The organism is Stenotrophomonas sp. 21LCFQ19 (assembly GCF_056861425.1).
In genome coordinates this window covers 1-115,343 of the sequence record NZ_JBSPUF010000002.1, presented here as the reverse complement: position 1 = coordinate 115,343, position 115,343 = coordinate 1, and the positions used below count along the sequence as shown (strand labels likewise).

102 protein-coding genes and 1 tRNA gene (1 of these 103 running past the window's edge) are annotated in these 115,343 nt (G+C 64.1%); 54 read left to right on the top strand and 49 right to left on the bottom strand.

The features are described 5' to 3' along the window. From AC13FW_RS02690 to AC13FW_RS02665, 6 genes are all read right to left on the bottom strand, one after another. Positions 1–602, bottom strand: the 5' portion of a protein-coding gene (locus tag AC13FW_RS02690) for a hypothetical protein (protein WP_482988118.1). The gene continues 166 nt to the left of window position 1, outside the view; 602 of the gene's 768 nt are visible here — the first part of the coding sequence; the start codon lies at positions 600–602; its stop codon lies off the left edge, out of view. A gap of 12 nt (positions 603–614) precedes the next feature. Next, entirely contained in the window at positions 615–1,316 is a 702-nt protein-coding gene (locus AC13FW_RS02685; protein WP_282271242.1) for a C39 family peptidase, read from the bottom strand. Between the two features lie 141 nt (positions 1,317–1,457). After that, positions 1,458–2,867 carry an adhesin gene (locus tag AC13FW_RS02680; RefSeq protein WP_482988117.1) on the bottom strand — a complete coding sequence of 470 codons (1,410 nt, stop codon included), beginning with the start codon at positions 2,865–2,867 and terminating at the stop codon, positions 1,458–1,460. A 47-nt stretch (positions 2,868–2,914) separates the two neighbouring features. Beyond that, positions 2,915–3,556 carry a hypothetical protein gene (locus AC13FW_RS02675; RefSeq protein ID WP_482988116.1) on the bottom strand — a complete coding sequence of 214 codons (642 nt, stop codon included), beginning with the start codon at positions 3,554–3,556 and terminating at the stop codon, positions 2,915–2,917. Next, a complete protein-coding gene (locus tag AC13FW_RS02670; protein ID WP_482988115.1) occupies positions 3,553–4,086 on the bottom strand; it encodes a hypothetical protein in 534 nt (177 codons plus the stop codon). The genes AC13FW_RS02675 and AC13FW_RS02670 overlap by 4 nt, the downstream gene beginning before the upstream one ends. 494 nt (positions 4,087–4,580) lie before the next feature. Next, positions 4,581–5,912: a dicarboxylate/amino acid:cation symporter gene (locus tag AC13FW_RS02665; RefSeq protein ID WP_282271236.1), complete on the bottom strand. Its 1,332-nt coding sequence runs from the start codon at positions 5,910–5,912 to the stop codon at positions 4,581–4,583. A gap of 151 nt (positions 5,913–6,063) precedes the next feature. Between AC13FW_RS02665 and AC13FW_RS02660 the strand changes: the two genes are divergently transcribed. The 5 genes from AC13FW_RS02660 to AC13FW_RS02640 all read left to right on the top strand — a co-directional run bounded on the left by AC13FW_RS02660 (position 6,064) and on the right by AC13FW_RS02640 (position 10,921). Then, a complete protein-coding gene (locus tag AC13FW_RS02660; RefSeq protein WP_482988114.1) occupies positions 6,064–7,764 on the top strand; it encodes an alkaline phosphatase in 1,701 nt (566 codons plus the stop codon). A gap of 38 nt (positions 7,765–7,802) precedes the next feature. Continuing rightward, on the top strand, positions 7,803–8,288 hold the full coding sequence (locus tag AC13FW_RS02655) for a WG repeat-containing protein (RefSeq protein ID WP_482988269.1): 486 nt from the start codon (positions 7,803–7,805) through the stop codon (positions 8,286–8,288). Positions 8,289–8,462: 174 nt separating this feature from the next. Beyond that, positions 8,463–9,761 carry a tRNA lysidine(34) synthetase TilS gene (tilS, locus tag AC13FW_RS02650; protein WP_482988113.1) on the top strand — a complete coding sequence of 433 codons (1,299 nt, stop codon included), beginning with the start codon at positions 8,463–8,465 and terminating at the stop codon, positions 9,759–9,761. A 31-nt stretch (positions 9,762–9,792) separates the two neighbouring features. Continuing rightward, positions 9,793–10,053, top strand: a complete 261-nt coding sequence (locus tag AC13FW_RS02645) for an exodeoxyribonuclease VII small subunit (protein ID WP_282269773.1) — start codon at positions 9,793–9,795, stop codon at positions 10,051–10,053. Beyond that, positions 10,043–10,921, top strand: coding sequence for a polyprenyl synthetase family protein (locus AC13FW_RS02640; protein WP_482988112.1), 879 nt, complete (start codon positions 10,043–10,045; stop codon positions 10,919–10,921). The genes AC13FW_RS02645 and AC13FW_RS02640 overlap by 11 nt, the downstream gene beginning before the upstream one ends. A 173-nt stretch (positions 10,922–11,094) precedes the next feature. Here AC13FW_RS02640 and AC13FW_RS02635 read toward each other — a convergent pair whose 3' ends face one another. Further along, positions 11,095–11,466, bottom strand: a complete 372-nt coding sequence (locus AC13FW_RS02635; protein WP_296246007.1) for a DUF4870 domain-containing protein — start codon at positions 11,464–11,466, stop codon at positions 11,095–11,097. Positions 11,467–11,570: 104 nt separating this feature from the next. Continuing rightward, complete coding sequence (gene pmbA, locus AC13FW_RS02630; RefSeq protein ID WP_482988111.1) at positions 11,571–12,938, bottom strand: metalloprotease PmbA; 1,368 nt, start codon at positions 12,936–12,938, stop codon at positions 11,571–11,573. Between the two features lie 135 nt (positions 12,939–13,073). Between pmbA and yjgA the strand changes: the two genes are divergently transcribed. Continuing rightward, complete coding sequence (gene yjgA, locus AC13FW_RS02625) at positions 13,074–13,673, top strand: ribosome biogenesis factor YjgA (RefSeq protein WP_482988110.1); 600 nt, start codon at positions 13,074–13,076, stop codon at positions 13,671–13,673. A gap of 267 nt (positions 13,674–13,940) precedes the next feature. On the opposite strand, the gene tldD is transcribed toward yjgA, so the two are convergent. The 4 genes from tldD to AC13FW_RS02605 are packed head-to-tail and all read right to left on the bottom strand — an operon-like array spanning position 13,941 to position 21,384. Continuing rightward, complete coding sequence (gene tldD / locus AC13FW_RS02620; RefSeq protein ID WP_482988109.1) at positions 13,941–15,386, bottom strand: metalloprotease TldD; 1,446 nt, start codon at positions 15,384–15,386, stop codon at positions 13,941–13,943. A gap of 47 nt (positions 15,387–15,433) precedes the next feature. Then, the gene (locus AC13FW_RS02615; protein ID WP_482988108.1) at positions 15,434–19,252 is read right to left on the bottom strand and encodes a YhdP family protein; all 3,819 of its coding nucleotides are present in this window, start codon (positions 19,250–19,252) and stop codon (positions 15,434–15,436) included. 39 nt (positions 19,253–19,291) lie between these two features. Beyond that, entirely contained in the window at positions 19,292–20,782 is a 1,491-nt protein-coding gene (gene rng / locus AC13FW_RS02610) for a ribonuclease G (RefSeq protein ID WP_057627141.1), read from the bottom strand. Between the two features lie 5 nt (positions 20,783–20,787). Next, the gene (locus AC13FW_RS02605; RefSeq protein WP_482988107.1) at positions 20,788–21,384 is read right to left on the bottom strand and encodes a Maf family nucleotide pyrophosphatase; all 597 of its coding nucleotides are present in this window, start codon (positions 21,382–21,384) and stop codon (positions 20,788–20,790) included. Between the two features lie 131 nt (positions 21,385–21,515). On the opposite strand from AC13FW_RS02605, the gene AC13FW_RS02600 reads away from it, so the two are divergent. The 4 genes from AC13FW_RS02600 to AC13FW_RS02585 all read left to right on the top strand — a co-directional run bounded on the left by AC13FW_RS02600 (position 21,516) and on the right by AC13FW_RS02585 (position 27,505). Continuing rightward, on the top strand, positions 21,516–22,253 hold the full coding sequence (locus tag AC13FW_RS02600) for an SIMPL domain-containing protein (protein WP_282269787.1): 738 nt from the start codon (positions 21,516–21,518) through the stop codon (positions 22,251–22,253). Between the two features lie 359 nt (positions 22,254–22,612). Continuing rightward, positions 22,613–23,275: an energy transducer TonB gene (locus AC13FW_RS02595; protein WP_482988106.1), complete on the top strand. Its 663-nt coding sequence runs from the start codon at positions 22,613–22,615 to the stop codon at positions 23,273–23,275. Positions 23,276–23,459: 184 nt separating this feature from the next. Further along, a complete protein-coding gene (locus tag AC13FW_RS02590) occupies positions 23,460–26,270 on the top strand; it encodes a TonB-dependent receptor (RefSeq protein ID WP_482988105.1) in 2,811 nt (936 codons plus the stop codon). A 221-nt stretch (positions 26,271–26,491) separates the two neighbouring features. Continuing rightward, complete coding sequence (locus AC13FW_RS02585) at positions 26,492–27,505, top strand: hypothetical protein (protein WP_296245999.1); 1,014 nt, start codon at positions 26,492–26,494, stop codon at positions 27,503–27,505. Positions 27,506–27,614: 109 nt separating this feature from the next. Here AC13FW_RS02585 and AC13FW_RS02580 read toward each other — a convergent pair. From AC13FW_RS02580 to AC13FW_RS02530, 11 genes are all read right to left on the bottom strand, one after another. After that, a tRNA-Asn gene (locus AC13FW_RS02580) sits at positions 27,615–27,691 on the bottom strand. Positions 27,692–27,715: 24 nt separating this feature from the next. After that, positions 27,716–28,186 carry a 23S rRNA (pseudouridine(1915)-N(3))-methyltransferase RlmH gene (gene rlmH, locus AC13FW_RS02575; RefSeq protein ID WP_296245998.1) on the bottom strand — a complete coding sequence of 157 codons (471 nt, stop codon included), beginning with the start codon at positions 28,184–28,186 and terminating at the stop codon, positions 27,716–27,718. Positions 28,187–28,267: 81 nt separating this feature from the next. Next, complete coding sequence (gene rsfS, locus AC13FW_RS02570) at positions 28,268–28,687, bottom strand: ribosome silencing factor (protein ID WP_282269796.1); 420 nt, start codon at positions 28,685–28,687, stop codon at positions 28,268–28,270. A gap of 60 nt (positions 28,688–28,747) precedes the next feature. Then, complete coding sequence (gene nadD, locus AC13FW_RS02565; RefSeq protein WP_482988104.1) at positions 28,748–29,458, bottom strand: nicotinate-nucleotide adenylyltransferase; 711 nt, start codon at positions 29,456–29,458, stop codon at positions 28,748–28,750. After that, the gene (gene holA, locus AC13FW_RS02560) at positions 29,459–30,502 is read right to left on the bottom strand and encodes a DNA polymerase III subunit delta (RefSeq protein ID WP_482988103.1); all 1,044 of its coding nucleotides are present in this window, start codon (positions 30,500–30,502) and stop codon (positions 29,459–29,461) included. A 43-nt stretch (positions 30,503–30,545) separates the two neighbouring features. Next, a complete protein-coding gene (locus AC13FW_RS02555; protein WP_296245995.1) occupies positions 30,546–31,121 on the bottom strand; it encodes an LPS-assembly lipoprotein LptE in 576 nt (191 codons plus the stop codon). A 91-nt stretch (positions 31,122–31,212) separates the two neighbouring features. Continuing rightward, entirely contained in the window at positions 31,213–33,855 is a 2,643-nt protein-coding gene (leuS, locus tag AC13FW_RS02550) for a leucine--tRNA ligase (RefSeq protein ID WP_482988102.1), read from the bottom strand. A 202-nt stretch (positions 33,856–34,057) separates the two neighbouring features. Further along, positions 34,058–34,663, bottom strand: a complete 606-nt coding sequence (locus AC13FW_RS02545) for a DUF998 domain-containing protein (protein WP_482988101.1) — start codon at positions 34,661–34,663, stop codon at positions 34,058–34,060. Positions 34,664–34,772: 109 nt separating this feature from the next. Next, on the bottom strand, positions 34,773–35,549 hold the full coding sequence (locus AC13FW_RS02540) for an OmpA family protein (RefSeq protein WP_296245992.1): 777 nt from the start codon (positions 35,547–35,549) through the stop codon (positions 34,773–34,775). Between the two features lie 54 nt (positions 35,550–35,603). Continuing rightward, positions 35,604–39,722, bottom strand: a complete 4,119-nt coding sequence (locus AC13FW_RS02535) for an ESPR-type extended signal peptide-containing protein (protein ID WP_482988100.1) — start codon at positions 39,720–39,722, stop codon at positions 35,604–35,606. 206 nt (positions 39,723–39,928) lie between these two features. Continuing rightward, entirely contained in the window at positions 39,929–40,882 is a 954-nt protein-coding gene (locus AC13FW_RS02530; RefSeq protein WP_296245990.1) for a helix-turn-helix domain-containing protein, read from the bottom strand. Between the two features lie 489 nt (positions 40,883–41,371). Here AC13FW_RS02530 and AC13FW_RS02525 point away from each other — a divergent pair, with 489 nt between their 5' ends. The 27 genes from AC13FW_RS02525 (at position 41,372) to rnfB (ending at position 72,619) form a co-directional block, all read left to right on the top strand. Further along, positions 41,372–41,566, top strand: a complete 195-nt coding sequence (locus AC13FW_RS02525; protein ID WP_481533272.1) for a Flp family type IVb pilin — start codon at positions 41,372–41,374, stop codon at positions 41,564–41,566. A gap of 15 nt (positions 41,567–41,581) precedes the next feature. Continuing rightward, positions 41,582–42,115 carry an A24 family peptidase gene (locus AC13FW_RS02520; RefSeq protein WP_482988099.1) on the top strand — a complete coding sequence of 178 codons (534 nt, stop codon included), beginning with the start codon at positions 41,582–41,584 and terminating at the stop codon, positions 42,113–42,115. After that, positions 42,108–42,590 (top strand): pilus assembly protein, encoded by a 483-nt coding sequence (locus AC13FW_RS02515; protein ID WP_482988098.1) that lies wholly within the window; start codon positions 42,108–42,110, stop codon positions 42,588–42,590. The genes AC13FW_RS02520 and AC13FW_RS02515 overlap by 8 nt, the downstream gene beginning before the upstream one ends. Before the next feature lie 30 nt (positions 42,591–42,620). After that, entirely contained in the window at positions 42,621–43,679 is a 1,059-nt protein-coding gene (gene cpaB, locus AC13FW_RS02510; protein WP_482988097.1) for a Flp pilus assembly protein CpaB, read from the top strand. 83 nt (positions 43,680–43,762) lie between these two features. Then, positions 43,763–45,010 (top strand): type II and III secretion system protein family protein, encoded by a 1,248-nt coding sequence (locus tag AC13FW_RS02505; RefSeq protein WP_296246095.1) that lies wholly within the window; start codon positions 43,763–43,765, stop codon positions 45,008–45,010. 27 nt (positions 45,011–45,037) lie between these two features. After that, positions 45,038–46,288, top strand: a complete 1,251-nt coding sequence (locus AC13FW_RS02500) for a CpaE/TadZ family protein (RefSeq protein WP_282265471.1) — start codon at positions 45,038–45,040, stop codon at positions 46,286–46,288. A gap of 2 nt (positions 46,289–46,290) precedes the next feature. Beyond that, the gene (locus AC13FW_RS02495; RefSeq protein WP_296245986.1) at positions 46,291–47,646 is read left to right on the top strand and encodes a TadA family conjugal transfer-associated ATPase; all 1,356 of its coding nucleotides are present in this window, start codon (positions 46,291–46,293) and stop codon (positions 47,644–47,646) included. After that, positions 47,643–48,557, top strand: coding sequence for a type II secretion system F family protein (locus tag AC13FW_RS02490; RefSeq protein WP_482988096.1), 915 nt, complete (start codon positions 47,643–47,645; stop codon positions 48,555–48,557). The genes AC13FW_RS02495 and AC13FW_RS02490 overlap by 4 nt, the downstream gene beginning before the upstream one ends. A 37-nt stretch (positions 48,558–48,594) precedes the next feature. Beyond that, positions 48,595–49,527: a type II secretion system F family protein gene (locus AC13FW_RS02485; RefSeq protein WP_482988095.1), complete on the top strand. Its 933-nt coding sequence runs from the start codon at positions 48,595–48,597 to the stop codon at positions 49,525–49,527. Between the two features lie 14 nt (positions 49,528–49,541). Further along, entirely contained in the window at positions 49,542–50,372 is an 831-nt protein-coding gene (locus AC13FW_RS02480) for a tetratricopeptide repeat protein (RefSeq protein WP_482988094.1), read from the top strand. Then, on the top strand, positions 50,369–50,773 hold the full coding sequence (locus tag AC13FW_RS02475; RefSeq protein ID WP_482988093.1) for a DUF3613 domain-containing protein: 405 nt from the start codon (positions 50,369–50,371) through the stop codon (positions 50,771–50,773). The genes AC13FW_RS02480 and AC13FW_RS02475 overlap by 4 nt, the downstream gene beginning before the upstream one ends. Before the next feature lie 8 nt (positions 50,774–50,781). Next, positions 50,782–52,929, top strand: a complete 2,148-nt coding sequence (locus AC13FW_RS02470) for a TadG family pilus assembly protein (RefSeq protein WP_482988092.1) — start codon at positions 50,782–50,784, stop codon at positions 52,927–52,929. Between the two features lie 134 nt (positions 52,930–53,063). Beyond that, complete coding sequence (locus tag AC13FW_RS02465; protein ID WP_482988091.1) at positions 53,064–53,798, top strand: DUF2968 domain-containing protein; 735 nt, start codon at positions 53,064–53,066, stop codon at positions 53,796–53,798. A 503-nt stretch (positions 53,799–54,301) separates the two neighbouring features. After that, positions 54,302–55,165, top strand: a complete 864-nt coding sequence (gene trxA / locus AC13FW_RS02460; RefSeq protein ID WP_482988090.1) for a thioredoxin — start codon at positions 54,302–54,304, stop codon at positions 55,163–55,165. 168 nt (positions 55,166–55,333) lie between these two features. Next, complete coding sequence (locus AC13FW_RS02455) at positions 55,334–56,980, top strand: FecR family protein (protein WP_282265459.1); 1,647 nt, start codon at positions 55,334–55,336, stop codon at positions 56,978–56,980. Then, positions 56,977–58,620 (top strand): CHASE2 domain-containing protein, encoded by a 1,644-nt coding sequence (locus tag AC13FW_RS02450; protein ID WP_482988089.1) that lies wholly within the window; start codon positions 56,977–56,979, stop codon positions 58,618–58,620. Before AC13FW_RS02455 ends, AC13FW_RS02450 begins: the two co-directional genes overlap by 4 nt. 58 nt (positions 58,621–58,678) lie before the next feature. Next, a complete protein-coding gene (locus AC13FW_RS02445; protein WP_482988088.1) occupies positions 58,679–59,140 on the top strand; it encodes a DUF4442 domain-containing protein in 462 nt (153 codons plus the stop codon). 91 nt (positions 59,141–59,231) lie between these two features. Next, positions 59,232–59,909, top strand: a complete 678-nt coding sequence (locus tag AC13FW_RS02440) for a DUF502 domain-containing protein (protein WP_482988087.1) — start codon at positions 59,232–59,234, stop codon at positions 59,907–59,909. A 146-nt stretch (positions 59,910–60,055) separates the two neighbouring features. After that, complete coding sequence (locus tag AC13FW_RS02435; protein ID WP_482988086.1) at positions 60,056–61,951, top strand: DUF885 domain-containing protein; 1,896 nt, start codon at positions 60,056–60,058, stop codon at positions 61,949–61,951. Between the two features lie 20 nt (positions 61,952–61,971). Continuing rightward, positions 61,972–63,042 carry a serine hydrolase domain-containing protein gene (locus tag AC13FW_RS02430; protein ID WP_482988085.1) on the top strand — a complete coding sequence of 357 codons (1,071 nt, stop codon included), beginning with the start codon at positions 61,972–61,974 and terminating at the stop codon, positions 63,040–63,042. Beyond that, a complete protein-coding gene (gene gloA2 / locus AC13FW_RS02425; RefSeq protein ID WP_482988084.1) occupies positions 63,039–63,434 on the top strand; it encodes an SMU1112c/YaeR family gloxylase I-like metalloprotein in 396 nt (131 codons plus the stop codon). Before AC13FW_RS02430 ends, gloA2 begins: the two co-directional genes overlap by 4 nt. Before the next feature lie 429 nt (positions 63,435–63,863). Next, positions 63,864–64,757 (top strand): ABC transporter ATP-binding protein, encoded by an 894-nt coding sequence (locus tag AC13FW_RS02420; protein WP_482988083.1) that lies wholly within the window; start codon positions 63,864–63,866, stop codon positions 64,755–64,757. 11 nt (positions 64,758–64,768) lie between these two features. After that, positions 64,769–68,347 carry an ABC transporter permease/M1 family aminopeptidase gene (locus AC13FW_RS02415; protein WP_482988082.1) on the top strand — a complete coding sequence of 1,193 codons (3,579 nt, stop codon included), beginning with the start codon at positions 64,769–64,771 and terminating at the stop codon, positions 68,345–68,347. A 328-nt stretch (positions 68,348–68,675) separates the two neighbouring features. Then, positions 68,676–69,122 carry a DUF2147 domain-containing protein gene (locus AC13FW_RS02410; protein WP_482988081.1) on the top strand — a complete coding sequence of 149 codons (447 nt, stop codon included), beginning with the start codon at positions 68,676–68,678 and terminating at the stop codon, positions 69,120–69,122. A gap of 234 nt (positions 69,123–69,356) precedes the next feature. Then, on the top strand, positions 69,357–71,435 hold the full coding sequence (metG, locus tag AC13FW_RS02405; protein ID WP_482988080.1) for a methionine--tRNA ligase: 2,079 nt from the start codon (positions 69,357–69,359) through the stop codon (positions 71,433–71,435). A gap of 49 nt (positions 71,436–71,484) precedes the next feature. Further along, the gene (locus tag AC13FW_RS02400) at positions 71,485–72,075 is read left to right on the top strand and encodes an HAD family hydrolase (protein ID WP_482988079.1); all 591 of its coding nucleotides are present in this window, start codon (positions 71,485–71,487) and stop codon (positions 72,073–72,075) included. 55 nt (positions 72,076–72,130) lie between these two features. Continuing rightward, positions 72,131–72,619: an Rnf electron transport complex subunit RnfB gene (gene rnfB, locus AC13FW_RS02395; RefSeq protein WP_482988078.1), complete on the top strand. Its 489-nt coding sequence runs from the start codon at positions 72,131–72,133 to the stop codon at positions 72,617–72,619. Between the two features lie 154 nt (positions 72,620–72,773). Here rnfB and AC13FW_RS02390 read toward each other — a convergent pair whose 3' ends face one another. From AC13FW_RS02390 to AC13FW_RS02380, 3 genes are all read right to left on the bottom strand, one after another. Then, positions 72,774–73,298, bottom strand: coding sequence for a hypothetical protein (locus AC13FW_RS02390; RefSeq protein WP_482988077.1), 525 nt, complete (start codon positions 73,296–73,298; stop codon positions 72,774–72,776). A gap of 100 nt (positions 73,299–73,398) precedes the next feature. After that, entirely contained in the window at positions 73,399–73,746 is a 348-nt protein-coding gene (locus AC13FW_RS02385; protein ID WP_313170746.1) for a RidA family protein, read from the bottom strand. Continuing rightward, the gene (locus AC13FW_RS02380) at positions 73,746–74,435 is read right to left on the bottom strand and encodes a DUF998 domain-containing protein (RefSeq protein WP_482988076.1); all 690 of its coding nucleotides are present in this window, start codon (positions 74,433–74,435) and stop codon (positions 73,746–73,748) included. The genes AC13FW_RS02385 and AC13FW_RS02380 overlap by 1 nt, the downstream gene beginning before the upstream one ends. Before the next feature lie 163 nt (positions 74,436–74,598). Here AC13FW_RS02380 and mprF point away from each other — a divergent pair, with 163 nt between their 5' ends. Further along, a complete protein-coding gene (gene mprF, locus AC13FW_RS02375) occupies positions 74,599–77,151 on the top strand; it encodes a bifunctional lysylphosphatidylglycerol flippase/synthetase MprF (protein WP_482988075.1) in 2,553 nt (850 codons plus the stop codon). A 91-nt stretch (positions 77,152–77,242) separates the two neighbouring features. Here the strand turns inward: mprF and AC13FW_RS02370 are convergent, their stop codons facing one another. From AC13FW_RS02370 to thpR, 4 genes are all read right to left on the bottom strand, one after another. Beyond that, positions 77,243–78,592, bottom strand: a complete 1,350-nt coding sequence (locus AC13FW_RS02370) for a virulence factor family protein (RefSeq protein WP_482988074.1) — start codon at positions 78,590–78,592, stop codon at positions 77,243–77,245. A 70-nt stretch (positions 78,593–78,662) separates the two neighbouring features. Beyond that, a complete protein-coding gene (locus tag AC13FW_RS02365) occupies positions 78,663–78,860 on the bottom strand; it encodes an oxidoreductase-like domain-containing protein (RefSeq protein WP_296245961.1) in 198 nt (65 codons plus the stop codon). Between the two features lie 62 nt (positions 78,861–78,922). Then, positions 78,923–79,522 (bottom strand): HD domain-containing protein, encoded by a 600-nt coding sequence (locus AC13FW_RS02360; protein ID WP_296245960.1) that lies wholly within the window; start codon positions 79,520–79,522, stop codon positions 78,923–78,925. Positions 79,523–79,618: 96 nt separating this feature from the next. Further along, on the bottom strand, positions 79,619–80,206 hold the full coding sequence (gene thpR / locus AC13FW_RS02355) for an RNA 2',3'-cyclic phosphodiesterase (protein WP_282265419.1): 588 nt from the start codon (positions 80,204–80,206) through the stop codon (positions 79,619–79,621). Between the two features lie 276 nt (positions 80,207–80,482). Here thpR and AC13FW_RS02350 point away from each other — a divergent pair, with 276 nt between their 5' ends. After that, entirely contained in the window at positions 80,483–81,574 is a 1,092-nt protein-coding gene (locus tag AC13FW_RS02350; RefSeq protein WP_482988073.1) for a tetratricopeptide repeat protein, read from the top strand. A 34-nt stretch (positions 81,575–81,608) separates the two neighbouring features. On the opposite strand, the gene AC13FW_RS02345 is transcribed toward AC13FW_RS02350, so the two are convergent. After that, positions 81,609–81,941 carry a zinc ribbon domain-containing protein YjdM gene (locus AC13FW_RS02345; RefSeq protein ID WP_282265415.1) on the bottom strand — a complete coding sequence of 111 codons (333 nt, stop codon included), beginning with the start codon at positions 81,939–81,941 and terminating at the stop codon, positions 81,609–81,611. Between the two features lie 337 nt (positions 81,942–82,278). Here AC13FW_RS02345 and AC13FW_RS02340 point away from each other — a divergent pair, with 337 nt between their 5' ends. Continuing rightward, positions 82,279–83,655 carry an Hsp70 family protein gene (locus AC13FW_RS02340; protein WP_482988072.1) on the top strand — a complete coding sequence of 459 codons (1,377 nt, stop codon included), beginning with the start codon at positions 82,279–82,281 and terminating at the stop codon, positions 83,653–83,655. A gap of 147 nt (positions 83,656–83,802) precedes the next feature. On the opposite strand, the gene AC13FW_RS02335 is transcribed toward AC13FW_RS02340, so the two are convergent. Genes AC13FW_RS02335 through AC13FW_RS02320 form a run of 4 tightly spaced genes read right to left on the bottom strand, consistent with a single transcriptional unit; the run spans position 83,803 to position 86,105 of the window. Continuing rightward, complete coding sequence (locus tag AC13FW_RS02335; protein WP_282265411.1) at positions 83,803–84,693, bottom strand: DUF4097 family beta strand repeat-containing protein; 891 nt, start codon at positions 84,691–84,693, stop codon at positions 83,803–83,805. Positions 84,694–84,704: 11 nt separating this feature from the next. Further along, a complete protein-coding gene (locus tag AC13FW_RS02330) occupies positions 84,705–85,256 on the bottom strand; it encodes a hypothetical protein (protein WP_482988071.1) in 552 nt (183 codons plus the stop codon). Continuing rightward, positions 85,256–85,828: an RNA polymerase sigma factor gene (locus tag AC13FW_RS02325; protein ID WP_482988268.1), complete on the bottom strand. Its 573-nt coding sequence runs from the start codon at positions 85,826–85,828 to the stop codon at positions 85,256–85,258. Before AC13FW_RS02325 ends, AC13FW_RS02330 begins: the two co-directional genes overlap by 1 nt. Positions 85,829–85,859: 31 nt before the next feature. Then, on the bottom strand, positions 85,860–86,105 hold the full coding sequence (locus AC13FW_RS02320; protein ID WP_482988070.1) for a hypothetical protein: 246 nt from the start codon (positions 86,103–86,105) through the stop codon (positions 85,860–85,862). Between AC13FW_RS02320 and AC13FW_RS02315 the strand changes: the two genes are divergently transcribed. The 4 genes from AC13FW_RS02315 (at position 86,089) to AC13FW_RS02300 (ending at position 89,865) form a co-directional block, all read left to right on the top strand. After that, entirely contained in the window at positions 86,089–87,231 is a 1,143-nt protein-coding gene (locus tag AC13FW_RS02315) for an alkaline phosphatase family protein (protein WP_482988069.1), read from the top strand. The two genes, AC13FW_RS02320 and AC13FW_RS02315, sit on opposite strands and share 17 nt — an antisense overlap. Positions 87,232–87,250: 19 nt before the next feature. Then, a complete protein-coding gene (locus tag AC13FW_RS02310) occupies positions 87,251–87,832 on the top strand; it encodes a mechanosensitive ion channel domain-containing protein (RefSeq protein WP_482988068.1) in 582 nt (193 codons plus the stop codon). A gap of 163 nt (positions 87,833–87,995) precedes the next feature. Further along, positions 87,996–89,255, top strand: a complete 1,260-nt coding sequence (locus AC13FW_RS02305; protein ID WP_482988067.1) for a sugar transporter — start codon at positions 87,996–87,998, stop codon at positions 89,253–89,255. 91 nt (positions 89,256–89,346) lie between these two features. Next, a complete protein-coding gene (locus tag AC13FW_RS02300; protein ID WP_482988066.1) occupies positions 89,347–89,865 on the top strand; it encodes a GNAT family N-acetyltransferase in 519 nt (172 codons plus the stop codon). Positions 89,866–90,128: 263 nt separating this feature from the next. Here AC13FW_RS02300 and AC13FW_RS02295 read toward each other — a convergent pair whose 3' ends face one another. Both AC13FW_RS02295 and AC13FW_RS02290 read right to left on the bottom strand, forming a co-directional pair. After that, complete coding sequence (locus AC13FW_RS02295; RefSeq protein ID WP_282265397.1) at positions 90,129–90,392, bottom strand: DksA/TraR family C4-type zinc finger protein; 264 nt, start codon at positions 90,390–90,392, stop codon at positions 90,129–90,131. A gap of 161 nt (positions 90,393–90,553) precedes the next feature. Further along, positions 90,554–91,108 (bottom strand): DUF2058 domain-containing protein, encoded by a 555-nt coding sequence (locus AC13FW_RS02290; protein WP_482988065.1) that lies wholly within the window; start codon positions 91,106–91,108, stop codon positions 90,554–90,556. Positions 91,109–91,177: 69 nt separating this feature from the next. On the opposite strand from AC13FW_RS02290, the gene AC13FW_RS02285 reads away from it, so the two are divergent. Continuing rightward, positions 91,178–91,675: a M48 metallopeptidase family protein gene (locus AC13FW_RS02285; RefSeq protein ID WP_482988267.1), complete on the top strand. Its 498-nt coding sequence runs from the start codon at positions 91,178–91,180 to the stop codon at positions 91,673–91,675. A 66-nt stretch (positions 91,676–91,741) separates the two neighbouring features. Then, a complete protein-coding gene (locus AC13FW_RS02280) occupies positions 91,742–92,452 on the top strand; it encodes an rRNA pseudouridine synthase (RefSeq protein WP_482986533.1) in 711 nt (236 codons plus the stop codon). 198 nt (positions 92,453–92,650) lie between these two features. Here the strand turns inward: AC13FW_RS02280 and AC13FW_RS02275 are convergent, their stop codons facing one another. The 3 genes from AC13FW_RS02275 to sstT are packed head-to-tail and all read right to left on the bottom strand — an operon-like array spanning position 92,651 to position 94,901. Beyond that, complete coding sequence (locus AC13FW_RS02275; RefSeq protein ID WP_482986534.1) at positions 92,651–92,953, bottom strand: AzlD domain-containing protein; 303 nt, start codon at positions 92,951–92,953, stop codon at positions 92,651–92,653. Further along, positions 92,950–93,696 carry an AzlC family ABC transporter permease gene (locus AC13FW_RS02270; RefSeq protein ID WP_482988064.1) on the bottom strand — a complete coding sequence of 249 codons (747 nt, stop codon included), beginning with the start codon at positions 93,694–93,696 and terminating at the stop codon, positions 92,950–92,952. The genes AC13FW_RS02275 and AC13FW_RS02270 overlap by 4 nt, the downstream gene beginning before the upstream one ends. Continuing rightward, positions 93,696–94,901 (bottom strand): serine/threonine transporter SstT, encoded by a 1,206-nt coding sequence (gene sstT, locus AC13FW_RS02265; RefSeq protein WP_482988063.1) that lies wholly within the window; start codon positions 94,899–94,901, stop codon positions 93,696–93,698. Before sstT ends, AC13FW_RS02270 begins: the two co-directional genes overlap by 1 nt. 123 nt (positions 94,902–95,024) lie before the next feature. On the opposite strand from sstT, the gene AC13FW_RS02260 reads away from it, so the two are divergent. Then, complete coding sequence (locus AC13FW_RS02260; RefSeq protein WP_482988062.1) at positions 95,025–96,596, top strand: phospholipase D family protein; 1,572 nt, start codon at positions 95,025–95,027, stop codon at positions 96,594–96,596. 85 nt (positions 96,597–96,681) lie between these two features. On the opposite strand, the gene AC13FW_RS02255 is transcribed toward AC13FW_RS02260, so the two are convergent. Continuing rightward, a complete protein-coding gene (locus AC13FW_RS02255) occupies positions 96,682–97,761 on the bottom strand; it encodes an HDOD domain-containing protein (RefSeq protein ID WP_482988061.1) in 1,080 nt (359 codons plus the stop codon). A gap of 561 nt (positions 97,762–98,322) precedes the next feature. Here AC13FW_RS02255 and AC13FW_RS02250 point away from each other — a divergent pair. Continuing rightward, positions 98,323–99,423: an IclR family transcriptional regulator gene (locus AC13FW_RS02250; protein ID WP_482988060.1), complete on the top strand. Its 1,101-nt coding sequence runs from the start codon at positions 98,323–98,325 to the stop codon at positions 99,421–99,423. 143 nt (positions 99,424–99,566) lie between these two features. On the opposite strand, the gene AC13FW_RS02245 is transcribed toward AC13FW_RS02250, so the two are convergent. Further along, on the bottom strand, positions 99,567–99,857 hold the full coding sequence (locus tag AC13FW_RS02245) for a hypothetical protein (protein WP_482988059.1): 291 nt from the start codon (positions 99,855–99,857) through the stop codon (positions 99,567–99,569). Between the two features lie 93 nt (positions 99,858–99,950). Between AC13FW_RS02245 and AC13FW_RS02240 the strand changes: the two genes are divergently transcribed. Both AC13FW_RS02240 and AC13FW_RS02235 read left to right on the top strand, forming a co-directional pair. Beyond that, positions 99,951–100,769 (top strand): carboxylesterase family protein, encoded by an 819-nt coding sequence (locus AC13FW_RS02240; RefSeq protein ID WP_482988058.1) that lies wholly within the window; start codon positions 99,951–99,953, stop codon positions 100,767–100,769. A gap of 326 nt (positions 100,770–101,095) precedes the next feature. Then, positions 101,096–103,831 (top strand): bifunctional diguanylate cyclase/phosphodiesterase, encoded by a 2,736-nt coding sequence (locus AC13FW_RS02235; RefSeq protein WP_482988057.1) that lies wholly within the window; start codon positions 101,096–101,098, stop codon positions 103,829–103,831. Between the two features lie 201 nt (positions 103,832–104,032). On the opposite strand, the gene AC13FW_RS02230 is transcribed toward AC13FW_RS02235, so the two are convergent. Further along, positions 104,033–104,668: a LysE/ArgO family amino acid transporter gene (locus AC13FW_RS02230; protein WP_282265376.1), complete on the bottom strand. Its 636-nt coding sequence runs from the start codon at positions 104,666–104,668 to the stop codon at positions 104,033–104,035. A 133-nt stretch (positions 104,669–104,801) separates the two neighbouring features. Between AC13FW_RS02230 and AC13FW_RS02225 the strand changes: the two genes are divergently transcribed. Together AC13FW_RS02225 and phaZ7 are read left to right on the top strand one after the other, a co-directional pair. Then, positions 104,802–105,707, top strand: coding sequence for a LysR family transcriptional regulator ArgP (locus AC13FW_RS02225; protein WP_282265371.1), 906 nt, complete (start codon positions 104,802–104,804; stop codon positions 105,705–105,707). 106 nt (positions 105,708–105,813) lie between these two features. Beyond that, on the top strand, positions 105,814–106,953 hold the full coding sequence (phaZ7, locus tag AC13FW_RS02220) for an extracellular native short-chain-length polyhydroxyalkanoate depolymerase PhaZ7 (protein WP_482988056.1): 1,140 nt from the start codon (positions 105,814–105,816) through the stop codon (positions 106,951–106,953). Between the two features lie 9 nt (positions 106,954–106,962). On the opposite strand, the gene AC13FW_RS02215 is transcribed toward phaZ7, so the two are convergent. The 3 genes from AC13FW_RS02215 to AC13FW_RS02205 all read right to left on the bottom strand — a co-directional run bounded on the left by AC13FW_RS02215 (position 106,963) and on the right by AC13FW_RS02205 (position 109,953). Further along, positions 106,963–107,715 carry a transporter gene (locus AC13FW_RS02215; RefSeq protein ID WP_482988055.1) on the bottom strand — a complete coding sequence of 251 codons (753 nt, stop codon included), beginning with the start codon at positions 107,713–107,715 and terminating at the stop codon, positions 106,963–106,965. A gap of 248 nt (positions 107,716–107,963) precedes the next feature. Further along, positions 107,964–108,887: a M14 family metallopeptidase gene (locus AC13FW_RS02210; protein ID WP_482988054.1), complete on the bottom strand. Its 924-nt coding sequence runs from the start codon at positions 108,885–108,887 to the stop codon at positions 107,964–107,966. 181 nt (positions 108,888–109,068) lie between these two features. Further along, the gene (locus tag AC13FW_RS02205; RefSeq protein ID WP_296245938.1) at positions 109,069–109,953 is read right to left on the bottom strand and encodes an acyltransferase; all 885 of its coding nucleotides are present in this window, start codon (positions 109,951–109,953) and stop codon (positions 109,069–109,071) included. A gap of 594 nt (positions 109,954–110,547) precedes the next feature. Here AC13FW_RS02205 and AC13FW_RS02200 point away from each other — a divergent pair. Then, positions 110,548–111,438: a PAS domain-containing protein gene (locus tag AC13FW_RS02200; RefSeq protein ID WP_482988053.1), complete on the top strand. Its 891-nt coding sequence runs from the start codon at positions 110,548–110,550 to the stop codon at positions 111,436–111,438. A 169-nt stretch (positions 111,439–111,607) separates the two neighbouring features. Here AC13FW_RS02200 and AC13FW_RS02195 read toward each other — a convergent pair whose 3' ends face one another. Both AC13FW_RS02195 and AC13FW_RS02190 read right to left on the bottom strand, forming a co-directional pair. Beyond that, the gene (locus tag AC13FW_RS02195; protein WP_482988052.1) at positions 111,608–111,991 is read right to left on the bottom strand and encodes a hypothetical protein; all 384 of its coding nucleotides are present in this window, start codon (positions 111,989–111,991) and stop codon (positions 111,608–111,610) included. Positions 111,992–112,005: 14 nt separating this feature from the next. Beyond that, positions 112,006–112,965 carry an MBL fold metallo-hydrolase gene (locus AC13FW_RS02190; RefSeq protein ID WP_482988051.1) on the bottom strand — a complete coding sequence of 320 codons (960 nt, stop codon included), beginning with the start codon at positions 112,963–112,965 and terminating at the stop codon, positions 112,006–112,008. A gap of 205 nt (positions 112,966–113,170) precedes the next feature. Here AC13FW_RS02190 and AC13FW_RS02185 point away from each other — a divergent pair, with 205 nt between their 5' ends. After that, on the top strand, positions 113,171–114,151 hold the full coding sequence (locus AC13FW_RS02185; protein ID WP_482988050.1) for a tetratricopeptide repeat protein: 981 nt from the start codon (positions 113,171–113,173) through the stop codon (positions 114,149–114,151). Between the two features lie 49 nt (positions 114,152–114,200). On the opposite strand, the gene AC13FW_RS02180 is transcribed toward AC13FW_RS02185, so the two are convergent. Beyond that, entirely contained in the window at positions 114,201–115,241 is a 1,041-nt protein-coding gene (locus tag AC13FW_RS02180; RefSeq protein WP_482988049.1) for a S66 peptidase family protein, read from the bottom strand. Positions 115,242–115,343: the final 102 nt, after the last annotated feature.

Sequence of the window (115,343 nt, the reverse complement as noted above, 5' to 3'; positions counted from 1 at the left end):
CCACTGCGCAGCCACTGTTGCACAGCGCCCTGCCCCTGGATGGTCAGCTGCAGGCGCGCGGCGTTGCCGTCAAAGATGGCTACCGCGCTTGCGTCACCCGACTGCGCCGTTGCATTGCCAGCGACCGATCCACCGACGCCGGGCACGACGCCATCGTTGCGTACATTCAGATGCATGACATTGCTCGCACGGTTACCATCGCCGGCGATCTGCACGCTCTGGCTGACACCGGCCACGTTGTTCAAACCGCTGCCATCGATGCTGCGTCCACTGGAATCAGGCAACGGCGCATTGACATCGGTGATGCTGACGATCGGCGTGAACGTCACCTTCGGTACGTTGCCACCTTTGCTGAAGTCCATGCCAAGCGTCATCGCGCCCTGCAGGCTCTGGCCCGTCGCGGTTTGCCAGGTCGAGGTCATGGTCACGCCGAACCACGCCACCGCGTTTCCACCCACGGTATAGCGCCCACGCATCAGGTTGAGTTCGGGATCGGGTATTTCATGCAGGCCCTTGCCTGGCTTCTGTGGTGTCTCAGCGCCAAACGCCGGCAGCGCGACACTCAGCGCCAAAGCCAGCAGGGCGAACTTGGTTGCATTCATCACAACACTCCTTCAGAACAGGTCGGCATGGCTGAAGCCAAAGTCGACCAGTTCCGCATCGGTAATGGGGCTGGCCCCCTGGCGTGCATACAGCGCGCGCGCACTGGGCCTCTCACTGGGTTGCAGCAGCACCGTATTGCGATCGAAGTCGCTACCTATGACCACGAACACCGCGCGCGAAGGCCAGGCTTCGAGAAACTCCGGCAACGGCACCACGCGATTGCCAAGGATCGGGTCAGCGACCTCGGCCATGCCATCACGTATCTGCTTGAGTACGACGAAGTGGCGAAAGCCACGTACATCCATCAGCACCAGGCTGGGGACGCGCAGGTTCATCAGCCGCTCTTCATCAATCCGATAACCGCGACCACGCATACCCAGGGATTCCACATAACGCTTGATATCCAGCAACGAAAATCCGCGTTGCTTCACCAGCTCCGGGTCGGCCACACCCATCATGCCCTCGATCACCGTCGCCTCGTCGGTGTTGAGGTGGTACGCATGCTTGAGGATTGTCGCCAACGCCGCGGCGCCGCAGCTGTAGTCGGTCTGCTGCCGCACCAGGTTACGGAAACGCCGCTCCTTCATGCTCTCGATCTTGCCGCTGTACAGCGCACCATTTGGCAACACACTGCTGAACGCCACCTCCCCTGCGTACAGCAGGCCAGGCGACAAGCTCAACGCACAAGCCAACAGCAGCGAGCGAGCAAACATAAGCGTGTTACCTCCAGGTCGCCGGAAGGTGGGAGCCCCCTCCCGGGGGAGGGGAAAGGGGCTCCCGGAACCCGGTCATTGGCGGATGGCCGGGCTTGTTACGCGAAGCCAGTGCGTCATCCACGGGGATGACGCATCCGGTTACGGCTCGTTACCGGTACCGCCGCCACCGGTTGACGGCTGTGCCACCGCCAGCGCGAGGCTGTTGGCCTGCAGGTTGCCGGTACCCGAGGACACGTTCACACCGATGTTGCCGGACGCATTGGAGAACGCCGAGCCCGACAGACTGGCGGTATTGGTCGCATTGACCGCCACCCAGTCAACGGTGGTTACCTGGCCGCTGAGGCTGGCCGTGAGATCAGCAGTTCCCATCTCGCTGAACTTGAGGTTGCCCTTCTCATCGGTATCCCATGCCATGCCACCCACGCCCGGACGGTTCGGATTGGCCACGGCACCCTGGGTCTGGTTGTCCCAATCAGAGTGACCGGTCTGGCCGCCAGCCGGATGCGAGTCACCATTCCAGTTGTCCGGATAGAAGTTGGTCTTCTGGTAGGAGTTGCCGGTGCCAGCGTACTCACCGGTGCCGCTGCCCTTGGTTGTACCAGTGACCTTGCCGCCCAGGCTTACGTTGATGGTGCTGACCATACGATCGTAGTAGCCACTGTTCTCGACCTTGTTGCCGCTCGAACTCTGGTTCGAACTGATGGTCGAAGTGGCATAGGCGGCAGTAGCGACCGAGGCAGCCAGAGCGTTCTTCTGCTCATTGTTGTTACCCGAGGTGACGTTGACGCCAATGTTGCCCGATGCGCCGGAGAAGGCGTTGTCGCCGATACCAGCTGCATTGGTCACGCCGTGGTTCCAGGTCATGTTGTTCATGCCAGCCTGGTTCACGAATACTTCGGCGTCAGCCATGCCAAAGCTGAAGGACGCATCGGCAGCGGACAGCGCCGCAGCATTGTCCTGCGTGTTGTTGTCGCCGGCAGCCACGTTGAAGCCGAGGTTGCCCGACGCCTCGGAACCCACGTCGTCGGCGATCGATGCGGTGTTGTCCAGCAAGCCGTTGCGGGCCAGGTTGTTGGAGACCGACTGACGGTTATCGATGAGTGCAATCGCAGCCGAATCCAGATCGATATTGCCGGTAATGGTCGGATCACCGGAGAAGTTCACGTCCGAGCTCAGACGGATATCCTTCTCAAGGTTCACATCAACACCGTGGTTGTTCTTTTCCTTGCGCTCGTCGGCCGAGATGTTCGAGGTCTTCTGAACGTTCTCGGTGACGGTGCTGGTGGTTTCGGTGTTGCTGCGCGTGTCAGTGATGTTGTGCGTTTCGTTGTAGCGCAGGCGGGCTGCCGCATCCAACTTCAGATCAATGTCGGTATCGACATTGGTATTGATGTTGGTGTTGGTGTTGGTATTCGTCCGCGTCTCAGTCACAGCGTGCTGGTGATTGATGTTCGCAGTCGCGTTCTGGTCATCCGCCGCATTGGCTGCCGCGCTGAGGGTCAGCGCGGAAACCGCCATGGCGAGTACATTCCATTTGATCGCTTTCATGGTGCCCTCTTCAGATTTTCTGATGCATCGGGTGGATGGAACTGTGCTCACGGGGTGCCCTGCACGGAGATGCTGAATCTGTTCTCCGTTGCATTGCCTGATCCCGCGATCTGATTGAGTTGCAGTACGCCGTCAAACCCGCGCAATGCGGATGCCTCCACGCCAACCCTGCGGGTTGCGCGGGGGTCGGTGACGGTGGACTGCCCCCCTGCCGACGCGAGCACCTCGGATGAAGCCATGGCCTCATCACTTGCCTCGCGTATGCCCTGTGCGGCCAGTGTCGCGGTGACGGAGTTCAACTCCGCGTTGCCACCACCACTGGCCTGATTGATTGAAGCAATGCCGCCGGCACCGGCCAGGGCATTGCCGCCGATGGTGGCCGTGGCCTGCATCGGTGAATTGAAGAGATTGGACTCACGCTGCTGCAGGCTGCGAACACTGGCCGACGCGTGTCCGCCATTGGCCATGCTGTGCAGGTTGGCCTGCAGGTTGAGATCACCCGCCGCCTGGTTGACCTTGATCGAGCCATTGGCACCGGCCAAGGCCCCACCGTCAATCCGCGTGTCGGTGGAAAGATAGGACAGCATGCCGCTGTAGCTGTCAGTGCCCGATTGCGCGTGTGCACTACCCGCAAGGGCAAGCGCAACGACAAGCAGGGCAGCGGGAATGGGGGCGAAGGAGGCGTTCACTTGCCACCCGGCCCGGCCGGCTGGCCCAGCGGGAACTGTGCCAAGGCGCCACGCACCTGGTCGCCAATGCCGCGTGTCGCACCACCCACGGCGCCCATCGGGCCACCGATGGCGCGTGACAGCTGGCCTCCGGACAACATGCCGTCATCGCCGACAACGCGCCCCAAGGTCCCGCCCACCATGCCGGTGGTTACTCGTTCGACCGTGGTCTGGCCGTGCCCGGCCAGCTGGCTACCAGCCATGCCCGACCCCATTGCCGCATAGTCATCATCGCTGAGCTCGCTCATGCCACCAGTCCCGAGCGCGGAGCCCAGCTCCTTGCGTGGTGAGGGATCAGCAATCAGGGCCATGCCCGGCGGTGCCATGCGGTAGGCCGGCCGCGTTGATACATCACGCAGCAACACGATCTCGCCCGGCTGTGCCTTCACGCCCTGACGTGCACCGGAAGCCATGGCGGCCTCACCAGCGGCTGTACCGACCAGCAGCAAACCGATCAGGGCGGCATAACGATGTAGGGTCCAGCTGTCCATTGCGTCGTCCACTCGTACCAACGCGAGTGATAGAGCAGCATCCGTGCCAAGCAATAATTTCAATTAAAAACAACAGGTTGCCGTTTTACCCTGGCACCCATGGGTGTATCCATGTCACAGCCATGCTGATATCAAAGCCGGCGCATGGAAGCCCCGATGGAACCGCGAAAGGCACGCGCTGCCTGGCTTTCACCCAGCTGTATCAGTGCTGTTACAGACAGTTGTTACACCTGCTACAAGCAACAACCGTCGGATATGAGATAGGCCGGCAACGGCCCTGCGCTGCATGTAGGAGCGGTGTAAGCCGCGAAGCCGGCGGCGCCGGGCTACCCGCATCTCTGGCACCCGGTTAAGTTCGGGTTTCGCGGCTTTCGCCGCTCCCACAAAAAATCCGATGCCAAGGGACTGGCATCGGATTCTGGGTGACTCAAGTACTCAGGTGAACGGTATCGCGGCGATGCCGATCCATTCCTGACGCTGCGATTGCAAACCCGCTAGTCCGGATGGCGCCCACTCGCACCAGCGCCCATCGCAGGCGTTCCCGCAGCGTCGTACACCTGCTGATCGAGCAGCCCGGTCTCCTTGGCCACGATCACCGGCACCACCATCTGCCCGGTGACATTGGTCATGGTGCGCATCATGTCGAGGATGCGGTCGATGGCGTACAGGTAACCGATCGCTTCCAGCGGCAGGTTGGCCGCGCTCAGCACCACCGTCGCCATCACCACCGCCGTGCCCGGTACGCCGGCCGTGCCGAAACTGCCCAGCACCGATGCGATCAGCACGATCACGTATTGCTCAGGGGTCAGTGGCACGCCGGTGTATTGGGCAATGAACACCGCACACAGCGCCGGGTAGATCGCCCCGCAGCCGTCCATCTTGATGCTGGCACCCAGCGGCACCGCGAACGATGCGTAGTCCTTGTTGACGCCGAGGTTGTCGCTGATCGAACGCATCGCCACCGGCATCGCCGCAAAGCTCGACGAGGCCACGAACGCCACCTGCATGCCTGGCGCCGCACCACGGAAGAACTTCCACGGATTCAAGCCATGCGCAAGCAACAAGCCGCTGTAGACGATGACGATGTGCAACGCACAGGCCACGTACAGGGCCAGCACGAAGTTGCCCAACGGCAGCAGCTTCTCGAAGCCATAGCTGCCGACCAGCCCGGCGATCAGGCCGAAGGTACCCAGCGGCGTCATCTCAAGCACGAAGCGGGTCACCTGGATCATGATCTCGCTCATCTGCCCAACCAGCTTGCGTGCTTCGTTGACCTTCTCGCCCAGCTTGACCATCGCAAAGCCGAGCAGGCCGGCGAAAAAGATCACCGGCAGGATCGAGCCACGCCCGGCGGCCAGCACCTGTTCGCCAGCCTCGTTGACCTTGGTGCCGATACCCGCCAGCGCGTAGAACACATTGGATGGCACCACATCCATCAGCACCTTGGCGATCGAAGGCACGTCACGTTTGGTGTATGCCGCATCCACGGCCAGCTCCAGGCCACCGGCACCAGGCTGCATCACCGTGCCAACCAGCAGGCCGATGCCCACCGCGAATGCGGCGGTGATCACGAACCACAGGAAGGTGCGGCCACTCAGCGCGGCAACCGACTTCTGCCCGTGCAGCGAGCCGATGGCGTTGATCACCGCGAAGAACACCAACGGCACCGCGATCATCTTGATCAGGGTGACGTAGAGCTCACCCAGCGGGCCGAAGAAGGTCTCAGCCGCCGGTCCCAGCGCCCAGCCAGCCAGCGCGCCCAGCACGAAGCCGCCGACCACCCGCTGCCAGAAGGGGATCCGCAGCCAGGCAGAAACCACATTCATATCGTCAATCCGGGATAAAAATCGAAGGTTGCCACGATAGCGCAAGGCCTGCGCCAGAACGATGCCCACACAGAAAAGCTGCGTGTCATATGCATGCCTTCCACGCTTGACCATAATGGCGGTCTGTCTTCATCCAGCGGTAACAACCACGATGCACAAAGCCAGTTTCCTGTCCGCCGCCCTGTCCACCCTGCTGCTCGGCGCCTGCGCCAGCACCGGCCCGCAGTCCGGCCCGGCCAACGCAGTCAGCGTTGACGTCCCCCAGATCACCCGCCCGGACGGGGAAACCCCGCAGTGGTGGTACCGCGACGGCGCCGCCCGCGCCGCCGGTAATGGCGCCATGGCCGGCAAGGCCAAGAACGTGATCCTGTTCCTGGGCGACGGCATGAGCCTGACCACCGTGGCCGCCGCACGCATCCTCGAAGGCCAGCGCAAGGGCCAGCCAGGTGAAGAGAACCTGCTGTCCTGGGAACGCTTCCCGGCCACTGCGTTCAGCAAGACCTATAACACCGACTCGCAGACCCCCGATTCGGCCGGCACCATGACCGCCATCACCACCGGCGTGAAGAGCCATATGGGCGCCATCGGCGTCAGCGCCGGCAGCCGCAACAACTGCGCCGACAGCCTGCCCAAGGGCCTGCTGACCTGGCTGCAGCTGGCCGACAGCGCTGGCATGGCCACCGGCATCGTCTCGACCGCACGCCTGACCCACGCCACCCCGGCGGCAACCTACGCGCACTCGCCCGAGCGCAACTGGGAGAACGACACCGACCTGCCAGAAGCCGCCAAGGCTGCCGGATGCGTGGACATCGCCCAGCAGCTGATCTCCACCTCGCGTTTCGGCCAGGGCCCGCTGGTTGCACTGGGCGGCGGTCGTGGCCAGTTCACCACCATCAACGAGCAGGACCCGGAATACGCCGACAAGGTCGGCCTGCGCCTGGACGGCCGCAACCTGGTCGCCGAATGGCAGGCCAAGCACCCGCAGGGCGCCTATGTGTGGAACGCCGACCAGCTCAAGGCGGCCGCCAACGCGCCGGCCCTGCTCGGCCTGTTCGAGCCGGACCACATGCAGTACGAGCAGGACCGCCCCAAGGACCGCGCCGGTGAACCGTCGCTGGCCGAACTGACCCGCGCCGCCATCGCCAACCTGTCCAAGCACCAGGAAGGTTTCGTGCTGATGGTCGAAGGCGCCCGCATCGACCACGCCAACCACAGCGGCAACGCAGCGCGAGCACTGGGTGACACCATCGCCATGTCCGATGCGGTCAAGGCTGCGGTGGATGCCACCTCGGCCGAAGACACGTTGATCATCGTCACCGCAGACCACTCGCATACGCTGAACTTCGTCGGTTACCCGGCACGCGGCAACGCCATCCTCGGCAAGGTCAAGGACAAGGGCGGCGAAGACGGCATGGGCGCACTGGACCTGGCCCGCGACGGCATGGGCATGCCCTACACCACCCTGAGCTATGCCAATGGCCCGGGCTACACCGGTGCCAGCAACCAACAGCCGGCCGGCCCGAAGCGCTTCCCGCATTCGCCGAGCAGCTTCGAGACCGCCAACGGCCGCCCCGACCTGACCCATGTCGACACCGAGCATCCGGACTACATGCAGGAAGCGCTGGTGCCGTCCAAGAGCGAATCGCACGGCGGTGAAGATGTCGGCATCTGGGCGCGTGGCCCGGGCAGCAAGGCAGTGCGTGGCACGATGGAACAGAACACCATCTACCACCTGATCGTGCAGTCCACCCCGCGGCTGCGTGAGCGCCTGTGTGCCCTGGGTACCTGCGACGCGCACGGCGTGCCGGTCGAACTGCCACAACCGGCCAAGTTCGAGCGCAAGGCGCAGTGAACCTGCTCCGGCAACGTGCCGGATGGCCAGTGGCAGCAATGCTGTCACTGGCCTGGCTGCCAGCGATCGCGCTGGCCGACGAGGCCTGCTACCGGATGGACACCGATGCGTTCAAGATTCTGGAAGGCTGCAAGCGGACCGGCGATGGCAGGCTGATCGTCGCCGAAACGGCGCTGGCGCAGCTTGAGTACGATGCTGATGGACTGACCACGGTCATTGCCGGCAAACAGCATTACTACCTGCGTCGCGACGGACGCCACCTGCCGGTGATCACCTACGACAACGGCCCGGATTACTTCGAGGAAGGCCTGACCCGTTCCATGGTCGATGGCCAGATCGGCTACTACGACCGCCAACTGCAACCAGCCTTTGCCGCCCGCTTCGACTGGGGCTGGCCGTTCAAGGACGGCATCGCCGAGGTCTGCCAGGGCTGCGCACCTGGCAAACCCGACCCCGGCGGCCACACCGCCATCGAGGGCGGCAAGCACTACCGCATTGATCGCCAAGGCAAGATCCTGCCCTGAGCCTTGTCTTGCGTGGTTTTGTGGGAGCGGCATCAGCCGCGAAACTGGCAACAATGGAATCGCCGGCCCACCCGCGACCTGAGGATCCATCTGCTTCGCGGCTCACACCGCTCCCACAACACGGCGCACCAACAATTGCAGCCATCGCCGCCGCCGCCGATACTCGGCGCGGCCATGAACCCGCTTTCTCCTTCCCTCTTGCAGTCCGCAACCGACATCCCGGTGATGGTCGGCTTCAGCGGCGGCCTGGACTCCACCGTGCTGTTGCATCTGCTGGCCAACGCCCCGGGACGCCAGCCCGGCAGCCTGCGCGCACTGCATGTGCACCACGGGCTGCAAAAGGCTGCCGATGACTGGCAACAGCATTGCACCAACCTCTGTGCAGCGTGGGATATCCCACTGCAGGTAGTGCATGCCGATGTTCCGCGTGACGCTGGCCAAGGTCTGGAGGCAGCCGCCCGTGATGCCCGCCATGCGGCCTTCAAGGCCCATCTACGCGAAGGCGAATGGCTGGCGCTGGCCCACCATCAGGACGATCAGGCGGAAACCTTCCTGCTGCGCGCACTGCGCGGCGCCGGTGTCGATGGTCTGGCCGCGATGCAGGCAGAACGCAGTTTCGGAACCAACACCTTGTGGCGGCCACTGCTGCAGGTGGCGCGCGACGCACTGGAAGCCTATGCCAGCCAGCATCAGCTGCAGTGGATCGAGGACCCCAGCAACGGCAGTGCGGACTTCGATCGCAATTTCCTGCGCTTGAAGGTGCTACCGCTGCTGTGCCAGCGCTGGCCACATGCAGCCGCAGCGATGGCACGCAGCGCCGAACTTGCGGCACAGGCAGCGGCGCTGTTGCATGAGGATGATGCAGGCCTGCTGCAGCGCTGCCTGGGCACGGAGAACGCACTGCTGCTGAGCGAACTCGAGCAACTTGCTACATCACAGCAATCCCGCGTACTGCGTTTGTGGGCGAAGCAACAGCGCCTGCCAGCACTGCCGGCCAAGGGCGTACAGGCAATCCAGCAACAGCTGCTGGCCGCTGGCCATGACCAGCAGGCCGAGTTCCGCTGGCAGCAGGCCCGCATCGTGCGCTGGCGTGACCAGCTGCATGCAATCACCGTGATCCAGCCCTGGCCCGAGGGCTGGACGCGTCACTGGGACGGCGCCCAACCCGTGGATCTCCCCGACGGCGGCAAACTGCTGTTGCACGGCGCCAAGGCCTTCGATGAACCGCTGCAGTTGCGTCAACGCCACGGCGGCGAGCGTATCCAGCTGCCGGGCCGCAGCCACAGCCATCAACTCAAGCATTGCCTGCAACAGGTGGGCGTGCCCCCTTGGTTGCGCGCGCAGATGCCACTGCTCTGCGCCGACGGCAAGGTTCTGGCGGCGGCGGATCGGGTCATCTCAGCCCCGCTGCAGGCGTGGTTGCAGGCGCGTGGCGCCTCACTGCAATGGCTGCCGCCAGATCCGGTGAATTGACCCTTTCCCGCTGGCCGCTCACACTTGCGTCATGGCAAAGAAGTCCCCCAATGAAACCTCGCCGGTCGCCCACTTCGAGCAATCGCTCGAAGAACTGGAGCAGCTGGTAGAGAAGATGGAAGCTGGCGACCTGAGTCTGGACCAGTCGCTGACCGCATACGAACGTGGCGTAGGTCTCTATCGCCAGTGCCAACAGGCGCTGGAACAGGCCGAACTGCGCGTGCGCCTGGTTACCGATCCGGCCCAGCCGGAGAAATCCGAACCCTTTGAAAGCAGTGGCAATGAAGACTGACGCCCTGCTCACCCGCTGGCTGGAACGCACCGAAGAACAGCTGCAGGACGCCCTGCCCGACCCGGAGCTTGCACCACAACGCCTGCACCAGGCCATGCGCTATGCGGCGCTGGGCGGTGGCAAGCGCATGCGGCCGATGCTGGTCTACGCCACCGGCTATCTGTTCGGCGCCGACGAAGCGCGCCTGGACGCTGCGGCGATCGCGGTCGAGTTCATCCACGCCTATTCGCTGGTGCATGACGACCTGCCCGCAATGGACGATGACGCCCTGCGCCGCGGCCGCCCGACCACCCATATCGCCTTTGACGAGGCCACCGCGATCCTTGCCGGTGATGCCTTGCAGACCCGCGCCTTTGAGATCCTCGCCGATGCCTGGATGCCACCGGCCTTGGCGCTGAACTGCATGAAGACATTGGCCGGTGCCTCCGGCGCTGCCGGCATGTGTGGCGGCCAGGCGCTGGACATCGACGCCACCGGTCAGCAGCAGGCACTGGATGACCTCAAGCGCATGCATGCGATGAAGACCGGTGCACTGATCCGCGCCGCGGTGCGCATGGGCGCACTGTGTGGTGAAGCCAGCGATGCCCAGCTTGCACAGCTGGACAGCTTCGCCGACACGCTGGGCCTGGCTTTCCAGATCCGCGACGACATCCTCGATGTCGAGGCCAGCTCCGAGCAGCTGGGCAAGACCGCCGGCAAGGACCAGGCGCAGGACAAGTCGACCTTCCCCTCATTGCTGGGCATGGAGGGTGCCAAGGCCACCCTGGCCGAGCTGGCAACGGCAATGCAGGCAGCATTGATACCGTTCGGTCAGCGTGCAGCGGCATTGTCGGCATTGGCCGAGCTGACGGTGCGTCGCTCGCATTGATTCACCGAAGCGTTTGTAGGAGCGGCGTAAGCCGCGAAGCTCAAGAGCCAACAGCACAAGCCAACCCCTCCCCAACCCTCCCCTTCGCTGCGCGCAAGGGAGGGAGCGAAAACACGGCAGACAGCAAAAAGCCCGGGAATCCCGGGCTTTTTGTTTGACAACCATCGCGCCGATTACTTGATCAGGCGAATGGTCAGCGGGTAGCGATAGGTCTCGCCCTTGTTGGCAGCCAGGCCAGCAAGAATCGCGAACACCAGGCCACCGATCCATGCCACGGCATAGGTCAGGAAGCCGATCAACACGACCATCAGGATGCCGCTGATGAAGTAAGCGCCCAGCAGCGTCAGCTGGAAATTCAGCGCTTCCTTCGAGTTGGCGTTCAAGAAGGCCTTTTCCGGCTTGTCCTTGTTCACCAGCCAAACGATCAACGGCACGATGAAGCTGAAAAAGATGCCCGACAGGTGCACCAGCATTGCAATGCTGTTGTCATCGGAAGCGCCGGCGCTGGTCGGTGCCGGCGGCGGAGTGGTCTGGTAATCGCTCATTGTTTCCCCAAGATCCTTGTAAAGGGCTTATCCATGAAGGTAGGTAGCTATAGGAAGTACATCTGCTTCCACATGAGAATAGTCCGCTGTTTGGCAAGACTGCGTCAATCATTACCTGCCACGGTCATCTTGCCGACCAGTATTGAGCCGGTGGAAACATGCGAGCGCGGGTCCACATCGGTGCCCACCGCCTCGATGCCGGCAAACATCTGCTTGAGGTTGCCGGCGATGGTGATGCCGTCCACCGGGTAAGCGATCTGTCCGTTCTCCACCCAGAAGCCACCGGCACCGCGTGAGTAATCACCGGTGATGCCATTCACGCCCTGCCCCATCAATTCGGTCACCAGCAGACCCGTGCCCATACCCGACAGCATGGATGCACGGTCGCCTGCATTGGCCTTCACTTTCAGGTTATGCACGCCACCGGCATTGGCCGTGGTCTGCAGGCCCAGCTTGCGCGCCGAGTAACTGCCCAGGATGTAACGCTGCAGAACGCCGTCGGTGATCAAGGCCGAGTTGCGGGTGGCTACGCCTTCGCCGTCGTAGGAACTGGAGCGCAGGCCGCGACGCAGCAGTGGCAACTCATCGATGGCGAACCAGTCCGGGAACAGTTGGGTGTCCACACTGTCGAGCAGGAAGCTGGCACGGCGATACAGGGCGCCACCCGATACGGCACTGAGCAGATGGCCAATCAGGGAGCGCGCCATTTCCGCTGCGAACAGCACCTGCACCTCGCCGGTCGGCAGTGAGCGTGGCTGCAGCCGCGCGATGGTTCGCTCGGCTGCGCGCAGACCCACCGCCGCCGGATCCTGCAGGTCTTCGCGGGCGATGGCGCTGGTGTACCAGCCATCACGCTGCATGCCGTCGCCCTGCCCTGCGATCAGCGCACAACCGATGGAATGGTGGCTGCTGCGGTCACGGCCGATGAAACCATGCGAGTTGGCATACACCGACACGCTCTGCGCGGTGGAGGCCGATGCGCCATCGGAGTTGCTGATGCGGCTGTCGCTGTCTCGGCCAGCCGACTCACAGGCCAGCGCCAGGTCCAGCGCCTGCTCGGCGCTCAGCTCCCAGGGGTGCCAGCTGTCCAGGTCCGGGAATTCGGTGGCCATCAGCGCCGGATCGGCCAGGCCGGAGGCCGGATCGTCCTCGGTATGGCGGGCGATGGCGCAGGCCTGGGCCACGGTGGCCTCCAGGCTGGCTTCCTGCAGGTCGGCGGTGCTGGCGCTGCCCTTGCGCTGGCCGAAGTACACGGTCACCGCAATGCCACGGTCGTGGGTGGCTTCCACCGTCTCCACCTCGCCCAGGCGCACATTCACGTCCAACCCACGGTCCTCGCTGCAGCTGACCTCGGCCTGGCTGGCGCCCATGGCGCGGGCCCGTTCCAGCAGGCGCTGGGAGATGCCGGCCAGGCGTTCCAGGCGCTGCAGGCTGTCGTCGGCGGCAGGCTTATCGGTGCTAATGGCGTTCAATGCTTTATCCTTGGTGGCCAAATCCCTTCACATCTGCCCGGTCTTGCATGACTGGCGGCGGCGTGACGTGGATTTTTCGTGGAGCCCGGCGAGCGCCAGGCTTTCCTGTCATGAAGTTTAGTAGGTAGCAGTGCGATGCGCGGACGCGATCAAGAAACCGGTGAATTTTTGGGCGAAAGCCGTAGCCAGAACCGGCGCGAAGCGCTGGAAGTGCTGGCGCTGGGCGAAACCCTGGTGGAGCTGACCCCGGCGCAGCTGGCGCGCCTGCCGATCCCGGAAGGCCTGCTGGAACACATCGAGTACTCCAAGCGCATCACCTCGCACGGCGCGCGCAAGCGCCAGCTGGCCTTCCTGGCCAAGCAGATGCGCCGCGAGGAAGACGAGACGCTGGATGCGATCCGCAATGCACTGGACGCCAACAGCGAGACTTCGCGCCGCGAAGTGGCGATCATGCACCGCATGGAGCGCTGGCGTGAGCGGCTGCTGGCCGAGGGTGATGTCGCCCTGGGCGAGCTGCTGGACGAGCATCCGGAGGCTGACCGCCAAGCCCTGCGCACGCTGGTGCGCAATGCGCTGGCCGAGAAGGCCAAGAACAAGCCGCCGCGCGCCTACCGCGAGATCTACCAGGTATTGCGCGAGCTGATGTTGGTGCCGGTGTTGAGCGCGGCTGCGGAAGTTGGTGGCGATGATGACGATGCTGCTGATGATATGGAAGGCGACGACGAGCAGGATTGATCTGGACTGAGGGGCCTTGCTGCTGGTTTGGTTCTGCAGCGAAAAGCTTCCCCTCATCCGCCCCTTGCGGGGCATCCCCGCCTTCGCGGGGACAGGCTCTTCTCCCGCTCGCGGGAGAAGGGACGGCTGGCATGTGGAATTTGGCGGAGTCAGCTCGAACTGCAGCTCTGCAATCCTTTCTCCCGTTTACGGGAGAAGGTGCCCGGAGAGCCTGCCCCCGCGAAGGCGGGGGGCGGATGAGGGGACTCTTCAGCCTTAACCGCACCCTCAGGCCTGCGTACCACCCACCGTCAGCCCATCAATCAGCAACGACGGCTGGCCGACACCGACCGGCACGCTCTGCCCGTCCTTGCCGCAGATGCCCACGCCTTCGTCCAGCGCCAGATCGTTGCCGATCATGCGCACCTTCTGCATGGTCTCCGGGCCGTTGCCGATCAGGGTCGCACCCTTCACCGGCGCAGTGATCCTGCCGTCTTCGATCAGGTAGGCCTCGGTCGCAGAGAACACGTACTTGCCGCTGGTGATGTCGACCTGGCCACCGCCGAAGTTGACCGCGTACAAACCCTTCTTCACCGAACGGATCATCTCCTCCGGGTCATGGTTGCCTGCGCGCATGTAGGTGTTGGTCATGCGCGGCATGGTCATGTGCGCGAAGGATTCACGGCGGCCGTTGCCGGTCGGCGCAACACCCATCAAACGCGCGTTGAGCGTGTCCTGCATGTAGCCAACCAGGATGCCGTCCTCGATCAGCGTGGTGCACTGGGTCGGGGTGCCTTCGTCATCGATATTGAGCGAACCACGGCGGCCATCGAGGGTGCCGTCATCGACAATCGTCACGCCCGGCGAAGCCACGCGCTCACCGATGCGGCCAGCATAGACGCTGGTGCCCTTGCGGTTGAAATCACCTTCCAGGCCGTGGCCGACCGCTTCGTGCAGCAGCACGCCGGGCCAGCCCGGGCCGAGCACCACCGGCATCACCCCAGCCGGGGCTGGAATGGCTTCCAGATTCACCAACGCCTGGCGCAGCGCTTCGCGGGCGAAGGCTTCCGGGCGCTCACCGGCAAACAGTTCTTCATAGCTATAGCGGCCACCGCCGCCGGCATAGCCGGACTCGCGGCGGCCGTTCTGCTCGACGATGACCTGTACGTTCAAACGCACCAGCGGGCGCACGTCGGCGGCCAACACGCCGTCGCTGCGCGCGATCAGCACCGTATCGACGCCGCCGGACAGGCTCACCATCACCTGCTGCACGCGGCTATCGGCCGCACGCAGGTAGCGATCCAGACGCTTGAGCACTTCCACCTTGGTCTCGTTGCCGATGCTGTCCACCGGGTCCAGCGCCGGGTACAGCGCGCGACCACTGCCGCGCACCAGCGAGCGCACGTTCTGCTCACCGCCCTCGCGGGAGATGGCACGTGCCGACTGTGCTGCGGCCAGCAGGGCTGCCGGCTGGATATCGTCCGAGTAGGCAAAGCCGGTCTTCTCGCCGGCAATCGCGCGCACGCCCACGCCCTGCTCGATCGAATGCGCACCGTCCTTGACGATGCCGTCCTCGACACTCCAGCTCTCGCGGCGTGAATGCTGGAAGTACAGGTCGCCAAAATCGATGCCCGGCCCCAGCAAGGTGCCAAAGGTGCGTTCAAGGCGATTAGCATCCAGTCCTGCAGGCAGCAGCAGGCGGGTTTCGGCGAGCGAGAGTGCGTTATCGGTCATGACTATCCAGATGGGGGCAGGCCCGCTGCATGCAAGCCTGCACTGATTCAGGGGTTGCTGGCAGCGCCGGGGGTAACTACCGGAGGCGGCAGACGGGCGGCGTCACGGTCCAGCACTTCGACCTTGGGATCTTTCCATGGCCCGGTGACCTTATAGGTCTTGGAGCCGATCTCGCCCAGTGGCTTGCCCAGCACCGCGTTGGCTGCGGCACCCACTGCCGCACCTACCGGACCACCGGCCACCGCACCCACCACCGTAAGCAGATTGCCCGAACGCGGGTTCACATCAATGGTCTGGTTGAACTGCTGGGCCACCAGATCAGCCTGGCCGCGAATGGTGATCTCCGCCGCGGGTGCCTCGATGGCGATCTTGTCGGTATTGGCCTGGCCATCACCAAAGCGCATCGCTCCCTCGACATGGTTGAACGCCAAACCCTTGGAAAACAGGTCGCGGAAGTCAAACAGCAAGCGTCGCGGCAACTGCGCCACGCTCAGCAGGCCGAGCACGCGACCAGCGCCGGGGTCGACTTCCAGCAGCTGGCCATTGCGCAGGTTCATGTCCATGCCGCCCTCCAGCGTGGCCAGGTTGAAAGCCATCGGCCCACCCTGCCAACCGGTCTGCAGGTTCACCTTGCCCTGGCCACCGCGCAATTGCCCGGCATAGCCAAGGCGCTGCAACAGGTCACCCAGGTCTTCGCTCTGTACCTGCGCCGTGGCCTGGGTTCGGGCCTGCGCGCCCATGCCACGCCACTCACCGTGCACGTCGATGACCTGCTTGGGCGCGCGGATGGCCAGCTCCTGCACCTGCAGGCCGTCACCGGTCGGGCGCGTGCGCAGACGGGTCTGGCCAAGCTTGATCGTGGCGAACTGCAGGTCGTCGATATCCAGTGCCAGCGGCGGGATGTTGGCCGGGTTGATCGGTTCGGCCGGGGTGTCGCTGGATTCGGCCGTCGCCGCCTTTGCCGCCTGCCAGTAGACCCGCGAAAGTTGCCCACTCACCGTGCCGCCATCGGCGGTAGGGACGCGCAGGTTGCCGGCCAGGGCTGGGCCATCGAGCTGCACTGCCACAGCGTCGGCACCGGGCCGCAGCTGCAACCGGGTCTGCGCGAAGCGCCCACCCACCATCAACAGCTGGTCAGCCAGTACGTCCACCTGCTTGAGCGCTACGCCACCATCGCCCGTGTCGTTGCCATCGCCGCGCGCCAGGCTGATCCACTCCAACGCGTCCAGCGACGGGGTACGGCCATTGACCACCAGCCCATCGGCCGGCGGTTCGTGATCGACCGTGTCGCTGCCCATCGTGACCTGCACGCCGGTCTTGCCGTTCTGGCTGCGCGCAGCCAAGGCCATCAACTTGCCGAAGGACACGTCTATGCGCCCGGCGCCCATCGGCAAAGCCGCCTGCACGGTCGTCGCCAGCGCATCGGCGGCCGGCTTGTTCAACGGCGCCGGCAACTGCAGACGGGTACCTTGCAGGTCCGAACGCAGGGTCAGCAGGGTCGGTGGGCCGCTGCGTACGCCAGCCTGCTCCTTGGGCAGGCTGACCCCGACCGTCCACGCAGAAGTGCCGTGCACGTAGGGTTTGAGCCAAGCCAGCTCCGGCGCACGGTCCAGCAGCTTGCCCGCATCCAGATCCGCACTCAGCTCGGCCTCGAAGGCATGCACGGGGTCCTTCACCGGCTTGCCAGCGCGCAGCGCCAGCACCCCATCGCGTTCCTGATGGCGTACCTGCAATGCCGGCGCGTCGAAGCCGTCGCTGCTGTACTGGGCCTTGCCGCGCACCCCCTCGAACTGCAGGTCCCAGCGCTTGTCGGCCATGCGCACATCGCGCAGATCGACGTCACCGAGCAGATGCCCGCCACCATCGTGGTGCAGCGGCAGCAGCAGATCGAAATTGACCGCCGCCGGCCCGGCCACGCTCAGGTTGTCCAGGGTGTCGCCATAGCTGGCCTGCAACGGGCTCTGCCGCAGCATGGCCAACAGGCGCGCGCTTTCGTCGACGGTACTGGCCTGCACCACCAGCTTGGATTCGGCGAAGCTGGCGATGCCAGCGCGCAGGTGATCCACCTTGACCCCGGCCAGATCGCCGCGCCCCGTCAAATCGAAACCGCCGCCGATGAAGTTGATATCGGCATTGACGTGCTGCATCAGCGGCCAGTCCTGCTGGAAACGGATCGAACCATCGTCGATATGCCCGCCCGCCTCGAAGCGACCGTTGTTGCCGGTGAACGGCCAGTCATCCAGGTCGCCGACGGCCAACCCGGTGCCGCCGCGCAGGGTGCCATCCACCAGTGCCGCATCCAGCCACCCGATCGCTGCGTCACTCATGCTCGAGCGCACCCAGAACTGCTTGGCCGCAGTCATCGGCACATCATCGATCTTGGCCGCCAGGCTGATCCATGGCCGGGTGCCGTCGCCCTGGAACCACAGTCCGCCACGCACGTCGGCAGCATAGTTCTGGCCCTGCACCCGCAAAGCCGGGGTCCCTATCTGCCAACCGGCACCTTCGCGCCAGCCGACCAGATCGCCGGAAAGCTGCAGCTCATGCAGCACCCCGAAGCCGGTCGGCCAATCAAAGCGCACGACATGGTCCGGCTTCAGACCCAGCGAAAACGCCTGTGCATCGCCTTCGAAATGCCCGCGTAGACCAGTGACGCCGGGGCTGCCGCCAACCGGCGCAAAGCTGGCGTCCAGCAGTTCGCCACTGGCACGCAAGGGGCCATCGGCAGTACCGAGCACACTGATGTCGGCGAATTTCAACGATGGCCTGGAACGATGCAGCCAGTTCCGCAGGCTGGGCCCCAGGCGGTCGCTGAGCGCGAGTACCTGCAGCATCGGACCGGCATCGAGCTGCTTGCCCTGCACCACGTAGTGCTTGCCGCCGGCCAGCAGCAAGCCATCCAGTGACTGGGTGTTGCTGTCGGTAGCGATCCGCAGCCTGGGCGCGTCCAGCCGCCAGCCGCCGTCGATCGCTTTCCAGCGCGCGCGCAGCTGCAGCTTGCTGAAAGCCACGCTCGGTGCGGCGGAGCCCGGCAACGGCGCGCCAGCAAGCTGTACATCGTCCAGTTCGCCCACGGCGCTGACCGCCACCACGCGATTGTCCTGCAGCTGCACCCAGCCCTGCAGTTCACCCTTGCCCTGGCGCAGCTGCACACCGGCAAATTTCAACAACGAAGACCATGCGCCCAGTTCGGCCGGATCAGCCGAGAACCAGGCCTGGCCATCGCCGCGCTGGCGCTGGAAATCCAACACCGCGGTGACCGGCGCAGCGGTGGTATCGATCCAGCCCTTGGCACCTACCCGCAGACGCTCGCCGTCCACGCGCAGGCGCAGGTCGATACGCGGAATGCGGGTCTGCAGGCCGATGGAGGGTGCCTGTATCTGCAACGCTCCACCAATCACCTGCAGCTCGCCGAGCCGGCGCAGGGCGTCCAGTGGATCGCCGCCAGCCTTGGACTCAGGCAGACCGCGCACCGACCAACGGCCGTCGTCGGCCCGTTGCAGGGTCAACGCCAGCCCGCGCAGGCGCAGCTCGGTCAACGGCGCGCCGGGCAGCAGACCCGAATACACCGCAACCAACACTTCGGCCTGGCCGATACGCACACCTTCGCCCTGGCCAACCCGCAAACCATCGAGCTGCAGCAACGGGCCGCGCCGGGTCCAGCGCGTGTCCAGACGATCGAAAGCAACCGGCTGCCCGGCACGTTCACTCAACCAGGCAGCAACCTTGTCCGGATGCGCCTCCACCATCGGCAGCAGCTGGCTGACGGTGCCGACCAGCAAGGCCACGCACACCAACGCGACCGCCAATGCCATCAAGGCATAGCGACGGAAGCGGCGCAGACGGTGGCGCAACAGCGTGGTCATCAGCTCACTTCGTGCTTCCGTGCGACGAAGTGAGCTGGCTCAGAGCAGCACCACATCGAACTGCTCCTGCAGGTATTGGTCATCGGCCTGGAAGCGGATGCTCTTGCCGAGGAATTCCTCAAGCTCGGCCACCGCCGCAGATTCTTCGTCAGTGATACGCGCGACCACCTTGCTCGAGGCAATCACCAGCAGGCGCGCGGCTTCGAACTGGCGCACGGCACGGGTGATCTCGCGGAAGATCTCGTACGTCACGGTTTCAGCGGTCTTGATGCTGCCGCGGCCGCTGCACTGGGGGCAGGTTTCCGACAGCTGGCGCTCCAGGCTCTCGACGGTGCGCTTGCGGGTCATTTCGACCAGACCCAACGGCGAGAAGTCGTACACCGTGGTCTTGGCATGGTCGCGGGCAAGCGCTTTCTCCAGCGTGCGCAGCACCTGGCGGCGATGCTCGGCGTCATCCATGTCGATGAAGTCGATGATGATGATGCCGCCGAGATTGCGCAGCCGCAGCTGCCGCGCCACCGTCTGCGCCGCCTCCAGGTTGGTGCGGAACACGGTCTCTTCCAGGTTGCGCTGGCCGACGAAGGAACCGGTATTGACGTCGATGGTGGTCATCGCCTCGGTCTGGTCGATGACCAGATAGCCACCGGACTTGAGCGGCACCTGCTTGTTCAGGGCGCGGACGATTTCATCCTCGACCCCGAACATGTCGAAGATCGGACGGTCGCCCGTATACAACTCCAGCTTCTCGCCCAGCACCGGCATGTACTTGGCGACGAAGGCCTGCAGCTGGCCGAAGGTTTCCTTGGAGTCGACCTTGACCTTGTCCACGTCCTTGCGGATCAGGTCGCGTACCGAGCGCAATGGCAGGCTCAGGTCTTCATAGATGATGCTGCACGGCGGCGCTTCGCGACCACGCCGTTCCACCACCGCCCAGACCCGTGACAGGTAAGAGATGTCCTCGGCCAGGGCCTCGGCCGGCTGGCCTTCGGCATTGGTGCGCACGATGTAGCCATAGCCACCATGCTGGGCCGAGATCTCGGTGACCAGCGACTTCAAGCGGGCGCGCTCGCCCTCATCCTCGATGCGGGCCGAAACCCCGACCATCTTGGACTGCGGCAGCAGCACCAGGTAACGCGAGGGAATGCTGATCTGCGTGGTCAGGCGCGCGCCCTTGGTGCTGATCGGGTCCTTCACTACCTGCACCACCACGTCCTGGCCATCGCGCAGCAACTCCACGATCGGCACCGAGGAGGGCAGCGGCAGGCTGGGCGCGGTTTCGTCGGTATCGGCAGCTACCGGTGCGGGACGAACGACGTCGTTGGCGTGCAGGAACGCAGCACGGTCCAGGCCGACCTCGACGAAGGCCGCCTGCATGCCCGGCATCACCCGCTGCACCTTGCCCTTGTAGATATTGCCGACCACACCACGGCGCCAACCGCGCTCGATGTGCAGCTCCTGCAGCATGCCGTTTTCAATCACTGCCACGCGGGTTTCGCGCGGGGTGACGTTGACCAGGATTTCTTCAGACACGTCCTTCATTCCCCCTTGTCCATGGAATCGTCGCCCGCGCCTGCGGCAAATGCCGCCAGCAGCGCGGCGGTCTGTTGCAACGGCAGCCCCATCACCCCGGAGTAGCTGCCGGCCAGATGACTGATGAAACGCTCCGCCCCACCCTGGATGGCGTAACCGCCAGCCTTGCCCATCGGCTCGCCGGTGGCGACGTAGGCCTGGATCTGCTCTGCACTCATCGGCGCGAAGCTCACTTCCGAGACCACCGTCTCCAACGCATGCCGCCCGGCCGCAGCCAGGGCCACCACGGTGATCACCCGGTGCGTGCGCCCGGCCAGCGAGGCCAGCATGGCTGCCGCATCGTCGGCATCGGCCGGCTTGCCATAGACCCGGTCATCCAGCACAACCTCGGTATCGGAGCCCAGCACCACCGCCTGCGGGTCGTCAGCGACCAGCGCCAGCCCTGCCCGGGCCTTGTCCAGCGCAACCCGGCGCACATATGCCTCGGCCGCCTCGCCCGGCGCACGCTGCTCCGGCACCTCCAGATCGAGGGCGCGGAAGGGCAGATCAAGGCGGGACAGCAGTTCGTTGCGACGGGGGGAGCGGGAGGCGAGATAAAGCATCGTGAAAGCATAACCTGCGCCAGCAACCTGAATGATGAGCATTGCTGGCAAAGTGACGGTGACCCCATCATGGCTCACCACCCGTTCATCGCCTTGTGTTCATTTTCACGATCCAGCCAAGGAGGATCACCATGCGCCGTACTGCCCTCGCCCCACTGCTGCTGTCCCTGTCTCTCGCTCTTGGAGTCTCGATGACCGCCAATGCCCAAACCGTCCCGGCCGTGGTTGCCAGCGACGCGACCTTGTTGAACGTCTCCGCCCAGGCCGAAGCCCACCGCGTGCCGGATGTGGCCACGCTGTCTGCCGGGGTGGTCACCCAGGCCGCCGATGGCAACGCCGCCATGCGCGACAACGCCGTGCAGATGGACAAGGTGATGGCCGCGATCAAGGCTGCCGGCATTGCCGAGCGCGACATCCAGACCAGCGGCATCAACCTCAGCCCGCAGTACCGCTACGCCGAGAACGAAGCGCCGAAGATCACCGGCTACCAGGCCAGCAACACCGTCAGCCTGAAGGTGCGCGACATCAGCAAGCTGGGCAAGGTACTGGACAGCCTGGCTGCACAGGGGGCAAACCAGATCAACGGCCCCAGCTTCGAGATCGACCAGCCGGAACCGGTCTATGACGAGGCCCGTCTGGCCGCGCTGAAGAAGGCCCAGGCCCGCGCCGAAACCTATGCCAAGTCGCTGGGCCTGCGCGTGCGCCGCATCGTCAGCATTTCCGAAGGCAGCCAGGGCGGCTTCCGGCCGATGCCGATGATGGCCATGGCCGCCGGCCGCGCCAACAAGATGGAAATGGATACCGCGGTGTCGCCGGGCGAAACCACCGTCTCGGTCAACCTGGACGTGGTGTTCGAACTGGGCCGCTGAGCAACGCGGCCACCGCAATCGGAACGGCGCCTACGGGCGCCGTTCTTGTTTTGGTCGCTCACATTGGTGGCGTGGCTGGCTTCTGTTTGTGGGAGCGGTGTAAGCCGCGAAGCTCCCGTTGCAGAAAACCTTGGCAGCTGCACTATCTGATGATGAGTCTGTTTCGCGGCTTACGCCGCTCGCACAAGAGCCGGCCTTTGCTTCCCCTCAAGCTGTCCGCCAGCTGACCAGAAACAAGCACCCCGCTTGCCGAATGCCTGAATAAAGGGCGCACTGCAGTTACGGGACGCAGTCGAGCAACCCCGTCCCGTGTCATCGCGCGTTGTTCTCTGTCACACGCCCACGCATGGAGGTGGTACATGGTCCGCACGCAACAACGCAGTCCGTCCCTGCACGTAGAACCCTCGCGCATCCTTGCCTACAGCACGGCACTGGCCCTGCACGCATTTGCCCTGGGCTTGCTGTTGATTCCACTGTCACAGGTACCGATTCACAACGAAGCGGTGCGTGAACGTTGGCTGGTCCCCGACGCCAAACCCATCGTCCCCAATCCACCCACACCACCAATCGATGTACCAGTGACCAGCACCCCGTCACCGCCGCGGCAACCGGCACTGGCCGCACCGGTGGACAATGCGCCGATGCCGATCTTCGCAACCGAGGCAGTCGTCACCGCACCGGTGGATGTTGCACCTGCCGTCGACACCACCTCGTCCATCGATCCAATCGGCCCCTCCACACCGCTGCAAGGCGTGCAGCTGCGTTACCTCAATGCTCCAGCGCCGGGCTATCCGCGTGATGCCCTGCTCGCCGGTGCACAGGGCACGGTAACGTTGCGGGTACTGGTGGACGTGGATGGTTCGCCGCAGGAAGTCAGCGTCGAACACAGCAGCGGCAACCGCAGCCTCGACACCGCCGCGCGCAACCAGGTATTGCGTCGCTGGAAGTTCCAACCGGCGACCGATGGCGGTCGACCGGTGCAGGCGTATGGCCTGATTCCAGTCGACTTCAAACTCGGCTGAACAGGGCTGATGCCCGCTTACGGCAGCGTTTTCTAAACGCTGCCGTAAGAGCTTCAAATCCGGCCTCGGCTATTAACGCTTATTTCACTGCCTCGTCACCCATGGAAAACCTAGATTCGCGGCCGTCGATGTTCTTTGGCCGCGTGTTGGCGGCCTTCTTGCCGCTGTTCCCAGGAGAGAGACTGTGAAACATCTGACCTACCCGCGCAGCAATCGTCTTAGCGACGCAATCACTGGAAACCTTACCCTCCTGCTTCTCGTTCCACTGACTTTGGCAGCGGGCGCACCGCTGGCCATGGCACAGGAACAACAGGCCACCAACCTGGACCGGGTCACTGTCACCGGCTCCAACATCCCACGCGCAACCACCGAAACCGCCTCGCCGGTGCAAGTCATCACCCGGCAGGAAATCGACCGTACCGGCAAGGCCACCATCGCCGAATACCTGCAGACCCTGACCAGCGACGGCGCCGGCTCCATCCCCAAGAGCTTCGGCACCGGCTTCGCCGGGGGCGGTTCCGGCATTTCGCTGCGCGGCCTCGGTGCAGCTTCAACACTGGTCCTGCTCAACGGTAGGCGCATGGCGCCTTACGGTCTGGCCGATGACGGCCAGAAGGTGTTCACCGATCTCAGCGTCATCCCGATGGATGCGGTCGAGCGCGTGGAAGTACTGAAGGATGGTGCCTCCGCCATCTACGGTTCCGACGCCATCGCCGGCGTAGTCAACATCATCCTGCGCCGCGACTTCACCGGCGCCATGCTCAAGGCCTCCTACGGCACTTCTGGCGACAGTGATGGCAACGCGCGCAAGGCATCACTGACCGCCGGCGTGGGCGACCTGGATACCGATGGCTTCAACGCCTTCGTCAGCATCGACCTCAGCAAGACCGACGACATCCGCATCTCCGACCGCCGCAACCGCAAGTGGATCGGCAATGGCGACCTGAGCCCGTATGGTTTTGATCGTGTTGCTGGTGGCCAGTTCTTCCCGCTCAACGGTGCCATCACCTCCAACGGTACCGTCGCCGGCAATTCGCCAGTCGGCAGCATCCGCGACCCGGCAACCGGCCTCTATCAGTCATTACCTGGCTGCTCGCAGTTCTCCAGTATCAGCCCCGCCGATGCCGGCGGTGGTTGCCTGTGGCAGACCCAGGACTTCCGCAGCCTGAGCCCGAGCGAAGAGTTCGGCAACCTGTTCGCACGCGGCACCTTCGTGCTGTCGGACAACTTCGAGATGTATGGCGAGTTCGGCTACTCGAAGAAGAAGAACGTGTTCTACAACACCCCCAGCGGCGTCTCCGGCTCTTGGGGCTACCCGGGTGGCCCGGTCAATGCCAGCAGCGGCCCCGGCGCCACGGTGCTGGGCGCTGACCACCCCGACAACCCCTTGGGCGTCGACGCGCGCCTGCGCTACGCCGCCTTTGATGTTGGCCCGCGCGTCACCACCAACACCAATGAGTTCACCCGCTTCCTAGTTGGCGTGAAGGGCACTGCTGCTGACTGGGATATCGATACCGCCTACCTGCACTCAGCAACCCAGCTGGTCAACGAGCGCACAGGTTTCCTGCGTTACAGCCATGTGCGTACCGCGCTGACCGACCCGAACAGTCCAGTGGGCTGGTGGCGTATCGGCGCCAACGCCGGACAGAACTCGCAGGCGCTTTACGACTACATTTCGCCAACCATCCACGCCAACGCCTCCACCACGCTGGACATGATCGACTTCAAGGCCTCGCGCAGCCTCGCCGATCTGGCCGGCGGCCCGCTGGGCTTTGCAATCGGCGCCGAGTACCGCCGCCAGAAAGCCAACCTCGACCCGCAGAGCTACACCGACCTGGGCGACATCATCGGCCTCGGCTATTCGGCCTACAAGGGCACTCAGGAAGTTGGCGTGCTCTATACGGAAATGGTCGCCCCGGTACTGGACTCGCTGGAACTGTCCGGCGCCCTTCGCGTCGACAAATACAAGGGCGGCGAAACCGCCACCACGCCGAAAGTTGGTTTGAAATGGACGCCTGCGGAATGGATCGCCCTGCGTGCCACCTACGCCGAAGGCTTCCGTGCGCCCGGCCCGGCTGAAGCCGGTGATGGCGGCCTGGCCGCCTTCAGCACAGCGCGCGATCCGGTACGCTGCCCGGGCGGCACCCCTGCACCTGGAGCCACCGCGGCGGATTGCGCGGTCAGCCTCGCCATCATCACCTCGGCCAATCCCGACCTGAAACCAGAGAAGTCGAAGAGCTATACCGTCGGACTGGTACTGGACCCGACCTCCAGCACGACGATGACCTTCGACGCCTGGCAGATCAAACGCACCAACGAGATCAACCAGGGCGATACCGACCTGGCCCTGGCCGCTGGCCGCGGTATCCGCTCGGACAATGACCTCGCCGGCATTCCCAACAGCGGCAGCCTGCTGGCGGTAAGCGTGGACTACATCAACTCCGCCTCAACCACCATCCGCGGTTTCGACTTCGACATCCGCCAGCGGGTGGCGCTGGGCAACTACGGCAAGCTGCTGATGGATCTGCAGTGGACCCGCATCAATTCGTTCGAGCGCGATGACGGCACTGGCACCGTGTACCAGTACGCAGGCACGCACGGCAATTGCGATGTCACCAACTGCATCGGTACCCCGAAAGACCGCCTCAACTTCGGCCTGACCTGGGACATGGACCGCTTCAGCATCAGCAGCATCGCCAACTACATCGGCAGCATGGACAACGTCGCCTTTGAAGGTGACAGCTGCGCCAATCACTTCACCGATGGCTCCGATGCACCACGTGGCTGCAAGCTGCGTTCGTTCTACACCATCGACCTGTCCGGTCGCTGGCGCGCCACCGATGCGTTCGAGATCTTCGGCTCGGTACAGAACCTCACCGATCGCATCGCACCGCTGGACCCGCTGACCTACGGCGCGGTCAACTACAACCCGCTGCATTACAGCGGTGCCGTTGGCCGTTACTACACGATTGGCGCCAAGTACACGTTCAATTGATGTACGCCGCCCCGGCGTGAACCGCGCCGGGGCAACTTGGACCGTACCAAGGAAAAGCCGCGATCATTCGCGGCTTTTCTTTGCCCGCTGCGCACGGAAGAGCCGGCAACCGTTCCTGTTTCAACGATCAGCACGCCCAGCCATGCCTTGAAAGCTGTACCACCGCAACGCTGCTGCGGATGATGGCAAACTGCCGCTTCCACACCGAGCAGTAGCGACTGATGCCTTCGCCACCACCATCCAATGCGGCGTTCCTGCAGGCGGCCAGGCATTTTCTTGTTGCATCGAATGCGACAGCAACCGAACAAGCCTTCGCCCCCGTAGCGCAGGCGTCGACCTCCATGCCATTGAGCAGCCTGGATGCACTGGAAAAACAGGTTCGTCATGAGCTTGGGCAGAATGCGCAGCAAACACGCACGTGGTGGCGGCCACGGACGCGCACGCGCACGCAGCGGCACCTGACCTGGTTGGATCTATGCAACGCCGATGGTTATGTGCGTGAACGGACGTTACGTTGCCTGCAAGCAGCACCCAGCGCACTTTTTCTGGCCCTGGCACTGCGTCGACTGAACGACTGGGTCCCCGAAGTACGCGCCGCCGCACGCGAACATCTCCCTCGAATCGCAGCCGCATCAGCACCGCAGGACGTCGCACAGGCGCTATGGGCCGTGCTGCCCACCCTGGACTCATGGGGCAGGTTCGGCGCCGCCGAACGGAAAACCCTCGAAGAACTGACCGCATCGGAGTCGGTTTCCCGCGGCCTGCTCGAACGAATCCTTGATGCTCCCGCCGGACCTGTCACGTCGATCCTGGTACAGGTCACACGCACGCCCCTCATCGACACATGGCTGAAAACCGTCGCCCACAACGCAATTCAACCCGCAGTGCGGGCCAGATCGTTCCGCTTCCTGATGGAGGGACGCGCAACCTGGGTTGCAGGCCGCACCTGGACCTGGACTGACCTGAAGTGGTGCAAAGGCAAATTCGAACCGGTGACCGGCGAACGCCGGTTGGAAGTGACCTATCCCTTGCAGGAACTGCTGGAGGCGGCGCTGCGCGATGCCTCACCCAGCGTCCGCCGCATTGCCGCGGAGATGCTGATCAAACAGCCTGCCGCCGTTGGCACGCAGGCAGCTGTGCTCGCCGCAACACTGGCATCGGACCGATCACCCCATCTTGCTGCACGCGGGCGTTTTGCGATGGCAAGGCTGTCAGAAGCAGGCGCCAGCACTTAGGTCACAGTGGGCAGTCACCGCACCCAAAAGCCGCGATATCCACCTTGGATTGGCCAATCGCCGACAAAAAAAGACCCGCATCTCGCGATGCGGGTCTTCAATCAAATCTTGGCGCCCGAAGTTGGACTCGAACCAACGACCCCCTGATTAACAGTCAAGTGCTCTAACCGGCTGAGCTATTCGGGCGGGGAGGCGCATTCTATACGTTAATCACGCGCGATGGTAGGGGTGATTGGCCAACATCGCTGCTGCGCGATACAACTGCTCGGCCACGACCAGCCGAACCAGCATATGCGGCAAGGTCAGCGGGCCTATCGACCACTTCTCGTCGGCCACCGCGGACACTTCCGCTGCGTGGCCTTCCGGGCCACCAATCAGGAACGCCAGATCGCGCCCCTGCGTGCGCCAGTGTTCCAACCGCTGCGCCAACTGCTCGGAGCTGAGCTGGCGACCTGGTACGTCCAGCGCCACCACGTAGGGATTCTTGGGCAGCGCGGCCAATACCCGCTTGCCCTCGTCCTCGATCGCGCGCTTGGGATCGCGGCCCTTGCCGCGCAGGCCCGGTTCGATTTCGACCAGCTCCAGCGGCAACCAATGCGACAGGCGCTTCTGGTACTCGGCAAAGCCCTGCGCCACCCAGGGCGGCGCGCGTTCACCGGTGGCGATCAATCTGGCTTTCATGCGTCCCCTCCTATCAACCTGCACAAACGAAGACGGCGCCCTGCGGCGCCGTCACAGCAACAGAAGCTGTGGCCGTCAGGCTCAGCCAGCATCCTGCTCGTCTTCGTCGTCGTAGGCCGAGCGCGGCTGGTCGCCGACGGTCCACAGACGCTCCAGCGCGTACAGCTCGCGCACGCGCGGCAGCATGACGTGGACGATGACGTCACCCAGGTCGACCAGGACCCACTCGGCTTCGCGCTCACCTTCCACACCCAGCGGCATCACGCCCAGGTTCTTGGCGAAACGCACGACTTCCTCGCCAATCGACTTGACGTGGCGGGTAGAGGTACCGGAGACCACCACCATGTAATCAGCCACGCTGGACTTGCCACGCACATCGAGCTCGACGGCATCCCGGGCCTTGATCTCCTCAAGGGCGGAGTGAACGGACGCCAGCAGGGCCGGTACGGAGGGTGCCGGGCTGGGCATTTGGGTCTTGATGACTTGGGCTTCGGTGGTCAAAGCAGCAGAACTCGATGAATTAAGGGGGACGATTATAGAGAACATGCCCGCTGCCGGCATTCACACCGGCGCGGCACTGCCGTACAGGCCTTGCGCAAGGATGTACCCGGCCACCGCCGAAGGCAACAGATCCCGCCATGGCCCACCACTGGCAATGGCGGCCCGTACCTCGGTGGCCGACTCGGCATGCAGCGGCTGGCGCAGCCGCCAGACGGCTCCTGCCGGACTGGCGGTCAGGCTTTCGGACGAACTGACCCAGGCGCCTTTCAGTCGTTGCGCAAGTTCCGCTGGCAGATCGCCATCCAGGCCACTGCCTGGGCGTTCAGCCACCACGATATGCGCAAGATCGAGCAGATGCTCCCATTGGTGCCAGCTTGGCAGGCCGAGCAGGCTGTCAGCGCCCATCAGCATGGCCAAAGGGCGCTGCGGGCCGATCTGCAAGCGGATGTCACGCAGGGTGTCCACGGTCCATGACGGCACGCCGGGCTGCTGCTGGGCACGCTGCAGTTCGCGGGTATCCAACAGCAGGTTGGGCTCGTCGGCAACCGCCAGTGCCAGCATGTGCGCACGCTGGGTGGCATTGGCACCAGGCGGCGCACGGTGCGGCGGATCGGCGGCCGGCATCAGGTGCACCGGCACCTGCAGCTCGGCTGCAGCGCAGCGCGCGATGGCCAGATGGCCGTTATGAACCGGATCGAAGGTGCCGCCGTAAAGCAGCCACAGGCCGCCATCTACGGCAATGTTTGCCGGCGACAGCCCGGCAGTACTCATTCAGCGCACGCCACGGACAAGCAGGCGCACTGCGCGGGCTTCAGCCAGCGCAACCAGCAGCCGTTCCAGCGCAAGCCAGGGATCGCCTTCTGCGCGCCCCTTGGCCATGCGGTCGACCTGCGAGGCCTCGGCGACAAAGCGCTCCCAGCGGCGGGGATCGGGGTGTCGCTGCAGGGCGCGCTTGAACGGCGCCTGGCGCGATTCCCAGATGCCCTTGGATTTCATTTCCGCAGCCAGGTTGCCGCCACTGGCCTGCACCCGGGCCAGCCCGGCGGTGATCAGTAGTTCGCGGATCAGGATCGGCATCAATGCAGCCACTGCCTCACCCTCGGCGCGCAAGCCGGCGACCATCCGCAGCACAGCCTGCGCCTGCCCGGAGAATGCCGCCTCACTCAACCTGAAGACGTCGTAGCGCGCGGCATCGGCAACCAGCGACTCCATCCTGGCAACATCCAGCGGCTGGCCATCGGCCAGCAACGCCAGCTTGTCGATCTCCTGCGCGGCAGCGAGAAGATTGCCTTCAACGCGTTCGCTCAAGCGCTGCACGGCGGCGGGATCAGCACGCAGGCCCTTGCTGCGCAGGCGCCGTTCGATCCAATCCGCCAGCTCGTGTGGCTTGATCGCCCAGGCCACCGACAGCACGCCAACCTTGTTGACGGCCTCGGCCCATTTGCCCTGGTGCGCCTTGCTCCACTCACCGGCAGTGATCAGCAGCACCACATCCGGCGCAGGCCGTGCGCAGAAGTCGCTGATGACCTCGGCCCCGTCCTTGCCCGGCTTGCCGTTGGGCAAGCGCACTTCCACCAGACGACGCGCGCTGAACAGACTGGGCGCGTTGAAACTGGAGGCCAACTGGCCCCAGTCAAAATCACGACCATCGGCATCAAATACTTCGCGCTCGCCAATGCCATCGGCACGCGCCTTGGCGCGCACCGCATCGGCGGCCTCGATTACCCGCAACAGCTCGGGGCCGGCGATCAGGTACGCCGGCGCCAAAGGCTGGGAAGCTACCTGGCTGGCCAGCTGTTCCGGTCGCAGCTCCATTGCTCAGCCCTGATGCGTCTGCTTGCCACAAGAACGCAGCAACTCAGCGCACCTCACCCGCTGCGCCCTCCGCAGGCTTTGGCGCTTGCTGGGCCTTCTCCACATCGGCGCGGACCACACTGTCGATGCGACGCAGGATGGAAGCCGACATTTCACGGCGCAGCTCATCGGCGAGGATCTCGCGCTCGGTGGTGGTGCCGGTGACGTCCCGCGGCGGCGACACATAATCGCGCGACAGTTCCACGGCCTGTTCCGGCACGATCGCGGTGCCATCCGGGCTCAGGAACGAGAACACCACCGCGTAGCGCAGGCTGTATTCCTGGGCACGGCCCTGGCCGTCGATGGCGATGGGCAGGTCACCCCAGCGTTCAGAACGGACCAGCAAACGGGCAACCCCGGGATTCTTGCCGGCCATGGCGGGCCTGTCGCCAGCTTCCACCACGGTGGCGCCAGAGGAGCGCAGGCCGCGGTTGAGGAACTTGACCAGCTCGCTGTAACGCACCGCTGAATCCACCTGCACCGCTGGCATATCGGCAGGCAGCGTGAGCTTGTTACGCAGATGGAAGCCGCACCCGGTGAGGGTGGCAGCGAGAATCAGGGCAGTCAGGTATCGAGTCATGCACACAGTCTGGAGGAGCCGGCCGGGAGCGGCAACAGGCAGCAAGCCTGCCTGATGCCGTGTGAACTGCACTTGAGATACCCGTTGCGGCTTACGCCGCAACGATATTGACAATCTTGCCCGGCACGATGATGACCTTGCGGATCGTCAGCCCGACCAGGAACTTGGCCGTGTTCGGCTCGTCCTTGGCCAGGGTTTCGATCTGCTCGCGCGAGGTATCGGCGGCCACGTCGATGGTGCCGCGCAGCTTGCCGTTGACCTGCACCGCCAGGGTCAGCGAATCCTTGACCAGCGCAGCCGTGTCCACCTGCGGGAACGGCTGGTCTTCGAGCAGGGTCTGCGCGTGGCCCAACAGCTGCCACATCGCATGACAGGCATGCGGGGTGATCGGGTTCAGCAGCAGCACTGCCGCCTGCAGGGCTTCCTGGCGCACCGCCCGGCCCTGCGCGCTGGCATCGTCGAACTTGGCCAGGGTATTGAGCAGTTCCATCACCGCAGCGATGGCGGTATTGAAGGCGTGGCGGCGGCCGTAGTCGTCACTGACCTTGGCGATGGTTTCGTGGGTCTTGCGGCGGATCGCCTTCTGCTCGGCACTCAGTGCAGCGACATCCAGCGCCGGCGCAACGCCGTCGGCAACGTGCTTGTGCACCATCGCCCACAGCCGGCGCAGGAAGCGCGCCATGCCGTCGACGCCGGCCTCGTTCCATTCCAGCGACTGTTCCGGCGGCGCAGCGAACATCGAGAACAGGCGCACGGTGTCAGCGCCATACTTGGCCACCATGGTCTGCGGGTCGACGCCGTTGTTCTTGGACTTGGACATCTTCTCGACGCCACCGATCACCACCGGCTGGCCGTCTTCACGCAGGGTCGCGCCGGTGATACGGCCGCGCTCGTCGCGCACCGTGTCCACGTCGGCCGGGTTGAACCAATCCTTGGAACCGTCACTGTTCTGGCGGTAGAAGGTCTCGGCGATGACCATGCCCTGGCACAGCAGGTTCTGCGCTGGCTCGTTGCTGTCCACCATGCGCGCATCGCGCATCAGCTTGTGGAAGAAACGGAAGTACATCAGGTGCAGGATGGCGTGCTCGATGCCGCCGATGTACTGGTCGACCGGCAGCCAATAGTTGCCGCGCTTGTCCACTGCCTCACGTGCACCCGGCGAGGTGTAGCGGGCGTAGTACCAGCTCGACTCCATGAAGGTATCGAAGGTATCGGTCTCGCGCTCGGCCGCGCCGCCGCAGTCCGGGCAGGTGGTCTTGCGCCATTCCAGGTCGGCCTTGATCGGCGAACCCGTACCGTTGAGCGTCACGTCTTCCGGCAGGATCACCGGCAGCTGGTCTTCCGGCACCGGCACCGCGCCACACTTGTCGCAGTAGATCACCGGGATCGGGCAACCCCAGTAACGCTGGCGGCTCACGCCCCAGTCGCGCAGGCGGTAATTGACCCGGCGCTGGCCCTGGGCCTTGCGCTCGAAACGCTCGGCCAATGCCTCGAACGCGCCCTGGAAATCCAGGCCGTCGAACTCGGCCGAATTGACCAGCTCGGTTTCGCGGGTCTTGTCGCCGTACCAGTCCTGCCAGCGGCTGTCGTCGTAGCTGCGTTCGTCGTCATTCTTCGGCGACTTCAGCGCGATGACCTGCAACTTGGGCAACTTGTACTTGGTAGCGAACTCGAAATCACGCTGGTCGTGGCCCGGAACGGCCATCACTGCGCCGGTGCCGTAGCCCATCAGCACGAAGTTGGCGACCCAGATCGGCACCTGCTCGCCACTGACCGGATGGATGGCCTTCAGGCCGGTGTCCATGCCGCGCTTTTCCTGGGTTTCCAGTTCGGCCTCGGAGACACCGCCCTGCTTCAGCTCGGCCAGCATGGCGGCCAGCTGTGGGTTGTTCTTTGCGGCATGCACGGCCAGCGGGTGTTCGCCAGCAATGGAGACAAAGCTCACGCCCATCACCGTGTCCGGGCGGGTGGTGAACACGCGCAGCGGATCCAGCGCGGCGCCATCCACGTCACGCACGTCGAACTGGATTTCCAGGCCTTCGGAACGGCCGATCCAGTTGCGCTGCATGGTCTTGACCGATTCCGGCCAGCCCGGCAATTCATCCAGGCCGTCCAGCAGTTCCTGGGCGTAATCGGTGATGCGCAGGAACCACTGCGGGATCTCGCGCTTCTCGACCAGTGCGCCGGAACGCCAGCCGCGGCCGTCGATGACCTGCTCATTGGCCAGCACGGTGTTGTCGACCGGGTCCCAGTTCACCACCGAGTTGCGGCGGTAGGCCAGGCCCTTGCGCATCAGGCGGGTGAACATGCGCTGCTCGTGGACGTAGTAGTCCGGCGTGCAGGTGGCGAACTCACGCGACCAGTCGATCGCATAGCCCAGCGACTTGAGCTGGCTGCGCATGTGGCCGATGTTGGCGTAGGTCCACTTGGCCGGCGCGGTCTTGTTCTTGATCGCGGCGTTTTCGGCCGGAAGACCGAACGCATCCCAGCCCATCGGCTGCAGCACGTTATGGCCGGTCATGCGCTTGTAGCGGCTGATGACGTCGCCAATGGTGTAGTTGCGCACGTGGCCCATGTGCAGCGCACCGGACGGGTACGGAAGCATCGACAAGCAGTAGTACTTGGGCTTGTCCGAGGTTTCGTTCACCTCGAATGCTTTCTCGGCCTCCCAGAACTTCTGGGCGGCGGCTTCAACCTGCTGGGGATCGTAGATATTCGGTTCGACGCTGGACATGTCAACGCTGGGCAACGGCAAAGCGGCAAAGGGTACCGCAGTGCATCATTGCACTCCAATCCGGCCACAGGCCAGCATCCAGCAAGGCATGCAGGTCATTGAAATATAGGGCTTTTAAAAAACCACCAATTTCCAAAACCCGCGCCGGGCGCGTTGACTGCGCGTGCCCTGCCCCGCCAGCGCGGTGATTGTGCCGCGCCGCTCAGCTGCGCGCCGGTGCCAGCCGGGCCGCGCCCACCAGCCATACCAGCCAACCCAGGAACGCCAGGCGCTGCGCCATTGCCACCGGCATGGCGATCTCGAACAGGAAGGCACTGCAGACGGCCCAAAGCACACAGACCACGGTCAGCGTCGACAAGGACCGCCAGCCTTTGGCCTTGCCCGCCCCAAACCGCAGCGCGATGGCGGCGGCAGTGAACGCCAGCAACCACAGCAACCAGGCGCTGGCGTGGAACTGGCTGGCGCGGTTCTCGATGTCATCCACGTCGAGGGGGAACAGGCCCATCGCGGCAAAGGCGATGGCGGCCAGCAACAGCATCTGTCCACCAACCCGCAGCGGACGCGGCGCAGTGGCCGGCATGCGCAGGATCAGGTCCACTGCCGCTACCGCAGCCAGCACGCCCGGCACCACGAAGCCCAGCAGGCTGAAGCCGGTGCCGCTGGGGATGCCACGCGCGCCGAGCAGCGACACCGGGTGGCGCATCTGGTCATAACCGTGCAGCTGCATGCCGAAACCCACGACTGCCGCCACGAAAACCACTGCCGCCAGTGGACCTGCCCAGACCATTGCATTGTTCCGCTTCAACACAGCACACCTTGTCCCGCTCTGGCCGGGGCACAGCTGCCACGACTACCGGCCGCTATTGTGAGGGCTGCGACCGGTAATGACATCGGTCGCCAACCCCGGCAACCTCGGCTCAGGCACCGGCTACCACGATTTCGACCCGGCGGTTGGGCGCCAGGCAATCCAACAGTGCGGCACCAGCAGCCTCATCGCATTGCACCAGCGGCGCACTGTTGCCGCGCCCCTCGGCATGGATGGCAGCAGCAGGGATGCCTCGCTGCACCAGGTGGTTGCGCACGCTCTGCGCGCGCCGCCGCGACAAATCCATGTTGTAGGCATCACTGCCGATGCGATCGGTGTAGCCGATGATGTTCAGCGTCTGCGCCGCGTTGCTGGCACGGAGGTCCTGCACGAATTCATCCAGTTTCGCCTGACCCGCCGCTGACAGGTTGGCGCTGTCAAAGGCGAACAGGGCATCGGCCGACAACCGCAGCGGCGCCACCACCGGTGGTGGCGGAGGCGGTGCCGGCGCAACCGGGGCCGGAGCTGGTTCCAGCAGGGCGGCGCAACTGTCCGGCTTCCAGCGTTGACCGCTGGCTACCCCCTTGGAATCGAAATTGACCTGGAACTGGCACTGGATCGGCTCGGCTCCTACCGAACGACGGAAGTTGAATACGTAGTTCCAGTTGCGTACACCCCACAAGCCCTCATTGAACTGTGGCGTGCCCAGCAACTCCTGGACCTGGGATTTATTCATGCCTGGCGCGTACTGGCGCAGGTTGTCCAGGTTCACGTAGGTACCGCCTGCGGGATAGGCGCGAGCCGGGTCCGGGAACTCCTCGCGCACGTTGCCCTTGCCACAGGCGGTCAGCGTTGCCAGCAAGGCAAGTACGGTCCATTTCCTGTTCATAACGTCCTCGATGTGTAGCCAGGGTTGTATGCCTGCAGGTTCCCGTTGCACCGCTTACCACTGGAAACCAGCACCCACGGTCACCCCGCCATCACCACGGGTATTGGCCGAGCCACTGAGCTTGTAGATCCAGCGGCCGCCATCGGTGACCCCGGACACGCCCACCGCCATGCTCGACTCACCGTGGAACGTACTGGCCGCCATCGACGCCATGCGCTTTCCTGCCTCGGTGGGTTGCGGCAAGCCCGCCATCGCCATCGCCGAAGCGACGCCTGCGGAAGCACGGTCATCGATGCGTTTCATGTCACGGCTTACGTCATTGAAGCGTTGATCGGTGTAATTCTTCGACCAGTCCATGACCTCCCCCATGCCCTTGTTGAGTTGCGCGACATTGACGGCATCGGTAGGCGCCACGCCGGTACCGACGTTGTGGATGACAGTGCTGGTGCCTGGGCGCCCCATCGTCACGCTGCCGTAATTGGTGCTGCCGTCGGTGTTCTGGTCATAGCGCACGGTGCCCTGCTGCGAAGCCTGCAGCTGGCGCACATTCACCGCGTCGGTGGCCTCGGTGCCATCACCTACGTTGGTGATCTGACGCTCGGCGCCGGCGGCACCCACCGACACGGTGTTGGCACGGGTGGCCACCGAGCCTGCGCCCAACGCCACGCTGCCGGCAGCAGACGCGTTGGCACCGTTGCCGATGGCAACCGCCTGGTTGCCACTGGCCTTGGCTTGCGGGCCGGCAGCCACACTGTCCTGGCCGGTGGCCGAAGCAGCTGCCTTGGTTGAGTTGACGGCGAAGTACTGGTTGCCGGCACCACCGTTCTGGATGTTGTCGATGCGGTTGTTGACGTTGACGATGGAGCCATCCAACGCCGCCAAGGCGTCGGTGACATTGCCCAGTGTCTGCTGGGTACCAACACCGCTACTGTTGATCGAAGTAACGTTGAAGCTGGCTGCGCTCCATTGCCCGGTAGTGCTGTTGTACTGCAGCGTGCCACCGATGGCAGACGCAAGTGCCTGATTGGTTGTGGCCAGTTGCCCACCGTTGATCGCATCCAGGCTGCCCGTGGCGACATTGCCCGCAGCCACGTTGCCCAGGGCCACCGCCGCACCACTGCCATTGCCGGTCAAACGTACTGCGTTGGTCGGATTTCCGGCACCGTCGGCGATGTATTTCACCGCCAATGGATCGCTGCTGCCCGGGACATTGCCCGGCAACAGGTTGGTCAGGTTTGCCAACGAATCGCTGATGGAGGTGAACGCGCTGCCGATGTTTGCGTATGACTGCAGTGAAACCGCACCCAGCACACCGATGCTGTTGATCTGGTAGCTCGGCGCGCCAAGCACGCCGCCGTTGAACGTCGCACCGCCACCCAGATAAGTCGCCATCGAGCCGCCCAGCCCGAACAGTTGCCCCCCGTTGACCGCCTCCATGCTGCCCGCGGCAACCGAACCGGCCGCAAGATTCGCCAGTACCGTGCCACTGACTGCCTGACCGCTGCCCAGCGTTACCTTGCCGTAGTTGACGACCCCATTTGCGTCTTCGTCATAGACCACGGCGGCCAGCCCCAGATCGTCAATCTGGTCCAGTGCGCCGCGCAACTGCTTGACGTTCACCGCATCGGTGTCCTGGCTGCCGGCGGCGACATGGGTGATCTGGCGCTCACGCCCCGCCGAACCCACCGCCACTTCGCCGATGGAGGTCTGGGTAGCGGTCAAACCGAACGCCGTGTAATTGTCCTGGCCACCGCGGGCAGCATTGGACTTGAAGCCCAGCGCCACACTGTTGGCCTTGTCCGAGGTTGCACCGGCACCGAGCAGGGTCTGCGCGTTGGCGGTGCCCTTGGCGCTGTCGCCCACCACCACCGAGTTACCCAGCCGCGCATCGTAGTCAGCCGTCGGCACCCCGGTCTTGCCACCTGCGGCATCGATGAACACCTGGTCCGCCGTCTGCGTTGCCAGGCGATGCTCGGCGTTGCTGCCGATCACCACTTCCTTGGAGCCGTTTGCAAATGCGCCGTCACCGATCAGCACCTGGTAGTCCTGCGCTGCAGGCACCGCCCAGCACTTGGCCGTCACCGCGCCGAGCACATTGAGGCAGTCGGAAGCCCAGCCCGGAGCGCCGTCCGGCAACACCAGGCCAAGCAGTCCACCCGGGTCACCATTGTTGATGTTGGTAATGTAGCTGTCGGAGGTAACCCCTCCGATCAGGGTCAAATGCGAGTTGCCGCCGGTGCTCAAACCACCCAGCCCGTCCAGCAGACTGCCTACCGGGCTCAGGTTGACCACCGGCAAACCCAGCACCGAGACCTCGGAATAGGTCTGCATCACGTTGGTGCTGTTGACCTTCAGGCTACCGCTGTTGATATAGCCATTACCGCCCAGGATGGAGGTAAGCGGCGAATCCACCAACTGGTTCACCGATCCAACCAGACCACCATTGCCGACGATCAGGCCTGATGGGCCTGAGCTGGGTGCCGACGGTGCAGCGGGCACCACCGGATTGCCGGCGAGGCCACCAACAACGTTCGACAACCCGCCGGTCACACCACCGATCACGCCACTCAGAGCACCGGTCACACCACTCACACCCGACCCGGAGCCGGCGATGCCGCCCAGCGTATTGCCGGTCGCACCGAGCAGCGTGGAGGCGGTGTTGTCGACTGTTTCCAACAGATTCTGCACCGTGCCGGTCACCTCGCCGTTGGCCAGCGCGCCGGTCGTGTCCTGTAGCCCGCCGGTCAGTGTCCCAACCGTATTGGTGACACCTGTGCCCAGCGTATTCGAGCCGGTCACGCCACCCACCACCGCACCAAGAAGATCGCCTACGCCGTCCAGCACCGGCGCAGTACCGTCGACCACGCCATTCACAACACCCCCCAGGCCCGTCCCCTCGACCAGCCCGCCGGTCAGGTCCTCGACGGCGCCCACTGTGCCGGTCACGGCGCCAAGCACTGGATTGCCACCTTGCTCTGCGTCTGGCAGCAACAGGTCACCCACACCTGCAACGCCACTGCCAAGTTGGCCGGTAACCGAGGTCACCGTGGTGCTGACGTGCGAGGTGAGCGTTTCCACCGCTGCCACCGGCTGACCTGCCAGCACCTCAGCAGTGACTTCCTTGACCGCGTCCACCGTTGAAGCCAGCGTGCCCTGCAACGGGCTTCCGCCCTGCTGGCCCGGCAGCAGCCCACCGACCAAACCTTCAACGCCGTTCCCCAGATGCTGGCCAATCGGCGTCAACGTAGCCCCCACATGCGAGGTCAGCGTTTCCACCGCTGCGACCGGCTGGCCTGCCAGCACCTCGCCAGTGACTTCCTTGACCGCGCCCACCGTTGCAGCCAGCGTGCCCTGCAACGGGCTTCCACCCTGCTGGCCCGGCAGCAGCCCACCGACCAAACCTTCAACGCCGCTGCCCAGGTGCTGGCCAAGCGGCGTCAACGTCGTGCCCACATGTGAGGTGAGCGTTTCCACCGCTGCCACCGGCTCGCCGGTCAGCACTTCGCCGGTGAGCTCCTTGACCGCGCCAGCCGTTGAAAGCAATGTTCCGTGCAACGGACTTCCGCCCTCCTCCTTGCCAGGCAGCAGCACCGCGGCGATGCCTTGCAATCCCGTACCGGCTCCGGTCAGCGGGCCAACCGTGGCAGTAACTGCAGCATTGGCCGAAGCCGCCAGCGGCTTCACTGCTAGCGCGGCATCCGTTACGACTGACAGCGCTGCAGCAGGTGAACCGGCCCCACCATGTGGATGCAGCTTCGGCAGCGAGGCGCGCACACCCACCCGTGCACGTACCGCCGCTGGCGCAGTGGCAACATGCGGCTTGATCGCGGCTGCCGCCGATACGTCCACCCGCAGCAACGCCGGCAACGTCACCGAGGTATTGAGCGCAGCACCGGCGCCAGCTGTCGGCAGGGTGGTGGCGACAATCTGCTGTGCGTCGGTGTTGCTGTACTTGGCGACCAGGTCCTGCAGGTCGGCAAGCTTGGCGTCGGTCGCGGATGCGGGCCCGGCCATGGCCAGCGCGATGGCGCTGCCCAGGCCCGCCAGGCTCCACGACACCGACGGCGCCAACTTTGCCGGACCAGAACGTTTCCCCTGTGCACTGGCCAGTTCGGAACCCACGACGAAGGCGTTGAGTGTGCGGTTCCAGACCAAACGATAGATGCGGTTCATGTGGAGCCTCCGGTTCGACCCTTCCAGGAGCGGACAGGTCTTCGTTCGTGAGACCAGTACAACGCTTTCAAGTCCGATGGTTTGCCCGCATCCGGCACATCCATACGGCAATTTGGCAAAGCGATACCCGTTAGCGGCACGCAAATGCACGTATTCGGCAACCACTGCGGTCAAGTGATGGGCATCACTCAGCTGCCTGACACAGCTCAGGCCGTGGAGTAAGTGCCGCGCATCAAGGTCTCACTCGGCAACTCGCCAAACACTTTTCGGTAGCTGTCGGCAAAGCGCGACAGATCCCACAGGCCGCAGCTCAGCGCGATCGACTTGACCGACTTGCGGCCTGCATCTGCACTGGACAGGCTGCGGCATGCCTCGCACAGGCGCAGCATCGACAGATAGCGTACCGGGGAGATCCCTACCAGCTCCTCGAACGCATAACGCAGCGCCCGCTCACTGACGCCCGCGGCGTCGCACAGCTCGTGCATGTAGATATGGCGCCGGAGATTGGCATACATCATGTCCTCGGCGCGGCGGAAAATAAGATAGCGGGCACGTCGGCTGCGGTTGCAGCCAGCGCGCTCGGGCAGGCCATTGGTTACTACTTCCTTGACGTGCGCATCGAGCATCGCATCGATCTCATCGCTACCGACTTCACCCTGGTGTATCCGCTCGTGCAAGCCTTGGTAATAAGCCTGCAGCGGCACGTGCGGGCGGTTGCTCAGTACCGGTACGCCAGCCGCCTCTTCCAGAAGGCCGCCCAGCCGCTGTGCTGCCGCACGCTCCTGGAACCGTTTGAGCGGAACCAGCACAAAGGTCATCCGACTACCCGCGCCCAAGGCAAACTCGGTAACACCCTCAGGCATTACCGATACGATATTTCCTGACGCCAATGGCACGCCATGGCACCAGCTGGCTTCCGGGTCCACCGCCTGCAGGCATCCCAGCAGGCACCAATCCAGCGGCAGCATGAAGCGGCCGCGTGTACGTGCGCCGATTTCAAACGTACACAACAAGGCCTGGTCATGAACAAAGGAGGTGATCGATGCCGTAGGTGGCTGATCATCGAGCAGCACCAGTTCAACGTGGCACACGCGTAGCGTGCCGCTCAGCGACGCCAGATCAAATGATCGCAAACCGTTTCCGCCGACTACCGCATCCATGTGAACGCCTTTGCGCCCCCTGAGTCAGGGACGCGCTTCAGAAGCCCGACCATCCATTGCAGGTAACCGACCACAACCTGCAATCCCCTGCCGCACAGCCTGAAATCCGCATTACGGAACCGCCAAGAGAAGCGCATTCCTTATCCTCTGCGCCTCGGATACTGACAAAAAAAAAAGCTCTTCACGCTGGCTCCGCCACTACCTAATCGCGAAGTCCATCACAGATATGAAAAACAATTCGTTCTTGCCGAATTTGCGCATCCGTGGCCGGGACCGATTGCAATGATGTTTCCGGGCATGCCCTGCATGCCGACAGGGGACAACGGAAGCAAAGGTAGGGAACTGCCGGCAATACCCGGCAACCTGAGCGACCGTCGGCACACTCTTGCCGGTGTCATGTGCATCCCAATGACCTCAATCGGGCAGCAATGCCCATCGCCCGGCTTTCTGTCGGTGCAACACCGACACCGGGTCATCAGGGAGAACATCATGAACGCACAGCTGCGCAGGTTTTTCCGGGAAGAAGACGGTGTCACCGCACTTGAGTATGGGCTGCTGGCAGCCGTGGTGGCGGGCCTGATCATATTCTTCGCACGCGATGGCCTGAGAGCCGTATTCCAGACGGTCCTCACCAAACTTACCGAACTGGTTGGCGGCGCCGGCACTGGCACCGGCACTACCTGAGCCGGGGCTGCGGCCATGACCATCGCCTATCTGACGGCGTTGCTGCTCGGCGCCCAGGTCGCGATCAGCGACCTGATGGCGCGGCGCGTTTCCAACCGGGCACTGCTGGCCGTGTTGGTGTGTGTCATGGCGATGCAGCTGTTGCAGATTGGCAACCCGCCGTCACTTGCCAGCTGCCTGCTCGGTGGTGTGATCGGGCTGGCCGCATTGCTGCCTTTCTACGCCATCGGCTGGATGGGTGCCGGCGATGTGAAGCTGTTTTCGGTGATCGGGTTCCTGCTGGGCGGCAACGTCCTGCTACCCATCTGGATCATCGCCAGCCTGGCTGCCGGGGTGCACGCGCTTGTCGCCTTGAGCTGGCCAACGGCAACCTCCTGCGCACCGCTGCGCCTGCAACGGATGGTGCAATCCCTGCAGGGTTCCAGCCTGGTGCTGGATTGGCAGATGGATCTGCGCTCAGCACGTCGCGGGCGCCGTGGCATTCCTTATGCCGCGTACCTCGGCCTGGCGATGATCCTCGTCGTGGCGAATGGAGGTGGTCATGTCTAGGTGGAGAGCTCTTTCGCGAAAGCGTGCGCAAGGCGTGGTGACCATCGAGTTCGCATTGATGATGATGTTCGGCGTCCTGCCGTTGCTGTTCATCACGTTCACCGGCGTGATGATTTTTGCCGCCCAGCAGTCACTCGCCCTGGCAGCAGGTGAAGGGGCGCGCGCATCGCTGCGTTACGGCAGCACCGCCGAACGACGCGACAACGCCTGCCAGGCAGCAGCACGTTCGATGCAATGGTTGTTGAACTACTCCAAGACGGCGGCCGGCTGCAGCAGCGCTGATACACCACCGATCGCGGTGTCTCAACCTTATGCCTGCGCCGCCGATAGCAGTGTCAAGTGCATCAAGGTAACCACTTCGTACGACCATGACGCGCACCCCTTCATGCCGGGAACCGGCACATTGATGGGCTGGACCATGGGCAAGTCATTGAGCAGTACCGCCGTTGTTCAACTGGATCTAGGCGACCGCTAAACGCGGACTCCAAGGGGGAGGAGCTTCAAGATGCCCAAGGCAATACGCATAGCTGCAATCCTGCTGTTGGCCGTCGCAGCGCTATTGATGGTGCTGGCCTTTGGAATCGGCCGGCGCGCAACGGCGCCTACCGATGTCAGCAGCGCGACACCACCAACCAATCCATCCAAGCAGATGGTGGTAGTCGCCAGCAAGGATCTGCCTGCCGGCCAACCGATCACCGGTGCCGACCTCACCATTACCGAAATGGCCTTGCCACCGGCCAACGGCTACACCGCCATCAGTGCGGTGGAAGGACGCACCCCGGCGAGGAGCATTGCCGCCGGCGCGATGGTCACAAGCGAACAATTGCTCCAGGGCATCGCCATTGGCATCAAACCCGGCGAGCGCGCGGTGGCGGTGCCAGTTGACGAGCTTGCCGGGGTCAGCAACCGGGTCGCGCCGGGCGATTACGTCGATGTATTCATGAGCTTGCAGGACCCAACCAGCGCCGGCAGCGGCCAGAACAACACCCAGGCCCGGCTGCTGCTTTCGCGCCTGCAGGTACTGGGCTACGGCAGCGCCGATGTGGGCCAAGCAAGTGCCCGCACCGACGAACAGAACAACGAGGTTGGCACTTCGTCACCCGAACCAGGCAGCCGCGCCGAAACCATTGCATCCCGCGATGGGCGCAGCAATGGTTCTGCAAACGCTGATGCGGCGCAGGCGCGCAGTGCGATCCTGGCGGTCCCGGTACAGGATGCAGGTCGCCTGTTGCTTGCCGCGCATAGCGGCAAGTTGTTCCTGGCGCTGCGTAATCCAGGTGATACAGGTTTGGCCGACGAGTCCATCTTTGCAACGCCGGCTGCGGTGCTTGCGCTGCGCGGCAACCTCGATGAATCAGCAGCCGAAGCCGCTGCGCGTCCGGAAAACCGCGCCTACGCGGGCATCGACCTGAACGCACTGGCCGGTGACAACAACCGCTCCCCCTCCACCAACGCTGTTGCTTCGGCAATACCGCAACGACGTCGTGGCGCACGTCCGGCCAGCCGCCAAACCATCGAGATCATCCGCGGCACGACCCCTTCCAACCAGCAGTCTTCGCCATGACCGGGGGAATCCTCTTGCACCAGCGTTCTTCCATCACCGCACCTGCGTTGTTCGTCCTGGCGCTGCTGAGCGTGAGTGGTTTCATGCCACCGTTGACCCAGACCGCGCACGCACAGGCCAGCAGCAACAGCGTTGTGCTCGAACTCAACGAGCAGCGCCCCTGGAACCTGCCGGCCGGAGTCGAGCGGATCGCCATCGCCGACCCTTCCATTGCCGACATCACCCGAATCGGTCGTAACAGCGAGGCCTTGCTGGTTGGCAAATCCGCCGGTAGCACCACCTTGCTGCTGTGGCTGCAGAAACAGGCAGCACCGACGCGCATCCGTGTTGAAGTTCGCAACGCGGTACAGGGCGGACTGCTGGACGGCAGCGCCAATGGGCTCACCGTACAGGCCGGCCAAGCCCTGCTCTCGGGCAGCGCGGGCTCCCTGCTTGAGCATGAGGCCCGTCGCAAAGCCGCGGCATCGGCTGTTGGCGAAAAAGGCATGATCAGTGACGCAACCACCATCAGTAGCGGCGGTGTGGTGCAGGTCGAAGTAAAAGTGGTGGAGTTCAACAAGAGCGTGCTGCGCCAGGTCGGCATCAGTTTCAAGAACATAAATGGCGGCTTCAGCTACGGCATCACCTCACCAAGCGGCAGCAATGACGGTGGCGCGCTTTCATCGGCATTCAAGCTGGTAGCCAAATCCATCCCGGGTGCCTGGGATGCGAACATCGATCTCCTGCAGGCCAACGGCATGGCGCGAGTGCTGGCGGAGCCCACGCTGGTGGCGCTATCGGGCCAAAGCGCCAGTTTTCTGGCCGGCGGCGAACTTCCCATTCTTGAACCGCAAGGGCTTGGCACCACCACGGTGAACTTCAAACCCTTCGGCATCGGCCTGACCGTCACCCCGACCGTGTTGTCGGCAGACCGCATCGCGCTGAAGGTCGCACCGGAAGCCAGTGACCTCGACTACACCCGCGGTATCACCCTGGACGGCACCCAGATACCCGCCATCTCCACCCGTCGCGCCGACACCACGGTGGAACTGGGCGATGGCGAGAGCTTCGTCATCGGTGGCCTGGTCAGCAGCCAACTGTCCTCGAACGTCAACAAGATCCCGCTGCTCGGCGACATCCCGGTGATTGGCTCGTTCTTCCGCAACCTCAGCTACAAGCGCGAGGACAAGGAGCTAGTGATCGTGGTGACACCGCGACTGGTCAAGCCATTGGCGCGAGGCACCGAGATCCCGTTGCCTGGCCAACGCGAAGCACAACCCAAACTTCCGGTCTGGGGCGCATGGCTGCTGCACCCGGCCAGCCCTGACCAACTCCCTGGCTTCTCACGCTGAAGTGTCCCCATGCCCCCGGTGATGCCCTTGCCCCAGACCCAGAGCCATCCCGAATTGAATCTGCTGCTGTACGCACCGGACAACCGCCACATGGCGCGCCTGGGTGCGGTATTGGCGGGGCAGGCCAATCTGCGCTGGGTCGATAGTCGCGAAACCAATCCGCGCCAGCTGCTGGACGCAGCGGCAGGCTCGGCATTCGTGTTGCTCGATTACTGCGGCGGCAATGCCGCCTACTCGACCGACCTCGCCCGCCAGCTGCACGCCCTGCCCGGCTGCCCTGCGATGATCGGTTTGGGTACCACCGGCCCGGAGCAGGCTGCACACCTGTTGGCGGCGATGCGCGCGGGCGTTTGCGATTTTGTCGATATCGACAACAGCACGGCTCAAATGCTCGAGGTTTTCGAGCATGTTGGCGCGGCCCCAAGCCCGATGCGTGCTGCGGCGACACCGGAACTCCGCCCCGACGGTCGCCTGATCGTGTTATTGGGGGTCCGCCCAGGCGTGGGCACCAGCACCTTGGCCACCCATCTCGGCGTGAGCCTGGCCGAACAGAACCCCGTCTCGCCTGATGTCGCCGCCGTGCAGGGTTGGTTGCTGCTGATCGACCTGGGCCAACCCGCTGCCGACGCCGCGCTCTACCTGGGCATGGAAAGCCATTTCAGCTATGAAGAGTCACTACGCAGCGTCGAGCGGATGGATCGTACCTTCGTCGGCACCGCCTTCGCCCACCATGCCAGCGGCATGGCCCTGCTCGGCATTGCCAGCGGCAGCCTGCTGAAAAAGCATGAACCCATTTCCCTGCTCGATCGTCTGCGCAGTGTCTTCCCACTGAGCCTGTGCGACGTGGGTGGCCTGCCGGTGCAGCTGCTGCCCACCACCCTGCTCAAGAGTGCGTCCGAAGTCTGGCTGGTCACCGACCAGGCGATCGGTTCACTGGTATCGCTGGACCAGACCATGCGCGAGCTCGAAAGCCGCGGCCTGCGCGACGACCGCCTGCAGCTGATCGTCAACCGCTTCGATGCCAACGGCGGGCTGGCCGACACCCAGATCGCGCAGCGCTTCAACCTGCCGTTGTTGGCCACGCTTCCGGACCGTTCGCGGGTGCTGCGCTCCAATGCAGGCCTGGGCCGCTTGCTCACCGATGCGGCTCCACGCGACCCCTATCTCAAGGCGCTGCAGCCACTGCTGCAGCGCCTTGACCGGCGTCGGCTGGCAACGCCACCAACCACCGCACCGGCGTCACCGCTGGCCCGTCTCGCCAATCTGCTGGGTAGATAACAATGGAAGACAAAGTCACCCCCTTGTCCCCGCGCATCGCCGCAGCAGCACTGTCAGTGGAACCAGTGCCGAACGTGCCGTTCGAGCAGACCGAGCAGTTCCAGACTGTGCTGTCGGCGGCACACGAATACCTGTTGAACCATGTCGAGGACCAGCGCGTCGACATCGACTCCTGGTCGCCGGAAACCATCGGCAAGTTCGTGCGCACGCAGACCGCCGCGTTCGTCAAGGAGTGGAAGATCCCGGTCAACGCGCACGAGATGGAAGCCGTTGCAAGCGCCCTGCAGAAGGAGCTGACAGGCTTTGGACCGCTCGACGATCTGCTGCATGACCCGGAGATCGAAGACATCCTGATCAACGGTTACAAGGACGTACATGTTTCTGCCGGCGGCATATTGCGCCGCTCTACCCAGCGTTTCGGTGATGACCGCCACCTGCTGCGCATCCTGCGCCGCATCATCGCGCCACTCGGCCGCCGCCTGGACGACTCCAACCCCATGGTCGACGCGCGACTGCCCAATGGCGGCCGCCTCAACGCCATCATTTCGCCGTTGGCCGTTGACGGGCCGATGGTGTCCATCCGCAAGTTCCGCAAGGATCCATTCACCCCTGATGAGTTGCTGGGGCGCGGCGCCTTCGACAAGCCGATGTACGCACTGCTCAACGCGATGGTGCGAGGCCGTTGCAACATCCTGATCTCCGGCGGCACCAGCTCCGGCAAGACCTCCCTGCTCAATGCGCTGGCGACCTTCATCCCGCACAACGAGCGCGTCATCACCGTCGAGGACACCGCCGAGCTGGCCCTCAATCACCCGCATGTAGTGCGACTGGAATCACGCATGGGCGGATTTGATGGCAGCGGCGCGGTCAGCATCCGCGAACTGGTGCGCAACAGCCTGCGCATGCGCCCGGACCGCATCGTGGTCGGCGAGGTGCGCGGCGCCGAGGTACTCGAAATGCTGCAGGCGATGAATACCGGCCACGACGGTTCAATGGCTACCGTGCATGCCAACAACGCCCGCGACTGCCTGTATCGACTGGAAATGCTGGCAGGTTTTGCCGGCTTCCAGGGCAGCGAAGATAGCCTGCGCCGGCAGATTGCCGGCGCCATCGACTTCATCGTGCAGATCTCGCGTCTGGGCAGTGGCCGCCGGGTGATCGTCTCCATCACCGAGATCACTGGCGTCAGCGACAACGTCATCACCAGCCAGGAGCTGTTCAAGCACGAAGCCTGGATCGACCAGGAAAGCCGCGAACGCGACCGCTGGATAGGTCTGGGTTTCCATCCGCACTGCCACAAGCTCGAACCGTTCCGGCAGGAGCTGCGCGAGGCCAATATGGGGAGCTTTCCTTCATGATGCTGCCCCTGCTTCTCGGAAGCTTTGCAGTGCTGCTGGTGGCGCTGGCCATGGGCCTGTGGTGGGGCGTCGCTACCCGCGTGCAGCAGCGCGCTGCCGCCAGCCACGCCGACACCCGTCTCTCGCAGCCTGGTCCACAACACGCCGCCGATGACGCCCGCAACAGCCGTCCACCGAGCAGACGCTGGGCCGAGCTGCTGCGTCGGGCAGGGTTGAAAGACTCGGTGCGCACGTTGATCCTGATCGCGTTGCCCGGCATCGTCGTCACCATCGGCGCTGGCCTGCGCCTTGGCAGCGCCTGGTTTGGCCTATTCGTACTGGCGCTGTATCTGTTGGCCGTGGCGCTGTGGCTGTACCGGCGCATCGACAAGATCCAGCAGCGGCTGGTCGCGCAGATGCCCGACTTCCTGGAAAACATGGTGCGCATCGCCGGCATCGGCAACAGCTTGTCGATGGCCTTCCAGAGCGCCACCCAGAATGTCGATCCACCACTGCGCCCCATCCTCGACAACGCCTTGACCTATACCCGCGCAGGCATGGACCTGGATCGTGCCCTGCAACACGCCGCGCAGGCCTATCGCCTGCGCCCGCTGGAAATGCTGGCGGTGATCCTCGGCACCAGCATCCGCATCGGCGGCCGCAGCGACCAGATCCTGCAGCGCATGAGCGACTTCATGCGCGATCTGGAAGAAGTCCAGCGCGAACTGCAGGCAACCACCTCCGAGACCCGCATGTCTGCCTGGGTACTTGCGCTGCTGCCAGTCGGCGCCGCCTTGTCGATGGCCTTGATGAGCCCGGATTTCTTCCAGCCCATGTTCCAGGAGCCGCTCGGCAAGAAAATCCTGTTGATCGCGGTGCTGCTTGAACTGTTTGGCGGCTTCCTGCTGTACCGGCTGGCCAAGTCGCTATGACGCCGTCCATCACCCCTCACCTCCGCCGGAGAGCCGCATGAACCAGCTGTACGCCATCGCCATGATGCTGGTCGTGCTGGCCCTGGTACTGGCTGCGGCCGGCCTGCTCTACCGCGGGCGCCGCAGCCAGCAGGCGGGCGCGGCATTACAGACCGCTCTGGACACGGCCCAGCACCTGGAACACGACAAAGCGCCAAAAGCCGGTTGGTGGCGCCAGCGCCTGAGTGACCTTGCCGCCGTCGGCCAGCACTTCGACGGCAGCCGCGTGCAGAAAGCGCTGCTCGCACCCGAGGACAAGCTGCTGTTGGAGCAGGTTGGCTGGAACCACAACACTGGCACCGCCGCCTTCCTTGCCACCCGCCTGCTGCTTGCCTTGCTGATGCCATTCATCGCCGTGCTGTTGTTGCGGCCGCATGGCGGCGACATGGTCATCATCGTGCTGGTCGGCTTTGCGCTTGGCATTCTGTTGCCGAAGCTGCTGCTGCGCAGCTGGGCCGGTCGCCTGCGCAGGAAAGTGGACGAAGAATTGCCCTTGCTGATCGACCTGCTGCGCCTGCTGCAAGGTGTTGGCTTCAGCATCGACCAAAGCCTGCAGATGGTAGGCGAGAAGCTGCACATCGCCATCCCGGTTCTGGGCCACGAACTGCAGATCGCCAATGCCAGCTACAGCCGCGGCCGCAGTCGCGCACAATCGCTGCGACGGCTATCCGAGTCCTTCGACAACGACGACCTGCGCAGCCTCATACAGATGATATTGCAGGTGCACCAACACGGCGGCGCCGTGCAGGAACCGCTCAAGCAGTTCGGCATGCGCCTGCGCGAACAGCGCCGCATGAAGATGAAGGAGAAGGTCGGCAAGCTCTCGGTGAAGATGACCGTGGTGATGATGATTACCTTGCTGCCGGCGCTGATGCTGGTACTTGCCGGACCGGCCATCATTTCGCTGGCTGCCGCGATCAAGGGAATGTAATGGGAGCCAACCTGATGAAGACCAACGCACTGCTGCTGATCGTACTGGCCCCTGCCCTGCTCGCTGGCTGTGGCGGCAACCATGCCGCCTACAAGCAACCACCGATCGAACCGGCGTTGGTCGAAGCCGCGCAGGACGATCGCGGCATGTACCTTGGCCTGCTCAAGCAGATGCAGGAGCAAGGTGCCTACTACGCTTCATTGGCCCATATCGACGCCTTCCGGCAGCGCTTCGGCGACAGCCCGGAGCTGCGCATCCTGCAGGCCAACGCATTGCGTGAAACCGGCGATGATGCAGCCGCAACCACCATTTACCGTGGCTTGACCAAAGGCGCGCAAGCCGCACCGGCCTGGCACGGGCTTGGGCTTATCGCAGCAGCTGCGCATGACCACGCCGGCGCGCGACTTGCACTCGACAATGCGGTGCGCGCCGACCCGCTGAACGTCGCTTACCTCGGCGACCTTGGCTTCGCACTGTTGCAGGCCGGCCAAGTCGAACCGGCACGGGCGCCGCTGGCCAAGGCCGCTGAACTGGGACCGGATAATATCCGCGCCATTTCCAATCTGGCACTGTGGGCATTGCTGTCAGGCCAAGCATCTTCGGCGGAAAGCATGATGCAACGCGCGAACCTTCCGCCTGCAACCCGGAGCGAGATCTATCGCCTGGCGCGGACCCTTCGACAACCCGTAGCAGCGGCCATTCCCGCAGCAGCGCCAACAAGCAGTACGACTGTCTTGGCCGCGCAGCAGCCAGCAATCAGCGCAACGCATGCACCAGTCCCCCCCGGTTCGATGCTTGATCGTTTCAGTCCCTCGTCGCCCACTTCGCAGGAGGTAACGCCGTGATCCGAACAGCGTCCATTGCCGCAGCAATGTTGCTGGGCACATTCTGCAGCTGCGCATTGGCCGCGGCCCAGCACGCGCCGTTGATCGAACGCATGGCAGACAACAGTGCCGCCGCAAACACAAACACGGTTACCGCGATTGATGCAGCAGCCGCTTCGACCGCAGCCACCACCGTATCGGCCACCTCCCTTGCCGAGCTGCCACGCTCACAGATCGGCGATACCACCCGCACCCTGCTGCAACTACAGGCTGACAGCAACCGGCCCGGCACAGCGCTGCCGTTGCTCGGCGAAGCAGCAAGCCGCAGCTACCAGCGCTATCTCAACAGCTTTGATCACCCCATCCCCGAGTACTTCGAAGCAGCGCTTCCCAATCCCAAGCAAGGCGGCGGCAGCCGCTGAGGCCCACCATGGACAGCCCGCGCCCGTCTTCACTATCACCGTCACGCGCGCTACGCGATCTCCCCAACACCGCGCGCCAACGCGGTGGCGCGGGCCTGCCGATGCTGCTGCTGCTGCTCGGACTGGTGGTGATACTTGGCCTGGTCGAGGTCGGCTACCTGTATTGGAGCAAGCGTGATGTGCAGAAGACCGCTGACCTGGCTGCGTTGGCGGGCGCACAACGCCTCGAGCTTTGCACCACCGACTACAAGGACAATCTGGCCGCGCGCAACAACGCACTGACCGACAATCAGTTTGCCGGTCAACTGGCCATCAACTGTGGCTATTGGGGCGCAGAACTGCCGCCAGGAGCCCGCTTTGTCGGCGTTGCCAACAACCGTCCGTTGAATGCAGTACAGGTCACCGCCTCACGGCAGGCCGTGCCGCTGCTGGGCCAGCTCACCACCCTGCCGCGCATCAGCGCCACCGCCGTTGCCAAACGCACCTCCCCGCAGGCGGCTTTCAGCGTCGGCTCGCGGCTGCTCAACACCAACAGCAATGCACCGCTGCAGGGAATGCTGCGATTGGTGGGCGTCGATCTGACCCAGACCCAGATCGCCAGCTACCAGGGCCTGGCCAACCTCAAGATCACCCCCCGAGGACTGCTGCAGGCATTGGGCATCCCGGTAGCCACCGACATCAACGTCGGTGAATTGAACAGCCTGCTTGCCGCCAATCAGGTCTCCGTCGGCAGGCTGCTGGAAGTGATGGCCAGCTTGGCCAGCCAGCAGGGACTGGCCGGCGTCGACCTGCGCCTGCTGCAGCAGAAACTGCTTGGCGCCGGTATCAGCAATGCGCTGGTGCAGTTGGGCTCCACCGCCAGCAGCGCGGGCCTGTTCGCCAAGATCGCCGGCGGTAGCGAAGCGGCCAACGGCGCGCTGGATGTGGACCTCAATGCGCTCGACCTGCTCGGCACCAGCATCTCCATCGCCAATTCCAAACATGCCGTCGAAATTCCGCAGCTGGATGTCCTTGGCCTGCTCAAAGCCAAGGCCAGCATTGTCGAGCCTGCCTCGATCGGCATCGGCCCGGTCGGCACCACCGCCTACAACAGCCAGGTGCGGCTGTTCCTGGATATCGACTCGCAACGGATTCCCGCACTCGGCACGGTACTGAACTGGTTGGGCACGCGCATCAAGCTACCCACCTACATCGACGTGATCGACGGCTTCGGCCAGCTCACCGCCATCGATTGTTCAACCCAACCAGCGACGGCCAAGGTCGACGTCACCAGCGCCATCGCCAACGTCTGCATCGGCAAGGCCACCACACCATGGGACTCCACCCGTGAGCTGTGCCGCACCGGGCTGGGCAACGAAACCCTGGTCAGCCTGCTCGGTCGCGATGTGCTCAACAAGAAAATTTCGCTGGAAGCACTGTCACAAAGCGATCAACTGACCTTGAGTGCAGGCCAGACCGGCACCGTCAAGCCCAATGACCTGAAGGTGGGCAAGCTGGTATCGGACCTCGTCGATGCCTTGCTCGGCACCGTGCAATCACTGTTCGTACCACAGGGAAACAGCAGCGATGCGGCCAAGGATCTGGCCGTGCAATATCTGGAAGCCACAAAGAAAAACGGCCTGTACCAGCCTGCTGTCGTGGTGCAGGCCCTGACCAACGGCAACAGCGACGCCAATCTCCCGGCACTTGGCAGTTGGACCACCGAGATCCCAACCTGCGACAGCTGGCTGCTGGGCTGCACGCCCAAGAAAGTGCAGGGCGACGTCTGGCAGGGCTTTCTCTACGAGACCACGATCAGCAAGCCCAGCGTGCTCGGCGGCCTGCTCGACGTACTCGGGCTGACATCCTGCCAGGGCCTGATCGCCGGCCTGGCCTTCAATGACTGCGTCAGCAATTCGCTGGCCAAGTACCTGCAGACCAAGCCCGGTGGCCTCAGCGGCAGCGGCGGTTACAACCCGGTGACCGGCAGCGGAAGCTGCGGCAGCGTGCTGTGCCTGTTGCTCAAACCCGTCATCGACAACACCTTGCGGCCGCTGCTCGATGGCGTCGGCAACCTGCTGTCAACGCTGCTGTCGGACGTCCTGGGCCTGCAGTTGGGCCGTACCGACGTGCACATGCAGTCGATCCAATGCGGCCGCAGCCAGCTGGTCGAATGAGCGCCTTCCCGAACAGTGCAGAGGCCCACGCCGCAATGCTTTCCAGCGCCAGATCGCGTGCTATGCTCGGCTACCAACAAGGCGCATTCATGAAATGCGACGGCCATCGCAATTCGGGGGAATTACGGGGACTTATGAGAGGGATCGAAATGCTTCCGAGCCGGTTTGGCTGTGCACTACTCTTGGTCATTGGCGTGCTCACGGCACCGGTCGCGATAGCTGGCCGTTGGCAGCGCGGTGAAGCCGAGGTACCGGCCGCCCCTGCCAACAGCGAAGACAGCGCGGTGGGGAATACCGTGGCCGAGCTGAAACGCTTGATGGGCAACCAGGAACTTACCGAGCTGCGCACCACCTACAACGGTAACTACGGTGCCAGCCTGCTGTTCCATGCCGATTCGCTGAACTACTACGTGGCGCTGTTCCACGAGAAGGAATTCTGGCGGGTTATCCGCACCGACTCCGTCGAGAACGCCGAGACGCTTTATCTCACCTTCGCCGACCAGACCAAGCAGCTGGCCCAGGTCTATCTGGACACGATCCGGTTGCAGGCCGGCAAGGCTTACAGTGAGAAACTGGTCGCCATGAATGAGCGACGCCTGCGCGGCCTGCAGCAGGAAGTGGAACAGCAACGCCAGCAGTCGCTGCAGGTCAGCAATGCCCTGCAGGAGCGCAAGCAGCAGGCGGTGGCGCTGAGCTCGGACCTGCGCGCCACCAACACCCAGCTGGAAGCCCTGAACCAGCAGATCAAGGCCTTGCAGGCGCAGCAGGTCAATCCCGAGTTGACCCTGCCCGCCACTCCCAGCGTCGCCCCGGCTACCGCGGCCACGCCGGTGATCCCCACCACCCAGGAGCCAGCCAGTCACCCCTGAGGCCCAGGCTTCAGCGCAAAAAAACGAACGCCGCCTTCCCTCAGGAAAGGCGGCGTTTTCGTAGTGCCGAGCCATGCTCGGCAAGGGCTCGGCCAGCAACACTTCAGCCCCGGACCATCCGCAGGAGCGGTGCACGGTGCACGGTGCACGGTGCCCTCGACCCTAAGCCAAGATGCCACCACGGCATCAGCCCGCGAAGAACATACCCCTCCCCAACCCTCCCCTTCGCTGCGCGAAAGGGAGGGGGCAGAGCATGGTGCCGACCCGTGCGCGGCAAGCGATTGCCCTGCAAAGCCCCTGCCGAGCATGGCTTGCCACTACCTGGCATTGTCGGTAAAGCCTCTGCCGAGCATGGCTCGGCACTACGGCACTATCGGTAAAGCCCGGTGGCTTATGCCCTGCAGCCTGCCTCGCCTGGTATTTGCCGCACCAACCCCCACAGAGGTTGAGATCCCGCCCCGCCGTCGCCATAAAGGAAGCTCCTGACAGCAACGTAGCCAGCCATGAGCGATCTTCCCCACGTATTCGAGGCAACCACCGAAACCTTCGAGGCCGAAGTCCTGCAGAAATCGATGCAGACCCCGGTACTGGTCGATTTCTGGGCCACCTGGTGCGGGCCATGCAAGAGCCTGGGGCCGATCCTGGAGAAGCTCGCCGGCGAGTACAACGGTGCGTTCGAGCTGGCCAAGGTCGACGTCGACAAGGAGCAACAGGTTGCCGCCGCCTTCCAGATCCGCTCGGTACCCACCGTTTTCCTGATCAAGGATGGGCAGATTGTCGATGGTTTCCCCGGCGCGATGCCGGAGGGCCAGCTGCGTGAATTCCTGACCCAGCACGGTGTAGTGCCCGCTGAAGCGGCGGCGGCCGTCGATGCTGAGATCCAAGCCTTGCCACTGGACCCGCAGGCCGAAGTCGCCGCATTGCGCGAGGCCATCGCCGCCGAGCCGGACAAGGCCGAGCTCAAGCTCGATCTGGCCCTGGCACTGCTCAAGACCGGTGCAACCGCCGAGGCTGGGCAGTTGCTGGACGGCCTGCCGGCCAACCTCGCCACCGACGACCGTGCCATCCGCGCGCGGGCGCGCCTGGACTTTGCTGCCGCCTTGCAGGACGCACCCGCCGCCGATCTACTGGCAATGCGCCTGCAGGCCGACGCGAACGACCTGGAAGCACGCTACCTGCTGGGCATCCAGCAGCTGTTGGCAGGCGAGGATGAAGTTGCGCTGGAGCAGTTCATCGAGATGCTGCGCATCGACCGCAGCTTCCGCGACAACCTGCCCAGGAAAGCACTGATCGACGCCTTCCGGGTGATCGAAGACGAAGACCTGGTGGGGCGCTACCGCCGCAAAATGTCTTCGCTACTGTTTTAACTTGGGGCCAGACAGTTCAATTTGCGTGTCAATTGCACGAAAATTGACACCCCATCGTGGATGATCCGGCCGTGGCCCTCACCACGGCGCCTTGGATCGCATGATGATGAAGTTGCAAGCAGCACGATGTCAGCGTAACGGACACGCGTTTTTGGAGCCGAAGTGGCCGTGAGTAACATCGACGTTCGCCCCCCCTTGTCGCAGCTGCTGGTCGCTGCATTGCTGCTGTGTTGGGCAACACTGGCCAGCGCCCAGGACTGGAACTACCGCGCACGCCCCGGCGATACCCTGTGGGACCTGGGCGCACGCTACCTCAAGTCCGATGTGCAGTGGCAGCAGCTGCAGGCACATAACAGGATTGCCGATCCGTACCGGCTGGCACCCGGCCAGACCCTGCGCTTCCCTGTCGCCTGGTTGCGCGTACAGCCGGCACCGGCCCGGGTGGTCGCATTGCGCGGACAGGTCCAGGTCAGCGATCCGGTCAACGGCACGCGCGCCTTGCAGGCCAACATGCTGCTGCCGATCGGCAGCCAGCTGCAGACCGGTGACGATGCCAGCGTCACCCTCAGCTTTGCCGACAATTCACGCCTGCAACTTCGCGAGAACTCGCTGCTGCAGCTGGACCAGCTCAGCAGCTATGGCGCCACCGGCATGGTGGATACCCGCATGCGCCTGCAGCGCGGACGCAGCAGCAACCAGGTGACGCCAGCACGCGGGCCGGCATCGCGCTACATCATCACCGCTCCGACCGCGACCAGCAGCGTGCGCGGCACCTTGTTCCGGGTAAACGCCGGCGACGAGGACAGTCCGGCAGCCACCGAGGTCGTCGAGGGTCGTGTGCAGGTGGGTAATCGCGCCGGCCAGCGACTGATTGGTGGTGGCCATGCAACCCTGATCCGCGCAGCGGGTATCGCGCCGGCACAGCCACAGCCGTTGCTGCCTGCCCCGCAGCTGCTTGAATCACAATTGCGGCTGCAGCCACTGCCGTTGCTGGCTGCCTGGCAACCACTGGATGCGGCCAAGGGCTACCGGGTAGAAGTCGTGCTGGCAGCGACACCGGACGTCGTTCTGTTCGCCCGCGAGCTGGCTGAACCGCAGATTCGTATCGACAGTTTGCCGCCAGGCCAGCTGCGTCTGCTGGTCCGCGCCATCGACGCCGACGGCGTCGAAGGCCTGGATGCCGAACATGATTTCTCGGTGCCGGAAGGCCTGCCCGCGCCGTTGACAATCGCGCCACTGCATGGGCAGACCGTGCATCAGCTGCAGCCACGCTTCCAATGGGCCAAGGTTGCCGGCGCCACTGGCAGCGTGCTTCAGATCGCCGACAATCCGGACTTCCTGCACCCCTTGGTCGAACAACAGGCCAGCAACCAGCAGTTGCGCATCCGCAGCCCTCTGCCGGCGGGGAACTATTTCTGGCGACTGGCCTCAATCGATGCTGACAACACTCCCGGCCGCTACGGTCAGGCGTTGCCGCTGCAACTCAGTGATGTGCCCGTTGCGACGCCATTGGACTCGACCAGGGGCCACAAGGGCCTGCTGACCCTGCGTTGGCCGGCCGACACCGCCGCCCAGTACTATCGCGTGCAGATCTCGCGCAAGGCAGACTTTTCCCGACTGCTGCTGGACGAACAAGTGGACACCCCCGAGATCGCATTCAAGCAACCCTGGCGTGGCGGCACCCTGCATGTGCGCGTGCAGAGCATCGAAGACGATGGCTATGCGAGCACCTTCTCCACGCCACAGCAGATCCAGCTGCCCTGCCGTCTCTGCTACGGCGTTGGCGCAGGCGCCTTGTTGCTGCTCGCCTTATGAGGCCGCTACGGCCGCGCTGGCAGGCAAGACTGCTGTTTGTACTCGGCTGCGCGCTGCTGGTCGGCTGGCTCAGCCATGCGCGGGTGTTCTGGCAACAGGATGTCGCCAGCTACGATCTATTGGTGGGCGACTGGGACTACCCGCCCGACCCCCGCCTGGCGATCATCGCCATCGATGACCGCAGCCTGCAGCAGCTTGGGCAATGGCCGTGGCCACGCAGCACCCATGCGCAGCTGTTGGATCGCCTGCACCAAGCCGGCGTGGAGCGTGTTGCGCTGGACCTGATGCTCCCCGACGCCGACCGCAAGGATGCCAGCCAGGACGAGGCCTTGGCGGCCGCGATTCACCGCAACGGGCGGGTCGTGCTGCCGGTACTGGCCGCACCGGCCAGTGACGAAGCGGTACCCGAGGAACTGCTGCCCGTACCCGCCATTGCCAAAGCGGCAGCAACGCTCGCACACACCGATATCGAAGTCGATGGCGACGGTGTTGCACGCGGGGCCTACCTCAAGGCAGGTATCGGTTCGCCACATTGGCCCGCATTGGGTGCCGCACTTGCGGGGATCAACGAGCCGCTGCCGGGCATGGCCGATCCTTCGCCGCAGACACTTTCCCCCTATCAATGGCATCGCGACCATTACGTGCGTCTGCGCTATGCCGGGCCGCCGGGCAGCTTTCCGCAGATGTCCTATGTCGACGTACTGGACGGCCGGATACCCGCCGACCTGCTGAAGGGCCGGCTGGTCATCGTCGGCATGACTGCCAGCGGCATCGCCCCACGCCTGCTCACCCCGACGTCACGCGACAATTGGATGAGCGGCAGCGAATATCAAGCCAATGTCGCCTCCATGCTGCTGGCCGGCAACGCCATCCGCCCGCTGCCACCGTTGCTGCAGACCGCAATCACCATGGCCCTGGTGGCGCTGGGCGCGCTGGGCATCACTTCCGCCATCCGCCAACGCTGGCTGCTGGGCGCACTGGCCATCCCCGCTCCGATACTGCTGAGCCTGGCTCTGCTCCATGGCGCCAACCTGTGGTTCGCCCCCGTTGCGGCGACCGCGGGCTTCATCGGCATGTTGTTGTTCTGGACGCTATGGCAGATGCGTTACTGGCGCCACCAAGCCAACCGTGACCCGCTCACCGGCCTGGCCAACCGCATGCGCTTTGAAGAGACGCTGCGGCGGGAGACCGACGCCGCGCGCCGTAGCGGCCGCCCCTTGACCCTGCTGCTGATCGATGTCGATCACTTCAAGAGCTGCAACGACAGCCACGGGCATTACGTCGGCGATCGCCTGCTGCGTTACCTGGGCCGCACCATCGAGGACATGGCGCGGCGTCCACGCGACCTTGCCGCGCGCTTCGGAGGTGACGAGTTCGCCCTGATCCTGCCCGACACCCCGCCGGCCGGTGCCGAGCAGCTGGTGCAGAGCTTGATCAACCGTGTACGCCAGCTCAGCATCCCGATCGACAAGGCCCAACACAGCAAGACCAGGGCCACCGTCACCATCGGCGTGTGCAGCGTGCTGCCCGGTCCCGACGATGGCCCTGCACGCCTGTTTGAAGCCGCCGACGCTGCCTTGTACCAGGCCAAGCAGGCTGGACGCGACGGTTACCGGATCGCCCCGCCCTGGCCGAACTGACCCTTTCCATACGCCTGCGAATGCTAGACTCCGATTCCCCTGTCAGTCCGCATCCGCAATGAAAGCCAGCCTGTTCCGTCGCGGCATCAACCTGTGGCCTCCGTTCCTGTTCGCCGGCATCCACGTCACCGCCATCAGCGCCGATTACCGCTACGTGCGGGTCGAGCTGCGGCAGCGGCCGTGGAACGTGAACTACGTGCGCACCCACTTCGGCGGCAGCCTGTTCGCGATGACCGACCCGTTCTGGATGTTGTGCCTGCTGCAGAACATGGGCAGCCGCTACTTCGTCTGGGACAAGGCCGGCACCATCGAGTTCCTCAAGCCCGGCCGGGGCGTGGTGTGGACCGAGTTCCGGCTCGATGACGCTACCCTGGACGAGGTCAAGGCTGCCACCGCCAATGGCGACAAGTACCTGCACTGGTTCGAGAACGACGTGCTCGATGCCAGCGGCGAGGTAGTAGCGCGCGTGCGCAAGCAGGTCTACGTGCGGCTCAAGCCGGACGCCCGCAAGCCGGATTGAGGCAAGGCAGCAACACAGATTTCTCTGAACGCAGCCGTTCCATCATTCAGCAGCGCACATACGGAAGACACCCGAACGCTACAATTCGCGGATGTCGCCCGAAGCCGTCTCCCCCGCCCCCCGCCCCTCCCTGCAACGTCTTTTCCTCACCGGCCTGCTGACCCTGCTGCCGATCTGGTTGACCTGGGTGGTCGTCAAATTCGTGTTCGTCCTGCTCTCGGGCATCAGCAGCCCGTTGATCGTGCCGCTGTCCGAGCGCATTGCCGCCTTCTTCCCGGACTACCTGGGCTGGATCAAGGTCGAATGGATGCAGGACATCACCGCCCTGCTGGCGACCCTGCTGGTCATCCTGCTGGTCGGCATCCTCAGCCGCCGGGTCATCGGCCAACAGTTGCTGCGCTGGTTTGGCGCGGTGATCCGACGCATCCCGCTGGCCAGCATCATCTATGACAGCGCCAAGAAGCTGCTGGACATCCTGCAGACCAAGCCCGGCAGCACCCAGCGTGTGGTACTGATCGACTTCCCGCACCGGGACATGAAGTCCATCGGTCTGGTCACCCGGGTGCTCAAGGAGCAGGGCACCGGCCGCGAACTGGCCGCCGTGTATGTGCCCACCACCCCCAACCCGACCTCCGGCTACCTGGAGATCGTCCCGGTGGAGATGCTCACCCCCACCGACTGGACCGTGGACCAGGCCATGAGCTTCATCATTTCCGGCGGTGCGGTCGCCCCGGACAGCGTGCCATTCACCCGCTCCGCCGACCGGTAAGCCCGATCCCATGCCTTGCGGTAATAACCACAGGGCATGGGACATAACCTGAGCTGTATCACTGGCGCGTGTTCATCCGCGCCACGACTGGTCGTCACCGCTGATATCGGGCAAGCTCCCGGGTCGATGTATTTGCGGAACACCTGATGCCTTACAGCCCGTTGCGCCTGCTTGCGCTTGCCATTGCCTCGATCATGACGCTGTCCGTTGCGGCCCCTGCCGACGCGGCGAAGAAGAAAACCCAGCGCCAGTCAGCGCCGCAGAGCCGCGCCGCCAAGCCCCGCACCACGCCGCGCCCGGCCCCGCGCCGACCGGCCGCAGTGCCGCTGCCGATCAAGCAGGACAACGCCGCCAAGCTCAACCGCATCTATGACGAGTACTGGGATGCCTCGATGCGGCTGAACCCGTTGCAGGCCACCTTCCAGGGCGACCAGCGCTACAACGACCAGCTACCCAACTTCCTGTCCGCGGCCTCGCGCCAGCAATCGCATGACTTCATGGTCGAATGGCTGGGCAAGGTCCAGGCCGTCGGTGCCACCGGCCTGCAGGGCCAGGATCTGCTGAGTTACGAAATCTTCGTGCGTGACGCGCAGGTCTCGCTGGCCGGCGAGCAGTACCCGACCTGGATGCTGCCGATCAACCAGTACTACAACCTGTCCAGCATCATCGCGGTGCTGGGCTCGGGCGCTGGCGCACAGCCGTTCCGCACGGTCAAGGATTATGAAAACTGGTCCAAGCGCTCACTCGGCATTCCGGCCCTGTTCGATCAGGCCATCGCCAACATGCGCGAAGGCAAGGCCGCCGGCGTGGTGCAGCCGCGCGCACTGATGGAGAAAGTGCTGCCGCAGCTGGATGCGGTGATCAAACCCACTGCGGAGGAGAGCCTGTTCTGGGGGCCGATCCGCAACATGCCGGAGGACTTTTCCGCCGAGGACAAAGCCAGGCTCACTGCCGAGTACAAGCGCATGATCGAGAACCGGATCATGCCGGCCTATCGTTCATTGCGCGGCTTCATCGCCACCGACTACATGGCCGCTGCACGCAGCACCGATGGCATGGCCGCCCTGCCCAATGGCAGCGCCTGGTATGCACACAATGTTGCCAGCAGCACCTCGCCGGCACGCACACCGGCCGAGATCCACGCACTGGGCGAACAGGAGGTCAAGGACCTGCAGGCGCGCATCGATGCGGTGATGAAGCAGGCCAGGATCCGCGGCTCGCAGCAGAAGGCTTTCAATGCGATGCGCAACGACCGCCAGTTCGTGTTCCGCGATGCCAACGCCCTGCTTGCGCACTATGCCGAGACCGGTGTGCGGGTGAATGCCGCCGTGCCAGCACTGTTCAACGAGCGACCCAAGGCCAGCCTGGAAATCAAAGCCGTGGAGGCCGAGCGCGCCGCCACCTCCAGCGCCGCCAGCTACCAGCCGGGCAGCGCCGATGGTCAACAACCCGGCGTGCTCTACGTCAATACCAGCGACCTGCCCTCACGCAAACGCTGGGCAGTGACCATGCAATACCTGCACGAAGCGATTCCCGGCCATCACTACCAGTTGGGCGCCCAACAGGAACTGGCCGCCTTGCCACGCTTTCGCCGCCTAGGCGGCGATGTTGCCTATGTCGAAGGCTGGGGCCTGTACGCCGAGTCACTGGGCCAGGAACTGGGCCTGTACAACGACCCCTACGACCAGCTCGGCTATCTGCAGACCACCTTGCTGCGCACCGTGCGGCTGGTCGCCGACACCGGCCTGAATGCCGCCGGCTGGACCCGCCAGCAGGCCACCGAGTACATGGTCAAGAACGCCGACATCCCGGCCGCCGATGCCGCCTCCGAGGTCGAGCGCTTCATGGCCTTGCCCGGCCAGACCCTGGCCTACCGCGTAGGCGAGATCAAGATCCGCCTGCTGCGTGACAAGGCCAAGGCCGAGCTCGGTGATCGCTTCGACCCACGCGAGTTCCATCATGAAATCCTCAAGGACGGCTCCATGCCGCTGGAGATCCTTGAAGCCAAGATCGACCGTTGGATCGCCAGCAAGAAAGCCTGATCACCTACCCAGGAGCCACCATGCCACGCTGGAAACCTCGACTCGCCCTGCTCTGCCTGTTCGCGTGCTCCAGCCTGGCCGCTGCCGCCCCCTTGGCGCCGCCCGATCCAGGCATCGATGGCTTGATGCAGCGCTACGACGGCCAGGTGCCCGGCGCTTCGGTGCTGGTATTGAAGGATGGCCAGCCCGCGTTCCGCCGTAGCTACGGGCTGGCCGTGGTCGAAGACGGCACTGCGGTTACTCCAGCCAGCAATTTCCGCCTGGCCTCGGTCAGCAAGCAGTTCACCGCCGCGGCAATCCTGCTGCTGGCCGAAGACGGCAAGCTGGGCATCGACGATCCGCTGAAGAAGTGGCTGCCCAGCCTGCCCGCCATTGCCGACACGATGACGCTACGGCAGTTGCTCAGCCATACCAGTGGCTTACTTGACTACGAGGAGCTGATGGACCCGGCCGACACCCGCCAGGTCCATGACGCCGACGTGCTGCAGTTGCTGCAGAAAGAGAACCGGACGTACTTCACGCCGGGCAGTGACTACCGCTACAGCAATAGCGGCTATGCCTTGCTGGCGCTGGTGGTGGGCAAGGCCTCGGGCAGCGACTTCGCCAGCTTCCTGCGCCAGCGCATCTTCCTGCCGCTGGGCATGAGCAACACCTACGCGCATCAGGACGGCGTCGATGAGGTACCCAATCGCGCCTATGGCTACAGCCAGATCGATGGCCGCTGGCAGCGTACCGACCAGAGCACCACCAGCGCCGTACTCGGCGATGGCGGCATCTATTCCTCAATCGACGACCTGGCCAAGTGGGATGCGGCGTTGTACGACGAGCGTCTGCTGAAAGCGACGTCTCTGAAGCTGGCCTTCAGCCCGGCAACGAAAACCACTGAACCCGATGTGCCGTTCTATGGCTTCGGTTGGCGCATCAATGGGGATGCCCTGTGGCATAGCGGCGAGAGCATCGGCTTCCGCAATGTCATCGTGCGTTATCCCAGGCAGAAGCTGACGGTGATCGTATTGAGCAACCGCAACGAACCCGAGCCTTATGCACTGGCCATCAACATCGCCCGCCGCTGGCTGGATGCTGCGCGATGAGTCTGCTTGGCATCCATCATGTTGCCGTGATCGCAGCCGACTACGCGCGTTCGCGTGACTTCTATGTGCGCATTCTCGGCCTGGAGGTTATCGCCGAGAACTACCGCAGCGAACGTGACTCCTGGAAGCTCGACCTGCGCCTGCCCGATGGCGGCCAGCTCGAGTTGTTTTCCTTCCCGAACCCGCCCGCACGCCCCAGCCGCCCGGAAGCACGTGGCTTGCGCCATCTCGCCTTCCGGGTTGCAGCCCTGGACGAGGTGGTCACCCATCTGCAAAGCGAAGGCGTGGCCTGCGAGCCGATACGCGTGGACGAGTTCACCGGCAGCCGCTTCACCTTCTTCGCCGACCCCGACGACCTGCCGCTGGAACTCTACGAGACGCCAGCCCGGTAGTGCCGAGCGACGCTCGGCAGGGGTATTCCCGGCAATCCATCAGCGCCACGGATTGCGGGAGCAGCATAAGCCGCGAAGCCGCTGCAACATCACAAGCGATAGAGCCAACCCCTCCCCAACCCTCCCCTCCGCCTTCGGCGCAAGAGAGGGAGCGTAGTGCCGAGCCATGCTCGGCAGGGGCTTTCCCGGCAACACATCAGCGCCTCAGATTGTGGGAGCGGCGTAAGCCGCGAAGCTCGTACATCGCCAGATCGCTGATTGTGATCTCCACCAGCATCGCCAGCTTCGCGGCTTACGCCGCTCCCACACACGGTTTGGTCACATTCCGACCGTAACCACGTCCTTGTACCTAATGACTTCCGGCGCATTGCCGTACGCCCGGCCGCAACTGAATGATGCGGTCATCATCCAAGGAGAGGTTCGGTTCCCATGCTGCAGATCCGTGGTTTGTCGAAAACCTACGCCAATGGCGTACACGCACTGAAAAATGTCGATCTCGACATCCCGCGCGGCATGTTCGGCCTGCTCGGCCCCAATGGCGCCGGCAAGTCCTCCTTGATGCGCACCCTGGCCACCCTGCAGGAAGCCGACACCGGCAGCGCCACCTTGACCACCGCCGATGGCGCCAGCATCGACATCCTGCGCGACAAGGATGCGCTGCGCCGCAAGCTGGGCTACCTGCCACAGGACTTCGGCGTCTATCCCAAGGTAAGCGCGCTGGACCTGCTCGACCATTTCGCCGTGCTCAAGGGCCTGACCGCACGCAAGCAGCGCAAGGAAGTGGTCGAAGCACTGCTGCAGCAGGTCAACCTCTGGGATGCACGCAAGCGCAAGCTCGGTACCTATTCCGGCGGCATGCGCCAGCGTTTCGGCATCGCCCAGGCCCTGTTGGGCAACCCGCAACTGGTGATCGTCGATGAGCCCACCGCCGGCCTGGACCCGGAGGAACGCAACCGCTTCCTCAACCTGCTGGCCGAGATCGGCGAGAACGTGGCGGTGATCCTGTCCACGCACATTGTCGAGGACGTCACCGACCTGTGCCCGACCATGGCCATCATGAACAAGGGCGAGGTGCTGCTGACCGGGCGCCCGGCCGATGCCATCAATGCCCTGCAGGCGCAGGTCTGGCGCAAGCAGGTGGCCAAGACCGCGCTGCCTGACTATGAAAGCCGTTTCACCGTGCTGTCGACGCGACTGGTTGGCGGCCACCCGGTGATCCACGTATTCGCCGACAACTGCCCTGAAGCAGGCTTCGAACCGGTCGCGCCCGGCCTCGAGGACGTCTACTTCCAGCGCCTGCGCCTGCAGGCGCAGGCCGCCTGACGGAGACGACCATGACCCTCGCCTTCCTGCGCTTCGAGCTGCGCGAGCAGCTGCGTTCCCCGTTGTTGTGGCTGCTTGCAGCACTGTTCGCACTCCTCGCCTTCGGCGCTGCCTCCAGCGATGCCATCCAGATCGGTGGTGGCATCGGCAATGTGCACCGCAATGCACCGTCGGTTATTGCGTTTTTCCTGGCTGTATTTTCGATACTGGGTTTGTTGGTTGTAACGTTGTTCGTCAGCAACGCCCTGCTTCGCGATTTCGATCTGAATACAGACGAGTTGATCTTTTCAAGTCCCATCAAACGTCGTCACTATCTTCTCGGCCGCATAGGCGCGGCACTGATTGCCAGCCTGATGATGTACGTGGTCATCGCCATCGGTACCTTCGTGGCACAGTTCATGCCATGGATCGATTCCGCCCGACTCGGCCCCGTGTCATTGCGACCGTATGTTTGGTCGTTCTGCATCATGCTGGTGCCAAACCTACTGTTCGCGACCGCACTATTGTCATTACTAGCCGTAGTTACCCGCAGCATTCTCTGGGTTTACATTGGCGTCATAGCGTTCTTTGTCCTGTACTTCGTCAGCGGCAGCCTTCTGGCAGACGTCGACAACCGCCACATCGTTGCGCTGCTTGATCCATTCGGTCTGCGCCCTCTAGGGCTGGCGATGCGCTACTGGTCCGCAGAGGAGAGCAATACGGGCCTACCCGCTTTCAGCGGTTATCTGTTGGAGAACCGTCTATTGTGGCTGGGTGTCACCGTCATCTTGTATGCCGCAACCTTTGTGCTGTTCCGCACCGAGCGCAGTGGCACCGGACGCAAGCGCGGCGACAAGGCAGTAGCCATTACCAGCTACGTACGCAGGAGCACCAGTGTCGACGTTCCAAAGACGACGCCTGCATTCACAACACGCACAGGCTGGCAGCAACTGCTGCGACAAGTTGCCTTCGATGCGAAAAGCACCTTCCGCGGCGTGCCATTCCTGGTACTACTGGCTTTGGCGATGGCCAACTTCGTCCCCAACGCCTTGCACCGCCGCACCATGTACGGCACACCCAGTTGGCCGGTGACGTCGCAGATGCTGGAAGCGCTGCAGGGAAGCTTCAGTTTCGTACTGATCTTCATCGTGCTGTTCTACGCCGGCGAACTGGTGTGGCGTGAACGCAGCGCGCGCATCGCAGGCATCAGCGACGCCATGCCGGTGCCGAACTGGGTGCCGCTGTTGGGCAAGTTCCTGACCCTGATCGCAGTGGTGTTCGCGTTCCAGGCCGTCGGCGGGCTCACCGCCATCGCCATCCAGCTGAGCAAGGGCTACACCCAGATTCAGCCGCTGCTGTACTTCAAGACGCTGGCGCTGGACTCGGTGGTCTACATCCTGATGGGCGGCATGGCCTTGGTGCTGCAGGTGCTCAGCAACAACAAGTTCATGGGTTACGCGCTGCTGATCCTGTTGCTGATCGGGCAGTCGGTGCTGGGCATGCTCGACTACACCCAGAACCTGTACAACTTCGGCAGCTGGCCGAATGCGCCGTACTCGGACATGAATGGCTACGGTCACTTCCTTATCGGGCAACTGGCCTTCCAGGGCTACTGGGTGCTGTTCCTGCTGGTATTGCTGCTGCTGTGCGCCGCCCTGTGGGTGCGTGGCGTGGACTCGGGCTGGCGGCAGCGCCTGCGCCTGGCCAGGCAGCGCCTGCGCGGCCCGTTGGGTGCAGGCCTGGCGGCGGCGGTGCTGGCCTTCATCGCCTGCGGCGGCTGGCTGTACTGGAACACCAACATCCGCAATGAATTTGTCTCGCCCGACCAGCAGCTCGACCTCCAGGCCCGCTACGAGCGCGATTATCGCAAGTACAAGGACCTGCCGCAGCCGCGCATCATCGCCATCGACAACAACGTCGACCTGCATCCGGAAACCCAGTCCGTGCGCATCGACGGCGTCTACCGCGTGCGCAATACCCATGCGACCGCCATCCCCGACATCCACGTCGCGATGGGCGATGACAAGACCCTGGCCAGCATCGAGATGGGCGGCGCCAAGCTGACCACCCACGATGAGGAGCTGGGCTACCGCATCTATCACCTGGATGCACCGATGGCACCAGGCGAGGAACGCGACATCCGCTTCACCGTCGACATCCATCCCAACGGCATCACTTCCGATCAGGCACAAACCCAGATCGTCGACAACGGCAGCTTCTTCAACAGCCGTGTACTGCCGGCCTTTGGCTATGACAGCGGCGCGGAGATCAGCGACCGCAACGAACGCCGCAAGCGTGACCTCGGTGAACCAACGCGCATGCCCAAGCTGGAAGATGAGGCCGCGCGGGCCAATACCTACATCTCCAACGACTCGGACTGGTTGGATTTCCGCAGCACGGTCTGCACCGCACCGGACCAGATCGCCTTGGCACCGGGCTACCTGCAGAAGGAGTTCGAACGTGATGGCCGCCGCTGCTTCAGCTACGCCATGGACCGGCCGATGCTGAACTTCTACGCCTATCTGTCGGCACGCTGGCAGGTGAAGAAGGCCACGTACAAGAACATTCCGATCGAGATCTATTACGACGCCAAGCATCCGTACAACGTGGACCGGATGATCGAAGGTGTGCAGAAGTCACTGGCTTACTACGAAGCCAACTTCAGCCCGTACCAGCACAAGCAGGTGCGCATCATCGAGTTCCCCGGCTACCAGTCCTTCGCGCAGAGCTTTGCCAACACCATCCCGTACTCCGAGTCGATCGGTTTCATCGCCGACCTGCGTGACAAGGATGATGTCGACTACGTGTTCTACGTCACCGCGCACGAAGTGGCGCATCAATGGTGGGCGCACCAGGTGATCGGTGCCAACGTGCAGGGCGCCACCGTACTGTCTGAATCGCTGTCGCAGTACTCGGCGCTGATGGTGATGGAGAAGGAATACGGACGCGGCCACATGCGCCAATTCCTGAAGGATGAACTGGACAGGTATCTTTCTGGCCGCGGTGGCGAAGATGTCGAAGAACTGCCGCTGTACCGGGTTGAGAACCAGCAGTACATCCATTACCAAAAGGGTTCACTGGTGTTCTATCGCCTGCGTGAGGAAATGGGTGAGGACGCGTTGAACCGCGCCCTGTCCCGCTTCATCCAGGCCAAGGCCTTCCAGCAACCGCCGTATACCACCTCGGCCGAACTGCTGGAGTTCATCCGCGCCGAAGCCAAGCCCGAGCAGCAGGGCCTGATCACCGACCTGTTCGAAAAGATCAGCTTCTATGACAATCGCGTGGTCGAGGCCAACGCCAAGAAACGGGCGGACGGCCGCTACGACGTGACCCTGCAACTGCATGCGGACAAGCGTTACGCAGACGGCATGGGCAAGGAGACCGCAGGCACGCTGGACGACTGGATCGAGGTCGGTGTGTTCGCCAAGGGCGCTTCGGGCAACGAACGTGATGAGAAGGTGCTGTACCTGCAGCGCCATCACATCACTGCCGCTGCCCCGAGCATCACCGTTACCGTGGACCAGAGGCCCGATGAGGCCGGCTTCGACCCGTACAACAAACTGATCGACCGGGTTTCGGCCGACAACCGCAAGCGGGTGACGTTGCAGTAGGCGAGATGCGAGCGGCGCCCGGCTTGAGCCCCTCTCCCGTCTGCGGGAGAGGGGTTGGGGTGAGGGCTGCTTCTGAGGCATTACCGTGAAAGCCCCTGCCGTGCATGACTCGGCACTACCTCAAAGCCCCTCTCCCGCCTGCGGGAGAGGGGTTGGGGTGAGGGCAGCTTTTGAGGCATTACCGGGGAAGGCCCCTGCCGAGCATGGTTCGGCACTACACATAGAAAATCTGCTGCACTGCGGATTCCGTACGGGACCGAATGCGGTTACATTCGGCCCCGTAACAGCGCCGCCGGCAGCTGACCAAACCCACCCTGGGAGGGGACACATGCGTACGACTTTCAAAACCCTGTTGCTGGCCCTGCCGCTGCTGGCCGCCGGCTTCTCCGCCAGCGCCAGTGACAGCGCAGCGGGCCGCTGGCGCACCATCGATGACGAAACCGGCCGGGTGAAGTCCATCGTCGAGATCACCCAGGCCGCCAATGGCACCCTCAGCGGCAAGGTGCTGCAGGTACTGCAGTCCGAGCAGGGCCCACATCCGGTCTGCAACAAATGTGAAGGAACCAACAAGGGCAAGCCGATCGAAGGTATGACCATCCTCTGGAATGTCCGTCCGGACGGCGCCAACAAGTGGGCCAACGGCACCATCCTGGACCCGGCCAAGGGCAAGACCTACAGCTCCAAGGTTGCCCTGGTGGACAACGGCCGCAAGCTGGATGTCTCCGGCTGCATCGCCTTCATCTGCCGCACCCAGACCTGGCTGCGCGACCAGTAAGCCGCTCAAAGCCTTTGCTTGAAGCCCCTCTCCCGTTCACGGGAGAGGGGTTGGGGTGAGGGTAAGGCGCAAATTTGCTATTCGTTTCGTCGGTTCGCCTTGGCGCCCGTACCCTCATCCGCCCCTTCGGGGCACCTTCTCCCGCAGGGAGAAGGGAATCTGCAGCCCCGGCCTCCGGGGCTGCTTCTTTTCAGCCATGCGATAATCCCCGGTCCCCTGCCGCAAATCATCGCCATGACCCGCAACGCCCTAGTCACCAATGCCCTGCCCTACGCCAACGGCCCGCTGCACCTCGGCCACCTGGTGGGTTACATCCAAGCCGACATCTGGGTGCGTGCGCGGCGAATGATGGGCGAGAAGGTCTGGTACGTCTGTGCCGATGACACCCACGGCACGCCGATCATGCTGGCCGCGGAAAAGGCCGGGGTGACCCCGGAAACATTCATCGCCAACATCCAAGCAGGCCATGAGCGCGATTTCGCCGCCTTTGGCGTGGATTTTGACCACTACGACTCGACCAACTCGGCCACCAACCGCGAGCTGACCGAGGCGCTGTACGCCAAACTCGACGCCGCCGGCCATATCAGCCGTCGCTCGGTAGCGCAGTTCTACGACCCGGCCAAGGGCATGTTCCTGCCCGACCGCTACATCAAGGGCACCTGCCCGAACTGCAAGTCGCCCGACCAATACGGCGACAACTGCGAAGTCTGTGGCGCCACCTATGGCCCGACCGACCTGATCGAGCCGAAGTCGGTGGTGTCCGGCGCCACCCCGGAAATGCGCGATTCGGAGCATTACTTCTTCGAAGTCGGCCGCTTCCAGGACTTCCTGCGCGAATGGCTGGCCGGCGACGTGGCCCTGCCCGGCGTCAAGGCCAAGCTGGCCGAGTGGCTGGATGCCGAGGGCGGCCTGCGCGCGTGGGACATCTCGCGTGACGCGCCCTACTTCGGCTTCGAGATCCCCGGCGCACCGGGCAAGTACTTCTACGTGTGGCTGGACGCACCGATCGGCTACCTGTCCAGCTTCAAGAACCTGTGTGCCAGGACCGGCGACGACTTCGACGCCGTGCTCGCCGCCGACAGCAATACCGAGCTGCATCACTTCCTCGGCAAGGACATCGTCAACTTCCACGGCCTGTTCTGGCCGGCGGTGCTGAAAGGCAGCGGCCTGCGCACGCCGACCAAGCTGCACGTCAACGGTTACCTGACCGTGGACGGCGCCAAGATGAGCAAGTCGCGCGGCACCTTCATCATGGCCCGCACCTACCTGGATGCCGGCTTGGCACCGGAAGCACTGCGCTATTACTTCGCCGCCAAGTCCTCCGGTGGCGTCGACGATCTGGATCTGAACCTGAGCGACTTCACCGCCCGCGTGAACGCCGATCTGGTTGGCAAGTTCGTCAACCTGGCCAGCCGCTGCGCCGGTTTCATCGCCAAGCGCTTCGACGGCAAGCTGGCCAACGCGCTGCCGGACCAGGCCCAGTACGATCGTTTCATCGCTGCGCTGGCGCCGATTCGTGAGGCCTACGAGCGTAACGACGCGGCCGCCGCCATCCGCCTGACCATGGCGCTGGCCGATGAAGCCAACAAGTACATCGACGACACGAAGCCGTGGGTGATTGCCAAGCAGGAAGGCGCCGATGCCGAACTGCAGGCGGTCTGCACCCAGGGCTTGAACCTGTTCCGCGTGCTGGTCACCGCGCTCAAGCCGGTGCTGCCGGCCACGGCACTGCAGGCCGAGAGCTTCCTCAACGCCCCGGTCCATGGCTGGGACGACATCACCGCCCCGCTGACCGCACACAGCATCGCCGCCTACGTGGCGCTGTTCACCCGTATCGACCCAAAGATGATTGACGCAATGACCGACGCTTCCAAGGACACCCTCACCGCCCAGCCCGCCGCCGAGGCCAAGCCGGCCAAGGCAGAAAAGCCCGCCAAGGTCGAAGTGAAGACCGAAGCGAAGGCCGAAGGTGAAGCTTCCGCGTACATCGGCATTGATGATTTCGCCAAGCTCGACCTGCGCATCGGCAAGGTGCTGGAATGCGGCTTCGTTGAAGGCTCGGACAAGCTGCTGCGCTTCCTGCTGGATGCCGGCGACCTTGGCCAGCGTCAGATATTCTCCGGCATCCGCGGCAGCTATGCCGAGCCGGAAGTGCTGGTCGGCCGCAACGTGGTGTTCATCGCCAACCTGGCCCCGCGCAAGATGCGCTTCGGCCTGAGCGAAGGCATGATCCTGTCGGCCGGTTTCGACGGCGGCGCACTGGCGCTGCTGGATGCCGACGGCGGCGCACTGCCGGGCATGCCGGTTCGCTGATGGCCGCGGGTGCGCTCTCCGGGCGCACCCTTCCCGAACGGAGTGGACCATGCAGCTAGCCCTCTTCGACTTCGACCACACCATCACCGTCTGTGACACCTACAGCCGGTTCCTGCGTCGTGTGGCCACGCCGGAACAGCGCGCGCAGGGGTGGTGGCGGGTTGGGCCGTGGGTATTGGCGTATCGGCTGAAGCTGATCTCGGCCGAGCGCGTGCGTCGTCGTGTCACCGCCCAGGTCTTCACCGGCCGCCATGCCGGTGAAGTCAGCCAGATGGCACGCGACTATGCGCGCGAGCACCTGCCCGGCATGGTGCGTCCGGAGATGCTGGAGCAGATCCAGTGGCACAAGGCGCAGGGCCACACCGTGGCGGTCGTGTCCGGTTCGCTCGACCTGTACCTGCAGCACTGGTGCGAACAACTGGGCCTGCAGATGATCTGCAACCGGCTCGAAGTGCAGGACAGCCGCTTCACCGGTCGCTACGCCGAGGGCGACTGTGGCGCGCGCAAGGTGACCTTGATCCGCCAGCGCTTCGACCTGGGCACTTACCAACGCATCCACGCCTATGGCGACAGCAGCGAAGACAAAGCCATGCTGGCACTGGCACACGAGCGCTGGTATCGCGGCAAATGCTTGACCTGAGCCCCACTCCCGCCAGGAGAGGGGTTGAGGTGAGAGCAAACAGCAGGACTCTCCAATGAATACCCAACCCTCATCAGACGCTGCACGCCCCCCACTCCCGCAGGGAGAAGGAAGGGCCGCGCTGGTCGAACGCATCGATCGGCTGCTGCCGCAGACCCAGTGTGGGCAATGCGGTTATGACGGCTGCCGCCCTTATGCCGAAGCCATGGCCGCTGGCAATGCCGGAATTGATCACTGCCCGCCGGGTGGCGACGCTGGCGCGCGCGCACTGGCTCATCTGTTGGGTGTTCCGGCCCTTCCCTACGACCGCAGCCGTGGCGAGCACAAACCGGCGCGGGTCGCGGTGATCGTCGAAGCCGACTGCATCGGCTGCACCAAGTGCATCCAGGCCTGCCCCGTCGATGCCATCGTCGGCGGCGCCAAATACATGCATACCGTACTGGCCGACCTGTGCACCGGCTGCGAGCTGTGCATCCCGCCCTGCCCGGTGGATTGCATCGAGCTGCAGGCTGTCGCGCCCCCTGCTGTTGTAGGAGCGGCGTAAGCCGCGAAACTCGTACAGACCCAGCAGATAGCAATTCCGATCTCTGGGATCAAACCGAACAAGCGCAACTGTTCCGGATCATGTTGAACGCTGCGACTCAAGCATTGCCAGCTTCGCGGCTTACGCCGCTCCTACAAACAGCTGCAGTGCTCCCTCAATACTCATCATCTTCGCCTTTCGGCGGCAATGGCGGCACGGTGTACTGTCGTCCGTGCGCCTGACAATCCGCAATCACGGCCTCCGCATCGGCTCGCACTATCGCGCGCGTGCCCAGCGGATAGCGGTTGTCCTCGACCAGATCGGTGCGAAGGTCGGTAACCGGTGAGAACGACGCAGATACGGCATAGCGCTCCTCCGAGGTAGCCAGCGCATCACCGCCCCACCAGCGGATCAACCATTGCGCGTTGTCCCAGATCAGCACCGTTTCCAACGTGCCGCGGTCGAGCAGGTAGCCAACCGCGCAGAAGCGGTTGGGGACGCTGCGGTCACCATGGCGCCGTACCGTGTTGCGCAGCTCCGCCTCCATCAGCTTGAACTGCGGGTACTCCAAGGGCTCGATGCGCTGCACCGGCGCTTGCGCGTAGATCAGCTTCGACAGCGGCGCCTGTGCTGCCACCGACACACTGGCGGCCATGCCTGCCAGAACACAACACAGCGCGAACAACAGACGGCTTTTCATTCCTTTCCCTTGCCTCCCTGCAAAGACATCACCAGCCTCAAGGCCGGATCTGCCTGGATGCGATCACACCCAGGGCAGACCAGCGGTAGATGCAGTCCGCTTACGGCACAGCCGCAGTGATCACGATCTCGATCTTCCATTCCGGATTGGCCAGCTTGGCCTGTACGGTGGCGCGCGACGGCGTTGCGCCCTGCGGCACCCACTTGTCCCAGGCTTCGTTCATGCCGGCGAAGTCGGCTAGGTCGGCCAGGAAGATCTCGGCGCGCAGGATCTTGGTCTTGTCGGTCGGGGCCAGACGCAGCAGATCGTCGATGGCCTGCAGTACCTGCTCGGTCTGGCCAACGATATCGGCGCTGGTATCTTCCGGCACCTGCCCGGCCAGATAGGCCACACCGTTGTGGATGGTCATTTCCGACATGCGCGGGCCGGTATCGAAGCGCTGGATCATCAGGGTGACTCCGTGTTGTGGATGTAGCCGCCATTGTGACGGCAAGTGGAAGTTTCAGGCGTTTCTTTGCGTGAACGACGCCACGATACGAGCGCCACCAACAGCAGCCAGCCCACCACGACCGCAATCACCAGCTTCTGCCCCAGGCCACGCGGGCTGCCACGCCACAGCACATGCAGCCACAGCCCGGCGAAGGCCAGCCATGCCCAGCCCCAGGTCAGCCAATACAGTCGACGCCAATGCGCGTCACGGCCGAAGCACCAGGCCTGCAGCAGCATCGCCACGGTCACGCACAGGAAGGCGGTCTGGGCCGCCAGACCATGAATCAACGGCGCCAGCAATGGTGCGAACTGCGGCAGCCAGCTGTCGCCTATCGCCACCGTCGCCAAACCAAGCCCGGCCACGGCGAACAGACTGGGCGGCAAGCCGCGCCGTGCGCTGCCATGCGCTTGCCGATACAGCATCAGGCCAAGCACGGCGATGGCCAGCGCCAGCAGGCAATAGACGCTGCGCAGTACAAGTCCATAGGGGCCGTGCAGATACAGACTGAGGGTGGCGCGCACCCAGTCCAGGTCATCACGCGCAAACTGCAGAGCAATGGCAACAACCAGGAACACCAACAAGGCCAACACCACGGCCAAGGCCAGCGCTGGCGATTGCCGAGATCCCCTGTGCGACCCAATGTCCATGCCCACTCCCCGCCGTTCGAGCTGCCAAGTCTAGTGCGCCCGTGGGCGGTCCGCTGACTGAAGGCGGTGAAAATGCTGCGCTGCGCGCATGCAGCCATCATCACGCAAGGGGGCTAGTCTTATGCGTCCGCGCCGCACCAGCGCATAGCTCCCTCCCGTCTGCATGACCGCGTCGTCCACGTCTTCGGAACCTTCCATGCCGGGTTGGCGGCGTGTTGCCGCCATCCTCGTCACCCTCGCCATCATGGCAATGGCGCTGCATGCCTTGGCCGCTGAGTTCAGCGACCACGGTTACCACCAGATCCGTGCCGCGGTACGCGGTCTCTCGTGGTCGCAACTGGGCTTGGCAACGTTGTTGGGCATGGCCAGCTATGCCTGCCTGGTCGGCTTCGATGCGATCGGCCTGAGGCGCGCCAAACACCCCTTGCCCGCTGCACGTGTCGGCATCACCGCCTTCCTGGCCCACGCCGCCGGGCAGACCCTGGGGTTTGCCGCACTGACGGGTGGCGCCATCCGCGTGCGCAGCTACGGCCGTGCCGGACTCAGCCTTGCCGAGATAGGCCAGGTGGTGCTGATGAGCACCTTGGGCTTTGTGTTCGGTGCCTGGCTGCTGCTTGGCCTGGCCTTGTTGCTGGAACCCGGTGCCGCCGCGCTGGCATTGCCGATCTCGGACACGGCGGTGCATGTGCTGGGCATCGGCATGCTGGCCGGTTTCGCCGCGATGCTGCTGTTGGTCGGCCGCCACGGCCGCAGCATCGGTTGGGGCACGCACCGGATGTGGATTCCCGACCGGCGCACGGTGCTGGAAGTCACCGCGCTGAGCGTGGTCGAGCTGAGCCTGGCCTCGGCCGCGTTCTACGTGCTGCTGCCGGCGCAGGCCGAGGTCGGCTTCATCGGTTTCGTCGGCCTGTATCTGGTCGCGGTGGTGGCCGGGCTGGTGTCCACCGTGCCCGCCGGCTTGGGCGTGTTCGAGTGGAGCCTGCTCAAGCTGCTGCCACAGGTTGCGCCGGCCGCAGTCCTCGCCGCCGCCGTGGCCTATCGCATCACCTATTACCTGCTGCCGTTGTTCCTGTCCGCGTTGCTCGCCGCTCTGGCCAGCGTTCGTCGCCCGCTGCGCAGCGGTGCCGGCACGGCGTGGTCGGTACTCCGGCCATGGCTGCCGCAACTTATCGCACTGGCCGTGTTTGCGGCCGGCGCACTGCTGCTGATCGACGGTACCCTGCCGGTGCCCCATCAGCGGGTGTTGCCAGCTTCGCTGCCGATCGTGGAGACCTCGCACCTGCTTGGCAGCCTGGGCGGTGTGTTGCTGCTGCTGATCGGGCAAGGCCTGCAACGGCGCAGCCACGCCGCGTGGATGCTGGCACTCGCGCTGTGCATTGCCCTGCCGCTGCCGGCCTGGTTGCGTGGCGGCCATCTGACGGTGGCCCTGATCTTGCCGCTGGTGGCGGTGGCGCTGTGGGCGGCACGACGCGAGTTCTACCGCGAAGGCGCGCTGCTGGACGAAGCATGGTCGTGGCCATGGCTGCGCAATGTCGCACTGGTACTGGTGGCGACGGTGTGGCTGCTGTTCTTCGTCTACAGCCACGTCGAGTACCAGAACGAGCTGTGGTGGCAGTTCGCCACCTCCGGCAATGCGCCACGTGCGCTACGCGCCTTGCTGCTGGTCTGCATCGCGCTGATCGTGTTCGGGTTGGCGCGCCTGTTGCACAGCACCCGCAGCCCGCTGCCCTTGCCGGATGCAGCAACACTTGAGCGACTGCGCCCGGTGCTTGCCTTGGCGCAGGACACCCAGGCCTGCGTGGCGATGACCGGCGACAAGGCGATCCTGCGCAGCGAGGCCGGCGATGGCTTCGTGATGCTGCAGCGTTACGGCGGCTCGCTGGTGGCGATGGGTGATCCGGTGGGGCCGCCGCAGGTGGCGGCGGCCTTGATCTGGCGCTTCCGTGAAGAAGCCGACCGGCTTGGCCTGCGGCCGGTGTTCTACCAGACCAGCGAGAAGTACTGGCAGCACTATCTCGATCTTGGCCTGACCCTGGTAAAGCTGGGCGAAGAAGCGATGGTGCCGTTGCAGGATTTCAGCCTGGCCGGCAGCGAGCGCGCGGACCTGCGCCAGGCCTGGAACAAGGGCAAGCGCGGCGGTCTCAGCTTCCGGCTTGCTGCCGCCAGCGAGGTGCCCGCATTGTTGGGCGAGTTGGCGGAGATCTCGGATGCATGGCTGGATGAAAAAGCCGGCGAAGAGAAAGGCTTTTCGCTGGGCAGCTTCGAGCCGGGCTATATGAGCCGTTTCCCGCTGGCGCTGGTCGAAGCGGAAGGGCGCATCGTCGCCTTCGCCAATATCTGGCAGGCACCGGCCGGGCATGAGCTGTCGGTTGACCTGATGCGGCATCGCCCGGATGCACCCAAGGGCACGATGGACTTCCTGTTCATCGAGTTGTTCCTGTGGGGCGCCGCCAATGGCTATACCCGCTTCTCGCTGGGCATGGCGCCGTTGACCGGCCTGGCCCAGCATCGACTGGCCGGCCGCTGGAACCGATTCGCCAACCTGGTCGCGCGTCATGGTGAGCGCTTCTATGGCTTCAGCGGACTGCGCCGCTTCAAGTCCAAGTTCGCACCGGAGTGGCGCCCGCGTTATCTGGCCGCGCCTGGTGGTGTGCATCTGCCAGCGGCGTTGCTGGATGTGACCCGGTTGATATCACTGGATCCGAGTAGAAAATAGTCATCTGCTTTTTGTAGGAGCGGCGTCAGCCGCGAAGCCGGTGACCTGAGACAGCACCGGCTTCGCGGCTGACGCCGCTCCTACAAAACAGCTACGGCTGCTGCAGTTGCTGCAGTTGCTGCAGGATTACCTTGGCCAGGCCTTCGTAATCGCCTTCAAAATGATGATCGCCAGGCAGCTTGATCAACTGCGCGCTTCCCGCAGGCAACTTCGGGCACAGTGCATCATCGTCGTCGGCGCCATAGATGCACAGCGTGCGATCGGCGGCCATGCGGCGTACTTCAGGCGCGATCGGCAGGCCGTCATCGCCGCCGCTGGAGATCCAGTTGCTGACATGGAATTCATAGTCGGCACGCTCGCCCATCGACATCAGCGCGCTCATGCGCAGCATCTGCGCGGTGGCTGGCGGTAGCTTGTTGATGGCCGCAGGCAGCACATCCGCGCCCTGCGAGAAACCGATCAACAGCAGCTTCGGTCGCTGCCAGTGGTTGGCGTAATAGCGGGCGATGCGGTCCAGGTCCGCCGCAAACCCCGCCGGGGTACGTTCGCTCCAGAAGTACCGCAGCGAGTCCACGCCGACCACAGGAATACCTGCCTGTGCCAACGCACCCGCCACCTCCTTGTCCAAACCGGCCCAGCCACCATCACCGGAGACGAACACCGCGAAGGTATCGCCCTGCCCGCTGGCTGGCACTTCCACCAGCGGCAGGCCGTCCAGATCCTGCGGCACCGCAGGCAGGCTGACGCCGTGCTGCGCACCCAGTACCCGGGCCGCGGCGACTTCGCCGGGTATGGCACTGCCAGCGTGGGTTCGCGCGAACTCGCGCGCCAAGGGCACGCCAGCGACGAAGGCCACTACAGCCGCCCCGGGACAGGCAAGGCCCTTGCCTGCAGCTGCGTTCAACCAAGGAAAGCGCAACGGCTGTGGCAACAGCGCGCGGCCATTGATGGCATCGCCGCAGGTCATCCTCGCATTGCGCAGCTGCGGGCAGAAGCCTTCGGTCAGCAAACCAGCGAATACATCCGGTTCGGCCTGGGTGGCCACCGCATACGCCAATGCCGCGCCGGCACCATCACCGCCAAGGATCGGCAAGCGATAGGTGGGCACGTGGTAATACGCCTGCACGTAGCGCGAAAAATTCTCCACATCGCCTGCCGAGAAGCCGCACTTGCCCCCTTCCTTGGCGAGCACCTGATAGAGATGGCGGGTGTCGATGTCGACCACCATCGCCCCGTCATCGCGCAAGGCCTGCAGCCGCGCCAGATGCCCAGTAGAGGCCCCGCCATCACCGAACCACAGCACCACGCGTTGCGCCGGCCCACTGGGCAGCAGCACCGGCACCTGTTCGAATCGGCCATGGCTGACCTGCTCCGCCGCAATGGCAGGCATCGCCAGCAGGCCCAGCACCAACACCCCCATCCCCCACATCACACGTGCCATGTACAGGTCTCGATAACGGTGCCGCAAAGCCTACGCCCATGACAGGCGGAAAGATGTCGAAAGCGCCGACTCAGGGCTGCGCTTCGGGGTGGCGTGCAATCCATTCGGCCAACCTCTGCCGGTAAAGCAGCAGCTCGTCGGTATACAGATCCAGCACGCAGAGCGGGCAGCCGCTGCCACAGCACTCGTTCGGACCCGGTGCTTCCGGCGGTTGCGGGCGCGGATCGGGGTCTGGAGTTGCAGGAACTTGGGCAGGTATTTCGTTCATTACAGCGGCCGGTTCGGCCCTATCAGCAGCAGGACAACCCGCATTTTAGCCAAAGCGCCGACTCAGGCCGTGACTCTGCGCAGATTGGCCCGCGCCGCCGCATCGTAGCGTTCATGGAAGAAATCGCTGAAGAAGATACGCGGCTGCGCCAGCACCTTTTTCAGGAAACGCCGCCGGTTGAGCCGGAACAAGAAGCCCGGCACCTTGCCCCGATACTCCTCGGCAATGCCAAGGTCATAGGCATCAAACACCGCATCCGGCGCCCCCAGGATCGCCATGTCGCTGTCCAGGAACAGTGCGGCATCCGCATCCAGCCCGTCCCCGCTCAGGCTGCCATGACGCGCTGTCAGTTCGATCAGCTCGATCACCCGTGCCACATCCACTTCGGCATCCGGTAGCCAACGTTCAATACCGGACGCGGCAAGCTGCGCCGAACGTGCTTCGTTGTCGCCACGCCCCGCCTCGTAGATCGCATCGTGATAAAGCACCGCGAGCAATACTTCCAGCGGCTGCCGCCAGCCCGGGCCAGCGGCGACATCGCGGTAGTGCTGCAGCACCGCCTGCACATGACCGAAGTTGTGATACGCGCGCGGCGGCTGAGCGTAAGCGGTTTTCAGCTCGGCCAGCAGCGGCGGCGGCAGGGTCTGCAGCAGGTCGTTCATGCCTGCATCTTGTCACGAAGTGGCGGAACACGCGTGGCGGCAATCCAACGCAGGATTCCGCCGGAAGGCGTTTGCGCTACTCATGCCACGCCGCGCTCAGCCCAGTTGCCAGCGGCCTTCGATCTGGTAACGGCCCTGGCCGAGGAAACTGCGCACCAGCACGAATTCGCGCACAAACCAGCGCAGCGGCTGTACCGGCTGGATCGGCAGACGACGGCGGTCGTACAACAGGGTCATATGCGGGGTGAAACGCGGGTCCAGCTTGCCACCCACGCCCTGCAGGCAGCGCGCCAGCTCCTCATGCAGGCCGTTCAACAACTCGGCACCGTACTCGCTGCGCAGCACGAAGGGGTTTTTCACGCTGCCGGCAAAGCTGCCCACCTGATCAAAGCAGACCTCGAACTCGGGCATGCGCACCCGCGCTGCCGCTTGCCGCACCTTGGGCAGCAGGCTCGGAGGCAGGCCGGCGTAGTCACCCAAGTGATGCAGGGTGACGTGCAAGCGCTCCGGCGCCAACGGATGCCCGAGAAGGCCATGTTCCTCGCGCAGGCCACCGGCCAACTCGGCAACCCGCTCCGCCGTGAGCGCATCAGGCATCACCGCGAAGAACAGGCGTTCGGTTGGAATGTCGCTGCCCAGGCCCAGGGTCATCTGGGCCTCGGTGGAGGAAAGCTGCTTCGTCATGGTCTGGTATCGAAAGCCGGCCGCCGTACCCGCTCCGTTGCGGCGGCCACTACTGTCTTGGGCCGCGGATACTAGCAGACCGCGCCGGTCGCGGCCCGGCCATGGCGAAAATTTCACCACCACCCGCCGAGCCAAGCCACACAAGGGCTGCCAATGGTTATCCACATGTTTGCACAGGGCTGGTCCACACCCGCTGTGGATTTGTCCCCTGCCTGCTTCCATCCCCCCGCAACAGGCCTACACTGGGCAGGCCGCAGCAAACTCCGGGTGATCGCCATGATCGGTTGGAATGCATTGGTCCTGCTCGCCGCCAGCAGTGTGGCCTGGGCCGCGCCACCGCCGCCCTCCCCGCCCCCCACACCGGAACAGGTGATGGCGATCCCGCCGGAAGTGCGGACACTGCTGCAGGAACGGGTACTCAGAGCAGCCAACTCCCCGGAGCAGCGCCTGCACCGGCTGGTTGAGCTGGTATTCCGCCCTGAAGGGCTGGGTCTGGCTTACGACACCGAGGCCACGCTCACTGTGGCCCAGACCTGGCAGCAACGGCGTGCCAATTGCCTGTCCTTCACCCTGCTGTTCGTCGCCCTGGCCCGTGAGATTGGCCTGGAGGCGCGCATGCAGGAGGTTGGCCAGGTGGTGTCCTGGTATGAAGACCAGGGCCTGATCTTCAACGCCGGCCACGTCAATGTCGGAATGCGCGTTGATGGTCGCCAGGCCACCCTGGATCTGGACAGCAACGTGCTGTACGACCGCCGCGGCCCGCAACAGATCAGTGACCGCCGCGCGCTCGCGCATTTCTACAACAACCGTGGTGCCGAGCAGTTGGCTGCGCTCGATTACGTCGGTGCACGGGCCTATTTCGACGCGGCATTGCGGATGGATCCGCGGTTTGTACCGGCGTGGAGCAACCTTGGTGTACTTGAGTCGCGCGAGGACGACCTCGACGCCGCCGCCAAAGACCTGGATACAGCGCTGTCCATCAACCGTTTCCACGCCCCGGCGCTGCACAATGCCGCCAAGCTTTACCAGCGTATGGGCGATACCCGGCGCGTGGCCCAGATGCGGTCGCGCCTGGAACAGGTAAGCAAGCGTGATCCGTTCTACCAGTTCATGCAGGGCAACAACGCCGAGCGCGACGGCTACTACGACTTGGCCGCGTACTACTACCGTGAAGCAGTACGGCTATATGGCAATGCCCATCAATTCCACTTCGGCCTGGCCCGCGCCTACTTTCTGGGCGGCAACAACCGGTTGGCGATGAAGGAAATGAAACGCGCCCGCGACCTCGGCGGCAACCCGATGCGGGCGGTCTACCAGAGCAAGCTGGACGGAATCCGCAGGCTGGAAGCGCGCCACGCGGCGCGCTGAACGCACACCGCGGGCGGCTGCGACGCGAGCTGGCTCAGGCCTTGCGCAGGAAGCAGGTCTTCAACACCAGACCCTTGATCTTTTCCGAGTTGCCCTCGATATGCTCGGCGTCGTCCTCGACCAGACGGATATTGCGGATCACCGTGCCCTGCTTGAGTGGGATGGACGATCCCTTGACCTTCAGGTCCTTGATCACGGTGACCGTGTCGCCAGCCGCCAGCACATTGCCGTTGCTGTCGCGCACCACCAGCGTGGATTCGGCCGCTTCACCGGCGGTCCATTCGTGGCCGCAATCGGCGCAGATCCACAGCGCGCCGTCGGCATAGACGTTTTCCAGCGAACATTGCGGGCAGGAAGTAACAGACATGGGGGACTCCCGTACATTGATTAACCATCCATTGTAGCCGTTCAGCTCACAGCCGCTCCCGGCAGCAACCGGGCACGCAGCAGGAACCGGACCGCACGCACGCCCATCTCCACTCGCGACAAGCCACGATTCGCTACCCGTTGGGCTGGGCCGACCGTCCGGCCAGCGCGGTGAGCATCTTCATTCAGGTGGCGCGGACGCCGGAAAATCGTGACGCGATTCGTGGTAACGCAGCCCTCGCATCCGCGAACAGCCATTCACAAGCCGCATGTGAAGCCTGTCGCGCGGCGGCGTAGTAAAGTGCGCGGCCGATTCAGCAGCAAGACGCGCAGCCATCATGAAACTCGGCATCGATTTTGGCACCAGCAACTCGGCCGCCGCCGCCCATATCGACGGCAAGGTGGTCCCGGTCAGCTTTGGTGAGGCCCAGCAGTTCCGCACCACGGTGTACTTCCCCGAGGTGATGCGCGACCCCAACGACTTTGAACTGACCCCGGTACTGGAAGCACAGGTCGAAGACCTGATCGAATCCGGCCGCCGTGACGCCCGCGCGGTCGGCAACACGCGCAGCCATGAGCAGCTGCGCAGTGACGCCATCCGCGTGGTGCGCCGGCAGTGGATGGAAGAACGCATCCGCGAACCGCGCAGCTCCACCACCCTGCTGCAGAACGCGGTCTATGGCGACGAGGCGCTGGAAGCCTATTTCGAGGAGAACGAAGGTAACCTGGTGCAGAGCCCGAAGTCGATGCTGGGCTACAACCTGCATCCGCGTGCCAAGCAGACCATCACCGGCATCGCCACCCATATCCTCGAACACATCCGCCTGACCGCTTCTCGCCAGCTGCAGCGCAACGTGCGCAGTGCCCTGCTTGGTCGACCGGTGCAGTTCCGCAGTTCGATCGGCGCGGCCGGCAATGACCAGGCCCTGGATATCCTGCGCAGCGCCGCAATGGCCGCAGGCTTCGACGAAGTGGATTTCCTCGAAGAACCCGCTGCTGCGGCCATGCACTACCACGCAGTCAGCGCCGATCGCCACGAAGCAGTGATCGTCGACGTTGGCGGCGGTACCACCGATATCGCCCATGCCAGCGTTGGTGGCAACGCGGCGCCGCAGATCCATCGCGCCTGGGGTATCGCCCGTGGCGGTACCGACATCGACCTTGCGCTGAGCCTGGCCGGCTACATGCCACTGTTCGGCCGCGGCATCACCCGCGTGCCTGCACACCACTATGTGGAGGCCGCGATGGTGCAGGACATGACCCGCCAGCGTGATTTCCGCCAGCACAACTACGACGCGGTGGAACTTCCCTATGGCCTGCGCCTGCAAGCGCTGCAGGACACCGGCAATACCGCGCGCCTGTACCGCGCGGTGGAACACTGCAAGATCGCCCTGAGCAGCCAGCCCAGCCACCACAGCATGCTGGATTTCATCGAGGCGGGACTGTCGGTGGACATCGATGCACCACATCTGACCACGGCTGCCGGTGGCTATCTTGGCGAGCTGGAAGCGCTGTTGCAGCAGGTACGTAGCGATATCGGCCACGACCCGGCGGCGGTGTTCCTGACCGGCGGCATGTCGCGCGCCGGCTACATCCAACGGGCCGCAGCCGCCGCCTTCCCGACTGCGAAGCTGGTGCACGGTGACCCATCGTTCGGCGTGGTGCAGGGCTTGGCGTTGGCAGCAACAACGGATGGCGCTGCTGCAGGTTTGTAGGAGCGGCGTAAGCCGCGAGGCTGGGGATCCAGAAGCACAAAAGCGTTACCCCTCCCCAGCCCTCCCCTTTGCTGCGCAAAAGGGAGGGGGCAAAAGCGTTACCCCTGCCCGGCCCTCCCCTTTGCTGCGCAAAAGGGAGGGAGTGAATCAACGATCCAGACTCACCCGCACGCCGCCGGAATGCGACTGGATGGAGATATCGCCATCGCCACCGCCAATCCGTGCATCCAGGTTCTTGCCCGGCCCATAGCGCGGGGTCTGCACCTGGCCGACGTCGGAGCGGATGCTGCCGCTGAAGGTGCTGACCTTCAGCTGCGCCGACGTGCTGGCCGGCAAGCTCAGTGAAACCGAGCCGCTCACCGTCTCCAGATTGACCCGGCCGCCCGGCTGCAGGCCCGCACTGCGCACGCCAAGGCTGCCGGATACCGACTCGGCGCTGAGCCGCTGTACCTTGGCCAGGTCCAGGGTGATGCCGCCCGACACGCTGTTGGCCGAGACCTCACCGCCACTGCCACCGGCCGCATTGATGCCACCGCTGACCGTCCGGGTCTCCAGCCGCGAGGTCTGCAACTGCGAGCGGATCGCGCCGCTGACCGTGGTCAATTCCGCCTCACCAGCGCGTCCATTGGCAGTGATGCTGCCGCTGACGGTACTGCTCTGCAGACGACGCAGGTCAACATCAGCCACATCCACGCCCGCACTGACGGTACTGGTCTGCAACTGCGCAGCGCGCGGCACCCGCAGTTCCAGCACCGCACCACGACTGCTGCGGCTGTTCTGCGGGTAGACCACCTTCAACGCCACGCGATTGGCGCTGCTTTCCACGTCAAGCCGCTGGCCCTCGCCGAGCGAGCCGGTCAGCTGTACTTCGTTGCGGTCCCAGCCGCGCACGGTGACCGAGCCGGCCACATTGCTCAGTTCCACGCGGCCGCCGCTGGACAAGGGCAGGTTGCGATTGACCGCAGTCTGCGCGAATGCGCTGGTCAATGGGGCCAACAGCAGTGCGGTGGCGATCAGATGGCGCATGCAAGCTTTCATCGGGTGCTCCTTCAAGTCGAAAGTCCGGTCGGGTTGACGCCCTTGCGGGTGAGTTCAAGCCGCAGCGCGTAGGTGCGCTGCAACTGGCCAAGTAGAAAATCGGCGTCGGGGCTCTGCGCGATGGCGCTGCGGATGCTGCCCGCGCTTTCATCCAGTTCACGCAGCGCCGGCTGCAGCTCGGCGGCAACCTCGTCCTGCGGAATCGTCGCCATCGCCTGCCGGTACTGGTAGGTGATGGTGTTGGCCTGATGCTGCAATGACGATTCCTCGGCGGCGACGGATGCCGCAGGCTGCTGCGGCAACAACAGCATGCTGGCCACGCCAACCAGCGCAACGACCACCGCAGCAGCGGCATAACGTGGCCAGTGACGATGTGCTCTGCGCCGCGCCGGCACGGCGTTCACTGATATGGCGGAAGCAGCAACTGCCGGCTCGGTACGCGGGCTCTGCTCCAGTTCCGCGGCGATGCGCTGCCACACCGTCGCCGGAGGTACCCGTTCGCCTGGCAGTCCACGCAAGCGCTGCGCCAATGCATCATCGTGATCGTTTTCGTAGTGATTCATCATGATTCTCCAAGCCGCGTGCGCAACAAACTGCGTGCACGATGCAACTGGGCCTTGGAACTGCCGACAGCCATCTGCAGTTCCACGGCGATTTCCTGGTGTTTCCAGCCTTCAATGTCATGCAGCACCAGCACCGCGCGGGCGCGTGGCGGCAAGGTCAGCAACGCACGCTCCAGGTCCATGCCGGTGGCGTGGCAGCGGGGGGTGTCGGCCATTTCGGCCAATAGATCCATCCCGGATTCGCCTATATCCAGCGATTCAAACGTTGTCGCGCGCAGCTCCATCAGCGCCGTGTTCACGGCCAGGCGATGCAGCCACGTGGCCAACGCACTCTCGAAGCGGAACTGCGGCAGCTTGCGCCAGGCCTGGATGAAGGTCTCCTGCAGCACATCCTCGGCACGCGCCGCGTTGCCGCCGCACAAGCGCCACAGCAGTGCGTACAGCCGCGGCGAGTGGCGCCGGTAGATCCGTTCATAGGCGCGGGTGTCGCCATCCGCGGCGGCACGGGCCAGCACGGCGTCGTCGACGACGGGCGATGAGGGGGCGGTGGCGGTCACGGTGGCGTTGAGCATATCCATTGGATGCGGCGGGCAGCAAAAAGGTTTAAAGCCGACGCGATTCTTTGCCGAAGCGGCCCACAGCAGCGTAGCGACTGGCAGCAATGGCCGCGCTGGCCGACAATCGGCGCTCGTCAAACCGTTGCGATCCCATGTTGCGTATCCCCGCTGTCCTGCTTTGCGCCGCCCTCGCCTTGGCCGGTTGCACCAGCGCTCCCGCCCCCATCAATACCCCGTCAGCCGCGGCCCGCATGCCGGAGCAGGCGCTGGCCCCGGTGATCTTGATTTCCATCGATGGCTTCCGCAATGACTATCTGGAGCGTGGCCTGACCCCGACGCTGAGCACGATGGTGGCCGCTGGCGCACGCGCCGAATACATGCGCCCGTCGTATCCCTCGATCACCTTCCCCAATCACTACACACTGATCACCGGCCTGCGCCCGGACCACCACGGGGTGATCGCCAACTTCATGACCGACCCGGCCATTCCCGACGTGCGCTTCAGCATGTTCGACCCGGCCACGGTCCGCGACGAGCGCTGGTGGGACGACGGCAAGCCGCTGTGGACCAGCGTGCGCGAACAGGGTGGACGCGCAGCGGCGATGTTCTGGGTCGGCTCGGAAGCGCCGGTGCATGGCGCACGTCCCGAGTTCTGGCGGCCGTTCGACATCAAGGTGAGCTCGCAGCAGCGCGTGCAGCAGGTACTGGAATGGCTGGCACTACCTGCCGCGCAACGCCCCCACTTCATCACCCTGTACTTCGACAAGGTCGACACGCAAGGCCATCGCTACGGCCCGGATTCCGCCGAACTGAACAGTGCCTTGGGCGAAGTGGACAGCGCGATTGGCGAGCTGTTGGCGGGTGTCCGTGCCCAGGGTCTGCAGCAACAGGTCAACATCGTGGTCACCTCCGACCACGGCATGACCGCTACCAGCCCAGCCAGGCAGATCTTCCTGGATGACATCGTCGATGTGAGCAAGCTGGACTTTGGCTGGACCGGCGCCTACGCCTCGTTCAACGCCCTGCCCGGCGGCGAGATGGCCGCCCAACAACTGCTGGCCGGCAGCCACCCGCATATCCAGTGCATGATCCGTGAGCAGATCCCGGCGCGCTTCGAATATGGCCACCACCGCCGCGTGCCCGCCTACATCTGCACCGCCGAGCTTGGCTGGCAGGTCACCACCCGCCAGGCCGAAAAGCGCAAAGGCCACGAGCTGCTGGGTGAGCATGGCTACGACAATGCCCTGCCGGACATGTATTCCCCATTCATCGGCTATGGGCCGGCGTTCGCGCCAGGCGTGACCATCGCCCCCATCGACAATGTCGATGTCTATCCATTGCTGGCCCGCCTGTTGAACATCACCCCGGCCAACAATGACGGCAATCCCCGCCATACCGACGCCGCGCTGAAGCACTGACGTACCGCAAGGAATCCGCATGAAGCACTACCTCCCCGCCTCGATGCAGCAATGGATTGAACCCATCAACACCGGCCTGAGCATCCTGCTGATCCTGGTCGTGGCCTGGCTGCTGCGCCTGCTGACCCGGCGCCTGCTGGCCCGGCTTGGGCGCCATTACACGCTGCCGGCGCAGATCGAGATGGCGATCCGGCGGCTGTCCAATTTCGTCATCGGCACGGTGGCCCTGGTCGCCATCCTGCAGGCCCTTCACGTACAGGCCAGTGTGCTGTGGACGGCCTTCACCGGCTTTGCCGCGGTGGGCGCGGTAGCGTTCTTCGCCGCCTGGAGCGTGCTGTCCAACATCTTCTGCACCTTCCTGATCTTCACCACCCGGCCGTTCCGTCTGGGTGACCAGATCGAGCTGCTGGAGAACGGCGAGAAGCCCGGCCTGAAGGGCGTGGTCACCGATATCAACCTGATCTACACCACGCTGCATGAGGTCGGTGGCCCGGTCGATGGCACCTTGATACAGATTCCCAACAGCCTGTTCTTCCAGCGCGGCCTGCGCCGTTGGCGTGGTGGCGATTCCAGTACGGTCAGCCTGCAGGGAGACGGCTGAGGAAGCCGGAACAGCAGCGAGCAACACCCGAGCATTGGCTCCGTGATCCCCGCCAAGGCGGGGATTGCCTTGGCTCCGGCCCACAGCGTTCCGCTCGCGTCCATGTCAGCCGTGCGAAAATCGCCGTCATTGAGCGACCGGCCCGGTCGCAAGCCCGCACGCAATGTCCGCCACTCCCGATACCTCATGCCCTGCCCCGCAGGCAGGCGACGCTTTTGCCGTTGCCGAACGCCACGACCAACGCTCCGACCGCCAACGCTGGCTCAGCGTCATCGCCTTGGCCCTGGCAGCCTTCATCTTCAATACCAGTGAGTTCGTCCCGGTCGGCCTGCTCAGCGACATCGGTGCCGACTTCGGCAAGCCGATCGAGCATGTCGGGCTGATGCTGACCATCTACGCCTGGGTAGTCGCACTGACCTCGCTGCCGTGCATGCTGCTGACCCGCAACATGGACCGCCGCAAGCTGCTGCTGGGCGTGTTCGCATTGTTCATCGCCAGCCATGTGCTGTCCGGCGTGGCCTGGAGCTACCCGGTGCTGATGGCCAGCCGCGTTGGCATTGCGCTGGCGCATGCGGTGTTCTGGTCGATCACCGCCTCGCTGGCGGTGCGCGTGGCGCCACAGGACAAGCGTCCGCAGGCTCTGGGCCTGCTCGCCACCGGCACGTCGGTGGCGATGGTGCTGGGCATTCCGCTGGGTCGCATCGTCGGTGAGTTGCTGGGCTGGCGCATCACCTTCATGGCCATCGGTGGCGTCGCATTGCTGGTGATGCTGGTGCTGGCACGGCTGCTGCCGGCCCTGCCCAGCCAGAACAGCGGCTCGGCCAGCAGCATCCCGCTGCTATTGCGTCGGCCTGCCCTGATGGCCTTGTACCTGCTGGTGATGGTGGTGGTCTCCGCCCAGTTCACCGGTTACAGCTACATCGAACCGTTCGTGCAGAAGATCGGCGGCTTCGATGCACACGTGACCACGCTGGTGCTGCTGCTGTTCGGCGGCATGGGCTTCATCGGCAGCGTGCTGTTCTCGCGCTATGGCCTGCGCTGGCCGCGTGGTTTCCTGCTGGGCGCGATCGGCACCCTGGCTGCCAGCCTGTTGCTGCTGCGCAGCGGCCTGCACAGCAGCTGGCTGCTGTATGCGCTGGCTTCGATGTGGGGCGTGGCGATGATCAGCTTCGCGCTGTCGATGCAGTCCAAGGTGCTGAACCTGGCCTCCGACGCCACCGATGTGGCGATGGCCTTGTTCTCCGGCATCTTCAACATCGGCATTGGCGCCGGCGCGTTGATCGGCAGCCAGGTCAGCCTGCAGCTGGGCATGCAACACATTGGGCTTGTGGGCGGCCTGATCGCCACGGCTGGCTGGCTGTGGTGCCTGTTCGCGATGCTGCGCTGGAGCAGCAGCTTCCGTCTGGGCGGCGCAACGCACTGAGCTGCCGCAGCACAAAGGTTTACAGCGTGGCGGCTGCAGGTATGCTTCCGTCCACGCCGCTGCTTCCGGGGGCGCGCTACGGGGGAAGTACGTGGATCAGGACATCACTTTGCGTGACGCCAACCTCGCCGATGCAGAGGCGCTGAGCGCGCTGGTCACCCCGTTGGCGCGACACCTCATGGACGCCGACAGCGGTGCCAGCGCACACGCTTTCCTGGCCTCGCTGACTCCTGCCAGCTTCGCTGATCGGCTGGTCGACAAGGAGTTCGCGCACTACGTGATTGAAGATGCAGGTGCACTTGTCGGCATGATCGCGATGCGCGGCGACAGCCACATCCATCACCTGTTCGTGAGCCGCAGCAGCCGCCAGCGTGGCATCGCGCGACGGCTCTGGGAGCATGCACTGCGCATACACGGCCGCCGCGAGTACACGGTCAACTCGTCCGAGATCGCAGTGCCGGTGTATGAGCGCTTTGGCTTTGTCAGCAAGGCTGCGCCGCAGACGGTCAAGGGTGTGCGCTTTGTGTTGATGGAGCGACCGCGATTGGTGCCGCGCGTTGTGCAGAAGCAGTACTTGAACGCCGTGCTGCCCGGACCGGGAAAAAGCTGAGGCTTTGGGCTTTGGGCTTTGGGCTTTGGGCTTTTGCTTTTTTTGCCGTCATCCTCGCGAAGGCGGGGATCGCCCCGGCTCTGGCTCCAGCCTTGGCCTTCGGCATTGATTCGGACCGGAATTGCCGCGTAACTCCAAAGCGCAAGCAAATGCAGAGCGATCCCCGCCTTCGCGAGGATGACGAGCAGGAGCAGGGCTAAAACGACAGCCAAAGCCGCAAACCACAGCGACGACCACAACAGGCACAACCACAGCCATCGTTCCTAGCGCAGCTGACTGTCCTTGCTGCCGCGCCGGTTATAGCCGGCAAACGCCTCGTCCTCGTCCTGCGCCTGCTGGCAGGCAATGCACAACCTCACGCCGGGCACGGCCTTGCGCCGTGCTTCTGGAATCGGCGCATCACATTCTTCGCAATGTTCCAGCCCCGGTCCGCTGGGCATGCGGCTGCGCGCACGCTTGATCGCGTCCTCGACGGTGGCATCAATCTGATCCTGAACGGCGGTATCACCCGCCCAACCGGTAGCCATGTCCTGCCTCCACGTACAGCAACACAGGCAAACTGCCGCCTCCATGGACACAATTCAAGGGCTGGCGGTCAGACGTACAGCTGCCTGAACAGGATCCGCCAGCATATTGCTACCCGCTCACTGCCGGCGCCGGCCCGCGCCAAGCCGCGCGAACCAACCTCTCACCACATCAGGTCGTCTGGCACCTGGAACTGGGCGTAGTAGGCGTCATCCTCGGCGTTGCCGGTGGAAATCGGCGTGTCCGCACTCTGGCCGTGGTCGAGCACGATCAGGCTGGCCTCACGCTCGCGTACTTTCTCCGCCGCCATGCGCGGCAGCAACTCGAAGCTGTCACCGTGCCGGGCGATCACCAACGCGCCATTGGCCAGCTGGGTACGCAGCGCCTCGGTGACCAGCATCGTGCGGATCACTGCGCCGTCGTTGAAACGGTATTCCAGCTCGCCGGCGCGGGGCAGCTTGCGGTCGGCGATGATCTGCCGGGCCTGCGCGCGCAGTTCGTCGGCGCGCCGCTGGGCGTTGTGCTCGGCGGCCAGTTGGCGGTCTTTCTCGGCCTTTTCGGCACGGGCGCGATCGGCCTCGCGCTGGCTTTCGGTCGCGTTGACCGGACCTTTGCCGTGACGCGCCTTGACCTGCTCACGCGCCACCTGCGAGACCTGCGATTTCTTCACCAGGCCAGCCTTGAGCAGCTGTTCCTGCAGTGGATTACCCTTTGCCATCGTCGTTGTTCATGGTTCTGTTGCCGAGGCTGCCATCATAGCGGCCTGCCCGGTCCCGCCCAAATGCCCATGCTTCCGCTGAAATACCTGAATGGCTATCCCGAACACCTGCAGCAGCGCGCCCGCGAGCTGCTGGACGCGGGCAAGCTGGGCGAGGCCGTCCGCAAGCGCTACGCCGAGCCCAATCCGGTGCGCAACGACCGCCAGCTCTACGACTATGTGCAGGCCATCAAGGAGCGCCACCTGCGCCAATCGGTGCCGCTGGGCAAGGTGCTGTATGACGGCAAGCTGCAGGTGGTGAAACACGCGCTGGGCACGCATACCGCCATTTCCCGCAACCATGGCGGCAAGCTCAAGGCCAGCCGCGAGATCCGCATTGCCAGCGTGTTCCGCGAGGCCCCGGCCGAGTTCCTGCGGATGATCGTGGTGCATGAGCTGGCGCATATCAAAGAAGCCGACCACAACAAGGCCTTCTACCAGCTGTGCCTGCACATGGAGCCGGATTACCACCAGCTGGAGTTCGACCTGCGCCTGTACCTGACCGCCTTGGAACATGAACCCAGCTGAGCCGATCATCGCCCCGGCCTCGCCACAGCGCTACACTCCCCGCCCTTCGTAGAACCCATAGCCGCCATGAACACCCCGATCCGTCTCGACAAGCGCGTTGCCGCGCAGCTGCAGTGCTCGCGCTCGCAGGCCCAGCAGTACATCGAAGGCGGCTGGATCAGCGTCAATGGCGTGGTCGTGGAAACCCCGCAGACCATGGTCAGCGAGGAAATCATCACCCTGGCCGCCGAAGGCAGCACCGAAGCCGCTGAAGCCGCCACCTTCCTGATCAACAAGCCGGCCGGCTGTACCGCAGAACAATTGTTCGCGCTGCTGGCAGACGACAACCGCTTTGCCGACGACGCCTCCGGCATCCGTTCGCTGCGCCGTCACTTCCAGCGCCTGGACTACCTGATGCCGCTGGATGATGCTGCCAGCGGCCTGGTCGTGCTGACCCAGGATTGGCGCGTGCGCCGCCACCTGCAGGAATCCGGCGCCAGCCTGGAACAGGAGTTCGTGGTCGAGGTCAGTGGCGAACCGACCCCGTGGGCGATGCCCAGGCTCACCCATGGCCTGGTCTACGAAGGCCGCAGCCTGCCGCAGGCCAAGATCAGCTGGCAAAGCGAGCAGCGCCTGCGTTTCGCGATCAAGGACGTGCGCCCGGGCCAATTGCAGTTCATGTGCATCCAGGTTGGCCTCAAGGCCGAACAGATCCGTCGCCTGCGCATCGGCCGCATCGGCCTGAGCAAGATGCCCGAAGGCCAGTGGCGCTACCTGGCAGCCGAGCAGAAGTTCTAGGCCAAGGCCAGCCTGGGCTTTGCAGCAGCGGCAGCGTCCTGCACCTGCAGTTTTGTGGGAGCGGCGTCAGCCGCGAAGCTGGCGATACATCCGGTCACACCAAAAAACGGCATCACACGATGTGCAGTTGCAGGCGATCAGCGCGCGGACGAAGCACTGGCTTCGCGGCTGACGCCGCTCCCACAGCCGCCAGCTGGTTCACAGCAGTCGGATCAGTGCCGCGGCCGTCGCACCCACAATCACCACCAGCAGAAACGGCAGCCGCAGCATCAGGGCGACCGCCGCGGCCAGCAACGCGCCAATGCGCGCATCGAAGGCCAGCCCCTGCCCGGCCGACACGGTGTTCATCGCGGTCAACGAGGCCAGCAGGCCTATCGTCAGGCAGCCGGCAACGCGGTTCATGCGCGGCGACTCCAGCCAGCGCAGTGGCACCAGATAACCAGCGAACTTGATCGCCCACGCGGCAGCGCAGCCCAAGACGATCCACGCCCACAGCGTCATCGTGCCGACTCCTGCTCAACCTTGGTTGCGACGTCGACCTTGGGTGCGACATCAGGCTCCAGCCCCTCGTCCGCCGGACCATGCCCAAACCAGCCCCAAACCGCGGCCACTGCCGCAGCCAGGAGAATCGGCACCCCGGGCGGCACCCACGGCAGCGCCAGCACCGTCACCAAGGCACAGACCACGGCAATCGCCACCGGCTCGCGTGAACGCAGTCGCGGCCACAGCAATCCCAGGAAGGCCGCCACAGCCGCACCATCCAAGCCCCACTGGCGCGGGTCACCCAATGCATCGCCAAGCAATGCGCCGAGCAAGGTGAACAGGTTCCAGCACAGGTAAACGCCCAGCCCCGCTACCCAGAAGCCGCGACGCTGTTCCTGCGGATCGCTCTGGCTTGCCGCAGTGGCGGCCGATTCATCGATGGTGACCTGCGCCGCCAGCGGCTTCAGCCAGCCACGCGGGCGCAACATGCGGTTGGTCTGCGCGCCATACACCGCGTTGCGGATGCCCAGCAAGGTAGCGGCGCCGAACGCCGCCGCGCCTGCACCGCCGGCACCAATCACGCCGATGAAGGCGAACTGCGAGCCACCGGTGAACATCAACAGGCTCAGCGCGGCGGTCTGTGCCACGCTGAAACCCGACGCCACCGCCAACGCACCAAACGAGATGCCATACAGGCCGGTCGCAATCGCTATCGAAACGCCGATGCGTACCGCTGGCGTGATGCGCCCGGCCATGGCCATCAGGCGCGCCCGCGTGCCTGTTCGGCCGCCGCGACAAACACCACGTCGGTGGACGAGTTCAAGGCGGTTTCAGCCGAATCCTGCACCACGCCGACAACGAAACCGACGCCGACTACCTGCATGGCAACTTCATTGGAGATGCCGAACAGGCCACAGGCCAGTGGAATCAGCAACAGCGAGCCACCCGGCACGCCGGAGGCGCCGCAGGCACCAATAGCGGCAACCACGCTGAGCAGCAGCGCGGTCGGCACATCCACCGCGTAGCCCAGGGTATTCACCGCTGCCAGGGTCAACACGGAGATAGTGATCGCCGCGCCGGCCATATTGATGGTCGCGCCCAGTGGCACCGCTACCGAATAGGTGTCCTCATGCAGGCCGAGCTTGCGGCACAGCTCCATGTTGACCGGAATATTGGCCGCCGAGGAACGGGTGAAAAACGCGGTGATACCGCTCTCGCGCAGGCAGCGCAGCACCAGTGGATAGGGGTTGCGGCGGGTCACCACGGCCACGATCAGCGGATTGCCGACGAAGGCCATGAACAACATCGCGCCAATCAGCACCGCCAGCAGATGCAGGTAGTCCTTCAACGCGCCCAGACCGGACTCGGCCAACAACGAAGCAACGATACCGAACACGCCCAATGGCGCCAGCTTGATCACCAACCGCACCACCCAGGTGATGGCATCGGAGAAGTCACTGACCAGGTTGCGCGTGGTCTGGCTGGCGTGGCGCAGGGCCAGACCCAGACCCACCGCCCAGGCCAGCAAACCGATGTAGTTCGCGTTGAGCAGTGCATGCACCGGGTTGTCGACGATCTGCATCAGCAGGGTCTTGAGCACCTCGCCAATGCCGCTCGGCGCGCTCATGGCACTTTCGACCGTCTTCAACGTCAACGTGCTGGGGAACAGGAAGCTGGCTGCCACGCCAACCATGGCCGCGGCCAGGGTGCCGATCATGTACAGCACCAGGATCATCCGGATATGGGTCTTCTGCCCCTGCTGATGATTGGCGATGGAGGCCGTGACCAGCACCAGTACCAGGATCGGTGCAACCGCCTTCAGCGCGGAAATGAATACCGTACCGAGCAGGCCGACAGCGGTGGCAGCGGCAGGCCAAGCCATCGCCAGCACGATGCCGGCGATCAGGCCAATGACAATCTGCAGCACCAGACTGGGCGCTCGGAAGGAGGAAGAACGTTCGGTCATCACAGGGCTCGCGGCAAACGCAAACCCCGATTCTCGCTCACAGGAGGCGCTCCCCGCACCCCCGGAACGTCATGGAATCAGGACAAACTGACGCCTGATCACGAACACCGCTAGGATGCGCCCATGGAAAACAAGCATCGCCCCAGACGCCTGCTGCGGTTCCTGGCCTATCTGCTGGCCTTTGTGCTGCTGTTGATGGGCAGCGGCCTGCTGCTGGGTGACCACCTCACCCCAAAGGCGGTCGGCGCGCCTTCGCAGACCCTGCCGCTGCAGCCACAACAAACCCTGATCGACCGCCAACTGCAACCGCTGCTGGCCGAACATCCGGGCAAAAGCGGCGCGGTGTATCTGTCCGACGGGCTCGAAGCCTACGCCGCACGCTCCATCATCACCCGCCAGGCCGGACGCAGCCTGGACCTGCAGTACTACATGTGGCACGACGACATGCTCGGCCACCTGCTTGCACATGACGTCTACCAGGCCGCCGACCGCGGCGTGCGCGTGCGCCTGTTGCTGGATGACATGAACGCCGCCGGGCTGGACCCACAGATGCTGGCGCTGGACAATCACCCCAACATCGAGATCCGCCTGTACAACCCATTCCGCAACCGTGATGGCCTGTGGCGCCTGGTCGAAATGGTGCAGCGGGTTTTCAGCATCAACCACCGCATGCACAACAAGGCATGGATCGCCGATGGCCGCGTCGCCATCGTCGGCGGCCGCAATATCGGCGCCGAATACTTCGATGCGCGCCCGGACGTGAATTTCCGCGACCTCGACCTGCTGCTCGCCGGTCCGGTGGCCAGCGAAGCCAGCACGGTATTCGATGACTTCTGGAACAGCGACGCCGTGGTGCCGATTGCAGCCCTGCACTACAGCACCGACCAGCAGATGGCCAACTTCATCAGCCAGGCCGAGCTGGACGCCCGTCAACAGGAAGCCGCGCCCTACCTGCAGCGGGTACGCGCTCATCTCACCGATGCCTATCTCAGCAAGCAGCTGGACCTGCATTGGACCGATGGTATGAGCATCCACTCCGATCCCCCTCGCAAACCCAGTGGCGGCGACAGCAGCCAATGGCTGGTCACCCGGCTGGTCGAGGTACTGGGCAGCGCTGAACACAAATCACTGCTGATCTCGCCTTACTTCGTGCCCGGCGCGGTCGGCACCAAGGGCTTGATACAGCAGGCCCAGAACGGCGTGCAGGTCGGCATCATCACCAACTCGCTGGCGGCCAACGACGTACCCGCCGTGCACAGCGGCTACATGCATTACCGGCGCCCGTTGCTGGCCGGCGGCGTGCAGCTGTACGAACTCAAGGCCCGTGGCCACATCGAGAAGGCATCCACCTTCGGCAGCAGTGGCGCCAGCCTGCACACCAAAGCCTTCGTGGTGGATGACCGCCGTGGCTTCGTCGGCTCGTTCAACCTCGACCCGCGCTCGGCCTACCTCAATACCGAAATGGGCGCGCTGTTCGATGACCCGGTGCTGGCCGCGCGGCTGCGCGAGGAATACCTGCGCCTGTCCAGTGCCGAGTTGAGTTACTGGGTGTACTTGAACAGGGACCACGAATTGCGTTGGCTGGATCGGGCCAGCACGCCGCCGATCAGCCTGCGCACCGAACCGGACACCGGACTGATGCTACGCGCCAGCACCCAGATGATCAGCTGGCTGCCATTGGAGTCACAGCTCTAGCCTGCGCAGCCGGCATTTCGGGGCGGTATTTCATTGGCCCGCCGGATACAGACTCGGACCGCGCCGCATCCAGGCGCGGACGACCTCACTCCAATGCGCCGTCTGCCTGCGTCATCCGCTTCCACAACCACGCCGCCACATGTTCGGGCATCTGGCTGGCGAGCGCCGCATTGGCCTCCGCCTCGCTCATCAGACCCTGCGCATGCAGCATCGCCGCGCTGGCGGCCAGTTGCCCAACCTGCAACGAACGCGCCAGACCACCAGCAGCCGGCACATCCACCTGTTCCAGTGCCTGCACGATTGGCGCCGACAACTTCCAATGTCCGGCGATCCGCACCGCGGTCGGCGCGCTGCAGCGCTCCAGCACCTCCAACAAGGTGCCCGGCTCACGTACCCGCAGCGGCGGCCGGGCCAATACATCGGCCGCGGCCTGCATCGCCATCGCAGCACTCAGACCCAGCAGCAGGCCAGCCAACTGCGCAGCAAAGCCATCCTCGCGTTCCACGCTGCGCGCATGGTCGGCAGCGGCCAGCGATACCCGCAATGTGTAATCCCAGAGCAAGCGCGAAAACTCGGCATCAACGCCGCTGGCCGACTCCATGACCGGCTGCACCAACGCGGCGGAAATGATCTGACGGATGCCATCATTGCCTATCAGCGTCACCGCCCGCTCGATGCTTTGGATGTCCTGCCGCTGCAGGCGATACAGAGAACTGTTGGCGATACGCAGCAGCGTTGCCGCCAGTACCGCATCACTGCCGATGATGCGGGCGATGGAACGCGACGAGGCAGCACTGTCATTGACGCTCTGGATCAGCTGCGGCAGCAGGTTTGGTCGGCGCGGCGTGTAGCGCGAGGACATGTCGGCGCGGCTCAGTGCAGCGACCACATCGTCCACCACCGACCTCTGCACCCGCAGCGCATCGGCAGGCGTATTTGCGGCGCCCAGCGCGCTGAGCAGGAAGCGCCGTTGCAGATCATCCACGCTGACGGCGACCACAGCGTCCTCGTCGGTTGTCGCGCTCAGCGTCGGCGACACACGGAACTGGCGTTGTGGGCGTGTCGCATCGCCACTGCTCCGCTGCCAGAGCCAGACCAGGCCCCCGGCAAGCACTGCCGCAAAAACCGCCGAGATGATCACCATGACAAATACAGAAAGGTCCACGCGGAGAGCTGCCAATCATATCGGCAGGCACAGGGATTCCTTTAATCCTGTTCCGCAAGATCAGCACACACCTCAGCCAAGTCCTCCCGCCCCGGGAAAACCCGGGGAAGCATGACGAAACCCATTGATTTCCAGATGGCATACAAACCAAGCATTCATTCAAACCAGAAAACTCTCATGCAGCACACAAACCCACATGGAATTCGACATCGAAATACTACGCACCAGCCACAGGCGACTCATCACCGCCTTCCACAAGCACAAACAGGCGAATAAAGCCCCACAAAGTTTCACCAACTAAACGATTTCGAATCTCGGCAAGCAATCAGTATGCGAGCACGCCACTCCACTCAATAAAAACGTCGCACCGAATACCAGATCTGTGAATAACAGCACACGCAAATGGCAGCTTTCCTGATTGCCCGCCCCTTTGACGCTGCTATGTTTAGTTGCAGCTTCAAAAAATCCGTTTAGTTTCAAACATAAAACCCCAACCTCACCAACCTTGAACGCAAAGGCGTCCATCAAAAAGCCATCTGCATGACCGAAGATACGTAACGAATGCATCTACATGGCCAAGGCGCCCGAAAAGGAGATCAGAAACTCTGCGATCGGTGCCACGTGCACGGAGCGCCAACGCCCTCCGCACAACACCAATCACCCCGAGACTGGCCCGGCAGCAAACCCCGAATCCGTCCCTGCCGGCCGCCATGCTCCATAGGACAACGCATGCCCTGTGCGGCGGGTGCAATCCCCTGCCGACATCGACGGCATCCGATACACCAGCGGTCAGCCCTTTCGTATCCCGCAGCGGGCTGCACCTGTCCGCCATCGACGGCCTTGCCTACAACCCAAGGGAGGACACATATGTCGACACCCCAAGCAACAACAGCAAAAGATCCCAATCGCTACATGGTGCCGGCTCTGGAGAGGGGTCTGAACATGTTGCTGCTGTTTGGACGGCAGCGTGGCGAACTGAGCTTCACCCAGGTCTGCCAGCGCACAGGCATGCCCAAGGCATCGGTCTACCGCGCCGTACAGACGCTGGAACAGATGCGCTTCCTGGATCGCAACAGCGCAAGTGGTGGCTACAACCTCGGCATCAGCATTCTGCGACTGGGCTTTGACTACCTGTCATCGATGGACATCGTGCAGATCGGGCAACCCATCATTCAACGGTTACGTGACATCACCAGCCACTCAGCCCAGCTGAGCGTGCTGGATGGACGCGAGGTCGTCTACGTGGCCCACGCCAGCGCCATCGGCGAACCCCCTTCAGGCGTCAGCGTCGGCACACGTCGACCCGCACATTGCACTGCGACAGGCCGCGTACTGTTGATGACGATGCCCGAGCAGGAACTGGGTGCGCTGTATCCGGAACCGGCATTTGCGCTCACCTCCGAACAGGGGCCAAAAACACCAAAGGAGCTGGTCGAGCTGCTGGGCAACGACAGTGCACGCGGTCATGCCATCAGCGAATCGTTCTACCAACCCGGCGTCTCGACGGTGGCCTACCCATTGCGTGACGGTGACGGGAAGGTTCTGGCCTCGATCAGCATCATGGTCCCGCGCTCGGTATTGCCAGCAGATATGAAAGCGTCGCTGAGTGCACAGGTAGGGAAAGCCGCGCGCGAGATCGAAGGCTTCCTGCGGGCCTCATGAGCACGTTTCAGTACATTCCCGGGCCATCCACTGATGCCGGAAACGTCGGTCGTCGCGCCCCTGATGGCCCTATGTTTCCAGCTCAGCCACAGGCGCGCTGCTGAGCCGGGAACACTAGCGCAGATCAATCCGCCGGGGATGCCTCACTTCTTCTGCTTGTGCAGATGCACGCCCATCGGGCCTCGCAGCGAGCCATCCTCGTTGATGGTGAACTCCACCGACTGCGCTTCGCTGCCGGGCACTGCAACCTTCAAGGCATTGCCGTCACGGGTATAGCGGCTTTGCTGTGTCTTGCCCAGCGTTTCAACCGTGACCTTGCCGTCGGAGTCGAATGTGTAGCTGACCATCCCCATGCCATCGTTCCAGGTGCCACTCAGGCCCTGGCTGCAGGCAGCCAGCAAGGTTGCCAACGCAACGATCAGCAGCTTCTTCATCCACAACCCCCAGTAAAAGAACAGACCGCCACGGCGGTGTATCCACAAGCATTCTGACACACGCGAAATCAGGCTAGTCTGTGGGCTTACGCCATGGAGCCGATTGCAATGGGCCGCATCCTGATGTCGCTATGTCTGCTGGGTATGCTCATGGGCTGCAACAGCCTGCCTTCAACCACCAGCACGGCGCCGGCCAAGGGGCAGTTCGTCGCGCGGCAGCTCGATTTCGAGGGCCGTCAGTTCCGCTACCAGGTGTTTGTGCCTGCCACTAGCGCCACACCACCCGGCCCGCGGCCACTGGTGCTGTTCCTGCATGGCTCCGGCGAGCGTGGCGACGACGGACTCAAGCCTACCTTGGCCGGGATTGGCCCCTGGCTCACCCAGAACATGGACACCTTCCCGGCCCTGGTGGTGTTTCCCCAGGTGCCGGAGGGCGAAGAATGGCGCGGACGCAACGCGCGCATGGCGCTGGCGGTCCTGGAGGCGGCCAGCAAGGAGTTCACTGCCGATCCACAGCGTATCTATCTGACGGGTATCTCAATGGGCGGCTATGGCAGCTGGGAACTGGCCCTGACCCGGCCGGACCGATTCGCCGCACTGGTGCCGATCTGCGGCGCGCTGCGAGCACCGCGTGCCGATCGACCTGGACTGGTGGTCGACCAGGTAGCCAATGCCGCCGATCCCTATCAAAGCGTCGTCAGCCGCCTGCGTCATGTACCCACCTGGATGTTCCATGGCGCCCTGGATGGACTGGTGCCAACCACCGATGATCGCGCGATTGTCGCCGCCAGCCGACAGATGGGCGCGGACTTCCGTTACACCGAATACCCGGACGTCGAGCACAACGCCTGGGATGCCACCTATCGCAACCCCGCGATGTGGGAATGGATGTGGAGCCAGAAGCGCCCCTGACAGCGGCGCCAATACCGCATGCAACTGGAACCGGGAACGACCCCGCCCGCATCGTTTGCAGCATCGGCGGACGATGCGGCAGCCTTCGGCTGTAAGATCGATGCGATAGCGTGATCACAATCACGCATCCATCCCTGCTGCCTACACCTGCCCTGCACGGCGGGAATTGGACAGTGGGGGGCCACTGCACAGCCCCCGCTTTGGGTTCCACGCGTACTTTCCAACCTAACCGGGTTCGTGCCATAACAGCGCCACGCCGCCCACGGCCGCCATTTGGGCTTGGCTGCCATCTGCACTACGCCACAACGGACACCGGAGACTGAGGCTTGGCAACTACTGCATCGGCGGCGCAGCACACCTTGGCGCGTACCCGTGGCCTGCATTCCCGCCTGCACCTGCTGATCCTTGCGACCCTGCTGCCATTGCTGGTGATCGGCGCCTTCGCCGTCTGGAACGCCGCCCGCGATTACCGCCACAGCTCCGAACAACGCCTGCAGGAAACCGCCATCGCCCTTGCCCGTGGTGTTGACCAGGGTATCGAGGACAACATCAACCAGCTGCGTCTGCTGTCCTCGCTCGCACCACAGCTGCAGGAAACAGCCCCTGAGCTGCAGGCATGGGCACGCGCCAACCCGGATATCCGCTTGATCCAGGATGACAGCGAGCAGGCCCGCGCATTGCCATCAGGACTGCTGTACGACGCACGCCGCGAAGGCAGGGCGCAGGTCTCGGATCTGTTCACCAACGCCATCACCAACACCCCGGAAGTCGCCATTGCCCTGCCCTTCGGTGATACCGGTGGCACCCGTGTCCTGACCATGGTGCAGCCCTCCAATCGCCTGATCGCCAGCATCATGGGCAGCGGCAACGACCAGCAGCTGCTGGCTGCGGTCGTCGATAACAATGGCGTCATTGCCGCTCGGTCGCTTTCGCCGGAACGTTACATCGGCAAGCAGGTGCCTGACTGGCAGACGCTGCAGCGCAGCAGCGGTCAACACGGGCTGATCGATGCCAGCAGCAAGGAAGGCACGCCGGTGATCTTCGCCTTCCACAGATTGCAGGCCGCACCGGGATGGACGCTGGTCGTGGGAGAGCCACAACAGAGCTTCCAGGCCCGCTGGCAACAACCGCTGCTCGGGATCATTCTCGGCGGCATCGTCGCAGCCCTGATCGCCCTGCTTTGGGCCAATGCCATCGCCCGCAGCATCCTGCTGCCGATCCGCGCCCTGGTCCAACGCAGCCATGGCGTCGTCGATAATCTCGCCACCCTGCCCGATCCACACCCGTCCAACATCCGCGAAGTGCGCAGCCTGCAGAGCAGCCTCAGCGGCACTGTCGATGCATTGAAGAAGAGCGCCGATGAAGCGCGCGCCCTGGCCCGTGACCTCAAGGCCAGCGAGCAGCGTTACCGCGCCGTCGCCGAGGCCGGCGCTCTGGTGCTGTGGCAATCCGATCGCAATGGAACGGTGCTCTCGGCCACCGGTTGGCGCGAGCTGACCGGCCAACCCGATGACCATGCGCTCGGCAAGGGCTGGCTGCGCCGGGTCAACGAAGACGACCTGCCACAGATAGAAATCGCATTGGAGCAGAGTTTCACCGCCACCAAAGCGGCCTCGCTGGACGTGGAGTTCCGGGTACTGGATCTGTACGGGAAGTGGCGCTGGTTACGCGCACGCGGTGCCCGCATCGGCCACAGCCTGAGCAGTTGGGCCGGCGTGCTGGAGGACGTGGACGCGCGACGGCAGGCGCAGGCTCGCATTGCCTACCTGGCCCAGCACGATCCGCTGACCGCATTGCCAAATCGCACCATGCTGTTCGAGAAGCTCGACCAGGCCTTGATCGCCGCCCGTCGTGGACACCACAGCGCCTTGTTGCTGCTCGACCTGGACCGCTTCAAGGACGTCAACGACAGCCTCGGCCACCCCACCGGCGACCGCCTGCTGCAGGAAGTCGCCCAGCGCATCCTCGGCTGCGTACGCGGCAATGACCTGGTCGCGCGACTGGGGGGCGACGAGTTTGCCATCCTGATGGCATCGGAAAGCCGCATGCCTGAGGCCGCCGCCACGCTGGCTGCGCGGTTGGTGGAAGAACTGGGCCGCAGTGTCGAACTGGAGAACCACCAGTTCGCCATCAGCACCAGCATCGGCATCGTCCTGATCGACAACCAGGCCAACGCTGCCGACACCTTGATGCGCAACGCCGACCTGGCCCTGTACCGGGCAAAGGACGAGGGCCGCAGCTGCTACCGTTTCTTCGAGGCGGAAATGGATACGCGCATGCAGCGCCGCCGGCAGCTGGAGACCGAACTGCGCGCGGCCCTGCAGCAACAGCAGTTTGAGCTGCACTACCAGCCGCTGGTGGACCTGCGCCTGCGCCAGGTCGCCGGTTTTGAAGCGCTGCTGCGCTGGAATCACCCGCAACGTGGCCTGCTTGAACCCAGTGAGTTCCTCGCCTTGGCTGAAGACATCGGCATGATGCTGCCGCTGGGCGCGTGGGTGCTGCGCCAGGCCGCCCAGGATGCCAGCCAGTGGCCGGAGCAGATGAAGATCGCGGTGAACCTGTCGGTATCGCAGCTGGCCCAGCCCGATCTGGCGGAAGGCGTCGAGCAGGTATTGGCAGAAACCGGGCTGGCGCCGGCACGGTTGGAACTGGAGATCACCGAGAACGCACTGATCACCAACATCGAGGCCGCGTCTGCACAGCTGCTGCAACTGAAGAAGGCCGGCGTGTCGATCGTGATGGACGACTTCGGCACCGGCTACTCCTCGCTCGGCTACCTGCGTGCGTTCCCGTTCGACAAGGTCAAGATCGACAAGTCCTTCGTCCGCGACCTGGGTGAACAAAGCCAGGGCAGCGCCATCATCGGCGCGGTATCGCACCTGTGCGAAAAGCTGGGCATCAGCACCACCATCGAAGGTGTCGAAACCCAGGCGCAACTGGACCAGCTGAAGGAAGAACACTGTGCCGAGGGCCAGGGCTATGTGTTTGGACGACCAATGCCGTTGGCAAAGGTGGAGGACTTCATTCTCCAGTGGCCGGCACGCTGGAACCCGGCCACCTAACCGCCAACGCATGCAAGTCCGTAGCCCGGGTAAGCACAACGTACCCGGGCCTGTTGCCGGTCAGCCTGGAAGAAAGGCAAGTTTCTGCTGCCGGGTGTGTTGCACTTGCCCGGGCGATATTGACGCGACTACCAAAGCGTCGATCCGGCCGGGTCCGGGTATGACCCGGCCGCCCCCAAACCGACCGGATGAAGCCCGGCCTCAGTTGACCCCGCGGATCGCCAGGGTCAAGGCCAGCACGCTGAGGATCACGGCGATGGTGCCGTCCAGAATGCGCCAGGTGGAGGGCTTGGTGAACAACGGCGCCAGCATCCGCGCACCCAGGCCCTGCACCGTCAGCCACACACCGCTGGCGGTCACCACGCCGATGGCGAACGCCATGCGCGACTCGCCGAAGTTATCGGCGATCGAACCAATGACCATCATGTCCAGCCAGAAATGCGGGTTGATGATCGAGAAACCGGCCGCCGCCATCAGGGCTGCACGCAACGACTGCTCGCCGTTGTCATCCAGCTTCATGCCACCGCCACCGGCCACCGCACGCCGCGCCGACTGCGCCGCATACCAGGTCAGGAAGGCAACACCACCCCACAGCAGGACGGTGGTCAGCCACGGCAGCTGAGCGGTCAGCTGCCGCAGGCCGGCCACGCTGGCCATGATGAACACCGCATCGATGGCGAAACAGGTGGCAATGATCGGAATCACGTGCTGGCGCATGATCCCCTGGCGCAGGATGAACGCACTCTGCGCGCCGACGATGGCGAACAGACCGATACCGATACCGGCACCACTGAGCCAGGCACTGCCGGCAGCTTGGGCGGAAATAACCGAAAACATGAGGAAAAACCTTGCTACTTGGGGGAAGGACGCAGCGGGAGAACCCACCGGTACGTCCGGACGCGCCAATTGTCGCAATGCAGCAATGAAAAGTAGAGCTAAACTTCGTTAACCATCATTAGCAGAACTTAATATGCGCATCGATCATGCCCAGTTGCGGGCACTGGCCGCCGTCATCCGCGAAGGCAGCTTCGAACGCGCGGCGCTGTCGCTGAACGTCACCGCCTCGGCGGTATCGCAGCGGATCAAGGCGCTGGAGGACAGGGTCGGCAAACTGCTGATCAAGCGCACCATTCCCACCGAGGCAACAGCGGAGGGCCAGGTGCTGGTACAGCTGGCCGAACAGACCGCGCTGCTCGAGCGCGACGCCTTCGAGCGCATCGGCCTCAGCGACGCCGAGCTGCCACGCGCCAGCATCCCGGTGGCGGTCAACCACGACAGCATGGAAACCTGGTTCCCGGAGGCGGTGCAGAACTTCTCCCATAGCACCTCCACCACCCTGGACCTGCATACCGAAGACCAGGACCACACCGTTGCCCTGCTGCGCCAGGGCGCGGTGATGGGTGCGGTCACCACCTTGTCCGAGCCTGTGCAGGGCTGCCAGATCCATGCGCTTGGCAGCATGCGCTACGCCGCCACCTGCACCCCCGAGTTCCATGCCAGGCATTTCGCCAAGGGCGTGACCGCACAGGCGCTGGCGCAGGCACCGGTGTTGGTATTCAACCGCAAGGACGACATGCAGGCCCGCTATGCACGCCGTCTGGCCGGGGTCGAACAGCCGCACAATGCGCCGACCTGGTGGATCCCCTCCACCCGCGCCTTCGTCCACGCCAACCTCGGCGGACTGGGCTGGACCATGAACCCGCTGCCACTGGTGCGCCGGCACCTGGAGAGCGGGCGCCTGGTCTACGTCAAGGCGCGCGCCTGGGAGGACGTGCCGTTGTATTGGCAGCACTGGAAGGGCGAGGTCAAAACCATGGCCTTGCTGACCCGCGCCATCCTGCAGGCCTCGGCCATGTTGATACGCAAGCGCAGATAAGGCGGCGCCTGTGCTGCACTGCAAGTTTCCCTAAAGGACACTGCCTACCCCGGCGGCCCGGGCGGATCCTGCATGGATCAACCCGCACACCTACCGGAGCCGCCAGATGTCGAGCAAACGATCTGTCCCCGTCATTTCCTCGTGGCTGCTCAGCGCCTTGGCCGCGCCGTTGGCGGGCGCCATGTTGATGCTGGCATCCACCAGCGCCAAGGCCCTGGAGTGCGGCAGCAACAACGGTTACACCTGCACCGGCACGGCGAATCAATACGCTGGCGGCTTCAATCCCGGTGTCGGCCAGGGCGGCTTTGGCGGCGGCAGCTGTACCGCCAGCAAGACTCCGGTGGTGTTCATTCCCGGCAATGGCGACAGCGCCATCAGCTTCGACATGCCAGCCGGCGCAGTCGCCGGCTACAGCACCCCGCCGCGCTCGATCTACGCCGAACTGAAGGCTGCCGGCTACAACGACTGCGAACTGTTCGGCATCACCTACCTCAGCGCCAGCGAGCGCGCGGCGCCGCAGTACAACTACCACGCACCGGCCACTTATCAGACGATCAAGACCTTCATCGACAAGGTCAAGGCCTATACCGGCAAGAGCCAGGTCGACATCGTCACCCACTCGCTGGGCGCGACCATGGCCCTGGCCTCGATCAAGTACAACGCCAACCAAGGCAGCGTGCGCCGCTTCATCAATATCGCTGGCGGATTGCGCGGCCTGCAGACCTGCCGCAGCACCGGTTATCAATCGACCCTGGCGCCTACCTGCAACGCCGAGGCCTATGTCTTCCCGTACAACTACTACACCTTCGGCCTGTACCCGAGCACCGGCGTTGCCTACTACGGTTACAACCGCTGGACCGGCAGTGGCAGCGGCAGCCTGCGCACGTTCCCGGCCACGTACACCGGCATCCGTTTCTACACCATCACCGCCGGCTCGCGTGACCAGGTGCATTGCTTCACCACCAGCTACAGCGCCGGCTGTGCCGATGGCGCACTGTTCAACAGCGCCACCAATGTCTACGCGCAGGTCGACATCGGCGCAGGCAGCAGCGCCTACAGCTTCGACTGGGATTGGAGCGACGGCAGCCCTTACAACTTCGGTGGCGGCGACACCAGCAGCGGCGTCGGCCATTTCCGCTCGAAGAACAATGCCGGCCTGATCGTGCGCAACATGCTCACCAGCGACTGCACCAGCAATTGCGCAGCCGGCTACAGCGGCGTGTACGGCCCTGCGGTCAATCGCTGAACCACGCTCTCAATCGAAGGACATCGACACGCCGACGCCGCCTTGCCAATCGGTGGTGTCGGCATCCAGCCCGCGCAGGAACGATGCATCCAGTTGCACGCGCGAGCCCACCATCCACGTCACACCGGCACCGGCCGCACGCATGTACTGCGCGCCGGTGCCGTAGCCGGCTTCGACATAGGCGGACAACTGCGGCCGCAAGGCGAAACCATAGCTGGGCGAGAACAACCAGCCATTGCCACCATCGCCCCATTGCCGGTCGATGTAGAACGCCAGGCTGCGCTCGCGCGGCAGCGCCCATGCCACCGTCATGCCCAGGTCGTAGTCATGCCCCGCATCACCCAGCGGTGCCCTGCCCCAAGGCAGGCTGGCCCCTGCTTTGAAAGCCATTGATAGCTGTTCGTTGACCAGCGCTGGTGCCCACTTGAGTGCCGCGCTGCCGTCGCCGCCGCCGCTGTCCTGCACCCGAATACCCGGGCCGCGCTGCCGCAGCCCGCTCCAGCTATCTGCGCCGAGCTGCAACTCCAGCGTATCGGCAAGCCCGACCCGCAACAGCGTGTCTGCGGTCCATGTGGTGGTGGTCAGGTCATCACTGCGATCGCGGCTTGCATCGGGCAAGCCCTGCTCCCAGACAACGACGCGCTTGCCAACCGTACTGGTGGAAAAGCCGATGCCTGGACGGTCGAATTCCGGCGCGTCTTCGGCCTGGGCCTGGCCACTGACCAAGGCGAACACTGCAAGCAGCAGGGGCGAGGTTCTCATGCCCGCCATGTTCCATACGCGGCTGGGTGGTGATGTGAAAGATCATGGGCGCTACCGGCATACGCAGAAGTCGCAACGGTGCGCGATGGTCCGTTCGGGCTGTTGCGGCGCGTGCTTCCCGGGTGCGCTTCGCTTACCCGGGCTACGGATGCTCCGGGGATACCACTTTGGTTGGTGGCGAGGCCACAAATGGAAAGCCCACCCGCTTGCGCCGGGTGGGGTTTCATCAAACCTGCCGAGTCAAAACCTCAGCGATGCGCCAGCGCGTAATCCAGAGCGCCGATCACCGCCGCCACCTGGGCATCATTGCACTGCTGCGGGGTCGCCTTGGCACTGTCCGGATAGACTTCGGTGGTGGTCGTGTAGCGCGCACCGCTGACACTGGCGCACAGGCCGAGGGCCTTGAGCGGGTATTCGATCACGCCTTCGGCCACCACCTTGGAACCGATGATTTCACCGTGCTCGTCGGCCGGGGCCAGATGGGTCACCTTGGCGACTTCGGCATTCACCGCCTGCTGGAACAGCGGCTGGCGGTTCTCGGTGTCATCCACCAGATAGAAACCGTCAGGAATCTCGCCCGGCTCGAACGGCTTGCCGTCGCGCGCGGCCAGCGCCGGACGGAACTCGGTTTCGTCGGTGTCGGTGGTTTCGTGCAGGTCGATATGCATCAGCACACGCCCCTGCACGGGGGCCACCAAGGCCATCAGCGCAGCAGATTCCTGTGCCGGGCTGTTGTCCACGAAAGAGCGGTTCGGATCCAGCGCCGATGCATTCCAACGCTGGATACGCTCATAACCCCACGGACTGACGCAGGGGGCGACCAGCAGGTTGCAGCGGCCGGCATAGCTGTCCGCATGCTGGTCGACGAACTGCAGCGCGCCCTGCACGCCGCTGGTCTCATAGCCGTGTACGCCACCGGTGACCAACATCACCGGCAAGGCCTCGTCCCAGTTCTGGCTGCGGATCGCGAACAGCGGATAGCGGCCCGATGGGTAATCCAGCTCGCCGTATTGCGTCACCTCAAACCGATCACGCAGCGCGTCGATCTTGACCAGCACTTCTTCGGCATAGCTGCGCTGCACTTTCTGCTGGGCCAGCCACTGTGCCCGCTCCGGTGCCCCCCAGGCCTGGCCAGGGGTACCAATGGGATAGAAAGCGGCATCAATGCTCATGCGCAGGTCTCTTCAATACGGATGTTGGCGCGCACTTTACACCGTAGGAACGGCGTAAGCCGCGAAGCTGGAACAACCTCAGGTTGCATGAATGCCCTGCACCCCAGCAATGTCAGCTTCGCGGCTTACGCCGCTCCCACAACAGAAACCGAGAGTTTGCTGCAAAACCGATCGGTATCAATCAGGCCTTGTTCTCGAGCAGACGGGCGATGTCCTCATCCTTCTGCAACCACAAGCCGTTCATCCATTGCTGGAACTGGGCGCGGAAGTTGCGGTCTTCCTGGTAGTTGCGGCCGATGAACTCGGCGGGGATCGGCAACTTGCGCACCAGCACCTTCACTTCCGGCAGGCGGTTGGCCATCAGGTCCATCATCGAAGGGATGCCCTTGGGGTAAACGATGGTCACGTCCAGCAAGGCATGCAGGCCCTTGCCCATCGCGTCCAGCACGAAGGCCACACCGCCGGACTTTGGCTTGAGCAGGTGCTTGAACGGCGAGGTCTGCGCGGCGTGCTTGGCAGCCGTGAAACGGGTGCCTTCGACGAAGTTCATCACCGACACCGGAATGCTGGCGAACTTCTCGCAGGCCTTGCGCGTCACTTCCATGTCGCGCCGCCCCAGCTCCGGGTTCTTGGCGATCTGCTTGCGGCTGTAGCGGCCCATGAAGGGGAAATCCAGCGCCCACCAGGCCAGGCCCAGCACCGGCACCCAGAACAGCGAGCGCTTCAGGAAGAAACGCAGCAGCGGAATGCGACGGTTGAATACTTTCTGCAGCACCAGGATGTCGACCCAGCTCTGGTGGTTGGCCAGCACCAGGTAATGCCCATCGCGCTCCAGGCCCTCGGTGCCGCTGACCGTGAAACGGGTCGCGGTGAACGCATGGATCATTGCACTGTTCACCGCGATCCAGCTTTCAGCCAGCCCGGTCAGCAGCGGATTGCAGGCGCGGCGCACCGACTTCAGCGGCAGCACCGCTTTGAACAGCGCGACCACGAACAACGGCAGGCAATGGGCCAGCGTATTGATCACGATCAACGGAAAAATCAGAGCTACACGCAACCACACCATGGAGTAACCGCGGGGAGCAACCCCAGAACCCAAAGAAGCACAGGGTAGCAAAACCGTCGCGTCAGGATTCATCTCGAACGGTTGGCAGGACCCGGCAACATCGCGCAATGCCCGGCAATCACCGCCATTTCCGGCCGCGGGAAATTGCCGGTCCCGCACCGCTCGGTGCCTTGGAGTCCGCCTCCAGCAGCTGCATCCGGTGGACTGCCACGGATGGGAATGCCCCAGACCCAGATGCCTGCAACGGCTGGCGACGGATCGGCTGCCCCCTGCCGAAGCCGCATGCGCTTGCGGAAGTACGGATCGATGGCGGTCCCGCCCCAAGCGCCGTCAAAGCCGTGGCGAGTGCCTGACAGGAGGGCTTGGCAGTTACCAGGCTTGGCCGCCCAGCGCATTGGTCCGCACGCCAGCGAATCGGACGGGGCAGGCAGCCGTGCCGTTTGCTCCGCGCATTCAGGATTTATCCGTCATCAGCCGCCAGTCCCCTCCCCTGTCCTTGGAGTAGCTGCGTGCCGATTGGAGTGGGTCGCGCCCCGACATACGCAGTAATCTGGACGCGGCATAATCCCAGCCTTCGTATTTGTCGTATTGCCCATGCCCTTCAAGTTGCCGCCGCTCGGCGAAGTCCTGGATCTGCTACCCGACGCAGTGTGCATGGTTGCCCCCGATGGCGAGCTGCTGATGGTCAATGCTGCTTTCGAGACCATCTTCGGTTACACCCCTGCAGAGGCCAAAGGCCGGCAGATCATGGATCTGGTGCATCCGGAGGACCGCGCCGCCACCGAGCAGTCGGCATTGGACGCGATGGAAGGCCGGCCACGCTCCAACTTCCGCAACCGCTACATCCGCAAGGATGGCAGCGTGGTCGACATCCAATGGTCGGCCAAATGGCTGCCGGAATACGGCATCCGCATCGGCGTCGGCCATGAGGTAACCGCTCTGCGCGGGATCGAACGACAGCTGGAGCACCTGGCCAGCCACGACACATTGACCGGCCTGCCCAACCGCTACCACCTGCGGCGCGAGCTGGAAGCGGCACTGGAGCGTGCGGGGCGTGATGACAGCGGGTTGGCACTGCTCTACATCGACCTGGATGGCTTCAAGGCTGCCAACGACCGCTATGGTCATGAAGCCGGTGATCGCCTGCTGCGTGATGCCGCCCGCCAGCTGCGCGACGGCCTGCGGCAGAACGACCTGATCGCCCGCGTCGGCGGCGACGAATTCGTTGCCGTGCTGCCGGCCTGCGCCAGCCCCAGCGACGCCCTGAATATCGCCACAGCCCTACGCGCGCGGCTGGCCCTGCTGCAGAGCCTGGGCAGCGACACCCCGCAGATCGACGCCAGCGTGGGCGTGGCCTGCTTCCCCGCCGACGGCAATGACGCCGATGCCCTGCTGCGCCATGCCGATGCCGCCATGTATGCCGCCAAGGCGAAGAAGCGCCTTGCCAACTCTGCCGCGGATCGCGCCTCCAACCCGATTTTCTGATCCAGGTAGTTCTTCCAGGACCGACGCAGTGTGCGTGGAGCAGCGATGACATCGGCATCCCAACGGCCATCCGGCGCGGGGATGGCGAACCTGCTTGCAGCATGAACGCAACGTTCCCGGAACCCAGACCATGCATGGAATGGGTTCCAGCTGCATACGTGACTGGACGCTACTCGATCGACTGGATCTGGACCCCGGCACTGGAGGCCCGGCCTCCCAACGCAATGATCTCGTCAGCATCCAGGCCGGCAACCCTGTCCTTCACCCTGGCAATACCAAAACGTTGCAATTCCGGATTGCCCGCCACCTCGTGGGCAGAACTCACACCCTCCAGATTGATCTGAAGCATGGCGACCAGGAGCTTCTGCTTTTTCGCAGCACTGACCGACTCGACCATCCGTTCCCAACTGGACTCCGCCGCCGCATCGGAAGACGCGTCCAATCGAATGGCTTCCTTGGCCAAGGCGCTACCTGCAACCAGGACGCCGATGCTGAGAACAGCAAAAAATCGACTTTTCAAAATGATCTTCCATGAAGTTGATACCGGCCCCATTCTGCATCACGCCGTTACTTCCAGGGCATTTCGCCCTTGGCCACCTTGGCACTGAGTTCCAACGATGCTTCACCTGGCAGGCCCGGATAGCGCTGCTTCATCGCCGCAATCAGCGCACCCGAATCCTTGGCCTTTGCCGCTTCCTCATCGAAGGCGCGGATGTAGTTGGCGGTGAACTCAACCGCCGCCAGGTCCTGTGGCGCACCTTCGGCATAGTGACCGGGAATCACCCGCGCCGGCGCCAGGTCCTTGATCTGCTGCAGCGCAGCCAGCCAATCCTGACGCGACTGCGGCGTCTGCGTATCGGCCATGAACACGTGCGAACCAGCATCCACCAGCACACCGCCCATCACCGTACTGATCGATGGCACCCACAAGGCCGTGCGCTGCGGGCTGGCGCCGTCCAGGCCGATCACCTTCAACTCCTGCCCCTCCAACTGCAGGCTGTTGCCCTGCAGGGGAGAAGGCACCAGCAACTGTTTGGGCGCATTGGCACCCAGCTGTGGCCCCCAGATCTTCAGCTTCTCATCCTTGCTGGCCTGGATATGCGCGATGGTCTGCGGGGTGGCCAGGATCTGCGCATCGGGGAATGCAGCGTGCAAGGTCTCCAAGCCGAAGTAGTAGTCCGGATCACCGTGGCTGATGTAGATCGTGGTCAGCTTCTTGCCTGACGCCTTGATCATCTCGACCAGCTTGGCCGCATCGGCAGTGGAGAACTGCGCATCGACCAGCACCGCATCGCTGGCACCGGTCAGCAGTTCCGAGGACACCGCAAAGATGGCGTCCGCGCCGGGATTGAACACTTCCACGTTCAAGGCTTGCTGGGTGCCTTGCGATGCCGGGTCCATGGCCGGCGTCGCGGCCGGGGGGGCTGCTGTAGTCGCGCCATCTGGCGTTGCGGGCTTCCCGCAGCCGGTCGTTGCCAGCGCGATCGCCACCACCAATGTCATGTACTTCAAACCTTTGTCGTTCATTGCGCTGCTCCAGCAAGCCATGGATGAAAACCGCCACGCACGATACCGCCAACACTCAAAGCACGAACGCGCATTGCCGACGATGCTGGCAATACCGCTGTTATCCGCACGTTAAAGCGCGAAACTGCCGGTCGCATCCCGTACCCCGCCTGCGCAGCATACGGCGCGCATGCGATCATCCATTCCCCCAACACCGCTGCGCGCAATGACTTCCGAACAGCCTGATCTTGAAAGCATCCACAACCGGGCCTACCTCGCCGTCGATGATGGCGAACTGCAGAGCGCTACCCGGGATTTCGACCAGTTGCTGCAGCACCATCCAGACAATCCGTTCTATCACTACATGCGCGGGCTGGCATTGAAGTACCAGATGGAATGGGCCGGTTCGTTGCGTGACAACCTGCAGGCAATCGCGTTGGCGGAAGAATTCAGCCAGGCCCAGCACTGGAACGCGGCCATCGCGGCGACCGGCCTTGGCCAATGGACGACAGTGCGCGAGCTATGGGCCGCCTGCGATATCACCCTGCCCGAAGGGGAAGGCCCCATCGATGGCAACTTCGGTGTCGCCGTGGTGCGCCTGAACCCGTGGAGCACCGGCGAAACGGTGTTCATGCGCCGCATCGACCCGGTGCGCGCACGCATCCTCAACGTGCCACTGCCGGAAAGCGGCCACCGCTTCGGTGACATCGTGCTGCACGACGGTGCCCCCACCGGCGCACGCTTCGATGGCGAGCGCGAGGTGCATGTATTCAACGAACTGGAGCGACTGGAGCCGTCCGAGTTCCAGACCTTCGTGGTGTTCGTGCGCGCGGACAGCGCCGACGACATCGACGCGCTGCTGCGCGCCAGCGCACCCGGCATCGGCTATGCCGAGGATTGGACCCGCAGCATCCGCCATTACTGCCTGCGTTGCAGTTACGGCGCGCCGCACAGCCATGCACAGGAACCGAACGAAGATGGCGAAGCGCAATGGCAGCCCGAACGCAATCTCGGCATTGCCGCGCAGAGCCGGCTCTCGGTCGAGAAACTATTGAAAGACTGGGCCGCCGGCAATGCCAGTCGTCATCTGGACGCGATCGAAACCCGTGAGTTGCCGCAGCCGGTGCGCGAGGACGGCCATGCCTGGTGGTTGTCGCCCGAAGATGAAGATCAGGACGAAGACGCGCAAGGCGACGAAGAAGAATAAGCTCCGCGCACTAACGACGTGACGGCTGGCCGCCACGTCGTCGCGCGCATCACGCCCCGCTCAGCACAGGCGCCAGCAGACGGAAGGTCCCTGCGTCGGCATCCATCTCGACCTTGCCGCCGACCGGCACGATGAACTGCTCCTTGATGTGGCCGATCATCGCGCCGCGGTAGGCCGGAATCTTCAAGGGCAGGATGTAGTCATCGAAGATCTGGTCCAGGGTCAAGGACCCATAGCCGTCACCCGGCGAACAATCGGTGCACTCACCAAAGATGAAACCGTTGATCTTGTCCAGCGCGCCCATCAGCTTCAAGGTGCTGAACATGCGGTCGATGCGATACGGCGCTTCGGCCACGTCCTCCAGGAACAGGATCTTGCCCGTGAAATCCGGCAGATAAGGCGAGCCGGCCAGTGCAGTGAGCACGGTCAGGTTGCCGCCGATCAACTCCCCTTCCGCCTTGCCACCGCGGATGGTCAGCGTACGGTTGTCGCGCGGCACCAGTTCATCGTCGCTCTCGCTGCGGTTCTGGTACTGCATCAGCTCGCGCTTGAAGAACAGCCGATCGAACTGATCGACGTTGAAGCGATTCCAGCTGCCAGCGCCGATCTGGCCGTGGAAAGTCACCAGCCCGGTCTTGGCCTGGATCGCGCAATGCAGCGCGGTGATGTCCGAATAGCCGAGCAACACCTTGGGATTGGCGCGGATCAGGTCGTAGTCGAGCAGCGGTAACAGCCGTGCGGCGCCAGAACCGCCGCGCACGCAGATGATGGCCTTGACCTGCTTGTCGCCGAACATGGCATTGAGATCGCCGGCGCGCTCGGCATCGGTGCCGGCCAAGTGGCCATGGCGCGCGGCGTAATGCGCACCGGTCTTTATCACAAAGCCCAGCGCTTCCATCGCCTCGCGCGCCAACTGCAGGCTCAGCCGCTCGCTGCTGGCCGAGGACGGGCTGACCAGCCCCACCGTGTCGCCCTTGTTGAGCCCGCCCGCCAACAGCTGCCCGCGCGCGACCGCCAATGCGCCCTGCGTACCGACCAGCGGCAAGGCCGCCGCCAATGCCGTACCGCCAATGAAACGACGTCGATCCATGTTGCTACCTGTTACCGGGATGTCGCCGCAAGAGTAGCAGCGCGCCGCTCCACCTGTAGTGGGGGGGGGGGGGGGGGGGGGGGGGGCGGGGGGGCGGGGGGG

What these genes read in the sequence shown, in the direction of transcription:
- AC13FW_RS02245 (WP_482988059.1), bottom strand. Translation starts at nt 99,857, where the DNA reads ATGAAGAAGCTGCTGATCGTTGCGTTGGCAACCTTGCTGGCTGCCTGC.
- AC13FW_RS02345 (WP_282265415.1), bottom strand. Translation starts at nt 81,941, where the DNA reads ATGTCTGTTACTTCCTGCCCGCAATGTTCGCTGGAAAACGTCTATGCC.
- AC13FW_RS02365 (WP_296245961.1), bottom strand. Translation starts at nt 78,860, where the DNA reads ATGAACGAAATACCTGCCCAAGTTCCTGCAACTCCAGACCCCGATCCG.
- AC13FW_RS02340 (WP_482988072.1), top strand. Translation starts at nt 82,279, where the DNA reads ATGAAACTCGGCATCGATTTTGGCACCAGCAACTCGGCCGCCGCCGCC.
- AC13FW_RS02290 (WP_482988065.1), bottom strand. Translation starts at nt 91,108, where the DNA reads ATGGCAAAGGGTAATCCACTGCAGGAACAGCTGCTCAAGGCTGGCCTG.
- AC13FW_RS02260 (WP_482988062.1), top strand. Translation starts at nt 95,025, where the DNA reads ATGGAAAACAAGCATCGCCCCAGACGCCTGCTGCGGTTCCTGGCCTAT.
- AC13FW_RS02350 (WP_482988073.1), top strand. Translation starts at nt 80,483, where the DNA reads ATGATCGGTTGGAATGCATTGGTCCTGCTCGCCGCCAGCAGTGTGGCC.
- nadD (WP_482988104.1), bottom strand. Translation starts at nt 29,458, where the DNA reads ATGAGTACTGCCGGGCTGTCGCCGGCAAACATTGCCGTAGATGGCGGC.
- thpR (WP_282265419.1), bottom strand. Translation starts at nt 80,206, where the DNA reads ATGACGAAGCAGCTTTCCTCCACCGAGGCCCAGATGACCCTGGGCCTG.
- tilS (WP_482988113.1), top strand. Translation starts at nt 8,463, where the DNA reads ATGAACCCGCTTTCTCCTTCCCTCTTGCAGTCCGCAACCGACATCCCG.
- AC13FW_RS02430 (WP_482988085.1), top strand. Translation starts at nt 61,972, where the DNA reads ATGCCACGCTGGAAACCTCGACTCGCCCTGCTCTGCCTGTTCGCGTGC.
- AC13FW_RS02360 (WP_296245960.1), bottom strand. Translation starts at nt 79,522, where the DNA reads ATGAACGACCTGCTGCAGACCCTGCCGCCGCCGCTGCTGGCCGAGCTG.
- rnfB (WP_482988078.1), top strand. Translation starts at nt 72,131, where the DNA reads ATGAATACCCAACCCTCATCAGACGCTGCACGCCCCCCACTCCCGCAG.
- AC13FW_RS02385 (WP_313170746.1), bottom strand. Translation starts at nt 73,746, where the DNA reads ATGATCCAGCGCTTCGATACCGGCCCGCGCATGTCGGAAATGACCATC.
- AC13FW_RS02505 (WP_296246095.1), top strand. Translation starts at nt 43,763, where the DNA reads ATGCCACCGTTGACCCAGACCGCGCACGCACAGGCCAGCAGCAACAGC.
- AC13FW_RS02210 (WP_482988054.1), bottom strand. Translation starts at nt 108,887, where the DNA reads ATGAGCATTGATGCCGCTTTCTATCCCATTGGTACCCCTGGCCAGGCC.
- AC13FW_RS02525 (WP_481533272.1), top strand. Translation starts at nt 41,372, where the DNA reads ATGAACGCACAGCTGCGCAGGTTTTTCCGGGAAGAAGACGGTGTCACC.
- AC13FW_RS02585 (WP_296245999.1), top strand. Translation starts at nt 26,492, where the DNA reads ATGCCTTCGCCACCACCATCCAATGCGGCGTTCCTGCAGGCGGCCAGG.
- holA (WP_482988103.1), bottom strand. Translation starts at nt 30,502, where the DNA reads ATGGAGCTGCGACCGGAACAGCTGGCCAGCCAGGTAGCTTCCCAGCCT.
- AC13FW_RS02555 (WP_296245995.1), bottom strand. Translation starts at nt 31,121, where the DNA reads ATGACTCGATACCTGACTGCCCTGATTCTCGCTGCCACCCTCACCGGG.
- AC13FW_RS02240 (WP_482988058.1), top strand. Translation starts at nt 99,951, where the DNA reads ATGGAGCCGATTGCAATGGGCCGCATCCTGATGTCGCTATGTCTGCTG.
- AC13FW_RS02470 (WP_482988092.1), top strand. Translation starts at nt 50,782, where the DNA reads ATGGACAGCCCGCGCCCGTCTTCACTATCACCGTCACGCGCGCTACGC.
- AC13FW_RS02595 (WP_482988106.1), top strand. Translation starts at nt 22,613, where the DNA reads ATGGTCCGCACGCAACAACGCAGTCCGTCCCTGCACGTAGAACCCTCG.
- AC13FW_RS02540 (WP_296245992.1), bottom strand. Translation starts at nt 35,549, where the DNA reads ATGAACAGGAAATGGACCGTACTTGCCTTGCTGGCAACGCTGACCGCC.
- AC13FW_RS02485 (WP_482988095.1), top strand. Translation starts at nt 48,595, where the DNA reads ATGAACCAGCTGTACGCCATCGCCATGATGCTGGTCGTGCTGGCCCTG.
- AC13FW_RS02655 (WP_482988269.1), top strand. Translation starts at nt 7,803, where the DNA reads ATGCTGTCACTGGCCTGGCTGCCAGCGATCGCGCTGGCCGACGAGGCC.
- AC13FW_RS02535 (WP_482988100.1), bottom strand. Translation starts at nt 39,722, where the DNA reads ATGAACCGCATCTATCGTTTGGTCTGGAACCGCACACTCAACGCCTTC.
- AC13FW_RS02270 (WP_482988064.1), bottom strand. Translation starts at nt 93,696, where the DNA reads ATGGCCATGGCCGGGCGCATCACGCCAGCGGTACGCATCGGCGTTTCG.
- AC13FW_RS02635 (WP_296246007.1), bottom strand. Translation starts at nt 11,466, where the DNA reads ATGAGCGATTACCAGACCACTCCGCCGCCGGCACCGACCAGCGCCGGC.
- AC13FW_RS02410 (WP_482988081.1), top strand. Translation starts at nt 68,676, where the DNA reads ATGCGTACGACTTTCAAAACCCTGTTGCTGGCCCTGCCGCTGCTGGCC.
- AC13FW_RS02450 (WP_482988089.1), top strand. Translation starts at nt 56,977, where the DNA reads ATGAGGCCGCTACGGCCGCGCTGGCAGGCAAGACTGCTGTTTGTACTC.
- AC13FW_RS02250 (WP_482988060.1), top strand. Translation starts at nt 98,323, where the DNA reads ATGCATCTACATGGCCAAGGCGCCCGAAAAGGAGATCAGAAACTCTGC.
- AC13FW_RS02335 (WP_282265411.1), bottom strand. Translation starts at nt 84,693, where the DNA reads ATGAAAGCTTGCATGCGCCATCTGATCGCCACCGCACTGCTGTTGGCC.
- rlmH (WP_296245998.1), bottom strand. Translation starts at nt 28,186, where the DNA reads ATGAAAGCCAGATTGATCGCCACCGGTGAACGCGCGCCGCCCTGGGTG.
- AC13FW_RS02465 (WP_482988091.1), top strand. Translation starts at nt 53,064, where the DNA reads ATGAGAGGGATCGAAATGCTTCCGAGCCGGTTTGGCTGTGCACTACTC.
- AC13FW_RS02225 (WP_282265371.1), top strand. Translation starts at nt 104,802, where the DNA reads ATGCGCATCGATCATGCCCAGTTGCGGGCACTGGCCGCCGTCATCCGC.
- mprF (WP_482988075.1), top strand. Translation starts at nt 74,599, where the DNA reads ATGACCGCGTCGTCCACGTCTTCGGAACCTTCCATGCCGGGTTGGCGG.
- AC13FW_RS02330 (WP_482988071.1), bottom strand. Translation starts at nt 85,256, where the DNA reads ATGAATCACTACGAAAACGATCACGATGATGCATTGGCGCAGCGCTTG.
- AC13FW_RS02640 (WP_482988112.1), top strand. Translation starts at nt 10,043, where the DNA reads ATGAAGACTGACGCCCTGCTCACCCGCTGGCTGGAACGCACCGAAGAA.
- AC13FW_RS02530 (WP_296245990.1), bottom strand. Translation starts at nt 40,882, where the DNA reads ATGGATGCGGTAGTCGGCGGAAACGGTTTGCGATCATTTGATCTGGCG.
- AC13FW_RS02275 (WP_482986534.1), bottom strand. Translation starts at nt 92,953, where the DNA reads ATGACGCTGTGGGCGTGGATCGTCTTGGGCTGCGCTGCCGCGTGGGCG.
- AC13FW_RS02295 (WP_282265397.1), bottom strand. Translation starts at nt 90,392, where the DNA reads ATGGCTACCGGTTGGGCGGGTGATACCGCCGTTCAGGATCAGATTGAT.
- yjgA (WP_482988110.1), top strand. Translation starts at nt 13,074, where the DNA reads ATGCGCGGACGCGATCAAGAAACCGGTGAATTTTTGGGCGAAAGCCGT.
- trxA (WP_482988090.1), top strand. Translation starts at nt 54,302, where the DNA reads ATGAGCGATCTTCCCCACGTATTCGAGGCAACCACCGAAACCTTCGAG.
- AC13FW_RS02600 (WP_282269787.1), top strand. Translation starts at nt 21,516, where the DNA reads ATGCGCCGTACTGCCCTCGCCCCACTGCTGCTGTCCCTGTCTCTCGCT.
- AC13FW_RS02185 (WP_482988050.1), top strand. Translation starts at nt 113,171, where the DNA reads ATGACTTCCGAACAGCCTGATCTTGAAAGCATCCACAACCGGGCCTAC.
- AC13FW_RS02190 (WP_482988051.1), bottom strand. Translation starts at nt 112,965, where the DNA reads ATGAACGACAAAGGTTTGAAGTACATGACATTGGTGGTGGCGATCGCG.
- AC13FW_RS02520 (WP_482988099.1), top strand. Translation starts at nt 41,582, where the DNA reads ATGACCATCGCCTATCTGACGGCGTTGCTGCTCGGCGCCCAGGTCGCG.
- tldD (WP_482988109.1), bottom strand. Translation starts at nt 15,386, where the DNA reads ATGACCGATAACGCACTCTCGCTCGCCGAAACCCGCCTGCTGCTGCCT.
- AC13FW_RS02370 (WP_482988074.1), bottom strand. Translation starts at nt 78,592, where the DNA reads ATGGCACGTGTGATGTGGGGGATGGGGGTGTTGGTGCTGGGCCTGCTG.
- AC13FW_RS02480 (WP_482988094.1), top strand. Translation starts at nt 49,542, where the DNA reads ATGAAGACCAACGCACTGCTGCTGATCGTACTGGCCCCTGCCCTGCTC.
- sstT (WP_482988063.1), bottom strand. Translation starts at nt 94,901, where the DNA reads ATGACCGAACGTTCTTCCTCCTTCCGAGCGCCCAGTCTGGTGCTGCAG.
- AC13FW_RS02400 (WP_482988079.1), top strand. Translation starts at nt 71,485, where the DNA reads ATGCAGCTAGCCCTCTTCGACTTCGACCACACCATCACCGTCTGTGAC.
- AC13FW_RS02325 (WP_482988268.1), bottom strand. Translation starts at nt 85,828, where the DNA reads ATGCTCAACGCCACCGTGACCGCCACCGCCCCCTCATCGCCCGTCGTC.
- AC13FW_RS02670 (WP_482988115.1), bottom strand. Translation starts at nt 4,086, where the DNA reads ATGGACAGCTGGACCCTACATCGTTATGCCGCCCTGATCGGTTTGCTG.
- AC13FW_RS02495 (WP_296245986.1), top strand. Translation starts at nt 46,291, where the DNA reads ATGGAAGACAAAGTCACCCCCTTGTCCCCGCGCATCGCCGCAGCAGCA.
- AC13FW_RS02435 (WP_482988086.1), top strand. Translation starts at nt 60,056, where the DNA reads ATGCCTTACAGCCCGTTGCGCCTGCTTGCGCTTGCCATTGCCTCGATC.
- phaZ7 (WP_482988056.1), top strand. Translation starts at nt 105,814, where the DNA reads ATGTCGAGCAAACGATCTGTCCCCGTCATTTCCTCGTGGCTGCTCAGC.
- AC13FW_RS02285 (WP_482988267.1), top strand. Translation starts at nt 91,178, where the DNA reads ATGCTTCCGCTGAAATACCTGAATGGCTATCCCGAACACCTGCAGCAG.
- metG (WP_482988080.1), top strand. Translation starts at nt 69,357, where the DNA reads ATGACCCGCAACGCCCTAGTCACCAATGCCCTGCCCTACGCCAACGGC.
- AC13FW_RS02660 (WP_482988114.1), top strand. Translation starts at nt 6,064, where the DNA reads ATGCACAAAGCCAGTTTCCTGTCCGCCGCCCTGTCCACCCTGCTGCTC.
- AC13FW_RS02445 (WP_482988088.1), top strand. Translation starts at nt 58,679, where the DNA reads ATGAAAGCCAGCCTGTTCCGTCGCGGCATCAACCTGTGGCCTCCGTTC.
- AC13FW_RS02645 (WP_282269773.1), top strand. Translation starts at nt 9,793, where the DNA reads ATGGCAAAGAAGTCCCCCAATGAAACCTCGCCGGTCGCCCACTTCGAG.
- gloA2 (WP_482988084.1), top strand. Translation starts at nt 63,039, where the DNA reads ATGAGTCTGCTTGGCATCCATCATGTTGCCGTGATCGCAGCCGACTAC.
- AC13FW_RS02420 (WP_482988083.1), top strand. Translation starts at nt 63,864, where the DNA reads ATGCTGCAGATCCGTGGTTTGTCGAAAACCTACGCCAATGGCGTACAC.
- AC13FW_RS02310 (WP_482988068.1), top strand. Translation starts at nt 87,251, where the DNA reads ATGAAGCACTACCTCCCCGCCTCGATGCAGCAATGGATTGAACCCATC.
- AC13FW_RS02305 (WP_482988067.1), top strand. Translation starts at nt 87,996, where the DNA reads ATGTCCGCCACTCCCGATACCTCATGCCCTGCCCCGCAGGCAGGCGAC.
- AC13FW_RS02605 (WP_482988107.1), bottom strand. Translation starts at nt 21,384, where the DNA reads ATGCTTTATCTCGCCTCCCGCTCCCCCCGTCGCAACGAACTGCTGTCC.
- AC13FW_RS02205 (WP_296245938.1), bottom strand. Translation starts at nt 109,953, where the DNA reads ATGGTGTGGTTGCGTGTAGCTCTGATTTTTCCGTTGATCGTGATCAAT.
- AC13FW_RS02215 (WP_482988055.1), bottom strand. Translation starts at nt 107,715, where the DNA reads ATGAGAACCTCGCCCCTGCTGCTTGCAGTGTTCGCCTTGGTCAGTGGC.
- cpaB (WP_482988097.1), top strand. Translation starts at nt 42,621, where the DNA reads ATGCCCAAGGCAATACGCATAGCTGCAATCCTGCTGTTGGCCGTCGCA.
- AC13FW_RS02685 (WP_282271242.1), bottom strand. Translation starts at nt 1,316, where the DNA reads ATGTTTGCTCGCTCGCTGCTGTTGGCTTGTGCGTTGAGCTTGTCGCCT.
- AC13FW_RS02230 (WP_282265376.1), bottom strand. Translation starts at nt 104,668, where the DNA reads ATGTTTTCGGTTATTTCCGCCCAAGCTGCCGGCAGTGCCTGGCTCAGT.
- AC13FW_RS02680 (WP_482988117.1), bottom strand. Translation starts at nt 2,867, where the DNA reads ATGAAAGCGATCAAATGGAATGTACTCGCCATGGCGGTTTCCGCGCTG.
- AC13FW_RS02380 (WP_482988076.1), bottom strand. Translation starts at nt 74,435, where the DNA reads ATGGACATTGGGTCGCACAGGGGATCTCGGCAATCGCCAGCGCTGGCC.
- AC13FW_RS02490 (WP_482988096.1), top strand. Translation starts at nt 47,643, where the DNA reads ATGATGCTGCCCCTGCTTCTCGGAAGCTTTGCAGTGCTGCTGGTGGCG.
- AC13FW_RS02320 (WP_482988070.1), bottom strand. Translation starts at nt 86,105, where the DNA reads ATGGAAATCAAGATCACCGGGGCCAGCGCCTGCTCCGGCATGCGGGCC.
- AC13FW_RS02390 (WP_482988077.1), bottom strand. Translation starts at nt 73,298, where the DNA reads ATGAAAAGCCGTCTGTTGTTCGCGCTGTGTTGTGTTCTGGCAGGCATG.
- AC13FW_RS02200 (WP_482988053.1), top strand. Translation starts at nt 110,548, where the DNA reads ATGCCCTTCAAGTTGCCGCCGCTCGGCGAAGTCCTGGATCTGCTACCC.
- AC13FW_RS02440 (WP_482988087.1), top strand. Translation starts at nt 59,232, where the DNA reads ATGTCGCCCGAAGCCGTCTCCCCCGCCCCCCGCCCCTCCCTGCAACGT.
- AC13FW_RS02665 (WP_282271236.1), bottom strand. Translation starts at nt 5,912, where the DNA reads ATGAATGTGGTTTCTGCCTGGCTGCGGATCCCCTTCTGGCAGCGGGTG.
- leuS (WP_482988102.1), bottom strand. Translation starts at nt 33,855, where the DNA reads ATGTCCAGCGTCGAACCGAATATCTACGATCCCCAGCAGGTTGAAGCC.
- AC13FW_RS02180 (WP_482988049.1), bottom strand. Translation starts at nt 115,241, where the DNA reads ATGGATCGACGTCGTTTCATTGGCGGTACGGCATTGGCGGCGGCCTTG.
- AC13FW_RS02515 (WP_482988098.1), top strand. Translation starts at nt 42,108, where the DNA reads ATGTCTAGGTGGAGAGCTCTTTCGCGAAAGCGTGCGCAAGGCGTGGTG.
- AC13FW_RS02615 (WP_482988108.1), bottom strand. Translation starts at nt 19,252, where the DNA reads ATGACCACGCTGTTGCGCCACCGTCTGCGCCGCTTCCGTCGCTATGCC.
- AC13FW_RS02280 (WP_482986533.1), top strand. Translation starts at nt 91,742, where the DNA reads ATGAACACCCCGATCCGTCTCGACAAGCGCGTTGCCGCGCAGCTGCAG.
- AC13FW_RS02195 (WP_482988052.1), bottom strand. Translation starts at nt 111,991, where the DNA reads ATGGGGCCGGTATCAACTTCATGGAAGATCATTTTGAAAAGTCGATTT.
- AC13FW_RS02415 (WP_482988082.1), top strand. Translation starts at nt 64,769, where the DNA reads ATGACCCTCGCCTTCCTGCGCTTCGAGCTGCGCGAGCAGCTGCGTTCC.